Raw genomic sequence first — 111,571 nt, forward strand, 5'->3', positions numbered from 1 at the left:
GAGGCCCTGCCGTTCTCCCTGAGGGCCTGAATGAGCTGCCTGTCCACCGCGTCCATGTGACTGAAACCTTCCATTGTTCAGCAGTATCGCGAGTCTACGTGTAGAATCTAAGGCATGCAGGCTTCACGGCCTGCAAATCTTTCCGAACTTCCAAAAAATGCTTTCGAATCCTCAGGAGTGAGAACACCGTGTACTCGATCGAGATGGCCTACGCCCGGATGCGCGAGCTGCAGGACCTGGCCAACCGATCGCGTGCCCATCAGCCCGCCGCGGCCCACCGGATCGACAAGGCCCGCAACCCGCGCACCCCCAAGAAGCACTGACCCCACCCGGGTCAGCCGCGAGAGCCACCACCGAGCTCTCCCTCCCAGCGGCGGTACAGCAGATGCGGCACCCCTGCCGCGTCCAGCACCCGCCCCGCGACGAAATCCACCAGATCCTGGATATGCGTCGCACCCGCGTAGAACGCCGGAGAGGCGGGCAGCACGACCGCGCCCGCCTCGTCCAGGGTCACCATGTGTTTCAGCGTCTGACCGTTCAGCGGCGTCTCGCGCACCGCGACGACCAGCCTCCGCCGCTCCTTGAGCGTCACGCTCGCGGCCCGCTGCAGCAGATCCTTCGAGAGCCCCAGCGCCACCCCGGCCACGCACGCCGTCGACGCGGGCACGATCAGCATCCCCTTCGCCGGGTACGACCCCGAGGACGGCCCCGCGGCCAGATCGCCCGCCGCCCAGTGCCGTACACCCGACACGTCCACATCGAAGGTGTGCGGTTTGCCGTCCGCCCCCCGCGCCAGCCAGCCGGACAGGTCCTCCTGCCAGTGCGCGTCGCGGAAGGCGATCCCGGTCTCGTCCAGCAGCGTCAGCCGCGAGGCGCGGCTCACCACCAGATCGACGCTCTCCCCCGCGGCCAGCAGACCGCGCAGCACGGCGGCGGCGAATGGGGTGCCCGAAGCGCCTGAAACCCCGACAATCCAAGGCTTTCGCTGCTGTTGACTCACTGAAGTCCCGGAATCCACACACCCGAGCCTATCCGGCACCCCGATCCGGCGGCGCGTCAGGAGTTCGTACCCGCAGCGGGGACCAGGGCCTTTCGTTTGGATCAGGCTGGATCAGGGAGCGGGGTCCGGTGCGTGCAGCTGCAAGGCGGAGGAGGGAGTCACTGTGGAGCATTGGCGACCGACGACAACGCCGCAGGTGTGCGCACCGGACCCCGCGAGCCCGGCATGATCCAAACGAGAGGCCCTACACCGTCAGACCGCGCACCAGCAGATCCAGCAGCGCGCACACGAACAGCGCGATCCCGATGAAGCCGTTGACCTGGAAGAACGCCCGGTTGAGCCGTGAGAGGTCGTGCGGCCGCACCACCCGGTGCTCGTACACGAAGGCCACGGCGACGATCACCATGCCGATCCAGTAGAAGAGCCCGGCCTCCGTGGCCAGACCGAACCAGACCAGCAGGCCCGTCGTCACCGCGTGGCAGACCCGCGCCCCCCACAGCGCCGCCGGGATGCCGAAGCGCGCCGGGACGGACAGCACCCCGTGGGCGCGGTCCGCCTCGACGTCCTGGGAGCCGAAGATCAGGTCGAAGCCGCCGATCCAGACGCCGACGGCAAGGCCCAGGATCACCGCGTCCCACGACCAGGTGCCCGTCACCGCCAGCCAGGCACCGACCGGCCCCATGGCCTGGGCGAGGCCCAGGATCGCGTGCGGGTAGTTCGTGAACCGCTTGCCGTACGGGTAGACGACCATCGGCACGACGGCGAGCGGCGCCAGCGCCAGACAGAGCGGGTTGAGCAGGGCCGCCGCGCCGAGGAACACCACGACGGCGACGAGCGCGCCCGTCCACGCCGACTTCACCGACACCGCACCGGTCACCAGCTCACGGCTCGCGGTGCGCGGATTACGGGCGTCGATCTCGCGGTCGATGATCCGGTTGGCGGCCATCGCGAACGTCCGCAGCCCGACCATCGCGACGGTGACCAGCAGCAGCGTCACCCACTGGATCGACCCGTCGTCGAGGAACATCGCGGTCAGGGAGGCGATGTACGCGAAGGGCAGCGCGAAGACCGAGTGCTCGATCATCACGAGCCGCAGGAACGCCCTGACCCTGCTGTTCGGTTGCGCGGGCCCGGAGCCCAGGGTCGCTTCGGCGGCGCTCACAGTCCGTATTCCTTCCATCGGCGGTCGACCTTCGCCGCCGTCTCCGGGTCGGACTCGACCATGTCAGGCCAGCCCCCGTCCCGGGTGTAGCCCTCCTCGGGCCATTTCTTCGTCGCGTCGATGCCCGCCTTGCCGCCCCAGAACTGCTGGTAGGAGGCATGGTCGAGGTGGTCGACCGGCCCCTCGGCGACGGTGAGGTCACGCGCGTAGTCGGTGTTGCCGAGCGCCCGCCAGGACACCTCGTGCAGATCGTGGACATCGCAGTCGGAGTCCACGACGACGATCAGCTTCGTCAGCGACATCATGTGCGCGCCCCAGATGGCGCTCATCACCTTCTGGGCGTGCTTCGGGTACTTCTTGTCGATCGAGACGATCGCGCAGTTGTGGAAACCACCGGACTCGGGCAGGTGGTAGTCCACGATGTCCGGCACGATGATCTTGAGCAGCGGCAGGAAGAACCGCTCGGTGGCCCGCCCCAGCGGGCCGTCCTCGGTCGGCGGCCGGCCGACGACGATGGACTGGAGCAGCGGCCGCTTGCGCATGGTCACGCAGTCGATGGTCAGCGCGGGGAACGGTTCCTGCGGCGTGTAGAAGCCGGTGTGGTCGCCGAACGGCCCCTCGGGGAGCATCTGACCGGGCTCCAGCCAGCCCTCGATGACGACCTCGGCGTGGGCCGGGACCTGGAGCGGGACGGTCTTGCAGTCGACCATCTCGATGCGCTTGCCCTGGATGAACCCGGCGAAGAGGTACTCGTCGATGTCCCCGGGCAGCGGCGCGGTGGAGGCGTACGTGACCGCGGGCGGCGCGCCGAAGGCGATGGCGACGGGCAGCCGCTCACCGCGCTTGGCGGCGACCTGGTAGTGGTTGCGGCTGTCCTTGTGGATCTGCCAGTGCATCCCGATGGTGCGGCGGTCGTGGCGCTGGAGGCGGTAGAGCCCCAGGTTCCGTACGCCGGTCTCGGGGTGCTTGGTGTGGGTGAGCCCCAGGTTGAAGAAGGAGCCGCCGTCCTTCGGCCAGGTGAACAGCGCGGGCAGCTGGTCGAGGTCCACGTCGTCGCCGGTGAGGACGACCTCCTGGACGGGGGCGTTCTCCGACTTCACCTTCTTCGGCGGTACGTGCACCATCGTGCCGAGCTTGCCGAAGGCCTCTCGTACGCCGACGAAGCCGTGCGGCAGCTCGGGCTTGAGGAGTCCGCCGATCTTGTCGCTGATGTCGGCGTAGGACTTCAGCCCGAGTGCCTTGAGGAGGCGCTTGTCGGTCCCGAAGACGTTCATGGCCAGGGGCATCGAGGACCCCTTGACGTTCTCGAAGAGCAGCGCGGGCCCGCCGGCCTTGTTCACCCGGTCGACGATCTCACCGACCTCCAGGTAGGGGTCGACCTCGGCCTTGATGCGCTTGAGCTCGCCCTCGCGCTCCAGAGCCCGGAGGAGGGAACGAAGATCGTCGTAAGCCATGCCGTCCAGTCTGACATCCCCCCTGGTGTCGGCCGCCGGGGCTCCCCCGGGTCGGCCGCGCCTCTCCGCGGGATGCGGGAGCGGCGTCCCGCATCCCGCGTCCCGCATCCCGCGGTGAGGCGGCCCGGTGGGGCCGGGCCGGTGTGACGGCGTCAGCAGGTGCCGAGGTCCTCCCAGACGCCCCACTCTCCGGTGCTGCCGGGCTGCTCGCCCTGCGTCCACCACTTGGCGCGCCAGGTGTGGCCGCCCTGGGAGGCGGTGTCGCCGCCGTTGTAGATCCGGCCGGCGTCCCAGGCCGACGTGGCGCAGTCGCCGGGGTCGCCTGGGTCGCCTGGGTCGCCCGGGTCGGTGCCGCCGCCGATCCGCACGTCGACGCAGGCGTAGAACGCGTTGGCCGTGTCGGAGATGTTCCAGACGGCGAGGACCTTCTGCCGGCCGGTGAGGGAGCCGAAGTCCACCCGGTGGGTCACCGTGGCCCCGGGCTGGGCGCCGCCGTCGTCGAACTGCGCCACCTCGGTGCCGCCGACGAAGTACTGCCAGCTGCTGGTGGCGTGCCGGGCGGTCAGGTGCCAGGAGAAGTCGGCAGAGCTGCCGACCGGTGTGACCTGCCAGTTCTTGCTGTCGTCGTCGAGCTCGGCGTAGTCCGCGTGGCCGCCGCTGCAGCTCGTCAGGCCCTTGGGGCCCTCGACGCTCTGGGGTTCGTACTTGATCTGGCCGCAGTCGACGACGCCCGCGGCGCACTGGGCCTGACGGCTGGGCGGTGAGGAAACGTATCCGTGCGCACTGGCGGTGGTGGCGGGGAGGGCCACCGCGATCAGGGGGGCGACGCCCGCACCGATCACGAGGGCCAGCCTTCGCTTGGCGTTCATGCCAACTCCTTCGCTGAAGGGGCTGCCGACGACAACGGCAGCATCAGGACGCGCTCGCACCGACGCGATCCCGCGGCATGACGAGTACCTGTCACGGGGACGCGTGAGTGCGGCCGGTGGCGAGGGGGCGCCGCCCCGCATTCCCTTCGCGCGCCGATGACCGCCCACCGGCGACCGCGGCTCACCTTTAGGTCTAGACCATACTCAGGGCCGGGCGCCCGTCAAGAGACCGCACCGCCCGGCACCACATCGCCGGAACGAAGGTGATACGCCGTCAACGCCGGTGCTGCACAGGGGTGTTGACAGCCTCCGGTCGCGGGGCGTACAGCCCTGCGGCGGGCCCGGTCCCCCTGCGTACCGCGTCCGTGCCGGGCGCGGAGCGCTGCTCGTCCCCGAGGACCAGGTCGGGATCGAACATGACGATGGTCGCCGCGACGACGAGCATGATCACCGGTCCGGCGATCATGGCGAGCAGGAAGGAGAGCTGGTCGATCGAGGACTGCGCGGACGTGGCGCCCGTGTGGCCGGCATGGACGCTCACGGCGGCCATGCCGGTGTAGTGCATGCCGGTCACGGCGACGCCCATGATGAGGCTGGCCCCGAGGCTCGACCACAGGTTGCGGACGGTGACCGCCGCCCACAGGGCCGCCGTGGCGGCGGCCACGGCGATCAGCACGGACAGGGCCACGGTCACCGTGTCGTAGCGCATGCGGCCGTCCACCCGCATGGCGGCCATGCCGATGTAGTGCATGGCCGCGACCCCCAGCCCCATGAGCACTCCGGCCGCGGCCAGGACCTTCGCCCCCGATCCCAGGTGGCCGACGAGGAAGACACCCACGGCGGTGACGACGATGGCGACGACGAGGCTCAGCAGCGTCAGCCGGGTGTCGTACGCGATGCCCGAACCGACGGCACGGAAGCCCATCATCGCGATGAAGTGCATCGTCCAGATGCCGCAGCCGAGGGACACCGCGGCCAGGGAGAGCCAGCCGTTCTTCTTGCCGCGAGGCCCTCCGCGCATGGATCGCACGGTGCAGCGCAGACCCAGCGCAGAGCCCAGACAGGCCATCAGATAGGCGGCGACGGGCGTCACCGCGCCGTAGTGGAAGTCGGTCACCGTGGCAGCCACGACGCGATCCCCTTCTTGTGGTTCCGTCGGGCTCGGGCACCCGGTGCGGGAACGGCGAGGCGGAGCGGATCACAGAGCGCGAACCGCGCCGCCCAATCAATCACATGGGCACCGATATCCAGAACTTCGGGTCATATGTTGATTGTCACCACACAGGAACTATGTGGCTTTCACCGAGAAGAAGAGGAATCGGCGGAACCCCCGCACTGACGCCGCGCGGTCATCGCCGGCCGGGCCCGCCCTCGAACCGGCCTCCGGAGGAGGTAAGTGACACCCGCTACTCTGGGCGCGTCACCGGGGCGGGGCATTTGCCCCGCCAACTCTCCTCGGGGGGACCTTTCCACCATGCTCCGGGCTCTGATCTATCTCCTGCCTCTGGCGCTGACGATCTACGCGTTCATCGACTGCCTGAACACCCCGGAGGACGAGGCCAAGCACCTGCCGAAGGTCGCCTGGGTCTTCATCATTCTGCTGTTCTGGATCGTCGGCCCGATCGTGTGGCTGGCCGCGGGCAAGGTGCGCCACGCGCCCGCCGGAGGCCGTACGCCGTCCGAATGGCACCGCGGCCACCGTCAGCAGTGGGTGGCGCCCGACGACAATCCCGACTTCCTGAAGTCGCTGAAGGACGAGAACGAGAAGGACGAGGCGGTCCTCAAGGACTGGGAGGCGGACCTGCGCCGCCGCGAGGACGAGCTCAAGCGGCGGGAGGGCGGGCCGGAGGCCCCGCCCGCCTCCTGACCTCCCTGGCCTCCCTGGCCTCCCTAACCCTCCCGGCCGGCACCGGATCACGCGTACAACTGCTGCCCCAGCTTGTTGAGCAGGGGCAGCAGTGCTGTGCGCTCCTCCGGGGTGAGCGCTTCGAGTGCGCCGTGCACGGCGCGCATCTCGGCGCGGATGGTGTGGGCGAGCTCCGTGCCCTCGGGGGTGCGGCTCGCGACCTTGGAGCGGCGGTCGTCGGGGGACGGGGTGCGGCGGACCAGGCCGGCGGTCTCCATGCGGCCGACGAGACCGGTGGCGTTGGACGCGTCGCACACCAGGTGGGCGGCGAGCGCGCTCATCGGCATGGGCTCGTTGAGCGCGATCAGCGCGCGGGCCTGCGAGGTCGACAGGCCATGACGGGCGGCGACGGCGGTGAGGTCGTCGTGGTGGCCGCGGACCACGAGGGCCAGGGGCTCCAGGAGGTCCTCCGGGGTCGGCACGGGTCGATCGTCCGGAGCAGTGGCGGCGCGGGGCGTCGGTTCGGTGGTCATGGTCGGCCATTCTTCGATCGGCATGCGCCGACATTTATTTGACATGCTCAACTTCTGGCAGTTACATGAACTGTATTGCTTGAGCATATCAAGTTCTGTGCCGGCCCCGCCGGCCGTTCAGCCGCATTCCGCTCACCGCAGGGAGTACCCCCATGCCCTCCGTTCCCGAGACCGTCGACCACCTCCGCGCCACCTTCCGTACCGGCCGCACCAAGAGCCTCGACTGGCGCACGGGACAGCTCCGGCAGCTTCGCGCGCTGCTCACCGAGCGCGGTGACGAGCTCGCCGCCGCGCTCGCCGCCGACCTCGGCAAGAGCCGCAAGGAGGCGTACCGCACCGAGATCGACTTCACGATCCGCGAGATCGACCACACCCTGGAACACCTGGCCGACTGGCTGCGGCCCGAGCCGGCCCCCGTGCCGGCCTCACTGGGCGGGGCGAAGGCGCACACCGTGCAGGACCCGCTCGGCGTCGTCCTGGTCATCGCGCCCTGGAACTACCCGGCGCAGCTCCTGCTCGCCCCGCTCGTCGGCGCGCTGGCCGGGGGCAACGCGGTCGTGGTCAAGCCCAGCGAGATGGCGCCCGCGACGTCCGCCGCCGTCGCGCGGCTGCTGCCGCGCTATCTGGACACGGACGCGGTCGCCGTCGTGGAGGGCGCGGTCCCCGAGACCACCGCTCTGCTCGCCGAGCGCTTCGACCACATCTTCTACACCGGCAACGGCACGGTGGGCCGGATCGTGATGGCCGCCGCGGCGAAGCACCTCACGCCCGTGACGCTCGAACTGGGCGGCAAGTCACCGGTCTTCGTGGACCGGGACACGGACCTGAAGGCGGTCGCGGGCCGGCTGGCGGCAGGCAAGTTCCTGAACGCGGGCCAGACCTGCGTCGCCCCCGACTACGTGCTGACCGACCCGGAGACCGGCGCCGCCCTCGCGGACGCACTCGCTACCGCCGTCGAGGGGCTGTACGGGGCTGACGCCTCGACGCACCCGGAGTACGGGCGGATCGTCAACCACCGCCACTTCGACCGCCTGACGGCCCTGCTGGACTCCGGTCGCACGGTGACCGGCGGGACGTACGACCGGGACAGCAAGTACATCGCCCCGACCGTGCTGGCCGACGTGGCGCCGGACGCACCCGTGATGCGGGAGGAGATCTTCGGCCCGGTGCTGCCCATCGTCACGGTCGGCGGCCTGGACGAGGCGATCGCGTTCATCAACGACCGCGACAAGCCGCTGGCGCTGTACGCGTTCACCGATTCGGACGCCGTACGTGAGCGGCTGATCGCCGAGACGTCGTCGGGCGCGGTCGGGATCGGGCTGCCGCTGGCCCATCTCACGGTGTCGGACCTGCCGTTCGGCGGGGTCGGCGAGAGCGGGATGGGGAACTACCACGGCCGGTACTCGCTGGAGACGTTCAGTCACCGCAAGGCGGTCCTGGACACCCCGATGCCCTCATGAGCAGCCCGGCCGGGCGGGACGCGGCGTGGCTGGCGACCGCTCTCGACGAGGCGCGCACCGGCCTCGCCGAGGGCGGCGTCCCGATCGGGGCCGCGCTGTACGGGGCGGACGGCACGCTGCTCGGACGTGGCCGCAACCGCCGGGTGCAGGACGGCGATCCGTCGACGCACGCCGAGACGGCCGCCTTCCGGGCCGCAGGCCGGCAGCGCTCGTACCGGGGCACGACGATGGTGACGACGCTGTCCCCGTGCTGGTACTGCTCCGGCCTGGTGCGGCAGTTCGGGATCTCCCGGGTGGTGATCGGCGAGGCCGAGACCTTCCACGGCGGGCACGACTGGCTGGCCCGGCACGGGGTGGAGATCGTGCTGCTCGACGACGCGGCCTGCGTGGAACTCATGCGCGGCTTCGTACGGGAGCACCCCGCCCTGTGGAACGAGGACATCGGCGACGACTGAGCTGCGCACCCCCGCCCCGTGCCGATCGTTCGAAAATCTTCACCCTCCTCCAACAACCGGCCGATATCCTGGTGTTGACGGTGTGACAGTTCGGGGCGGGCGTCGGCACTGGGGGTGCTGTGGAGCGAGAGCTGTACGGGCGCGAGGCAATATTCGGGGACGACGGACTTGCAGCGCGCCTGACCGGCCTCACTCCACACGGTGCGCGGCGGGTCGATTGCGAGCACGGCGACGACCCGCCTGTCGCGGTGCTGACCGGTGGCCGCGGCATGGGCAAGACGGCCGTGCTCAAGCAACTGCGCAGCCTGTACCGCGAGATCACCCCGGTCGCCTTGGTGGACTGCGCGGCCGTGCTGCCGCCCGCGGACCCGGGGCCCGGCTGGACACCGGTGACGGGGGTACTGCCGGAGCTCGCCACCCAGCTCACGGCGCGGGTGCACGCGGCCCGGCCGGTGCAGTTCCCCCGCCTGAGCCTGGGGCTGGTGGCCGTGGCCTCGGTGTCCTGGCGGCGGGAGGACGAGTCGCGGGCCCAGCGCGATCTGCAGTCGCTCGGGCCGGTACTGGCGACCCTCGACGCCCGGGGCGACACCGCGACGGGCTGGGTCACCAAGGTGCTGACGAAGCTCGCGGCCGGGGCGTTCGACTCGATGGCCCCGATGGCCGGCCTGGTCGCCGAGGCGACCGTGGAGACGGTGCTGGAGGAGACGTTCAGCCGGTTCCAGCGGCGTTCTGCGGACTGGTACGGAACGTATCCGCACGCGGGCGGCAACGGCCGCATCGGCCTGCGACAGCTCGCTGTCGACTTCGAGCGCGGCGGTGATCTGCGCCGCCGCGCCGAGGACCATCTGGTGCTGGCCCTGGTCGCGGACCTGGTGCAGGCCTATCGCGGGATGGCGCGCGGCGCCCGGCGCGGCCGCCCGGTCCTGCTCCTCGACAACGCCCACACCGCCCTGGGCCGGCAGCTCGTCGAACCGCTGCTGCGGCAGCGCGCGGGCGGGACGCGGGACCGGATCGTGGTGTTCGCGTCCTCCCGCATCCACGACCACGCGGGGCTGAGCCACGCGGTGCGCCGGCGGCTGCCCGAGGTGGCGCACGCCTCGCACTGGGTGCGGGGCACCGAGGTGACCTCCGGCATCCTGGCGGTCGGCCTCACCCCCCTGGACGCCGGCCACGTGCGCTCGGCGCTCGACCGGCACGACCCGCACGGCCGCACCCCCGCCGGGCTTGCGCGCGGGGTGCACCGACTGACCGGAGGCCGGCCGCTCGGGGTGGCCCTGCTCGCGCAGGCGGCGGGCGAGGCGCCGGACCCGGGCACCCTGGTGCCGGGGTCGCTGCTGGAGCGCACGGTGGAGCTGCGGGAGGACCGGCCGCCGGTCCGGGTGGCCGACGAGCTGCTGGAGCGCCTGCTGCCCGGGCAGCGCCCGGACGTGCTGAGCGTGCTGGCCGCCGCGCACGGCGAGGAGTCGGCCCGGCTGCTGGCCACCACCCGGCTGCGCGGGGAGTCGCTGGACGGCGATGTGGCGCTGCGGGTGCGGGACGCGCTGCGGGCGGAGGACTGGCCCGTGGGGCCGGAGCACTTCGTCGCCGATCCGCTGCTGCGGTCGCTGCTGCTGCACCGGCTGCGCTTCCAGGACGACGACCCGCCGTACTACGCGGTGTGGCGCGCGGTGCACGAGACGCTGCGCTCCGCGTACGCCGCCGGGGGCAGGTTCCCGAGCGAACAGCACCGGCTGCACCAGGAGCTGGTGCTGGGCGCGGCGGAGGACTGCGTGACGCATCTGCGGGTGCGGTTCGCCCGGCCCGACGTGCTGAGCTGGCTCGACGCGCTGCGGTTCATCGCCTCGGCCCCGTGCCCCCGGGCGCCGGGCAGCACCGGCCCCGATCCGCGGCGGGCCGTCGCGCTGGGGCGGGAGGCCGCCTCGGACGAGGAACGGGCGGCACTGGCCGGGCTCGACGAGCGGGCCGCCGAACTCCAGTTGCAGCTGCGGCGATTGCTCCACGCCGTCTGGCTGCTGTCCGATCCGCTGGCCCTGCCCGACGAAGAGGTGATCGACAAGATGGCGCACGAGCTGCGGCAGTTGTCCGGCAGGCATCCGACGGGGCACGCGGTGCTCTGGGACGCGGCGGCGCACTGGCCGCGCGACCTGCGGGACTGGCGGGCGCTGTCCATGCCGCCGGGCGCGCCCGCGCCGGCCCGGGTCGCCCCGCACGGCCCGGGGGACGGTGGTCCGGATGCGTAACCCGCTGCGGTACCGGCTGTGGTGGACCACCCGGCAGAAGGTCGTCACCTCGGTCGTGGTGGGCGCCCTGCTGGTGACGACCGGCTGGTACGGGGTGGACCGCCTGACCGCTCCCGAGGACCGTTCCTGCGCTGCCGGCGTCGCCCGTCCGCAGGGCAGCGACGAGTGCGTCGGCGTGTCCGGCGACGGCTACGACTTCGGGCAGTCGCAGCTGACGTCGGTCGCCGCGGCGATCGGCCGGGAGAACAGCTCGCTGAAGGCGGGCCGGTACGCGACCGTCGCGCTGCTCCTCCCGCTGACCTCGACCGACGCGTCGATGCGGACGAAGGTGCTGCACGAGCTCCAGGGGGCGTTCGCCGCCCAGTACCGGTCCAACCACCACGCGAACGGGCAGGTCCCGCAGATCCGGATGGTCCTCGCCAACACCGGGAGCAACAGCCTGCAGTGGCGCCCGGTGGTGGACCGGCTGCTGACGATGACGGGGGCCCCGCACCGGCTGCGCGCGGTGTCGGGGGTCGCGATCAGCAGCACGCAGGCCAAGGAGGCCGTGAAGGAGCTGACCGGGGCCGGGATCCCGGTCGTGGGCTCCACGATCACGGCCGACGACATCGCCAACGGCCCCTCCGGCGACCCGTTCCCCGGCCTCGCCCGGGTGTCACCCACCAACCGGGACGAGGCCCGCGCCCTCGCCTCGTTCGGTGAGGTGAAGGCGGACAAGGCGCTGCTCGTGCAGGACACCCGCGGCGGCGACCACTACACCGACACCCTGAAGTCGGCTTTCAGCACGCTGCTGAAGGGCTCGAAGTACGAGCCGGAGCTGTTCACCTCACGCAAGGACCCGTACGACGAGGGCACCACGGCCAACACGTTCGAGCAGATCACCCACCTCATCTGCGACACGGACGCGGACACGGTGTTCTTCGCCGGGCGTCACGTCCAACTGCGACAGTTCGTCAACGCGCTGGGCGCCCGCGGCTGTCAGAGCCGGCACTTCACGGTGCTCACCGGCGACGAGGGCTCGTACCTGGGGGACGACAAGAAGCTCGACCGGAACGCGCTGCGGCGCAAGGTGACGGTCCGCTACGCCTCGCTGGCGCATCCGGACGCCTGGCCCGCGGTTGCCGCGGGGAAGAAGAAGCCGACCGGCGGATCGGCGGAGGACTACCGGGCGTTCACCGATCTGCTGGCCGAAGTGGGGAAGAAGCCGGCCGGCCCGATCGGGCCGACCGCGCACGACGACCTGACCGACGGACAGGTGATCATCGCCCATGACGCGATGACGCTGGCGGTGGCGGGGATCCGGCGGGCGACCACCGGCGGAAAGCAGCTGCCCGGCCTGGAGGACGTGGGCGGCCAGTGGCCCCGGGTGAAGGGTTCCCTGCGGGTGCGGGGGGCCAGCGGCTGGATCTGCCTGGACAACCACGGCAACCCGTACAACAAGGCCGTACCGGTGGTGGAGCTGGCTCCGGACCCGCCGCACCAGCGGTTCTCGGCGCTGGCCTGGCCGGAGGGGGCGCCGCCGAAGGAACAGTGCCTGCCACCGTCGTCGGCGCCCTGACCCGGAACGCGGAGAACGGCTGCCCGCCCCCGCTCCGGAGCGGGGACGGGCAGCCGTGGTGTCTGCGGTGGGACTCAGACGCCGGCGTAGGAGTGCTTGCCGGTGACGAAGATGTTGACGCCGTAGTAGTTGAAGATCCAGCAGCCGAAGGCGATCAGCGCCAGGTAGGCGGCCTTGCGGCCCTTCCAGCCGGCGGTGGCGCGGGCGTGCAGGTAGCAGGCGTACGCGACCCAGGTGATGAAGGACCAGACCTCCTTGGGGTCCCAGCCCCAGTAACGGCCCCAGGCGTCGCCGGCCCAGATCGCGCCCGCGATGATCGTGAACGTCCACAGCGGGAAGACGGCCGCGTTGATCCGGTACGAGAACTTGTCGAGGCTGGAGGCGGACGGCATCCGGGAGAGCAAGGAATGGGCGAACGTACCCGGCTCCCCACCGTTGGCGATCTTGCTCTCGTAGCTGTCGCGGAAGAGGTAGATGAGGGTGCCGATGGCGCCGATGAAGAACACGGCGCCGCAGATGATGGCGGTGGAGACGTGGATCCACAGCCAGTACGAGTGCAGTGCGGGCACCAGCTGGTCGCTGGAGGTGTAGAGCACCGTGGTCGCGAGGCCGAGGTCCAGCAGGACGGCCGTGATCAGGATCAGGCCCATCCAGCGGACGTTCTTCTTCAGGGCTAGCAGGGCCAGGTACGCGCCGACCGCCACCGTGGAGAAGGTGATGGAGAACTCGTACATGTTGCCCCAGGGGGCGCGCTGCACGGACAGGGCGCGGGCGACGACCCCGCCCGCCTGCACAAGGAACGCGACCACGGTCAGCGAGACCGCGATCCGTCCGTAGAGGTCGCCCTTGAAGGTGCCGCCCGCGGCGCCGGGGCCGTCCGGCACATCGCGCGATCCGGCCGCGGAACGGGTGACGATCTTCGGCCGCTCCAGGACGGCGGTGGACCCGCCCTTCTGCGCGACCTGGACCTTCACCGTGCCGGCGGCTGCCTGCTCGGTGGTCAGCCCGGCGGCGGTGCGGCCGACCTTGCTGCGGGACCCGAACACCCACTCCGCGATGTGCGCGAAGAAGGCCAGGGTGTAGACGGCCATCGACGAGTAGATCAGCACATTGCTGGTGTGTGCCAGGTTCTCGTTGGTTGCGGCGGCGAGATTCACTTCTCAGCCCCTTCGGAAGGCTTTGCGGAGGACGCGGCGACGGCGGAGGTGCCGGAATCCGGATCGGTGTCGGGGTCGGTGTCGGGGCCGGGCGCCGTGGGCGCGACGGCGTTGAGCGTGACCGCGAGATCGGCCAGCTCCTCGGGAAGCTTCGCGGACTCGCTGCGGCCGAGCCCCGCCATTTCGACGACGGTGACGCCGTCGGCGCCGCGCACGGCCCGGACCCAGACCCGGCGCCGCTGGATGAACAGGGAGCCGGCCAGTCCGGCGATCGCGCCGATGGCCCCGGTGAGCGCCCAGCCGCTGGCGGGCTGCTCCGAGATCTGGAAGCTCGCCCACTCCTGAAGGCCCTCGAAGGTGATGGAACCGGCGCCGTCGGGCAGCTTCATCGTCTCGCCGACGTGCAGCCGCTCCTTGAGCTGCTTGCCCTCGGAGTTCTTGAACTCCTTCATCTTGGACGTGTCGAGCTGGTAGACGTTCTGCGGCAGTCCGGAGTCGACGCCGAGGGAACCGTAGAAGCCGTTGAGCGCCAGGAGCGGGATGTCGGCGGCGGGGAACTGCGAGAACATCGTGCCCTTGCCTTCGCCCGCGAAGGTCGGCACGAAGAACGCCTGGAAGCCCAGCTGGGTCTTCTTGCCGTTCTTGTCGCGGTAGCCGTCCATCACCTTGATCGCACCGGACGAGGTGACGTTGTTGTCGATGGGCAGCAGCGGCACGGCGGCCTTGTAGACCTCGTTGCCCGTGCCGTCCTTGACGGAGACGACGGGCGCGTAGCCGTGGGCGTTGAGGTAGACCTTCGTACCGTCGACGACGAGGGGCTCGTTGACCTTGATGACGGACTTCTTCGCCTTGCCGTAAGCGCCCTTCGAGTACGTCACGCGGGCCTCGTAGGTGCGGGGCGTGCCGACCTGCGGGCCGCTGCGCTCGTACGTGCCGATGAAGTCGTCGAGGGTGAAGCTGAAGGGGACCAGCGAGTCCTTGTCGAAGAGCGAGCCGGACTTGAAGTCGTCGTACTGCGTGATCGTGTTGGAGAACCCGTCGCCCTCGACGACCAGCTTTCCGCCCTCGGACTTGAAGAGCTGCCCGAAGGCGAAGGCCACCAGCATCACGATGAGCGCGATGTGGAACATCAGGTTCCCGGCCTCGCGCAGATAGCCCTTCTCCGCGGCGACGGCGTCACCGGCGACATGGGCCCGGTAGCGGCGCTTGCGCATCATCGCCAGCGCGGCCTCGTGGACCTGCTCGGGCTCCGCCTCGGTGCGCCAGGTGGTGTACGCGGGCAGCCGGGTCAGGCGCTTGGGGGCACCCGGCGGGCGGCTGCGCAGCTGGCCGATGAACGTGCCGGTGCGCGGCACGATGCAGCCGATGAGGGAGACGAACAGCAGGATGTAGATCGCGGAGAACCACACCGAGCTGTAGACGTCGAAGAACTGGAGCTTTTCGTAGATCGGCGTGACGGTGGTGTGCAGCCCCTTGAAGGTCTGCACCTTGAGCTCGTCGACGCTGTTCTGCGGGATCAGCGAGCCGGGGATGGCGCCGAGCGACAGCAGGAAGAGCAGGATCAGCGCGACCCGCATCGAGGTGAGCTGACGCCAGAACCAGCGCGCCCAGCCGATGACGCCCATGGCGGGAAGGCTCGCCAGGGCCTCCTCGCGCGGCGCGGTGGAGAGCTGGGATCCGGCGGCGCCGAGCTCCCGGGCGGTCTCCCGGTCCCGCTCCGCGCGCACCTCCCGCTCATCGGGGCGCTCGCGCTCCTGGGGAGGGTTGGACTTGGTGTTGCTCATCGGTACTCAGATCCCCACCGTGAAGCCGTTGGACCAGCCCTGCAATTCCTGCATCATGCTTCCCCACGCGCCGGTCAGCAGGAGCAGCCCGGTCACGATCATCATGCCGCCGCCGATGCGCATGACCCAGACATAGTGGCGCTTGACCCAGCTGAACGCGCCGAGTGCCTTACGGAAGGCGACGGCGGCGAGCACGAAGGGCACACCCAGGCCGAGGCAGTACGCCACGGAGAGTATGGCGCCGCGTCCGGCGGTCGCCTCGGTGAACGCCAGCGCGTTGACGGACGCGAGCGTCGGCCCGAGGCAGGGCGTCCAGCCGATCCCGAAGAGGGCGCCGAGCAGCGGGGCGCCCACCAGGCCGGTGACCGGCTTCTTGTGGATACGGAACTCGCGTTGCGTCATCCACGGCATCAGGCCCATGAAGAAGATCCCCATCAGGATCATCAGCACGCCGAGGACCTTGGAGAGGGTCCCGCTGTACTCCTGGAGGGTCTGGCCGAAGTAGCCGAAGAGCGCGCCGCCGGAGACGAACACGGCGGTGAAGCCGATCACGAACAGCGAGGCACCCGCGACGGTTCTGCCCCGCCGGGCGTCGCCGAGATCCGTGCCGCTGACCCCGGTGACGTAACTGAGGTAGCCGGGGACGAGCGGCAGGACGCACGGCGAGAAGAAGGAGACGAGCCCGCCGAGCAGGGCGATGGGCAGGGCGACCAGGAGGGCCCCGCTCAGGACGGTCTCGTTCTGGGTGGCGGCGAGGGCGATCACCTGATCACTTCTCCGCGATCAACGGGTCGATCATCGTGTGCAGCTTGGTGGCGTCGAGCGCGGCCAGCGAGCGCGCGGCGATCTTCCCGTCCCGGTCGATGACGAGCGTGGAGGGGATCGTCTGGAGGTTGAGCGTGCCCTTGGGGAAGCGCAGCAGGAGCTTCCCGGCCGGGTCGTAGAAGCTGGGGTAGGTGACGTTCCAGTCCTTCTCGAAGCTGATCGCCGGGCCCCGCTGGGGGTCCCTGGTGTTGATCCCGAGGAACTGGACACCCTGGTCGGCGGTCTCGTTCGCGACCTTCGCGAAGTGCTTGGCTTCCAGGCGGCAGGGGCCGCACCACGAGCCCCACGCGTTCAGGACGACGACCTTGCCCTTGTAGTCGGCGAGGTCGAGCGGCTTGCCGTCCAGACTCTCGCCGTCGAGCTTCGGGGCGTCGACGCGCTGCCCCTTGGCCACGGTGGAGATTCCGCCGCTGCCCGTGACGAAGTGCGTGTCACCGCCGCCACCGGTCTTGTCGTCCGTGCCGCACGCGCTCAGCGTCAGTGCGAGCACGGCGGGTACGGCGAGCAGGGTGAAGCGGCGTCGGGATGCGCGGCCATAGCTCATGTGAAAAGTTTCGCATGGCGGTTTCGGGGATCTTGGGCACCCCCCTGGGTGCCCGTAAAGCCCGTTGTCAGGCTTGTTTAAAGAACGCGTTCCAGCCGCCCTCGGGTGCCTGCCCGACCTCCAGCGAACGCAGCTTCGCAAGCACTGCCGGGTCCTGGACGTCGAGCCAGTCGACGAACTGCCGGAAGGAGACGAGGCGCACATCCGGCTTCCCAGCGATGTGCTTGAGCGCGTCCTCGACCGCATCCATATAGATGCCGCCGTTCCACTCCTCGAAGTGGTTTCCGATGTAGAACGGCGCACGGTTCGTCTCGTACGTGCGCTGGAAACCGCCGATGTACGCCTGGGTGGCCTGGTCCCGCCAGCCCGGATACCGGGAGGGCATTCCCTTGGTCGAATTCTGCGACTGGTTGGCCAGGATGTTGTAGTCCATGGAGAGGACCTCGAAGCTGTGCCCGGGGAACGGGATGCCCTGGAGCGGCAGGTCCCACACGTCCATGCGCTTGGTGGGCCACACCTGGGTGCCGCCGGGCGAGCTGGCGTCGTAGCGCCATCCCAGCTTCTTCGCGGTGGGCAGCAGGTTGTCCTGCCCGAGCAGACAGGGGGTGCGGCCGCCGACGAGTTCCTTGCGGTAATCGAAAGGCAGCGGATCGAGGTCGGTCCAGCCGGTGTTGGTCCGCCATTCGGTGACGAAGGAGATCGACTGATCGATTTCGCTCTGCCACTGGGAGGCCGACCAGTCGCCCACGGATCCGGAGCCGCCGCAGAAATGCCCGTTGAAGTGCGTGCCGATCTCATGGCCGTCGAGCCAGGCCTGACGCACGCCCTTCAGCGTCTCCTTGATGTGACCGTCGGTGAGATAACCGATGTCGGAGGCGCCGATGGGGTTGTTGGGCGGGCGGTAGAGGGATTTCTTCGATTCGGGCAGCAGATAGAGCCCGGAGAGGAAGAAGGTCATCTTCGCGTCATGTTCCCTGGCGAGTTCCAGAAAACGCGGGAACAGTCCGTTGCCGACCTCGCCGGCACCGTCCCAGGAGAAGATCACGAACTGCGGCGGCTTCTGCCCGGGTTCGAGCGGAACGGGCGCGGGCGGCTGGTGCGGCTGCTTCCCGGTGTCGGCGGTGGAACCGTCCCCGATGGCACGGACGTCCTTCTTCGCGGGCCCGTTGCCCTTGACCGCACCGTCGGTACCCTTCTCGCCCTTGGCGCCCTTGTCCGGCCCGGTCCCGCCCGTATCGGAACCGGAGGAACTGCAGCCCGCCACCCCGATGGCGGCCGCCGCCCCAAGTCCGGCTCCGAGCAAACCCCTTCGGCTGATGTCGCGCATACCGTTCCCATCTGCGGTCGTTTTGCCCCAAGTCCATACAAACTGGCAAAGGCTTAGATGGGTGAAGCAACACGGGGGTTCCCCGAATTAGCACACAATTCTTTACGGAACCAGCCCCCGGACTTGACCGAACGCAAGAACGACCCCAAAGCCCCCGGAAAACGGCAGACCGAAACCCCGGACGGCCACATTCCGCCCGGTCGGCCCACAGGCGATCAGCGGGCACGCTGAGCCCGTCCGGCGATTGAGGACAAAACGACCACCGGGTCGCGCCCGGGCCCGCCCGCAGGCCACCCCGGGCGGGCCAGAACCCCAAGACCCCCGGCCCCAGGGCCGGCTACGCGCCGAACCCCTTCGACGCCCCCTTCACCGGCTTCGCCCCCGCCAGCAGATGCGCCGGCACCAGGTCCCGGGCCGGCTCCGAGTACCCGACCGACACGATCTTGTCGCCCTGGTACGTGAAGCTGGTCAGCGAGGCGAGCGTGCACTGCCGCTTGCGCGGGTCGTGCCACAGCCGCCGCCGCTCCACGAAGCTGCGGACGATCCAGATCGGCAGCTGGTGGCTGACGCACACCGCCTCATGACCCCGCGCCGCGTCGCGCGCCGCGTCCAGGGCGCCCATCATCCGTACGACCTGCTCGATGTACGGCTCACCCCACGACGGCCGGAACGGATTCGTCAGGTGCTTCCAGTTGTCCGGCTTGCGCAGCGCCCCGTCGCCCACACCGAAGGTCTTGCCCTCGAAGACGTTGGCGGCCTCGATGAGCCGCTCGTCGGTGGCGAGGTCCAGGCCGTGCGTCTTGGCGATCGGCGTCGCCGTCTCCTGGGCCCGCTCCAGCGGGGAGGCGACGACATGCGTGATGTCGCGCTTGTCCAGGTGCTCGGCGACCCGGTCGGCCATCTGCCGGCCGAGCTCGGAGAGGTGGTAGCCGGGGCGCCGCCCGTAGAGCACGCCCTCCGGGTTGTGCACCTCTCCGTGGCGCATCAGGTGGACGACGGTGATGTCCTTGCGTCCGGCGTTGCTGCTGGTCTCGCTCATGCGGTGGCCTCCGATGCGGCGCGGGCTGCGGCGGGCAGCGCGGCGGCGATCCGCTCGACGGCCCGGGTGTCATGGGCGGTGGAGACGAACCACGACTCGAACGCGGACGGCGGGAGATAGACGCCCTGCGCCAGCATCGAGTGGAAGAACGGCGTGAAGCGGAAAGCTTCCTGCCGCTTGGCGTCGTCGTAGTTGCGCACCGGGCCGTCCGTGAAGAAGACGGAGAACATGTTGCTCGCCGCCTGCACGGTGTGCGCGACCCCCTCCTTGTCCAGGGCCTGGCTCACCAGCCCCCGGATCTCGGCGGAGACCGCGTCGACCTTCTCGTACGCGGCGTCGTCCAGCAGACGCAGCTGCGCGAGACCGGCGGCGGTCGCGACCGGGTTACCGGAGAGGGTGCCCGCCTGGTAGACGGGACCGACGGGCGCCAGGTGCGCCATCACGTCGGCGCGGCCACCGAACGCCGCGGCCGGGAAGCCGCCGCCCATGACCTTGCCGAACGTCATCAGGTCGGGCCGCACCCCGTCGATGCCGAACCAGCCGGCCTTCGACGTACGGAAGCCGGTCATGACCTCGTCGGAGATGTACAGCGCGCCGTTGGCGGCGCAGATCTCCTTGAGCCCCGCGTTGAAACCGTCCAGCGGCGGCACGACGCCCATGTTGCCCGGCGACGCCTCGGTGATCACGCAGGCGATCTCGCCGGGCTGCGCGGCGAAGGCGGCCCGTACGGCCTCCAGGTCGTTGTACGGCAGCACGATCGTGTCGCCGGCCTGGGCGCCGGTGACTCCCGGCGTGTCCGGCAGGCCGAAGGTCGCAAGACCGGACCCGGCGGCGGCGAGCAGCGCGTCGACGTGACCGTGGTAGCAGCCGGCGAACTTCACGATCTTCGCCCGGCCGGTGAAGCCCCGGGCGAGGCGGATCGCGGACATGGTCGCCTCGGTGCCGGACGACACGAGCCGTACCTGCTCCACGGGCTCGACCCGGGCCACGATCTCCTCGGCGAGTGCGACCTCGCCCTCGCCGGGCGTACCGAAGGAGGTGCCGCGGGCGACGGCCTCCTGGACGGCGGCGATGACTTCGGGGTGGGAATGGCCGAGAATCATCGGCCCCCACGAGCACACGAGGTCGACATACTCACGACCGTCGGCATCGGTGAGGTACGGACCGGTACCGGAGACCATGAAGCGGGGCGTACCGCCTACGGCCCGGAAGGCACGTACGGGAGAGTTCACGCCACCGGGCGTCACGAGGGACGCGCGGTCGAAAAGCGTCTGCGAAACTGGGGCGCTATAAGGAAAGCTCACACATGCCATGGTGTCAGAGCCACGGACGGTCTTGCGGACGGGTGTTTCACCGCACGTTCGTGGGGGAGGTCACTGACACGATGATCGGGTTGCGCGGCGGGGGCTGTGTCTCCTAGTTAGTAGTCGGGTGGATGAGATATGCATCGCGGTGGCGAAGTGGGCGAAGGCACCGACGACCTGGGGCCCGAGCCTGCCCGGCGGGGTCGGCACCGGCGCGAGGCTGAGCGCAAGCAGGGCATACAGGCCGGCGGTGCGCAGGTCGGAGCCGGAAGCAGGAGCAGTGGCGGGATGGGGGTGACCTACAAGTACTTCGGTGCTCCCGACGGCGCCACTGCCGCACGCGTGCCCATTTCCATGCGCCCCGAGGAGCTCGGCGGCGACGAGCTGGGCATGGGCGGCATGTTCACCAAGATCAAGCCGGAGACCGTCGCCGCGATGGTCCTCACCGGCATACAGGGCATACCCCTGCACAAGGTCCCGCCGCTGGAGCTGGTCGTGCTGCACCCCGACTACGCGGTGGTCAAGCTCCCCATGACGGTCGTGGACCCGCTGCGCGGCGTGGGCGAGGAGTCCGTGGGCGCCGCGGCCTTCATCTGGTCGACGGTTCCGGACCGGGGCGGTCCACGTGACGCGTTCAACGTCTACCAGCTGCTCCACGAGTGGCAGGACTTCAGCCACCGCCTGCACGATGCGGGGCATCAGGCGTACTGCCTGGTCTGGCCCTGACCTTCTCCCGGTCGGCGTGGAACGGGCGGACCGACGAGCCGCCCGCCCTGGGGCGGGCCGGCGTCGGGCGGCGTCACCTGCGCACGCCGGCTCCGCAGGGCGGTCGCCCAGCGTCGCCCCTGCGGCCTCGACCGTCGGCGCGGCCCTGCGGGACGTACGTCCAGCGACCAGGTCGGCAATCCTCTTCATGGGTAAGGGTGCAGCGTCAGCAGGGCATCATGCTCAGTCGTATGACTTTGTTCGAGCACGAATTGGTCGCAGCCGGTTCCGCGGAACGGCCGGTCGGCGACACGGGGCGCATGCTCCAGATGATCACCGGCTACTGGGTGACCCAAGTGGTGCGCACCGCTGCCGAGTTGCGCATCGCCGACCAGCTGTGTGACGGCGGTGCCACCCCCGCGGAAGTGGCCGAGGCCGAGTCGCTCGACCCCGATGCCGGCTTCCGGTTCCTGCGGGCGTGTGCCTCGCTCGGTCTGGCCACCTCCGCCGACGGGGAGCGGTTCACCGGTACGCCTCTCCTGGACACCCTGCGCAGCGATGCGCCGGGCTCGCTGCGGGACCTCGCGCTGTGGGGCGGGGCCGAGTCGCACTGGCTGCCGTGGGGGCGGCCGGCCGACGCCGTCCGTACCGGCGGCCCCCAGGCGGAGGCCGCCCTCGGCGCGCCCATCTTCGACTGGCTCGCAGCCGCTCCAGGGGAAGCCGAGGTCTTCACGAACGCCATGACGGCGATGACCCGCGGCCTGGCCCACGCGCTGGCGGAGGTGATCGACGTGACGGACGCCCGCGTCGCGGTCGATGTGGGTGGCGCCGGAGGCAACCTCGTCCAGACGCTCATGCAGGGCATCCTGGACTCGCCGGTGTCGTCCTCGACCTTCCCCATGTGCGGGCCGAGGCGGAGGCCTCCGCAGCGAGTCTGGGCGTCGCTGACCGGTTCACCTTCGTCGGCGGCGACTTCTTCGACGAGGTTCCGCCGGCGGACGTACACCTGCTGAAGTTCGTCCTGCACGACTGGGACGACGACGCCTGTGTACGTGTGCTGCGCAATTGCAGACGCGCCCTCGGACCAGGGGGGCGCGTGCTGGTCATGGAGCTGCTGGTCGACAGGGTCGGCACGCCAGGTCTGGAACCGTTGATGGATCTCAACATGATGGCGCTGTCGACCGGACGTGAGCGCAGCATCGACGAGTTCGGACGCCTCTTCGAGCGGGCCGGGCTGACGTTGACCGCGACGACGCCGTCCGGGTCGCGTGTATCCGTCCTGAGCCTTGTTCCCGCTGCGGTGCAGCCAGAGGCCGCTCAGGGGGCTGAGCTCCCCAGCGGACGGATGAGTCCGCTCTCGTAGGCGCAAATGGTCGCCTGGACACGGTCCCGAAGGCCCAACTTGGCGAGTATCGCGCTCACGTGGACCTTCACCGTGCCCAGGGCCAGCCCGAGACGCTCACCGATCTCCATGTTGGTCAACCCCGTGGCGACCAGAATCAGAATCTCGCGTTCACGGGGGGTCAGGCTGTTCAGCGCTCCGCTGGTCTCCGGTGCCACCGGGGCTCCATGAGCGAAGGCCTCGATGAGGCGTCCCGTGACCGCGGGCGCGAGCACACCGTCGCCGGAGACGACCACTCTGACCGCAGCCAGAAGGGCCTCCGGCTCGGTGTCCTTGAGCAGGAATCCGGAGGAGCCGGCCCGAAGAGCTTCGTAAACGTAGGCATCGAGGTCGAACGTCGTGAGCACCAGGACCTTGATGAGGCTGTGGTGACGCGTGATCAGCCGGGTGGCCATCAGGCCGTCCATACCGGGCATACGGATGTCCATCAGCACCAGATCGGGCGCGAGGTCGGCTGCCATCGCCACTGCCGCGTCCCCGTCCGCCGCCTCACCGACCACGGTCATGTCGGTCTCGGCCGTCAGGATCGCTGTGAAGCCCGCACGCACGATCGCCTGATCATCGACGACCAGTAGACGGATAGTGATGACGCATCCTCTCCCGGCCGGCCCACGGCCCGTCCACGGGCTCGTTCTCCGGCCCGTATCGGGCCCGCTGGCCGCGTCGCATTCTCCCACGCGGCCGTAAGCCGGGATCACCGCGCCGAAGCACGCGCGCACGGGCGGCCGGGACCGGCCCTCCCCGTCCGGCCTGCGCGAACGGCTCTCGCACCGGCCCTCCTACTCGCGTGGGACGCGCCCGGCAGAGGCGTTCCGAGGTGCCGCCGGCGCTTTGCCCGCATCCAGGCTCCCGAGCAGCTGCCGCATGGCGGCCAGCGTCGCTCTCGTGGCGGTGGCGACGTCGTTCAGGCTGCCCGCCTCCGCCGAGGCGATCACCAGCGTGGTCTGTTGGAGGACCGTCTCCTGAAGACCGCCCGCGACTCGCTGCCGCTCACCGTGGACGACGTTCCTCGTGCTCGCCAGCAGGCTCCTGAAGGTCGCGTCCTCGCGGCCGAGCACCCGCCTGCGGCGCATGTGCATCAGCCACCCCGTCCACCATGCCGCCGTGAACACCGGGCCGAACCCCAGGAGCGCAACGGTGAGAACGAACAGCACGGTGAAGGCCTTCGCCGCGTGAACGACGTCGGTGTCGGGGAAGGCGCGCAGAGCTCCTGTCGCGCCGCGCCGGGGCCGGGGGCGCTGAACACACTCCCGCCGAACACGCACCCCGCTGAGCGGGCCGTCACCGAACACACGGCCCAGCAGGTGTCACCCTCAGCGCCCACCTGCACGAAGGGCGTCCGCCAGCCAGCCTTATCCGGCCATTCATTGGCCGAAGAATGATCTTCAGTTGACCTGTCGGACCTGCCGATGCAGGAGGCACCGAAACTGAAGGAGGCCTGCCGTGGGTGACACTCTGCTGGCTCTGTCCATTCCCGTGCTGGTCTTCGCCTCCGGCATCTACGCAGCAGGTGAGAGCTGGTGGCGGCGCCGGCACCCGGCGCCGCCGTCCCCGTACACCCATCAGGCGGCCCGGCTCGCCGAGCGCGCGATGCTCGTGGACGCCGAGCGGATCGTGGACGGCGCGTACGAGACCCTCGGCACGCTCTACGACGGCCCGGCGGCGACGGACACGCGAGTTCCGGCCACCGGCGTCACGCCCGGGGCGGCTGCCAGTCAGGATCACGACCGGTCAGCGCCAGCACCCGCGCAAAGGGGCTAGCCCCGTCCGGTACGGGGAGCGGCTCGCCGAACATCTTCGCCTCCCGCGCCTTCGGAGCCATCCCCTCCATCGCGGGACCGATCTCCTTCACCACCTCCGCGTCCGGCACGAACTCCTGGCCGGTGGCCCGCGCCAGATCCCACGCGTGCACCGTCAGGTCGCCGAGCACCATGTGCCCGACCGTCCGGGCGGGGAACCCCATGGAGCCCGCGGTCCCCTCCTCGGCTCCCGGCGCCGCCCACGCCCCGACCAGCGCGGCCGTGTCCTCACCGAAGCGCTTCCGCCAGTCTCCGGTCACCGCGTCAGGGGTCTCGCCGAAGTCGGCGTCCTGCCGGGCCGCGAGCGCGGTGAAGTTGACGACCACCTGGGAGAGGTGGCTGATCAGGGCACGGACGTCGTACTCCGCACACGGTGTGGGGTCGCCCAGCCGGCCGTCGTCGATCCCACGCACCACGGGCAGCGCGCTGCCGGCCGCCGCATCGAGCAATTCACTGATCTTCTTCATGCTTCGACCATGCATCCGGCGGCGGCCCGGGTCTTGAAGAAACGCGCCATCAGGGACACGGGAAGCGCCCCCGTCATAGGATCAGCGGCCATGCCCGGCTCTCAAGGTCCCCGCCGCGACACCCGGGGCATCGTGGATGCCCCCGAGCTGTTCACGCACGTACGCTTCCGGCGCCGCGAACCCGCCCCCGCGCTGCGTCCGTACCTGGAGCACTACTGGCTGATCGACTGGGACCTGCGCGAGCCGTACGCCTCCCACCTGGTCCCGCACCCCAGCGTCAACCTGGTCTTCGAGCGGTACGCGGGCTGCGGCGACGAGGACGCGGGGTTCGCGGAGGTCTCGGGCATCGGCCTGGAGCTCTTCACGCAGAAGCTCCAGGGGCGGGGCCGGGTCTGCGGTGTGCAGTTCCGGCCGGGCGGCTTCCGGCCGTTCGCACCGGACCGGCCGGTGTCCGAGTGGACGGGGCGCCGGGTCGCGGCCGCCGAGGTGTTCGCGCCGCCCGCGCCGCCGTCGGCCGTGCTGGACCCCGGGCAGGAGGACGCGCGGGTCGCCGCGCTCGACGCGTACCTGCTGGCGCTCGGCCCGCGCCCGGACCCGCAAACCGACCGCGCGATGGCCCTGGTCGACCTCGTACGCACCGACCGCACGGTCCGCCGCGTCGGTGAACTGGCCCGCGCCGAGGGGGTGTCGGTGCGTTCGCTGCAACGGCTCTTCGCCACGTACGTGGGCGTCGGCCCCAAGTGGGTCATCCTCCGCTACCGCATCCACGAGGCGCTGGAGCGCGCCGAGTCGGATCCGGCGGTGGTCTGGGCGCGACTCGCCGCGGATCTCGGCTACAGCGACCAGGCGCACCTGGTCAGGGACTTCACGGCGACGGTCGGCGTCCCGCCGACCGCGCTGGGTGCCCGCTGACTGTCAGTGGCCCGTCCTACAGTTCTGGCATGGAGCGCACCGCAGCATCGTCCGTACGGATCGAGCCCTGGTCGGACAGCGACCTGGAGCTGCTCCGCCGTGCCAACGCGCCGGAGCTGATGGACCACCTGGGCGGCCCCGAGTCGGAGGAGCAGCTCATGGGGCGTCATGGCCGCTATGTGGCACTGAGCGCGGACCGGGAGGGCCGGGGCAGGATGTTCCGCATCGCGCTGCCCGGTGAGGCCGGGGCCGTGGGCACCATCGGGTTCTGGGAGCGCACCTGGCAGGGCCAGGAGGTGTACGAGACGGGGTGGGCCGTTCTCGCGGAGTTCCAGGGCCGGGGCATCGCGTCGGCCGCGACGGCGGCCGTCGCCGAGCAGGCGCGTGCCGCGCAGAAGCACCGCTATCTGCACGCCTACCCGTCCGTGGACAACGGCGCGTCGAACGGGGTGTGCCGCAAGGCGGGTTTCCTGCTGATGGGCGAGTGCGAGGTCGAGTACCCGCCGGGGCATCCGCTGCTGACCAACGACTGGCGGCTGGACCTCCACCCGGATCGCTAGCCGGCGGGGGCGGCTGGTGCGGCCGTACCGACGGGTGCGGAAAGCATTTGACGGGTGTGGTGACCTCCTGGATATTTATCTGCGTTACGCAGCTTATGCGTTTCGCAGCCAAGGGCTTCCACGGCCCAGGGCCCGTACGAACCCACTCACCGAGGAGACCCGCTCCATGCTCACCCTTGTCACCGGCAGCCGCGGCCGCGTAGGTTCCGCGCTCGTATCGCTCCTGCACCGCGACGGCCACGCCGTGCGCGCCGCCTCCCGCACTCCCGGAGACCTTGCCCTGCCCGCCGGCGTCCCGTCCGTGGCCTGCGACCTCGGCGACCCCGGCACCTTCGCCGCCGCTCTGGAAGGCGTCGACTCCGTCTTCCTCTACGCCGAGCCGTCCCACGTCACCGAGTTCCTCACCGCCGCGACGACCGCCGGAGTCACGCACATCGCCCTGCTCTCCTCCAGCTCCGTCCTCGACCCGGACGCCGGCTCCAACCCGATCGCCGCCTCCCACCACGCGGTGGAGCAGGCACTGACCGCATCGCCCCTCACCACGACCCTGCTGCGCCCCGGCGCCTTCGCGGGCAACGCCTACCAGTGGTCGGAGTCCTTCCGGTCCGGCCGCCCCGTCGATCTGCCCTACCCGCAGAGCGGGACCAGCCCCATCGACGAGGCCGACATCGCCGAAGCCGCGCTCGCCGTCCTCACCGACACACGGCTGCAGGGCTCGGCGTACCACCTGACCGGCCCCGAATCCCTCACCGCCGCCGAACAGGTCGGACTCCTGGCCGCCGCGTCCGGCAGCCCCGCCACCTTCCGCGCCGTGAGCAGGGGCGCCTGGAAGGACGCCGTGTCCCCCTTCGTACCGGAGGCGATCGCCGAGGGACTGCTCGACTACTGGGCCGCTACCGACGGCACCCTCGCGGAAGTCACCGGCGAGACGGAGAAACTGACCGGCCGCCCGGCCCGGACGTTCGCCGCCTGGGCCGCCGGACACGCCGACGCCTTCCGCGCCTGACACCGCCCGACACCCGTGCGCCCCGCCCGAATCCCGTGGCCGCCGCCCCCGCCCCAATGGCATCCTGACCAGGTGAACGGACCCGAGATCCACCTCGAAGTCGCGCCCGAGCTACGCCTCTTCGTCGCGCACGAGCGCCGCCGCGGCCGGACGGCCGTGACCACCGACGGCTCGTCCACCCTCGGTCACGTCGTGGAGTCGCTCGGGGTCCCGCTCACCGAGGCCGGACAACTCCTCGTCGACGGGGCCCCCGTGGCCGTGTCCCACATTCCCGCAGCGGGTGAGCTGGTCGAGGTCCGGGCCGTTCAGCGCCCGCAGCACGTACCGGGCGCACCCCTGCGCTTCCTGCTCGACGTCCACCTCGGCACGCTCGCCCGGCGGCTGCGGCTGCTCGGGGTCGACGCGGCGTACGAGAGCGAGGACATCGGCGACCCCGCGCTGGCCACCCGCTCGGCACAGGAGCGGCGGGTCCTGCTCTCCCGGGACCGGGGGCTGTTGCACCGGCGCGAGATCTGGGCGGGGGCGTACGTCTACAGCGACCGCCCCGAGGCGCAGTTGCGTGACGTGCTGGAGCGGTTCGCGCCGGTCCTCGCCCCGTGGACGCGGTGCACGGCGTGCAACGGACCACTGGTGGCAGCCGACAAGGACTCCGTGAGCGCGCAGTTGGAGCACGGCACCCAGCGGTCGTACGACGTCTTCGCGCAGTGCACCGCATGCGACCGGGTGTACTGGCGCGGCGCCCACCACGCCCGCCTGGAGGCGATCGTCACCGAAGCGGTCCGCGACTTCGGCAACGCCCTGACCGGCCCGGGCCCGTGGGGCGGCTGAGCCCGCACCCTGCCTCAGGGGCGCTCGCCGCCGTCGCGCAGCCGCTCGACCTGCGCCGAGCTCAGCTCCGCCGTCCGCCGCATATGGGCGATGAGGAAGGCGACCTCGTCGTCGTCGTACGTCTCGAACAGGGCCGCCCAGCCGCCGTTCAGCCGCTCCCAGACCGCGCCGAACTCCGCCATCCGCTCGGGCACGGTCGCGACGAGCACCCGCCGCCGGTCCGCCGTGTCCCGCGCGCGCGTCACATAGCCCGCCCGCTCCAGCCGGTCGACGAGCCGGGTCGCCGACCCGGTGGTGAGCCCGGTCAGCTCGGCGACCCGGCCCGTGGTGACGGGTTCCGGCTCCAGACCGAGCAGGTTGAGGCACTGCAGGTCCGTGGGGTGCAGCCGCAGATGGTCGGCCACGGCCTGGTTGAACAGGGCGTACGAGGCCATGTAGCGGCGCGAGGTGACGGCCAGCTCGGCCAGCAGAGCGCTGCGGCGGCGGGCGGGGGGCTTCTGCGGCATACAGAGAGTGTACGGAGCAGACATCACCCCGGCGCCCGCCCGCCCACGGCTCAGAAGACGTACTCGTCGCCCGTGGCGGGCGCCAGCACCTCGTGCTCGCTGTTCTTCGCGTTCCGGTCCGTCGCCCCGCCGTTCCACACGGTGTCGATCCGGACGACCACCTCGGCCGGCCGGCCCGCGAGCTGCAGTTCGAGGGCGAGCTGCCGCTGCTCGGAGCCGTCCGCGTGCAGCGTGCCCGTCCGGCACAGCACGGTCGACCGGTCGGCCTGCAGGCACTCCTGCGGCAGCTCCTGGCGACCCGCCAGCGGTACGGAGATCCGCAGCCGCACGGTCACTCCGGCCAGGTCCGCCGGCCCGCTGTTCTCGCTGCGCAGCCAGATCGCGAGCCCGGTACCCCACAGGGAGACGTGCCCGTGGTGCGACACGTCCGCCTCCGGCGCGATGTCCCGCACCACGGGCGCACCGACGGCCGCGGCCGTCCCGCTCGTACCCAGCGCCACCGCCGACGCCATCGCCGCCGCAGCGGACACCCCCAGCAGAGCCTTACGCGTCACTAGCATGTCCCGAAGATACAGATCATCACGAATTATCCATATATACCCACCGGTTCGGCGCGTCCCGGGATACGTGACATGGCAACCTGCCCCCATGTCTGTGATCCGCTCCCTCGCCCTCTTCGTCGTCGCCGCCCTCTTCGAGATCGGTGGCGCCTGGCTCGTGTGGCAAGGGGTCCGGGAGCACCGCGGCTGGGCCTGGATCGGCGGCGGCATCATCGCCCTGGCCACCTACGGCTTCGTCGCCACCCTCCAGCCCGACGGCGAGTTCGGGCGGGTGCTCGCCGCGTACGGCGGGGTCTTCGTCGTGGGGTCGATCGCCTGGGGCATAGCCGCCGACGGCTACCGGCCCGACCGCTGGGACGTGACGGGTGCGCTGATCTGCCTGGCCGGCATGGCCGTGATCATGTACGCCCCCCGCAACCACTGACCGCGCCCTGCCTATCCTGACCCCGTACCGATCAACTGTCCGAGGAGCCCTCCATGGCCGCCGCATCCCCCATCGCCGTCATCACCGGAGCGAGCAGCGGCATCGGTGCCGCGACCGCCCGGCAGTTGGCCGCCGCCGGATTCCGCGTGGTGCTGACCGCCCGCCGCAAGGACCGCATCGAGGCGCTGGCCGCCGAGATCACCGAGGCGGGCCACGAGGCCACGGCCTACGCCCTGGACGTCACCGACCGCGCCGCGGTCGACGAGTTCGCCACCGCGTTCCGCACCCTCGCCGTCCTCGTCAACAACGCCGGCGGCGCGCTCGGGGCCGACCCCGTGGCCACCGGCGACCCGGCGGACTGGCGCCAGATGTACGAGACCAACGTCATCGGCACGCTCAACGTCACCCAGGCCCTGCTCCCGGCCCTCACCGCAGGCGGGAACGGCACGGTGGTCATCATCTCCTCGACCGCCGGCCTCTCCACCTACGAGGGCGGCGGCGGCTACGTGGCCGCCAAGCACGGCGAGCACGTCCTGGCCGAGACCCTCCGCCTGGAGATCGTCGGCACCCCGGTCCGCGTCATCGAGGTCGCCCCCGGCATGGTCAAGACGGAGGAGTTCGCCACCACCCGCTTCCGCGGCGACACCGAGAAGGCGGCCAAGGTCTACGCGGGCGTCGACGCCCCCCTCACGGCGGACGACGTGGCCGACACGATCACCTGGGCCATCACCCGTCCCAGCCACGTGAACATCGACCTCCTGGTGGTCCGCCCCCGCGCCCAGGCCTCCAACTCGAAGGTGCACCGCACGGCGTGAGAACGGCTGAGCCCGACGGCTCCGCCTCGGCAGCCGGGTCGCATCGCCATCTGATCGACTCCGGCGGGCTCCGAAGTCCCGTGGTCGAGCCCCGCAACACCCGCCGTCACTCGTCCGGGGGAACACGCCCGGTCACCGAGTCGCCTTTCGAGCACCCAGTTTACGGTTGATCACAACTTCACACAGAGCGGCTCCCGGCCGGATTGCAGTCCGGACCGAGAGCCTCAAGTCGTCGACCTCGTGGCCCGTTCAACCGGGTTCATGGACCTCACCGATCCCCGATACGCCTACATGTTCGGCTTCGTCCAGGCGGACGGGCACCTATCCGCCGGCCCAGGTCTGAAGGGCCGTCTGAGCGTGGAGATCAATGTGCGGGACATCGCGATTCTCCGTGAATTCCGGCGACTGACCCCGTACAACACCAGCATCTCCGAGCGTATCCGGGCTACCAACTTCTCCGACCGCCACCACTCGGCGATCTGGACTCTCTGTTCCCTGGAAGCCAGGACCCTGATCAACGAGCTGGGGGTCCCCTACGGCCGCAAGTCACTGCGCATCACGCCGCCCCGTGTCGACTTCTCAGCCCGTGACTACCTTCGCGGAGTCATCGACGCCGACGGATCGGTGGGCATCACCAGCCAGGGATTTCCGTTCATCTCCCTGACCACGGCCAGCACAGCAGTGGGGGCCTACCTCTGCTTCTACGCGAAACAAGTAACTGGAGCTCAGCGCTACATCAGACGCAACACCCGTGACGGCATCTACAACGTCATGTACACCATGGAAGCCGCTGTGCGGCTGACCGAGCACCTCTACTACCCCGGCTGCCTTGCGCTGCGCCGCAAACAGGAGTCCGCCGCAACCGTCTTCACCTGGCAGCGCCCTCCGGGAGTGAAGCCACGTGGGCAGAACCGGCGTTGGAAGCCCTGGGAGGACGAAGTCCTCCTTCGGATCGACAGCGCCGACAGCGCGGCCCCCGAACTCGACCGAAGCGTGGCCAGTTGCTCGGTCCGTCTGTGGCGGCTGAAGTCGGGCCAGATCCCGGCACCCGCCGACGCGCCCCTCAGCCAGTGACCGGAGCGTGGGCGGCGGCCGCCAGAGGCGACACACCGAGAGGCGGACCCGCCGCCCACGCTTCAGCCCTTCACACAGATGACCTGCTTCAGCTTCGCGACGACCTCGACCAGGTCGCGCTGCTGCTGCATGACCTGCTCGATGGGCTTGTACGCACCAGGGATCTCGTCCACGACGCCGGAGTCCTTGCGGCACTCCACCCCCTGAGTCTGCTCCACCAGGTCACGCGTCGAGAACCGCTTCTTGGCTGCGTTACGGCTCATTCGGCGACCTGCCCCGTGCGAAGCCGAATTGAACGCCTTTTCATTGCCGAGGCCCTTCACGATGTACGTGGCCGTGCCCATCGAGCCCGGAATGATCCCCAGTTCGCCGCTGCCCGCCCGAATCGCCCCCTTGCGGGTGACCAGCAGGTCCATGCCCTCGTAGCGCTCCTCCGCCACGTAGTTGTGGTGGCAGCTGACTTCCTGGTCGAAGGCCACGCTCGCCTTCTTGAACTCCTTGCGCACCACGCCCTTCAAGAGCGCCATCATCGTCGCGCGGTTGTGCTTCGCGTACTCCTGCGCCCAGAAGAGGTCGTTACGGTAGGCCGCCATCTCCGGGGTCTCCGCGAGGAAGACCGCCAGGTCGCGGTCGACCAGACCCAGGTTGTGCGAAAGCTTCTGCGCCTGGCCGATGTGGAAGTCGGCGAGTTCTTTGCCGATGGCCCGCGATCCGGAGTGCAGTGTCAGCCATACGGCGCCGACTTCGTCCAGGGAGACCTCGATGTGGTGATTTCCCCCGCCGAGCGTTCCCATCTGCTTCGTGGCACGTTCCTGACGGAATTTGACCGCATCGGCCACTCCGTCGAACCGCCCCCAGAAGTCGTCCCAGTCGGTCGCCGCGAAACCGTGCAGCCGGCCCGGGTCCACCGGGTCGTCGTGCATCCCGCGGCCCACCGGAATGGCCTGCTCGATCTTCGACCGGAGCGGGGACAGGTCCCCGGGCAGGTCGTTGGCGGTCAGCGAGGTCTTCACCGCGGACATGCCGCAGCCGATGTCCACGCCCACCGCCGCCGGGCAGACCGCTCCGTGCATCGCGATCACCGAGCCGACGGTGGCGCCCTTGCCGAAGTGGACGTCCGGCATCACGGCCAGACCCTTGATCCAGGGCAGGGTGGCGACATTGCGCAGCTGCTGCATCGCGACGTCCTCGACCGAGGCCGGGTCGGTCCACATGCGGATGGGAACCTTCGCGCCCGGTACCTCTACATACGACATAACCCCTCGATTCCCCCGAAAAGACTGAAAGCGCAAAACCGGTGCCAAGGTCGGCAAATGAGTCGGTCGACCGGCATTCACGGCGGCGCGTGCGATACACATTGTGTCCACCGGCCGCCATCGAGCGGCAACCGCTTTTCGCGCGAAGGGAGCCCAGGACCGTGCGACGAATGGCGTACGTACCAGGCGCCGTGCTGATCGCAGCACTCGTCGCCGGCTGCAGTGCCGGCACCGAGGACGACGCATCCGCCACCGACAGCAAGCCCGGCACCCTGACCGCATCCGCCGCGCCCCCGGGGAAGTACCTCACCCTGCCCGAGGCCTGCCGCGCCATCCCTCTCGCCACGCTGAAGGACCTGCTGCCCGGCGCCGCGCAACTGCCCGAGGCCCAGCAGGAGAAGGTGTACGAGGGCACGCCCGCCGGAACGTTCGACACGGACCGCCGGGTCGGCTGCCGCTGGGCGTCCGAGGCGCCCGACGCCTCCCGCGGCATCGCCATCGACTTCGAGCGTGTCGTCTCCTACGACCCCGCCGTGAGCGACGACGACCGCGCCCGCGAGGTGTACGCGAAGAAGGAGGACGCCGCGGACCTCCCCTCGGCCTCCCTCCCGCCCGACGACGCGGAGAAGGAGACGCCCTCGTCCGATGGCTCCCCGACGGGGAACGCGAACGCCGACGGGAAGACGGACCCGGCGGACACCGCGGGCGCCACCACGGACGGCGGCACGGCCAGCAGCCCCGCCGAGAACCTCCGGCCCCGCGTCCTCGACAAGCTCGGAGACAGTGCGTTTCTGGACGATTCGCTCACTTCGGCAGGTTCCACCGCACAGCACCGCACGGTGAGGGTGGTATTCCGCACATCGAACGTCATCGTCACCATCGAGTACACCGCACAGCCGGTCCTCTCCACCGAGGTCCCCGACAGCAAGGAACTGCAGGAGAAGGCGCAGGCACTGGGCGAGAAGCTGGTCGACAGGTTCAGCGAGTAGCCCAGGCCCCGACCGCCCCACGCCGCCCCGCGTGACTCCCGGCCGAGGCGCCATCCGGTGCCCGTCCGTCGTACCGTGGCCCTCCGGAACCACCCGCCCCGACCGCCGCGCCACCCGAGTGAAGGAACCATGCACCGATCAGCCCCGCGACTCACCCGCATACTCGCCTGCGCCGCCGTCCCGGTGATGCTCGTCGTCGCCGGCTGCTCGTCGGACTCCGACGGCAAGAAGGACGACGCCTCCTCGTCGTCCGCCGCGCCGGACGCGACGAAGACGGAACCGGCCGTCGCGCCGGCGAAGTTCGCCGAGCTGCCCGACCCGTGCAAGTCGGTCACCGCGAAGACGGTCAAGTCCCTGGTCCCCTCCGCCAAGAACAAGAGCGGTACGCGCGGCAAGTCCAGCGACACCGCCGCCCGCGGCGGCTGCTCGTGGAACGGCCTCGACGACAACGGCGTCAAGGGCTCCCAGTACCGCTGGCTCGACGTCGGCTTCACCCGCTTCGCGTCCGACCAGTCGGTGGGCAGCGGCTCCGAGCGCGCCCGGACGGACTACACGAAGCAGGTCGCCAAGGCACAGGCGGCCGAGAGTGCCAAGAAGCTCGTCACCGCTCCCGTCAGCGGCATCGGCGAGGTGGCCACCAAGGTCACGTACGACCTCACCAAGACGGGTGAGGACTTCAAGTACGTGACGGTCGTCGCCCGTACGGGCAACGTCGTCGTCACCGTCAACTACAACGGTGCGGGCTACGCGGGCGCCAAGACCCCGTCCGCCGGGGACATCCTGAAGGGTGCCGAGAAGGCCGCCAAGGAGGCGGTCGCCGCGGTGGCCGACGCCAACGGCGGCGGACAGCCGAGCGGCTCGCCGAAGCCCTCCCAGTCCGCCAAGGCCTCTGCTTCGACCTCCGCCAAGGCCTCCACCAAGGCCTCCGCTTCGGCCACGAAGTCGGACTGACCGCACCCGGCCCCAACACGCTTACACAGAAGTGTTTTTACGAAGCCCGGTCCTCACCCGAGAACCGGGCTTCGCCCCTCCCCGCGCGACGTCCCGCGCGGGCATGTGCCAGGCTGTGCCCGCCAGAACTCCAAGTCGTCCCGCTGGACCGGACGTCGGAGACAAAGAATTGGGGAGGGGTCGCGGGTGGCCGCGATGCAGCTGACACGCACGCACCGGATACTCATCGGGCTCGTGGTCGCCGGTGCGGTGCTCATCGCAGCGATCGGCTTCGCGGGCTCGTACGCAGCCGTGCGCGAGCTCGCCGAACAGAAGGGCTTCGGCGGTTTCTCGGTCGTCTTCCCGATCGGTATCGACGCCGGAATCTGCGTCCTGCTCGCGCTGGACCTGCTGCTGACCTGGCTGCGCATCCCCTTCCCGCTGCTGCGTCAGACGGCCTGGCTGCTGACCGCCGCGACGATCGCGTTCAACGGCGCCGCGGCCTGGCCCGACCCGCTGGGCACCGGCATGCACGCCGTGATCCCGATCCTGTTCGTCGTCTCCGTCGAGGCCGCCCGGCACGCCGTGGGCCGCATCGCCGACATCACGGCCGACAAGCACATGGAGGGCGTCCGCCTCACCCGGTGGCTCCTCTCGCCCGTACCGACGTTCCGGTTGTGGCGCCGGATGAAGCTGTGGGAGCTGCGGTCCTACGAGCAGGTCATCAAGCTCGAACAGGACCGGCTGATCTACCAGGCCCGCCTCCAGGCGCGCTTCGGCCGCGGCTGGCGCCGCAAGGCCCCCGTCGAGTCCCTGATGCCGCTCCGCCTCGCCAAGTACGGCGTCCCGCTCGCCGAGACCGGCCCCGCCGGACTCGCCGCCGCCGGCATCGAACCGGCCCTGCTGCCCCCGGCCCCGGCCCGGGCCGCCGCCGTGGAGACGGCGTCGCAGCCCGAGCTCGCGTACGCGTCCCCGTCGAACCAGCAGGCGCAGCAGAACCAGCAGACCCAGCCGCAGCCGCAGCAGGCCCCGCAGGAGCAGTACGCCCGGACGGTGCCCGGCGAGTGGGCCGATGAGCAGCAGGTGCAGCAGCCCGCGGAGGGCCCCGGTACGCACGACAGCCCGTGGTTCGCGGCGCAGGTTCCGGACGGGGCGTACGAGGGCTCGTACAACCCGACGTACGTCGAGGGGCTGGAGCCCACCCCCGTCATGATCCCGTCGGGCCCCCGCGGGCGCACCCGGCCGCTGGGCAACGTCGGCACGATCGGTGCCGTGCCCGGCCCGCGTACGGAGCAGGTGCCGATGGCCCCCGAGGACGACGGGGCGCAGGTCCAGGAGCAGGGCCAGGTTCCGGTTCCGGTGGTTGCGGTGCAGGAGCAGATCCCGGCCGCGGCCCCGGTCCAGGAGGAGCAGCCGACGCCCGTCGTCGAGGCCTCCGACGAGTGGGCCGAGGAGTGGGCGCAGGAGGACGCGGAGTTCAGCAAGATCGCGTACGAGGTCTTCGCCGAATTCGTGACCCAGCAGAACACGTACCCCAGCATCGAGGCCCTCGACATACACCTGTCGGACCGCCACAACGTGCGGCATCCGCGCAGTGCGGCCCTGCTCCGCCAGCTGATCCACGGCTTCAAGAACCGCTACCACGCGGAACTCGAGGCCGACCACATCGCGTGACCGCGCGCCGGACGACGGCGACGACGTACGGCTGAGGGCCGTCACCCGCATCACCGGGTGACGGCCCTCAGTCGTACGCGTGCGCGTATGTCCATGCACGTCACAGCGGTTCGGGAATGCCTCTAAGGAGACAGTCCCGGTACGTCCTAGGTCCTCTACATTTCGCGCGGCGGCCCGCCTAGATTCGATGGTGTGCCGCAGTGAACGCGCCCCCCGGCGCGTTACGGCGCCGCAATTCACCGACCTTGCACCGACCGTTGCGCCGCCGGAATTCGCATTCTCCGTGCACGTTATTCCCCTCATCTCACGGAGTCCGGATTCCGCCGACCCACCATGAGAGGAATACCGTGTCCCGCGCCCTTCCGCTAAGAGCCGTGCTCGCCTCCGCGGCCGTTCTCACGGCGATCGCGCCGATTGCCCTCCCGGCCCCCGCCCTGGCGAATTCGCCCTCACCGGCGGCCTCTGTCGCCGGCCGTCATGCCGGGCCGGACGTGATCAACACCCGGGCGGCCGACGTCTACCCGGAGGGCGTCGCCTGGGACCCCACGCGCCGCGCCTTCCTGGTCGGCTCCGCCCTGAAGGGCACCCTCTCGGTGATCCGGCTGGACGGCACCGTCAAGGAGATCGCGCCCAGCATCGGCATGGTGTCCACACTCGGCATCCGGGTGGACACCGCGCGCAACCGCATCCTCGTCGCGTACAGCGACTTCTGGATCCGTCAGCGCCTGGATGTCGGGGACCAGCCCCCGACCTCGGGTGTGGCTGTCTTCGCCCTGGACACCGGCAAGCTGCAGCGGCGTATCGATGTCGCCCAGGGGGCCGCGCGGACGTTCGCCAACGACCTGACCTTCGATCCGCAGGGGAACGTCTACGTCACGGACTCCGTGTCGGACACGCTCCAGCGGATCGACCTGGCCGGTCACGTCACCCCGGTGGTGACCGATCCCCGCTTCGCCGCGGAGATCGTCGGTCTGAACGGCATCGTCTGGCACCCGGACGGCTATCTGCTGGCCCTTCGCTACGACAACGGCCGCATGTTCCGGATCAGTCCGGACGCCCCGGCGGGCCGCAAGGTGGCCGAGGTCGACCTTCCCGAGCCGCTGGTGGGCACGGACGGTCTCGGGCTGCGTCCCGACGGCTCCCTGGTCGTCGTCACCAACTCCATCGGTGAGGCCGTCGGCGCGCCGGGCGGAGTGGACGGGGTCAAGGTCGTGGGCTCGCGCGACGGCTGGCGCAGCGCCACCGTCCGCTCCCGGGTGGAGCCGTGGCCCGTCGGCGGTCCCACGACGGTGGCCGTGACGCCGTACGGCGACTACGTGCTCAGCGGTGAGGTGGGAACGGTGCTGGTCGGGGAGACCTCGGACCGGATCGTCCTGCGCCGTCTTCCCTGCTCGGCCCCGAAGCACCACGGCCACCGCGCCACGGGCGACTCCACGAGCAGTTCCTCCACAAGCAGCAAGGGGAACATCCGATGACGACAACCAAGAGCCGAGGCGTTCTCTGGGCGTTGGTCGCCACCTCCCTGCCCATGTTCATGGTCTCGCTGGACAACCTCGTGGTCACCAACGCGCTGGCGGAGATCAGCAAGGACTTCGACGTCAAGCAGTCCGAACTGCAGTGGGTGATGAACGGCTACGTGCTGGCGTTCGCCGGTCTGCTGCTGGCCGGTGCGGCGCTGGGTGACCGGTTCGGCCGCCGTCGGGTGTTCCTGGGCGGCATCGCCCTGTTCACCGTGTCCTCCGTGGCCTGCGCGATGGCCGGTTCGGTCGTGACGCTGGTCATCGCCCGGGTGTTCCAGGGTGCCGGTGCGGCGGCCATCCTTCCGGTGTCGCTGACCCTGGCCGTCGGCGCGGTGTCCCGCGCGCAGCGGAATCTGGCGGTCGGTGTGTGGGGCGGCGTCAACGGCCTCGGCATCGCGGCCGGTCCGCTCGCGGGCGGTCTGGTCACCGAGAAGATCGAGTGGAGCTGGATCTTCTGGATCAACGTGCCGGTCGGTGTGATCGCCCTGCCGCTCGCCCTCTGGGCGGTCAGCGAGAGCCGCGGCAAGGAGCGGAGCCTGAACGTCCCCAGCATGGTGCTGGTGACCGCTTCGGTCGTGTCGGCGGTCTGGGGCATCGTGTCGGCGGCCGACCACGGCTGGACCCACGTCACGACCCTGACCGGGCTGTCCCTGACGGTGGTCCTGGCCGTGTCGTTCATCGTGTCCGAGCGCAACAGCGCGCACCCGCTCATCCCCACCCACATGTACCGCGCGCCGGCCTTCGTGCTGAGCAACGTGGTGTCGATCACGATGTACTTCGGTGTCTTCGGGTCGATCTTCTTCCTCACCCAGTTCCTGCAGGGCCCCATGGGTTACTCGCCGTTCGAGGCGGGTCTGCGCACCATCCCGTGGACGCTGGCGCCGATGTTCGTGGTGCCGGTCGCCAGTCAGTTCGTGGACCGGATCGGCGGCGGAGTGCTGCAGTCGGCGGGCTGCGCCCTGCAGGGCATCGGCCTCGGCTGGATCGCCCTGGTCGTCACGCCCGATGTCGGGTACGGCGCCATGGTGCCCGCGCTGGCGCTGGCCGGCATCGGTATGGGCCTGGTCTTCGCGGGCAACCCCGCCACGGTGATCTCGGCGGTCCCGGAGAACGAGCAGAACAAGGCGTCCGGTGCCAACAACACCAGCCGTGAGTTCGGCGGTGCGCTGGGTGTGGCCGCACTCACCACCGTGTTCAGCCGCCAGTTCGCCGACAACACCTCGGGCGACCCGGCCGCGGCGTTCACCGACGGCCTGGAGGCCGCTCTGTGGATCGGTGTGGTCGTGGTGCTGCTCGGCGCGGTGAGCGGCCTGTTCATCAGGCGGAGCGCGGAGCGGGCCGGCGACGACGCGGCCGAGGAGAACCAGGTGTCGGTCCCGGTCGGCTGACCGGCCCGCCGGGGTCCCTGGCGGCTCCAAGATCACGTCGTCGGGGACCCCCGCCCGGCAGACCACCCCGAGAACTGGTTCGGAGGAACCGATGACCACCCAGGTGCTGGAAGACGCCACGACGTCCGTGGCTCCTGCCATCGAGTACGGGCGCACGATCGAGCGCTCCCTCGCCCACCGTTCCGCGATCTCCGAGGTCTTCGTCACGGACGTCAGGAGCCTGCGGCCGATGGCGGTGACCGCGGGCATCCACCTGCCGCTCACCCATCTCTACTACAGCGACCACCGGCAGCGGCCGAAGCTGCACGACTCCCTGCTGCTGCTGGAGGCGGGGCGCCAGGCGGCGATCGCCGGTGGCCATACGAACGCCGGGGTTCCGGCGGGGACCATGGCCATCGTCCACGCCTTCCGGTTCTCCCTGCGGAATCTGCCCGCGCTGCGGATCGGCGGCGAGGCCGGTCCGCCGCGCGTCGACACCGACTTCTTCGGCAGGACGGCCCGGCACAGCGGGCGTTACCGCAAGGGCCGGCTGGAGCAGCGGATCTTCATGGGTGACGTGCACGTGGGCGACCACTCCATGGACGTGCTCTTCCTCAAGGGGGACGAGAACGAGATCCTGCGGCACGCCCAGCGCGGCACTCCCGCGCCGCTCAGCTCGGACTTCACCGAGGCTCCGGGTGCCGTCAGGCGGGTGGCTCCGGAGCTGGTGGGCCGCGACAACCCGCTGAACGTCGTCCTCACGGAACCGGAGTTCACCGCGGACTCCGTCACGGCCCGGGTCGCGCCGCGCTTCGACAACCCGGCGCTGTTCGACCACGTCTACGACCATCTTCCGGCGATGACCCTGGTGGAGGCGGCCCGCCAGCTGGCGCTGTTCACCGCGGGGGCGGCCGCCGGGCCCGTGGCCTCCGCGGCGTCCGGCTCCGCCTCCCTCTGTGCCGTCGGTTACGAGGGCGCCTTCCAGCGCTTCGCCGAACTGGACGTTCCCCTGACCGCGACCGCGACCCCGGTCCCCGCGCCGGCCGGCCGGTACGGGATACGGGTGGGCTTCCACCAGGACGCGCAGGAGATCGCGGAGCTCACCGTCACCGTCGCCGACGTCTCCCACCTCCACGGATCCTGAGGGCCTGCCATGTCTGACACCACACCACCGCGACTGGCCGTCTGGTCGGACTTCGGCGGGGTCCTCACCCCTCCGCTCGCCCACACGATGAAGACGTTCTGCGCCTCGCTGGGCCTGGACCAGCAGGTCCTCGGCCGCGCCCTGGCCACGGTCACCGCCCGGTACGGCACCAGCGACATCATGGAGCCGATCGACACCCCGCTGGTGACCGAGGAGGAGTGGCTCCAGGAGATCGGCGACGTGCTGGAGGCCGAGCACGGCGTGACGCTCCACCTCACCACGATGGCGGACGCCTGGTTCGACGGGCGGGAGACCAACCACGAGTGGCTGGCCCAGCTGCGCAAGGCCCGGGACCGTGGGGCGTTCGTCGGGATGCTCTCCAACATGGTGCCCGCCTGGGACCCTTACTGGCGGCGCATGATCGAGCCCGACGGGCTCTGGGACGACGTGATCCTCTCGTTCGAGGTGGGTCACCGCAAGCCGTCGCCCGGCATGTTCGCGCTGGCCGCCGAGCGGGCGGGTGTGCCCGCGGAGCGCTGTGTGCTCGTGGACGACATGGCGCAGAACTGCGCGGGCGCCGAGGCGGCCGGCTGGCACTCGGTGCTCTTCCTCGACGCCGAGAGTGCCGGTGCCCAGCTCGCATCCCTGTGGGACGGCGTCGCGTGAGGCGCCCTTCCCCGACCCCGACCGAGATCCGGCCGCACGGTGCGCGGCGCCCCACCAGGAGGAAGTGCATATGAGCCGCTCCGTACTCGTCACCGGCGGAAACCGGGGCATCGGGCTCGCCACCGCGCGGGCCCTGGCGGCCGAGGGCCACAAGGTCGCCGTCACCTACCGCAGCAGCGAGCCCCCGCCCGGCTTCTTCGCCGTACGGTGCGACGTCACCGACCCCGAGCAGGTCAGGGCCGCCGTCGAGGAGGTGTCGATCCAGCAGGGGGCCGTCGAGGTCCTGGTCTCCAACGCGGGCATCACCCGGGACCAGTTGCTGATCGGTATGCCGGAGGACGATTTCCGGGCCGTGATGGAGACCAACTTCCAGGCCGCCGTCACCGTCACCCGTGAGGTCGTCCCGGCGATGATCAAGGCCCGTTGGGGCCGGCTGATCTACATGTCGTCGATCAACAGCATGTCCGGCGCACCGGGGCAGACCAACTACGCCTCCGCGAAGGCCGCGTTGATCGGGTTCGCGCGGTCGCTCGCCATCGAGCTCGGCCGGCGCAACGTCACCGTCAACGTGGTGGCCCCCGGAATGATCGAGACCGACATGGTCGGGCACGTCACCGACGCGCGCCGCAAGGCCGCCCTGGCCAGGACCGCGCTGGCCCGTACCGGCACCCCCGAGGAGGTGGCCGCGGCCGTGCGCTTCCTGGCCGGCGAGGACGCCTCGTACGTGACCGCCGGGGTCATCCCGGTCACCGGGGGCCTGGGCGCCGGGCACTGACCTGCCCCGCCCGGCCCGCACCCCCACAGATTTCCGGGGTCTCTCCCCGGGTTCCCTCCGCACCGTTTGAGGAGCAATCAGATGAGCACCGAAGCACTCGAACTCTCCATCAACATGGGCCTGATCTTCAACGACCTGAGCGAGGAGGCCGCTCTGAAGTACGTCGCGGACGACTTCGTCGACTACGAGGCGCAGGCCGGCGTCCCGAACGGCCCGTACGGCTACCTCGGCACCGCGCGCTGGGTCCACAGTGCCTTCGCCGGCGCCAAGTGGGAGCACCTGGACAGCTTCTCCGAGGGTGACCGCGCCGTCCTGCGGCTGCGCTTCACCGGCAAGCACACCGGCGACTTCCTGGGCATCGCGCCGACCGGGCGCGACGTGGACGTCGAGCAGACCCACATCTACCGGATCGAGAACGGCAAGGTCGTCGAGCACTGGGGCTTCCGCCAGGACCTGCTGCTGCTGACGCAGATCGGCGCCATCACCCTCAAGCCGCCGACGCCGGCCGCCGCCTGATCCGTCCGGCCCGTTTCCCACGACCTGTCGCGAAACCCCTTCACGTTCTCTCCTTACGAAAGGACCCATCATGACCGTGCAGACCGTTGAACTGGATGCCGAGCTGCGGATCCGCGTCATCGACATCGTCAACGAGGAACTCGAACTGGAAGACGGTGAGTTGACCGATGACGGCCTGTTCATCGACGACTACGACAGCGACTCGCTCACGCTGATCACCGTGGTCTCCCGAATAGAGAAGGAGCTCGGCTTCGTCCTGCCCAAGGAGGAGCTGGAGTCCCTGACCACGCTCCGCGCCCTGCTGCTCGCCGTCGAGGGATGCGCGACGAATGCCTGAGTCGACCTTGCGCCGAGTCGTCATCACGGGGCTCGGAGCGGTCAGCCCGGTCGGAATCGGCGTGCGGGACTTCGCCGATTCCCTCCGGGCGGGCCGGGTCGGCATCGGGCCGGCCCGCAGCTTCGACGCCACCCCGTTCCCCAGCCGCAAGGCCGCCGAGGTCGACGACTTCGATCCGGCCGCCCTCCTGCACCACCTCGACCCCGACCGCTGGGGCCGCAGCGCTCTCCTGGCCGCCGCCGCGTCCCGGCTGGCGGTCGAGGACTCCGGCATCGACCCGCTGCTGCTCTCCGAGGGCCGGTCCGGCTCGATCATGGGCACCACCAGCGGCGAGTCCGCGGTGGCCCAGAGCCTGGGCGGTCAGTGGGTCACCCAGGGCCTGAAGGGCCTGGAGCCGCGCCTGGTCGGGCAGTTGCCGGCCGGCCAGATAGCGGGCGCCGTCAACGCCGAACTCGGCCTGAGCGGCGACGCGCAGACCATCCCGACCGCCTGCTCGGCCAGCAACTACGCGCTGGGGTACGCCTTCGACATGGTGCGCCTGGGCGAGGCCGACTTCATGCTGGCCGGTGGCGCCGACTCGGTGAACCGGCTGACCCATGCCGGGTTCTACGCCCTGGGCGCCATGGCCGAGGACCTGCCGCAGCCGTTCGACGCCAACCGTTCGGGCATCATCACCGGCGAGGGCGGGGCCGCGCTGCTGCTCGAACCGCTGGAGCACGCCCTGGCCCGCGGGGCCCGTATCTACGCCGAGGTGCTCGGGTACGCCGCGAACTGCGACGCCTCCCACATGGTGCACCCGGACGCCACCAGCATCGCGGACTGCATCAAGGCCGCGCACCGCAACGCAGGCGTCGTCCCCGACCAGATCGACTACATCTGCGCCCACGGCACGGGCACTCCGACCAACGACGCGACCGAGGTCCGGGCGGTCCGCCAGGTCTTCGGCGACCGGCTGCCGCCGATCAGCTCGATCAAGTCGATGCTCGGCCACACCATGGGCGCGGCCAGCGGCTTCGGCGCCATCGCCTGCTGCACCGCCCTGGAGCAGGGCTTCCTGCCGCCCACCGCGAACCTGGTCGAGACCGACCCGGAGCTGGGGCCCGGCGTGGACTGCGTCCCGGGCCGGGGCCGGGACGCCCGGGTGGAGATCGTCCAGAACCACGGCTTCGCCTTCGGCGGCAACAACGTCATCACCATCCTCGGGAGGTACCTGTGACCACGGCCGCGCCCGTGCAGCCCCTGCCGGTCGTCGGCGTCGGAGTGGTCTCCAGCGCGGGATACGGGCTGGCGCCCCTGGCCGGGGCCCTGGACGGGGACTTGGCACCGGAGTCCGTCACCGGCGCGGACGCGGCGTACCCGCCGCGTCCGGTCCGGCCCGTGCCCGGCTTCAGGGCCGCCGACCACCTGGGTCGCAAGGGCACCAAGAACCTGGACCGGCTCGCCGGTCTGAGCCTGGTCGCCTGCAAGCAGGCGCTCGAAGCGGCGGGGCCCGCCGCGGCCGGTACGGAACCGGCCAGGACCGGTGTAGTGCTGGCCACCAACACCGGCAGCATCGCGGGCTACTCCGACCTGCTGTACGAGACGCTCACCCTGGACAAGCCCTACCTGATCAACCCGGGCAAGTTCGCGGGCAGCGTCATGAACTGCAGCGCCGGGCAGATGGCGATCCGGCACGGGCTCAAGGGCCTGAACGCCACGGTCGCCGGCGGCCGCAGCGCCAGCCTCTACGCCTTCCGGCACGCGAGGCTCGCCATGGCGGCGGGGCGCGCGGAGGAACTGCTCGTCGGCGGCGCGGAGGAGCTCAGCGCCCCGGCGGCCTGGGCCTGGCACCACGCCGGGACGCTGCGGGAGGCCGCTCCGGTCGGCGAGGGCAGCGCCGTGTTCGTCGTCCGGGCCGAGGAGTCCGCCGGCGAGCCGGTGCTCGCGGAGCTGCTGGCCTGCGAGGTCGGCTTCTTCGGCTGGACCGGGGTACGCAGGCGGGCCGGCGTACACCGCGGCCTGACGGGCGGCCTGGTCACCGCCATCACCCGGGCACTGGAGCGCAGCGGGGTGGCGGCCGATGACGTGGCCGACGTGTCCCTGGGAGCCGGTGACCACATCGGACTGGACCGGGTGGAGGAGCGTGCCGTGCGCCTCGCGCTGGGCCGGATGCCGGAGCCGGTGCGGGTCACCGAGGTGCTGGGCGAGACGTACAGCGCGGGCGGTGCCCTGCAGCTCGCGGCGCTGCTCGCCCGCTGGCAGGGCTCGCCGGGCGGCCGGGGGCCCCGGATCGGTCTGATCACCTCGGTCGGCCACGACGGCAACGCCGGTGCGCTGGTCGTACGCGAGCGGGCCTGACCCGCGTCAAGAACATAGGTCCGGTCTACAGGAACAGGACGGTTGAGCCGCATGGTGAAGCGGGATGAGTGGGACGCCATCGTCGTCGGAAGCGGCATGGGCGGCCTGGTGTGTGCGGCGTACCTGGCCGTGAGCGGCCGCCGTGTCCTCGTACTGGAGCAGCACGACGTGGCGGGGGGAAACAGTCATGTCTTCCGCCGCCGCCGGGCCTACGAGTTCGACGTGGGCGTCCACTACCTGGGCGACTGCGGTCCGGGCGGGCTGCTGCCGGCGATCTTCTCCGGCCTGGGGCTCGACGGTCGGGTGACGTACCGGGAGATGGACCGGGGCGGCTTCGACCGGATCGTCCTGCCCGGTCTCACGGTGGACGTGCCCGTCGGGTGGGAGGCGTACACGAAGCGGCTGACAGCGGCGCTGCCGGCCCAGAGCGCGGGCATCGAGCGGTTCACCCGGATCTGCGCGGCCGTCGCCGCGGAGACCCGTTCGATGATGCTGTCGGACGGTGAGCCGTCGCTGGCCGATCTGCTGGCGCGCACACCGGTCACCGCGGAGTGGGGACGCCGTACCCTCTCCGAGCTCTTCGACCACTGCGGGCTGACCCCCCGGGCCCGTACCGTGCTCGCCGCCCAGTCGCCCAACTACGGGATGGGGCCGCGCCAGGCCACCGTCTCCACGCACGCGGCCGTCACCGATCACTATCTGCGGGGCGCGTACTACCCCGAGGGCGGCGGCCAGGTGCTCGCCGCCGCGCTGGTCGAGGCGCTGGAGGCGCACGGCGGGGAGCTGCGGACCAAACGCCGGGTGGAGCGCATCCTCGTCGAGGACGGCAGGGTCACCGGGGTGGGGATGACGGACGGCGACGTCCACAGCGCTCCCCTGGTGGTGTCGAACGCCGACTACTCCCGGACCGTGTTCGACCTCGTGGGAGAGGAGCACTTCGGCCGCCGGGTGGTGTCGAGGACCCGGCAGGCGAAGATGGCGCTGCCGCTGGCCACGCTCTACATCGCGACCGACAAGGAACTGCCGGCCCGCCCCAACGCCAACCTGTGGTGGTACCGGGACGACGACATCGAGAACTACTACGAGCAGGTGGCGAAGGAGACCATCAGCCCGGTGCCCTTCCTGTTCGCGTCGTTCGCCTCGCTGAAGGACCCGGGCACCACGGCCGTCTGCCCGCCGGGGCACAGCAACTTCCAGGTGATGACGCTGTGTCCGCCCGGATACGAGTACTGGGGCGTGAACAGCGGGCCCGCGGCCGGTGAGCGCTACCGGCGCAACGAGGGCTACCAGCGGCGCAAGGCCGAGCTGACCGAGTCGATGCTGAGCGCGGCGGAGGAGGCGCTCGGTCCGTTCCGCGAGCACATCGTGCACCTGGAGACGGCGACCCCCATCACCCACGAGCGCTACACGCTCGCCACCGGCGGGACGCCGTACGGACTGGCCGAGTGGGGTGGTACGGGCAGCCGCCCGGACACCCGCACCAGCATCGAGGGGCTCCACATGGTGGGGACCAACACCCGGCACGGCACCGGGATCACCGGCTCCGCGGCCGGCGGCATGGCCCTGGCCGGGCAGATCCTGGGCCGCGGACTCATGGCGGAGGTCCACCGGGGCGCGCTCCTGGGCGACCCGGACCTGCTTCCGGAGCGGGCGGAGGGCTGGGATCCGCTGACCGTCTCCCGCGGCTCCGGCCGGCAGGGCGCCCGTGGGCTGGCGCGGATCGGCTGATGGAAGGAACGGAGGAAGCCCCGGGGAGCGTCTCCCCGGGGCTTCCTCCGTTCCCGCGCGGCCCGTAACTGCGCTCCGCTACTTGGACCGGCCGAGGCCCAGTTGGCCCGCCCAGCCGCCGTCCACGCGCAGCAGTTCACCGGTGATGTACGTGGAGTCCTCGCCGGCCAGGAAGGACACCGCGCCGGCCACCTGCTCGGGTGTCGCGAACTCCCGCAGCGGCAGCTGCCGTTTGATGGCCTTGCCGCCGTCCTTCTCCAGCAGTCCGCCGATCAGGTCGGTGGTGGTGAACCCGGCGAGGACCGCGTTGACGCGGACCTCGAAGCGGGCCAGTTCGACGGCGGCGGCCCGGGTGAACGCGTTGACGGCCCCCTTGGAGGCCGAGTAGTTGGACTGCCCGACCCAGCCGCCCTCGCCCATGACCGAGGAGATGTTGATGATGTTGCCGTCGCGCCGGGACATGAAGTGACCGGCGACGGCCCGGGTGCAGTGGTAGACGCCGCCGACGTTGACCTTGAGCACCTCCCACCAGTCCTCGGGCGACTGGTCGAATATGAGCCCGTCCTGCGCCACTCCGGCGTTGTTCACCAGGATGTGCAGTCCGCCGAGGCCGGCCATGGCCTCGTCCACCAGCTGCTGGGCGGCGTCCGGGTCCGACACGTCGGCCTGCAGGGCGATCGCCCGCCCGCCCAGGGCGGTGATCTCCTCGACCGTTCGCTCGGCCTCGTCCTTGCGGGAGCGGTAGTTCACGGCGACCGCGGCACCGTCGGCCGCGAGACGGAGCGCGATGGCCCGTCCGATGCCGCGGGAACCACCGGTGACCAGGGCGGACCGGCCTTCGAGGCTCATCAATTGACTCCTTCTCCAGGTGAATTGAATAGGTGCCGCAATTCCGAATACATCGAACAAGCGTATCCATCACCCCTGTTGACAAGGCGGCCCGCCGAATACCACCTCGGCGGCCGGCCGTGTTCCTTTCGAGGCACCAACGGCCACGACACCCCCTTCCAAGTGGTCCGCCAGGGGTCCGGAGAATTGGCCTGGCAGCCTCTCCCGGCCCGCTGCGAAGCTCCTTTCACTACGACAGCGAAGGGCGGTAACCAGATGAGGAAGAAAGGCAATTCACCTTCCGTCATCGTCGGATACGGACACGCGGGCCGCGATCTGCACCATCGCGCGCTGCGGGACATCACCGGCGGCCGGTCGACGGTGATCGCCGTCGACCCACGCCCCGCCGAGGTGGCTGGAGGGGAATGGGTGCCGGACATCCGCGGCGCCGTGGCGGCGCTGTGGGCGGCGGGTCACCGGGTGGCCGACGCCGTCTTCCACGTGGCGGTGCCGCCCGACGCCCACCGGGACTGCCTGGAGCAGCTCCTGCACGTCGGGGCCCAGCGCTTCATCCTGGAGAAGCCGATCGCGCACACCGTGCAGGAGGCCGCCCACCTGGTGGACCTCACGGAGGCCACCGGGGCCGTCGTGCTGCCGATGAGCGTCTGGCCCGCCAGCAGGGTCACCGAGGCCGCCGAGGAGCTCGTCGCCTCGGGGACGATCGGTGAGCCGGTCTCGTACCACATGGAGCAGAGCAAGCCCCGCTTCCGCCGTTCGCTGCAGACCCAGGGCCACGGCAGCGCCTTCGAGGTCGAGCTGCCGCACCAGTTGCTGCTCGCCCTGCACCTCGCCGGGCCCGTCGCGGAGGTGACCGGATCGCGCGGCTGGGACCTGCCACTGCCGTCCGGCCGGCTCGCCCGGCTGGGCGGCGCCGAGGTCACGCTGCGGCACACCTCCGGCGTACGGACGACGCTGTACACCGATCTGGCCTCGCCGGTACGCCGCCGCCGGCTGCACATCCACGGCACCGAGGGCACGCTCGTGGCGGACTACCCCGTCTCCGGCGACGACGACTTCGGCCAGGTCCGCATCGCCGGTCGCCCGGTCCGCAGGGTCGTCCAGGACGCCCCGCTCACCCGGTTCATCGAGCAGGCGTACGCCCACTTCCGCGGCGAGCGACCGGCGCCGCGCAGCGACCTCGCCCTGCACCTGGAGTCCATGGAGCTCCTCGACACCGCCCGCGCCACCGCGTTCGCGGACTCCGGCACCCCGGCCCCGCAGGAAGCGGCATGAGCACCGTTCTGATCATCGAGCCCCGCTCCTCCGGACTGGAACTGGTGACCCGGGCCCATGAACTCGGGCACACCGCCCTCGTCCTGACCGCCCGCACCGGGCCCGGCACCGCCCCGGCGAAGGCCGACCGGGTGATCACCGCCGACACCTCCGACCGGGCCGCCGTCCTCGACCTCGTCCGCGCGCTGCACGCCGAGTCCCCGCTGGACGCGGTCCTGCCCGGCTTCGAGCACTTCGTCTCGCTCGCCGCCGACGCCGCCGACGCGCTCGGCCTGCCGGGCATCGACCCGGCGGGCGTGGAGTTCCTGCGCCACAAGCACCGGATGCGCCGGGCCGTGGACGCGGCGGGGCTCGACCAGCCCCGGTACCGGATCGTCTCCGGCACCCGGTCGGCCGCCGCCGCCTACGCGGAGCTCGGGCCGGTGTGCGTGGTCAAGCCGGTCGACCAGTCGGGGAGCCTCGACGTCCGCAGGGCCGGCTCGGCGGCGGAGGCCGTGGCCGCGTTCCGCCGGGCGCTGCGCTCCGGCCGGGCCGACGGGTCGCGCGGTGGTGTCGGGCTGGTGCTGGTCGAGGAGTACGTCGAGGGGCCGGAGTACAGCGTCGAGGGGTACGTCGAGGACGGCCAGGTGCACATCCTCGGCATCACCGAGAAGATCCTCGGGGCCGAACCGCACTTCGTCGAGGTCGGCCACATCGTGCCGGCCCAGCTGAAGTCCTCGTCGGCCCGGGAGATCAGGACGTACATCACCCGTGTCCTGGACGCCGTCGCCCTCGGCATCGGCCCGTTCCACGCCGAGCTGCGGATGTCCTCCCGCGGCCCGCTGCTGATGGAGGTCGCGGCCCGGCTGCCCGGCGACCGCATCCCCGACCTGCTGCGCCTGGCCTGCGGCCACGACCTGTACGAGATCATGCTGCGCTGCTACCTGGGCCTGCCCAACCCCGAACCGGCCACCCCGCGCACCGGCACCCGGGCCGGCATCCGCTACTTCCTGCGGCCCGGCCTCGACACCTACCGCGAGTTCCGCGTCGACCCGGTGATCGAGTCCGATCCGCGGGTGCGGGAGATAGGCGTGCTCCTGCCGCCGGGCAGCGCCCTGCCTGACCCGGGCAGCTCGGCGGGCCGGCTCGGTTACGTGCTCGCCGCGGGCGCCTCGTACCGGGAGACGGCGAGGGTGCTGCGACGGGCCGAGCGCGCCGTCACCTTCAGCTGAGCCATCCGCAGGACAGTCCACGAACCATCCGGAGATCCGATGAACCGCCATATCCTGATCATCAACCGCTGGACCAACTCCTTCGCGGAGTACCACCGCTATCTCGACCACACCGCCGACCGCGTCGCCTACCTCACCACCGCCGCCGGCCGGCCGCCGCTCGACGGGGAGCTGGCCGAGGACATCCGGGTGCTGTCCGATCTGTCCGACACCGGTGAGGTGCTGGCGCAGACCGCACAACTCGTCGAGCTGTACGGGCCGTTCACCCATGTCCTCGCGCTCTCCGAGTTCGACCTGGAGCCCGCGGGCGAGATCCGCCGGCGTTTCGGCATCCCGGGGCGCGGTCCCGATGAGGTCGCCGCCGTGCGGGACAAGGTCGTGATGAAGGGCCTGGTCGCGGCGGCCGGGCTGCGGGTGCCCGCGTTCCGGGAGACGCCGACGGCCGCACTGGTGCGGGAGTTCGCCGCACGGCACGGCTATCCGTTCGTCCTCAAGCCGCGTGCGGGCGCCGACAGCCAGGGCGTGCACGTGGTGCGTTCCGAAGACCGGCTCGACGCCCTGCTGAACGACGCCGGCCTGGCCGACGCCCAGTGCGAGGAGTTCATCGACGGGGCGCTCTACCAGATCGACGGGGTGATGAAGGACGGCAAGCTGCTCACCTCCCGCGCCTGGCGCTGCGGCGGCAGCTGCCTCGACTTCGCCACCGGCACGGCCTTCAGCTCGGTCGCCAACGACGACCGGGACTTCGAGAAGCGGGTGACCGACTTCGCCGAGCGCGTGTGCGCCGCCCTCGCCCTGACCGACGACGTCTTCCACCTGGAGGTCTTCCGCACCCCGCAGGGCCCGGGCAAGAGCGACGGCGACGGCGACGACCTGGTGTTCCTGGAGATCGGCGCGCGGGCCGGCGGCGGTCAGGTCCGGGTCGTCTGGGAGGAGGTGTACGGGGTCGACCTCGTCGCCGCCTCCGCGCTGGTGCAGCTCGGCGAGGACCTGACGATCGCGCCGATGGACCTGGACGGTCCGGTCGCCGGGTATCTGATGATGCCCGAGCCGCCCGTGCGCCCGGCCGTCGTGGACGCGGTGACCTCGCTGGTGGGCCGGGTGCCGGCGCTCTGCTCCGAGACGCTGCCGCCGCCCGGCACGGTGCTCAGCGGCAACGGCGGCGCCGTCCACACCGCCGGCACGTTCCGCTACCGGGCCGGCCGCTCGGCGGACGTCGAAGCGGCGATCCGGCAGACCCTCGCCTCCTACCGGCTCGACTGGCACCCGCAGGGCGAACAGCCCGCCGACACCGGGGAGCCGGTCACCCGGGAGGCAGCCCATGTCATCGGCTGAGCTCCTCGACCGGGCCGGGCCCGAGGCCCCGGAGCCGCCCCGCGGGCTGTGGCACCACCGGGACTTCCGCAGGCTCTGGGCCGGACAGACCGTCTCCCTGCTCGGCTCCCGCGTGACCGAACTCGCGCTGCCGGTCACCGCGATCGTGCTGCTCGACGCGAGCCCCGCCCAGCTGGGGCTGCTCAACAGCGCCCAGTACCTGCCGGTGCTGTGCGTCACGCTGTTCGCCGGAGTGCTGGCCGACCGGGTACGCCGCCGCCCGCTGATGATCACCGCCAACCTCGGGCGGGCCGCGATCCTCACCGCCGTACCGCTGCTCGCCTGGCTGGGCGGGCTCGGCGTCTGGGCCCTGTGCGCCGTGGCGTTCGCGACCGGGGTGCTCACCGCCCTGTTCGACGTCGCGTACCAGGCGTACGTGCCCTCGCTGGTGGCCAGGGAGCAACTGGTCGAGGGCAACAGCAAGCTGCAGGCCAGCCGTTCGGTCGCGGAGACCGCCGGGCAGGGCCTCGGCGGGACGCTGATCCAGGTGCTCACCGCGCCCGTGGCCATCCTGGTCGACTGCCTCGGCTATCTCTTCGCCGCCGCCATGCTGCTGCGCATCCGCACCCCGGAGACCCGGCCGGTCCGCCCGGACGGTGCCCCGTCCTCCGTACGCAAGGACATCGCCGCGGGGCTGCGCATGACGCTGAACAGCCGGCTGCTGCGCGTGATCATGCTGCACGCGTCCCTGTACAACCTGCTCTGGGACGTCGTCCTGGTCGTCTTCCCGCTCTACGGCATCCGCGTCCTGCATCTCGGTCCGGCCGGCCTCGGCCTGATCATCGCGGTCGGCAGTATCGGCGCGTTCGGCGGCGCCCTTTCCGCGGGCCGGCTCGGGGAGCGGCTCGGGGTGGGACGGGCCATGGTGTTCGGGATGGTGGTGGCCTCCTCCGCGACGCTGCTGCTGCCGCTCGCACCCGGCTCCGGCAGCCGGCTCGGCTACGCGCTCCTCGGGACCGGCTACGTCCTCAACGGCTTCGGCATCGCCATCTTCAACATCCACTCGATCACGCTGCGCCAGGCGACCGTGCCTCCCGAGCTCATCGGCCGGGTGAGCGCCACCTTCCGGTTCCTCACCTGGGCGGTGATCCCGGTGGGCGGGCTGCTCGGCGGGCTGCTCGCGTCGGCGGCCGGTCCGCGGACCGCGCTGGCCCTGACGGCGGCCGGGCTGACCGCGGGGGCGCTGGCCTTCCTGTGCTCACGTACCGCCGTCCGGTCGTGAGCACCGACGACCCTGACACCATGAACGTCCCGTTCCCGTTCCCGTTCCCGTTCCCGTTCCCGTTCCCGTTCCCGTCCCCGTCCCCGTCCCGGATCCAGGAGAAGAAGACATGTACATCAAGGTGTGCGGCCTGAGCCGCCCCGAGGACGTGGCGGCCGCCGTCGAGGCGGGGGCCGACGCGATCGGCTTCGTGCTCACGCCGAGCCCCCGCCAGGTCACCCCGGCAGCCGTCCGCGCCCTGACCGCCCTGGTGCCGGAGGGAACCGCCACGGTCGCCGTGTTCCGCGGCGAGCCGCTCGACGAGGTGCGCAAGGCCGCCGCGGAGGCGGGCGTCGACACCGTGCAGCTGCACGGCGCCGAGCCCCCCGAGGCGTTCGCCGCGCTGCGCGCCGACGGCTTCCGGCTGATCCGGGCCACCTCCCCGGCGGGCGGGGCGCCGCTGGAGACCGGTGCGTACGGGGAGGACCTGCTGATCATCGACTCGCCCCGGCCCGGCTCCGGCGAGCGCTGGGACCCGGCCGCTCTCGGCGTGCCCCCCACCGGTCCGTGGCTCCTGGCCGGCGGGCTGTCCCCGGACAACGTCGCCGGGGCGGTCACCGGCCTGCGGCCCTGGGGCGTGGACGTCTCCAGCGGGGTCGAGCGCACCCGCGGCGTCAAGGACCCGGACCTGATCAGGCAGTTCGTGACCGCGGCCAAGGCGGCCGCATGAGCGACGCGGCCTGCCTGCGCACTGCCACCTAGAGCGAACGGACTGCCTCCTAAGGCGAATTGAGGGCGCGTCGGTGCGGCCCGCAGTATCGGATAGCCGCTTCCCGGACGCGTACGGGCGCACCGGGCACGCGCCCGGTGCACGGCACACCGTCCACCGCACCCGCCGAATCACCTGGGGGATCCATGTGGCTGCCCGCATCCGGGAAGCACCGCGACTTCATCGAGCGCTACCTGAGCCTGCACGACCGGTACACCGCGGGTGAACTCGGCGAGGACGAGTGGCGCGCATGGGCGCAGTCGCAACTGCGTGACGTCGTCGCGCTCGCGCAGGACGGATCGCCCTTCTACGCCCGGCACCTGGCCGGCGTGCCGGCCGGCCGGCTCACCCTCGACGACGTGAGCTCGCTGCCCTTCACCACGAAGGACGACCTGCGCGCGGCCATGTCGGACATCCTCAGCCGTGATCTCGACGAGGCGTGCTTCTACTACGAGACCACCGGCACCACCGGCCCGGCCACCCCGTGTCCCCGCGACCCGCGCGAGGTGGTCGCCTCCAACGCCCATGTGACGGAGAGCTGGCGCAACATCTTCGCGGACGTCTTCGGCGACCGGGCCCCGCGCGTCGGCGTGATGGGCCCCACCGAGGTGCACTCGCTCGGCGACACCCTCGGCGACGTGGCCCGCAACGTGGGCTCGGCCGTCGCCAAGATCTGGCCGTACTCCCCCGTCATCGGTTTCCCCAAGGCGCTGCAACTGATGCGGGACCTGGCCCTGGACGTGGTGTTCTGCACCCCGAACGTGGCGCTCTCGCTCGCCCGCGCCGCCCGTGAGCAGGGGCTCGACCCGCGCCGCGACTTCGCCGTCAAGGTCTTCCTGGTCACCGGCGAGATGTGCACCCCCGACCTGGCCCGCCAGATCGACCAGGCCTGGAACGCCCGGACGTACAACGCGCTCTACGGCTCCCAGGAGACCCTGGTCGTCGCCTCGGCCTGCGCGCACGGCCGGCTCCACCTGGCCCGGCCCAACTACATCGCCGAGCTCGTCGACCCGGACACCGGCGCACCGCTCGGCGACCGGGGCACCGGGGAGCTGGTCGTCACCATGCTGATCGACGGCATCAAGCCGCTGATCCGCTACCGCACCGGCGACCTGGTCGAGCTCGCCGCCAACACGTGCGGCTGCGGCATCCGGGGCCCCGTCATCCGGGTCGTCGGCCGCACCCGCGACCGGATCGTGCTCGGCGGGCACAGCTACCAGGCCTGGCAGATCGAGCAGGCCGTCCTCCGGCGGATCGACCACAGCTACGGCTACCAGGTGGTCATCGACCGGACCGCGGACGGCGAGGACCTGATCACCGTCCGGCTCGACCTGCCCGACGGGCCCGACGGGCCCGAACCCGGGCTGGAGGCCGCGCACGCGGCGCGGGTCGCCGACGCGCTCGGGGTGCGCTGCCGGGTGGAGCTGCCGGACGAGCTGGACCCCGTCACCACGACCGGCGCCTTCGTCAGCTGGAAGGCGGCGCGCATCCACGACCGGCGTACCGCCGTCGACCACGAGACGGCGGCCGCCCGCCGGCTCGCCGGGGCCCGGGGGCACCGCGCATGACCGAGCCCCTGTTCCGCGCCCTGAACATCCGCGACACCGACGCGGACTCCGACTCCGACGCGACGCCGTTCCCCATCCTGTGGGAGCCCGCCCGCATACCCCACTCGCCACTGCTGCGGCCCGGCACCCTGCGCGTCGGCACCCTCGGCCCGGACGGCACCACGTCGATGGTGGCCCTGGGCCGCCTCGGGCACCGGCTCGCCCACCTGGGCGGCCCCGTCGTGGAGCCCGTGCCGTACGACTCCTTCGAGGAGCTGCTCGCCGCCGTCGGCAGCCACGGTGGACCGTCCTACGCCCTGGTGCCGGGCGCCGCCGAGTGCGCGACGCGCTTCTTCTGGTCGCCCCGGCTGCGGCTGGACGCCACTTTCTCCTCGCCGACGCCCGAGTACGGCATCGCCGCCCCGGCACCGGGTCTGCGCGAGGGGGTCCTGCGGCTGGCGACCCTGCACGAGACCCGCCGCCTGGTGGAGCTGCTCGACGGGGCCGAGGGCGGGCGGGGCGGTTACGACATCGCCTGGGTGCCCGCCGAGTCCACCATGCACGCCGCCCAACTGGTCTCCGAGGGACGCGCGGACGCCGCCGTCACCAACGAACCGGGGCGCGCCGCGCACCGGCTGGAGTTCCAGGTCTCACGGCCGGGCGTCCCCATGGTGTGGATGGTGTTCGGGCCCGCCGTACTCGCCCGTTCCGAGGGAGCCCGACAGCCTGTGGGGAGCCGGTCATGAGCACTGACCGCCGACTGCTGCTGCACGACGTCACCGTCCAGGAGGGGCTGGGCCGCGCCTCGCTGCCCGCCCGCTCCGTCCTGGTGACGGGCGAGCGCATCGAAGCCGTACTGCCGGCCTCCGAGGCCCCCGCCGAGGGTGACTTCGTCCGCTGGGACCTGGCCGGGGCGACGGTGCTGCCCGGCATGACGCTGGGGCACACCCACATCGCGTACGTGAATGTCACCACGGGCCGCGAGACGCTGTTCAAGTACCGGGTGCCCGAGGTCGCGCTGCATGCCGCACGGCACGCGGCGGACCTGCTGAGCTGCGGATACACGGCGTTCGTCGGGGCCGGATCGGTCGCCGGTATCGACATGGCACTGAAGAACGCCATCGAGGCCGGTGTCATCGCCGGTCCGCGCATCACCCCGTGCAGCCGCGACCTGATGGTGTCGGGGCCGCCGGGACGGCGATCGCCCGAGCTCAAGGAGCGGATGCCGCGTGAGCTGATGCCGGTCGTGGACGTCCTCGGCGATCTGGTGAAGTACACGGAGGAGGAGATCGACGAGGGCGCGGAGATCATCAAGGTCTTCTCGTCCGGCGACGACACCTTCCCCAACGCCCGCTCCGAGGAACTCCTCTTCACCCGCGAGGAGTTGTCCCTGGTGGTGGAGACAGCGCACCGCCGCGGCGCCCGGGTGCGGGCTCACTCCCGGGGCCTGGCCGGCATCCGCAACGCGCTGGCCGCCGGGGTCGACGTCATCGACCACGCCACGTACGCGGACGACAGGGCGCTCGACGAGATCGCCGGGCGGGGCGTGTTCGTGGTCCCGAGCCTGTTCCAGCCGGACCGGCTGCTCGCGCTCGGGGAGGGGTTCGGCAAGGCCCCCGACTACCTGGAGTCGCTGGACTTCCGGGACGAGATCGAGAACACCCTGCGCTTCCTGCCGCTGGCCGAGGACCGCGGCCTGAAGATCGCGCCGGGCGACGACTTCGGCTTCGCCTGGACCCCGCACGGCACCTACGCGGACGAGCTGGTGATGTACGTGGAGCGGGCCGGGATCGCGCCCGAGACGGTCATCAAGTGGGCCTGCGCGAACGGGGCCGAGCTGGCCGGGCGCGGTGCGGACGCCGGGGTGGTGGCCGCCGGCCGCCTCGCGGACCTGGTGGTCTGGGACCGCGACCCGGCGGCGGACATGACGGTGCTCCAGGACAAGGGGGCGCTGCGTTCGGTACTGATCGGCGGGCGCCACGCGGCGGGCCCGGTGGCGCCGCCCGCCGCCTGAAACCGTCGCACCGGCCGGGCTGTTCACCCCGTGGGGCTGAGCAGCCCGGCCCTTTCGTTGCGGGGCAGCGACAGCAGCCGTGCGGTGTCCCCGCGGCCGCCGTGCGGCAGGAGCAGGAGCCGCAGCAGGTCGACCATGCGGTCGATCAGCCCGCGCGCGGCGGCCAGGCCCTCCTCGTCCTCGCCGGGCGCGAACTGGTCGTGCACGAAGGCGGGGAAGCCGCTGCCCGGCACGATCATCCGGTTGAGCAGGACGTTGTCGATGAGCTGCCCGTAGACCCGGTCGTGGCTGTAGCGGCGGCCGGTGACGACCACTCCGGCCACCTTGTTGGCGAGCGGGCGGTCGAAGCGCAGGTGGCCGACCCCGGCCCGCTCGATGAAGTTCTGCATGACGCCTGCCAGCCCGAATCCGTGCACCGGCGCCGCGTACAACACCCCGTCGGCCCGGACCAGCCGGTCCACCAGGGCCGGGACGTCGTCGTTCACGGCGCACGGCAGCGGCCGGACGTTGCAGTCGCCGCACGGCCCGCAGGGCGTGATGTCGTACTCGGCGAGCGGGATGACATCGAGGTGCACACCGTGCTCGGCGGCCTGGGCGGCGAGCATGCGCAGCACCCTTCCCGTGAGCCCGTCGGGCCGTTCGGAGCCGTTGAGGGCGGCTATCGACGCCCAGGGACCGTGGTCGACCATGGCTGTATCCCTTCGAGGAAGTTGGCGATGAACGCGGATCCGGTCTGCGTGGTGATGCTTTCGGGATGGAACTGGACGCCCTCGACGGCCAGCCGGCGGTGACGGAGCCCCATCACGCAGCCGTCCTCGCGGGCCCGTGCGGTGACCATGAGCTCGTCGGGAAGCGGGTCCGCGACGGCCAGTGAGTGGTAGCGGGTGACCTCGGTGCGGTCGGCGAGTCCCGTGAAGACCCCGGAGCCGTCGTGGTCGAGGCGGCTGGTCTTGCCGTGCACGATGCGCGCCGCCCGCTCGATCCGGCCGCCGTAGGCGAGCCCGATGGCCTGGTGGCCCAGGCAGATCCCGAGCAGCGGGACGCGGCCGGCGAAGTGGCGTACGAGTTCCGGGTGGCCGGAGTCGGCCGGGTGCCCGGGGCCGGGGCCGAGCACGACCGCGTCCGGGCGGCGGGCGTCCAGCTCGGCCGGGGAGTGGGTGAGCGCGGTGACGACGTCCGTGTGGGCGCCCTGCTCCCGCAGATAGTGGTCGATGATGTGGACGAAGCTGTCGCGTGCGTCGACGAGCAGGATTCTCATGCGCTCAGCGCCTCACCCGTCAGGGCGGCGTACACCGCGCTCATCTTGATCAGCGTCTCGCGCCACTCCCCGTCGGCCGTGGAGTCGGCGACGACGCCGGCGGACGCCTGCAGGGCGTAGGTCCCGGTGCCGGGGTCGTGGACGGCGGTACGGATGCACAGGGCGAGGGTCGCCGCCTGTCCCCGTACGTCGATCAGGCCCAGCGCGCCCGCGTAGGCGCCGCGCGGCCGGCCCTCGATCTCCTGGATCAGCTCCATGGCGCGGACCTTGGGCGCCCCGGTCATGGTGCCCGCGGGGAACGTGGCGCGCAGGGCGGACCACACGTCGGCGCCGTCGGCCAGCTCGCCGCGGACCGTGGAGACGAGGTGGTGGACCTGGGCGAAGTGCTCGACCGCCATCATCCGTTCGACGGCGAGGGTGCCCGGCACACAGACCCGCGCCACGTCGTTGCGGCACAGGTCGACGAGCATGATGTGCTCGGCGCGTTCCTTCTCGTCGGTGTGCAGTTCGGCCACCCGGCGGGCGTCCTCGGCGGGGTCGGCGGCCCGCGCGATCGTGCCGGCGATGGGCCGCATCGCCAGGGTCCGGCCCTCGATCCGCAGCAGGAGCTCGGGGCTGGCCCCGACCAGGGTGCGGCCCGCCCACGGCACCAGGTACATGTACGGCGACGGGTTGCTCCGGCGCAGCCGCCGGTAGGCGTCGATGGCCGGCAGCGGCGTCGTCACCTCGATGCGGTGGCCGATCTGGATCTGGTAGACGTCGCCCGCCCTGATGTGCTCCAGGCAGCGCCGCACCCGGTCGGTGAACTCCGCCCGGCGCACGGTGCGTCGCACGGCGTACGGCCGGGCAGCGGGCAGCTCGGTGGCCTCGGCCTCGTCCGGCAGGGTGCGTACCAGTGCGTAGAGATCGGCGCCCAGCGCCCCGGGTCCACCGAACTCGGGCGCGTATGCGTGAAGTTGGTGGCTCTCGCCGGTCGCCAGGTTGTAGGTGACGACGTGCCGGAAGAGCGTGAGGGTGATCTCCGGGTCATGGCCGGGAGCGCGTGGCGGCAGCTGCTCCAGTTGCCAGGCGGCCTCGTAGCCGAGCACGGCGAGGAACCCGAAGGCGTACGTGTCGAGCGGTACGCCGGTCTCCACGGCGAAGGCCCCGTTCACCGCCTCCAGCAGGTGCCGGACGCCGTCGCGGGCGCGGTCGGTGAGCGGTCGCAGCCGGTCCACCAGCTCCGGCACCCCGTCCAGGACGGCCTGTCCGTCCCGCACCGTGATCCGGGCCAGCGCCTCGGCGCCGACCGCGGCGAAGCGGCAGTCCTCGTCGGGGCCGGCCAGGCTCTCGAAGAGGAACACCTGATCCTCGCCGAGCAGCCGGCGCAGCTCGGCGCCCAGGGCGAGCGGGGCGTGCGGCGGCAGGGCGGTCCGCGCCACGGTCACCCGCAGGGGTGCGGCGACCGCCCGGGGTGGTGCTGCGGCGGGCTCGACGGCGGTCATGGTCATCGTGGGCGGTCTCTTTTCGGTACGGGGGTCGGTCAGCGACGTGAGTCCAGCCAACCAACAGCGCGTACCTGCCCGGCAGTCCACTGTTCCGGGGCGGCGGCGGACCACTTGACCGCCCCGCCCGGAAGGGCTCCGGGTGCCGCTACCCCGCTGTGCCGCCCAGCAGTGCGGCGGCCTCCAGCAGGGCGTCCCGGCAGGTGTCCTCGTCGACGCCGGGTACCGAGCAGGCCAGCAGCAGTACCCGGCGGGTCTCCTCGGTCACCGCCTGGTGCACGCCGTCCCGGTGGGCGAACTGCGACAGCACGCGCTTCTCGTCGGCGAGCACGAGCCCGCCCGCCTCCAGGGTCACCGGGCCGTCCGCGCCGAGTGCGGTGAACTCCTCGGTGCCGTCGGTCAGTCGCAGCGCCACCTCGCCCTCCAGCATGTCCCGGTCGAACAGGCCGAGCGCGACGAGGCTGCGTACCGCCACCGCGTTGACCGCGTCGACGGCCGGGTTGATCCGCGGCCAGGCGCCGAGCGGCTTGGCGCGCAGTCCCCGGTCGATCAGCGCCTGAACGGAGGGCGGGCGCTTGTCGGGGTGGCTGCCGAGCAGGCGGCTCAACTCCCGATAGGCCGCCACGTTCGGGGCCGCGCGCACCTCGGCGCGGCTCGCCCCGGTCCACTCGGCGTGCGCCTCGGCCCAGACCGCGTCGGCCGGTGCGGGGCCGGCGGCGGGGATCTGCGCCTCCAGGGTCAGCACCTGGACGCCGGGCACGAGTGCGCGGGCCTCGGGTGTCACGGCGACCTTGCGGAAGGTGGGGGTGCCCTGTGCGGTGGTCATCGGGTTCCTCCGGAGAAGGTGAAGGTGTCCAGCGTATGCAGGTCCAGGTCCTCGGCCGTGAGGACGCGTTCGGTGTCGATCAGGATGTTGTAGTGGTTCGGCGCGTGGCACTCGTCGAATCCGGCCACCCGCCCGATCGGCCCGCGCGGTCCCGAGACCACGTCGCCCCGGTCGATCACCGTGCCCGTGGGGAACTCGGCGAAGCCCAGGAACCCCACGTGGTCGACGCGGTCCCCGGTGGCGGAGGGCAGGTCGGTGGTGGTGACCAGCTCGTGCACGTCGCCGGCCCGCACACAGCGCGACTGCCAGGGTGACAGCCGCATGCCCCGGTCCGTACGCCGGTGGAACAGCAGCTTCACCAGGTGGGCCGAAACCGGCTCCTTGGCGGGCATCCGCAGCCGCTGCTCCTTGGTCCGGCCGATGCCGTACGCCTCCTCGACCAGGTCGACGATGTGCGGTCCCCGGTCCGGCTCGCTCCGGCCGTCCCGCACCACCCGGTGGAAGTCCGCCATGATGCCGGCGTACTCGTGGTCGAGGGAGGACTTGAACGCCTCGAAGCCGTCCAGCATGTCGGCGTGCAGCTCCCGGCCGTCCTTGAGGTGCACGGTGATGTCCTTGCGCTCACCGGTCTCCAGGGCCCAGTCCAGGTCCACCTGGACGGGGATGCCGTCGGCGGTGGCCAGGCCCAGTTCGGCGCAGAACTCGACGCCGGCCCTGACCTCCCCGATCGTGGCGTCGGTCAGCGTGAGGGGGCCGAGCACGGTCTCCAGGGCGTCCAGGGCGTTGGGGCCGTTGTCGATGACGCAGCCGCCGCCGCAGCGGTCGAGGTCCTGGTACCAGCGGTCGGCGCCGGTGTGCTCCTCGATCTTCTCCTGGTAGCGGCTGGTGACGTGCGAGATGAGTGCGGGCTCCGGCAGCCGGTCCGCCAGCTCCCGCACATGGGTGTTGTAGCGGCGGTGGAAGGCGGTGAACAGGGTCGCGTCGTGCTCGTCGGCCAGCCGCATCAGGCGGTGCGCGTCCGCGGCGTGGACGGTCAGCGGCTTCTCGCAGCAGACGTGGACGCCGGCCCGCAGGACGTCGGCCACGACCGGGGCGTGCGCGTGGTTGGGCAGGGTGACGACGACGCCGTCCACCAGGCCGGAGGCGAGGAGGTCGCGGTGGTCCGTGAACATGACGGTCCCCGGGGCGAATCCGGTGAGCTTGGACCGGTCGAGGTCACAGACGGCGGTCAGGCGGAGCTCCGGGTCGTCCTCGATGGCCTGCAGGAAGAAGGGGGCGATGACGCCCACTCCGATCACTCCGATACGCATGATGGTCCGGTCCTCTCCGTGTTCTTCGTGGATGGTTGTGCGACGTCGTGCGACGTCGTGCGACGTCGTGCGACTCTGCGGTCAGGCCACCGGCTGGAGGCTCCGGCCGGTCAGCGCGGCGGGTGCCCGCACGGTCAGCTGCTCGGCGAGCGCGGCCAGGCCCTCGGCGACCGGGCCCGGCAGCTCGACGCCGTCGCGCTGCGACTGCGCGTACCGCAGGGCCTCGGGGGCTCCCGGGTAGGTGACGCCCCGCGTCGCGTACGCGGCGGCCGGGGAGCCCACGACCGTGTCGAGCAGGATGCGGTTCTCGGCGGCGATCGCCCGGGCCGAGCCGAACGCCGACGGGTCGATCACGATCGCGGTGTGCCCCACGTTGTCGTCGCCCGCCGGTTCGCCCTTCAGCACGCCGGGCCGGGGGCCGTACGCGGCGCCGGAGAGCGGCCCGCACAGCAGGTCCACCAGCAGGGCGAGCCCGAAGCCCTTGGCGCCACCGGTCGCGGCGGGCCCGCCGAGCCAGGCGACGTCCGCCTCCTCGGCCATGAAGTCGGCCGGGTCCGAGGTCGGGGTGCCGTCGTGGCGGACCAGCCACTCCTGCGGGACCTCCTGGCCCTCCCGGTGGGCGGCCTTGATCTTTCCGGTGGCGACCACCGTGGTGCTCATGTCGAGGACGAACGGCGCGCCCTCGGTCACCGGGACGGCCGCGCTGAGCGGGTTGGTGCCGAGCATCCGCACGGTGCCGCCGAGCGGCGGGGCGACGCCCTGGGCGCCGCAGTTCGTCATGGCGATACCGATCAGACCGGCGGCCGCCGCCTTCTGCGTGTAGTAGCCGGCGCTGCCGAAGTGCGTGCTGTTGCGTACGGCGACCATGCCGATGCCGGTCTGCCGCGCCTTCGCCATGGCGATGTCCATGGCCAGGTCCATGGTGACCAGGCCGAGACCGCGGTCCCCGTCGAGCAGGGCGGCACCGGCGGTCTCCTGCACGACGTGGGGTGCCGCGCCGGCGTCGATCCGGCCGTCGAGCAGGCGGGGGGCGTAGATGTTCACCAGCCCGTTGGTGCCGTGGGTGGTGAAGCCGTTGGCGTCGGCGTACGTGATGACGTCGGCGGCGGTGCGCGCCGATTCGCTGTCCAGGCCGCACTCCGTGAGGACGTTGCGGACGAAGGCGGTGAGCTCGGCGAGGGGAACACGGACGGTCATGGCAAGTCCTTTGATTCGTGGAGAAGTTGGCGGGAAATGGCCGGTCAGGCCGCACGGGCGGCGAACGCGTGCACCAGGTCCTTGATGCGCAGGGCATACGTGTCCAGGTCGTCCAGATGCACGAACTCGTCCGCGGTGTGCGCCCCGTTGGCATCGAGGCGGCCCGGCCCGCAGGCCACGACATAGCGGCCGGGGCCCGGCGCCCAGATCGCGTCACAGGTGAACGCCGAGCCGTCGGCGAGACCGTCGTGACGCGAGAACCCGGCGTCGTTGAGCATGAGTTCGGCCTCCGCATCGCGGTTGTTCAGGGTGGGCAGGCCCTGCTTCAGCCAGTCGAGGCGGACGATCCGGCGCCAGTCCTTCACCGTGCGGCGACTGAACGGGTCGTGCGCGTGCAGGTGGGCGAACTCGGTACGCGCCTCCTCGATCAGCACTTCGAGGGAGGCGGCGAGCAGCTCGGCCTGCTCGGTCGCCGGGTAGGCGATGTTGAGCAGCAACTGCCCCGTCCCGTAGACCCGGTTGTGCGCGGAGCCGGTGTGCAGACCCGAGACGCAGAGCTTGGCTCCCATGCCGTGGGCGAGCGGGCCGAGCCGGCGGGCGAGGAAGTCCGCGAGGAATCCCAGCAGCACGGTGGCGTTGTGCCCGTCCGCGGGGTGGTCGTCGGTGGAGTCCTGGCCCGTCACCGTGATCCGCGGTGTCATCGCTGCGGTGCAGCCGTCCATGAAGGTGTTCCCGGTCGGCTCGGCGAACACCATCAGGCGCCCGGTGTACCCCGCGTCGATCAGCGCACGCGTGCCGTACGTGCCCATCGCGCCGCCCTCCTCGCCGGGCACGGAGGCGATCTGCACCTCGATCCGGTCCGCCAGCCCCGGGTCCTCCGCGAAGGCGGCGGCGACCCCGGCCACGGCGGCGACGCCCGAGCCCTTGTCGTCGACGGCACCCCGGCCGTGCAGGATCCGCCCCTCCAGGCGCGGCGGGACGTGCGGCCCGACCGTGTCCATGTGGAAGTTGACGACCATCCGCCGCTCCTGCGGCTGCGGGGACCCGTGGGCGACCACCACGGAGGGCTGACCGGCCAGGAACGCGGGGAGGTTGCGGCCGGCCGCCTCCCGTACCGTGGCCGGCACCTCGGGGCGCTCCAGCAGTTCGGGCGCGGGCGGCCCGTGCAGTGCGGTGCGGAAGCCGCGCTCGACGGCACCGTCCAGGAAGATCCGCTGCGCGCGGGCCGCCCCGTCCAGCGGGCCGCCCTCCAGGGGCGAGACCGAGTCGACGGCCATCAGCTCGGTCAGCCACTCCAGGTCCGCGGCCGCGAGGCCGCCGTCGGTGCGGGTGGTGCGGGCCGTCTCAGCCATGATGGCTCTCCTCCCAGTACTTCCGGCTGTCCGTGGTGTCGATGCCGAGCAGCCCGGCGCACTGCCGGGCGTACTCCCGGTAGCCGTCGGCGAGGGCGGCCGGATCGCCCGACAGTCCGAGGTGCGGGATGTGGGCCATGTGCGGCTCCAGGCTGTAGTAGCCGCGGTAGCCGTCCTCCTCCAGCAGCCGTACGCACCGGGCGACGTGGGCCGTGCCCTCGCCGGGCATCGTGAACTCGGCCGTGCCGCCGGAGCGGACCCCGTCCTTGATGTGCACGTGCTCCACCCACGGCGCCACCCGCCGCAGGAAGTCGAGGGAGTCGTAGCCGTAGGCGAGCCCGTTGCCCGTGTCGAACAGCAGCCGCAGCCGGGGGCTCGCGACCTCCTCCAGCATGTGCACCGTGTGCGCGGCGCTCTGCCCGGCCCAGCCCTGGCAGTTCTCGTGCAGCAGGGTCACGCCCAGCCGCTCGGCCTCGCGGGTCAGCATCCGCATCCGGCGCAGCGACTCGGTGCGCCACTCGCGCTCCGGCCGGCCGTCGTTGGGGTACGACATGACGCGCAGCCGGTCGCAGCCGAGCAGGGCCGCCGCCTTGGCCGAGCGCTCCAGCGCCGCCAGTTCGCCGTCCATGCCGGTGGCGACGGTGGTGGACCAGGAGCCCACCGGGGTGTCCACGACCGGCACCCGCAGACCGGCGACGATGGTGCGCCGGGCCAGGTCGGCGGCGTCCCCCGCGGGCAGCTCGTGCAGGCCGCGCCCGTCGACGGTACGCAACTCGATCGCTTCCATGCCCAGTTCGTGGTGGATGGCCAGCTGTCCGGCCAGATCGGGGGCGGCCTCGTCCCCGATGCCGCACAGGCGGTCCGCGGTGATGCCCGGGACGTCTCGTACGGACACGGTGCTCACCTCCCCGCCGTGTAGAAGCGGTTGACGGCGGCGACGACGCGCTCGGCCGCTCCCGGTGCCATGTCCGGGTGCAGGGGTAGTGCGAGCGCCTCGCGGGAGAGCTGTTCGGCCACGGGGAAGTCGCCGGGCCCGTAACCGAGGTGGGCGAACGCGGGCTGCAGGTGGAGGGGGCGCGGGTAGTAGACGGCCGTCTCGATGCCCTGGCCGGCCAGCTGGGCGCGCAGCTCCTCGCGCTCCTGGGCGCGCACCACGTACGTGTAGACGGAGCGGCCCTCGAACCCGGCCGGCGGGGGCAGCAGCGCCGGGGCGAGCGGGCGCAGCCCCTCCTCGTAGATCGCGGCGATCTCGCGGCGCCGCTCCAGCAGCCGGTCCAGGTGCGGCAGTTTGCGCAGCAGGAAGCCGGCGGTCAGCTCGTCCATCCGGCAGTTGAAGCCGAGCAGTTCGTGGTAGAAGCGCTTGCCGGCGGGCTGGCCGTGGTTGCGCAGCATCCGGGCGGTACGGGCGAGGCCGGGGTCGTCCGTGACGATCATCCCGGCGTCGCCGATGCCACCGGCGGGCTTCGCCGGGAAGAAGGAGTACACCCCGGCGTGCCCGTGCCGGCCGGCGGGCTTGCCGTCCACCTCGGCGCCCAGCGCGATCGCGCTGTCCTCGACCAGGTGCAGCGAGTGCCGGGCGGCGATCTCCGCGAACGCGCCCATCTTCGGTGAGCCGCTGAACAGGTAGGCCGGCAGCAGCGCCCGGGTGCGTCCGGTGACGGCGGCCTCGGCGGCGGCCGGGTCGAGCAGGCCCGTCTCGTACTCGACGTCGGCGAAGACGGGGCGGGCCCCGCGCAGGGCGACGGTGGAGGCGGTGGAGACGAAGGAGAAGGCGGGGGTGACGACCTCATCCCCGTCACCGAGGCCGAGCGCGGCCAGGATCACGGTCAGCGCTCCGGTGCCGCTGGCCACGGCGACGGCGTGCGCGGCGCCGGTGCGCCCGGCGATCTCCGCCTCCAGGCGCTCGACCCGGGACTTCAGGATGAACTCGTCGCTCTCGGCGACCTCCTGGAAGACCTCCACGAGGTCGTCGGCCCAGTCGGCCGAGCGGGCGGGCCAGTCGAAGTACGGGATGACGGTGGTCACGATGCGGCTCCGTAGAAGGCGTGGACCAGAGCGGCGACGCGGTCGGCCTGCTGGTCGGTGAGGTCGGGGTAGAGGGGCAGCGCCAGGGCGCGCCGCGCGGCGGCCTCGGACACCGGGACGGGGTGGCGGGAGCCGGGCAGCGGAGCGAGCAGCGGCTGGTCGGTGAGCGGGCGCGGGTAGTACGCCTCGGTGCCGACGCCGTGGGCCTCCAGGTAGGCGGCCAGCTCGTCCCGGCGGTCGCACTCGATCAGGTAGACGTAATAGACCTGGTTGCTCGGCGTCTTGGCGGGCGCCATCCAGGGCGTGGTCACCGTCCCGGCGAGCGGGGCGAGCAGCCGGTCGTAGCGGGCGGCCAGTTCGGCGCGCCGGCCGGTCTCCTCGCTGAGGCGCTCCAGGCGGTGCAGCAGGAAGGCCGCGTGCAGTTCGTCGCAGCGGCTGTTGTAGCCGAGCTCCTGGTAGACGTACGCACCGTCGGTGTCGTACGCGCCGTCCGTGCCCTGGCCGTGCAGCCGCAGCCGCCGGGCGCTCGCGGCGATCTCGTCGTCGTCCGTGAGCAGCATGCCCGCGTCGCCGAGCGAGCCCAGGGTCTTGGTGGGGAAGAAGGAGAGCACCCCGCCGCTGCCCCACAGGCCCGCGTGCACCCCGCCCGCCCGCATGTCGATGCCCTCGGCGCTGTCCTCCAGCAGCAGGAGCCCGTGCCGGTCGGCCAGGTCCTTCAGCACCTCCATGTCGGCCATCTGCGAGAACAGGTGCACCGGCATGATCGCCCTGGTGCGCTCGGTGATCGCGGCCTCGGCGCGCTTCGGGTCCATCGCGTAGCTGCCGGGCAGCACGTCCACCAGCACCGGATCGGCGCCCACGTGCAGGACGGACGAGGCGGTGGCGAAGAAGGTGTACGCCGGGACGATCACCTCGTCGCCGGGGCCGATGCCCGCCGCCCGGAGGAGGATCACGAGGGCGTCGGTTCCGTTGGCGACGGCCACCGCGTGCCGGGCGCCGGTGCGTGCGGCGATCGCGGCCTCCAGTTCGGCGGTGACCGGGCCCGAGGTGAACCGGCCGGAGGCGGCGACCTGGCGGACCATGGCCTCCAGCCGGGTCCGGTCACGGCGGGCGGACGCGGCACCGCTGAAGAACGGGATGGCGGTGGCCTCACTCATCGCGTGGCCGCCTTGAGGGAGGAGACCAGCCCGCTGACGGCCCGGCGGCGGCCGGCCGCGTCCCGGGCGGCGCCGATGGCCTGGAGCAGCGCGCTGCCCACGATGACGCCGTCCGTCTTGCCGTGCAGCGATGCCACGTGTTCCGGGCGGGAGATGCCGAACCCGACGGCCATCGGGGTGTCGCCGGCCGCGCGCACCCGCTCCAGATAGGCGTCGAGGCCCGGGTCCAGGTCCTTGCGGACCCCGGTGACGCCGTTGGCGGCGAGGACGTAGAGGAAGCCGCGGGAGGCGGCGGCGGAGGCCGCGATGCGCTCGGCCGAGCTGCCGGGAGCGGTGAAGAACGTCTGGCCCAGCTCGTTGGCCTCGGCGTGCGCCAGCCACTCGGCGCCCTCGCTGACCGGCAGGTCGGGGACGACGAACCCGTCGACGCCTGCCGACCTCGCGTCGTCGTACAGCTGGGTGAGGCCGTAGCGCAGGAACGGGTTGCAGTACCCCATCAGCACGATCGGTGCCTCGACCCCGGCGGCACGCGCCTCGGCGACCACGTCGAGGGTGGCGGCGGCGGTGGTGCCGGTGTCCAGGGCGGCCTGGCCGGTGGCCTGGATGACCGGGCCGTCGCCCAGCGGGTCGGAGAACGGGACACCGAGCTCGATGACGTCGGCGCCCGCCTCCACCGCGGCGGAGATCAGTCCGACGGTCTCGCCGAGCAGCGGGTAGCCGGAGGTGATGTAGGCGACCAGGGTGGTCTCGTCCTTGGTCCGGTTGTCGGTGAAGGTCTGTTCGATGCGCTTCATCAGGAGGTCTCCTCACGCTGCTTCAGGGCGGCCATGGCGGAGGTGAGGTCCTTGTCACCGCGGCCGGAGAGGTTGACGAGGACGGTGGAGCCGGGAGCGCACTCGCGGGCCACCTTCAGGGCGCCGGCCACGGCGTGCGCGGACTCCAGGGCCGGGAGGATGCCCTCCTGGGCGCTGAGGGCGACGAACGCGTCCAGGGCCTCGTTGTCGGAGGCGGAGATGTACTCGACCTTCCCGGTGTCCTTGTAGTGCGAGTGCTCGGGGCCGACGCCCGCGTAGTCCAGGCCGGGGGCGATGGAGTGGGTGAGCTGGATCTGCCCGTCGTCGTCCTGCAGCAGGTAGGTGCGGGTGCCCTGCAGGACGCCGGGGTCGCCGTAGAGCAGCGGGGCCGCGTGCCCGCCCTGACCGCCCTTGCCCTCACCGGCGGCCTGTACGCCGACGAGGCGCACCGGGTCGTCGAGGAAGGCGCTGAACATCCCGGCCGCGTTGGAGCCGCCGCCGACACAGGCCACGACCGCGTCGGGCAGCTTGTCGTTCGCCTCCAGGAACTGGGCGCGGGCCTCGCGGCCGATGACCGACTGGAAGTTGCGCACGATCGTCGGGAAGGGGTGCGGGCCGACGACCGAGCCGAGCAGGTAGTGCGTGGTGTCGGGGCGTGCGATCCACTCGCGGATCGCGGCGTTGATGGCGTCCTTCAGCGTCGCCGTGCCCAGGTCGACCAGCTCTACGCGAGCGCCGAGCAGCTTCATCCGCTGAACGTTGGGAGCCTGGCGTTCGGCGTCGACCCGGCCCATGTACACGGTTGCTTCGAGGCCGAGGTAGGCACAGGCCGCGGCCACGGCCACCCCGTGCTGACCGGCGCCGGTCTCGGCGATGATCTGCTTCTTGCCGAGGCGGCGGGCGAGCAGCGCCTGCCCGACCGAGTTGTTGATCTTGTGGGCGCCGGTGTGGGTGAGGTCCTCGCGCTTGAGCCAGAGCTTGACGCCGTTCTCCGTCGCGCCGAGCCGGTGCAGTTCGGTGATCGGCGTGGGCCGGCCGACGAACATCTTGAGGAGCTTGTCGAGCTCCGCGGTGAACTCCGGGTCGAGCAGCGCCTTCTGGTACTCCTCCTCCAGTTCCTGCAGCGGGCCCACCAGGGTCTCCGCGACGAACTGTCCGCCGTACTCGCCGAATCGGCCGTTCACGAGGCCACCTCCAGAATCGGGACCCCGGTGTAGGACCGCAGCTGGGCGGCGGGGTCGTTGCTGCTGAGCAGGGACTCGCCGATCAGCGCGGCGTCGAAGCCGTGCGCGGCGATGCGTTCGATGTCGGGGCGGCCGGCGAGGCCGCTCTCGCTGACGGTCAGCACGCCGCGCGGGATGTCGCGGCGCAGCCTGGCCGAGTTGTCCAGATCGACCGAGAAGGTCTGCAGGTCCCGGTTGTTGATGCCGACGATGCGGGCGCCGGCGGTCAGCGCCCGGTCCACCTCGTCCTGGGTGAAGGTCTCCACCAGCGCGTCGAGGCCGAGACCGTGCGCGGTCCGCACCAGGTCGGTCAGCAGCGCGTTGTCGACGGCGCGGGCGATGATCAGGACGCCGTCGGCGCCGCTGTCGTGGGCGAGCGTCACCTGGCGGACGTCGACCAGGAAGTCCTTGAAGAGGACGGGGACGGTGACGTCGGGGTGTTCGGCGACGGTGCGGACCAGCTCGGGCGAGCCGCCGAAGTAGGGCGAGTCGGCGAGCACGGAGATGGCGGAGGCGCCTCCCGCGATGTAGCTCCGGGCGGTGGGAACCGCCTGTGCGGGGTCCAGCAGCTGTCCCTTGGAAGGGGACTTGGGCTTGATCTCGGCGATGACCGAGACCTCGGACCCGCCGAGTGCCGCGGCGAGCCGGCCGGGTACGGAGGCCGTCCTGCGGCCGCGGGCTGCGGCGTCGGCTGCCACCGGGCCGCTCCAGGCGGCACGTTTGGCGGCGACAATGTCGTCGAGGTGGGTGGCCATCAGCTGCTCTCCGGGGTGATCGAGGCGGTCGAGGTGATCGGGGTGCGGGCGAGCCGGGCGGCCAGGGCGGCCGGGGCCCCCTGCCGCACGGCGGTCCGGGCGAGGTCGAGTGCGGACTCCAGGTCCGGCGCGGACCCGGCCAGTTGGAGCACGGCGGCCGCGTTCAGCAGCACCGTGTCGAGGAGCGGGGCGGAGGCCGTCCCGTCGAGGACCTGGCGGGCCAGGACCGCGTTACGTGCCGTGTCGCCGCCCTCCAGCTCGGTGCGGCCCGCCGGCCGCAGCGGCAGTCCGGACGGGTCGACGGTGAACTCGGTGAGCTCGCCGCCGTCCACCTGGAGCACCCGCGCCGGGCCCGCCGTGGTCAGCTCGTCCATCCCGTCGAAGCCCTGGATGACCCAGGTCCGCCGGTAGCCGAGCCGCAGGGCGGCCTGCGCCAGGACCTCCTGGTCCTGCCGGGTCGCGGTGCCGATGAGCCGGCCGGTCAGCGGGACCGGGTTGGCGAGCGGGCCGGACAGGTTGAACAGGGTGCGGAAGCCGAGCCGGCGGCGGACCGGGGCCAGCCTGCGCAGCGCCGGATGGAGCGCGGGGGCGAAGAGGAACGCGAACCGGTGCCCGGCCAGCAGCTCCGTAATGCGCTCCCCCGGGTCGAGTTCGATGCCCAGGGCCTCCAGCAGGTCGGCGCTCCCGCACTGCGAAGTCGCCGCCCGGTTACCGGCCTTGGCCACGGTCGCCCCGGCCGAGGCCGCGACCAGAGCGGCCAGCGTGGAGATGTTGACCGAGCCGCTGCCGTCACCCCCGGTGCCGACCACATCGACCGCCTGGCCCGTCCAGCCGACCGGCCTGGCCACCGCGAGTACCGCCTCCACCGCGGACGCCACCAGCACGGGGGTCGCCCCGCCCACCGCGACGGCTGTCAGGAAGGCAGCGGCGTCCACCTCGTCCGTCGTCTCGTCCAGCAGCTCCGCCACCGCCGCCCGGGCCGCCTCGGCCGACACCGTACGACCCGCGACCGCGTCCCGGGTGACGGTGGGGAGCGCACGGCCGGCGAGCAGGGTGGCCGCCATCACAGCACCGCCACATTGCTGGCCGCCGCGAGCTTGTTGTGGGTGTCCAGGACGACCGGCGGGATGCCCCACAGCAGGTCCTGCTCCAGGCCGGGCACGGAGGTGACCATCACCGCCGCGTCCAGCTGCGCCAGCTCCACCACCGCCCAGTCGGCCGCCGCGACCGGCTCCCCGTCGACGACGAGGCCCGCAACCAGCGGATCGTGGTACGAGACGACGGCCCCGGCGGCGCGCAGGCCCCGGATGACGTCCAGGGCGGGCGCGTTACGCAGATCGGCGACGCCGGACTTGTAACTGACCCCGACGACCAGCACCTTGGCGCCCCGCAGCGACGAGCCGCGCTCCTCGACGAGCTCCGCGAGCCGTTCCACGACCTGCCACGGCCGCTGCTCCACGCGCTCGAACGCGGCGGCCACCAGCTTCATCTCGGTGCCGGCCCGGTCCGCGGCCTCCCGCAGGAACAGCGGGTCGACCGGGATGCACTCGCCGCCCACGCCCGGACCCGGGTAGTGCGGGAGGAAGCCGTAGGGCTTGGTGGCGGCGGCGTCGATCACCTCACGGACGGGTATGTCCAACTTCCGGCACAGGTCCGACAGTTCCAGCGTGAGGCTGATGTTGACCAGGCGGAAGGTGTTCTCGAAGACCTTCGAGAGCTCGGCGACCTCCACCCGCGACACCGGGACCACCGTCGCGCAGACCAGCCCGAACAGGGCCGCCGCGCGGCGGGTGCACTCCTCGGTGAGACCGCCCACCACCTTCGGGGTGTTGGCCAGGTTCCAGCCGCTGGTGTTGGCGGGGTCGACCCGTTCCGGGGCCATCGCCACGTGGAAGTCGGCGCCCGGCTCCAGGCCGGTGGCGCGGGCCAGGGCGGCGGCCGCGGCCGCCGTGGTGCCCGGCGGGACCGTGGACTGCAGGATCAGCAGCGTGCCGCGGCGCAGCAGCGGAGCCACCGAGTCCATCGCGGCCTGCACGTAGTCCAGGTTGGCCTGCTGGTCACCGGTGACCGGGGTGGGTACGCAGACGATCAGGACGTCCGAGCCGGCCAGCTCGCCGGCCTCGGTGGTCGCCTTCAACCGGGCGCCCACAGCGGCGAGTTCGGCGTCACTCACATCCGGCAGGTAGGAGGTCCCGCTCGCCACCAGGCCGACCCGCCCGGCGTCGGTGTCCATACCGAGCACCGGAAGACCGGCCGTGGCGAAGCCGAGACCGAGCGGCAGACCGGTGTATCCGAGGCCGACGATTCCCACCCGCAGGGTGCGGCGCTCGATCTTCTCGTCGAAGAGGCTCGCGCCGTCCCGCCCATGGATCACGGGAGCGAGTACGCCAGTCATTTCAACCATGGTGTTCTCCCTCTGAGTGCTATAAATAAAGGCCGTTGGCGTGATCAAGTAGGCCAGTGGGCGAGGGGGACCACCCAGACCACTGCGGGGGAGACGGAGCAGACCAGATGGCCTGGCATCTGTCGGTGCAAGTGGACCGGGACTCGGCGGTACCACTCACCGCGCAGCTCCAGAACGCCATCAAGACCAGGGTCGAGGACCGGGTTCTGCACCCCGGGTCACGCCTGCCGTCGAGCCGTCAACTCGCCCTGGACCTGGGCCTTTCCCGCAGCGTGGTGGTCGAGGCGTACGAGCAGCTGATCGCCGAGGGCTATCTGGACGCGGTCCGCGGATCGGGCACCCACGTCGCCCGCAAGATGCCCGAGAGCGTCGGCGACACGTCGCTGCTGGACTCCCGTCCGGCGACGAGTGCGCGCTGGGATCTGCGGGTCGGCATAGCGAACCTGTCGAACTTCCCCCGCCAGGAGTGGCTCAACTCCTATACGAAGGTGCTCCAGAACGTCGGCCGCGAAGGCATGGACTACCCCCCTGTCGCCGGCATCGCCGAGCTGCGCAACGAACTCTCCGGCTATCTGGGCCGGGTGCGCTCGGTGCACACCGAACCCGGACAGGTCATGGTCACCGCCGGATTCGCCCAGGGGCTGGCGCTGCTCTCCGACTCCCTCCAGCGCCTCGGCATCCAGGAACTGGCCATCGAGGAGCCGGGACACAGCGGACAGCGCCGCTTCATCCTGGACACCGGGCTCACCCCCCTGCCGGTGCCGGTCGACGAGGAGGGCCTGATCGTCGAGGCCCTGGAGCGCACGGGCGCACGCGCGGTCCTGGTCACCCCCGCGCACCAGTTCCCGACCGGGGTCATGATGTCGCCGGAGCGCCGGCAGCAGCTCCTGGCCTGGGCACGGGCCCGGGACGGCTGGATCATCGAGGACGACTACGACGGCGAGTTCTGGTTCGACCGCGGCGTCCGGCCCACCGCCCTCCAGGAGGGCGACCCGGAGCGGGTGGTGTACGCGGGCACCACGAGCAAGGTCCTGGTCCCCGGCCTGCGCCTGGGCTGGCTGGCGATACCGCCGAAGCTGTACCCCCTGATGGAACGGGTCCGCTCCCGCCAGGACCAGGGCTCCGACACCCTCACCCAGCTGGCCTTCGCCGAGCTGATGCGCAGCGGTCTGCTGGACCGGCACCTGCGCCGGGTCCGCTCCCGCTACCGCTCACGCCGCGAGGCCCTGGCCGCGGCCGTCCACGAGTCCCTGCCGGAGGCCCGCATCATCGGCTGCGCGGCCGGCCTGCACAGCTACGCCGTGCTGCCCATCGGAACCGACGAGGCGGCCGTGGTGCACGGCGCCCTGCGCCGCTCGGTCCTGGTCCGCAGCGGCGGGGCGTTCCGGTTCGGCGGGCCGCCCGGTGAGCCGGGTCTGCTCCTGGGGTACGGCTCGCTGCCCCTCACGGGCATCTCCGAGGCCGTGGCGGCGATCGGCGCGTCGTACGAGGAAGCACGCCGCAGCTGAGGGCCGAGGGGGCCTTTCAGCGCATCGAACGGCCCCGGGGGGCCGCGATCAGTTTCTGGGCCAGCGCCTTGTTCACCGCGTCGATGCGCGACACCGCGTCCAACTTGTCGAAGATATTGCGCAGATGACGCTTGACGGTGCCCTCGGTGATGCCGAGCCTGGCCGCGATCTGCCGGTTGCTCATGGCCTCCGCGACGCACGTCAGCACCTCGCGCTCGCGCGGCGACACCGGACCCGCCTCCTGGTCGTGCGGCTGGTCACCGCCCGCCGTGTAGCCCGAGCGCGGGACCAGGATGGTGATCTGGTCGTCCTCCCTAGCGGCGTTGCGGACCGCGCTCAGCAGCGCGGCCCGCGAGACGCTCTTGTGCAGATAGCCCCGGGCGCCCAGCTGCAGCAGCTCATGGACGAGCGGCTGGTCGTCGTACATGGTGAGGATGATGATCCGCAGTGCGGGGAAACGTTCCAGCAGCCCGCGTACGGCCGCCCGGGGGTGGTGGTCCGGCATCTCCACGTCGAGCAGCAGCACGTGCGGCTGATGCCGCTCCACGAGCTCGGCCAGCGCCCGCCCGCTGCTCGCCTGGGCGACGACCTGGAGGTCGTCCTCCGCGTTGAGCAGTTCGGCCAGCGCGGTGCGCAGCAGCGTGTGGTCGTCGGCCGCGAGGATGCGGATCAGTTCAGGTCGCGCGTTCAACGGAATCACCTGGGAGGTCCATCAGGGGGATCGTGATCGTGACCCGGGTGCCGCCGTCGTCCGGGGCGCTGGTGAACAGGATCGTCCCGCCCAGCAGTTCGACCCGTTCGGTGGCCGAGGCGATCCCGTTGGCCCGGCCCGCCGTGGCGACGGCCGAGACGTCGAAGCCGCGGCCGTCGTCCTCGATCAGCGCCTGCACCTTGTACGGTGCGATGTCCACCGCCGCGAGCACGTGCTCGGCCTCGGCGTGGGCCAGGGAGTTGCGCAGGCACTCGCGCACCACGAGGAACACCTCGTCGAGCACGTCCTGCGGGGCCCACTCCTCACTGCCGTTGACCTGGATCCGCACCTTGGAGGGGGTGATCTCCATCGACTCCAGGAACGCGGTGAACGCCGACTCCAGCGTGCCCTCGCGGTCGGCCCGGCGCAGCTGGGTGACCAGGTCGCGGATGATGCCGAGGGACTCGGTGAGGGTGTCCTTGACGGCACCGATCCGCGCGGCGACCTCATGTGGGCTGGATTCCCAGGTCAGTTCGTGCAGCTCTACGCGGCGCAGGGCCAGGCTGACGTGGTTGCCGAGGTGGTCGTGGATCTCGCGGGCGAGCTGCCGCTGCCCGGCCGCGTTGACCTCCCGTACCGTGTTCAGCAGGTAGGTGTCGTGCCCGATCGCACCGGCTTCCAGCCGTCTGCCGATCCCCCGTTGCAACGTACGCACGCCGGCCTGGAAGCCGTCGAACGCGGCGGGCGAGTCCACCATCGCCCTGCCGAGCGCATCGAAGACGATGTCGAAGAGGATCATCCCGGCACGGATGGAGTGCACGGCGTCGATGCCCTGCGTCGCCCGTTCCACCCCCAGGCCCTCGACCTGCTGGATCAGCCGGTCGCGCACATCGGCGCGGCCGAGACGCAGGCTGTCCGCACAGTCCCGGATGATGCGCTCGGCCTGCAGGGCACAGGTGTGCCAGGTGTCCTCGGTAGCGACCAAGGGACTTTTGATCTTTTCGAGCCGGCCCCGGTAGTCGGACAGTAATTCCTGCGTCCGGGACAGAAGTTGTTCGGCCGTGTCGGATTCAATAAAACCCGAATGCATCAAAAGAGCCCCCACCCTCACCAGAATCCGACTCTCGGATCATCATCGTACGGTTACGGAATGTCAACACGGCTCCCCGCGTCCCACGTTCTGAGACAAGTCGTTCGGCGACCACGAGAAAACGCTTACCACAGCCTCGGGCATCGCCGTGGCAACGCAGCCGACATATCCATCGAGGCAGTCCACATCGTGGACGTACCAATCGGCCGAATCTCCGGAGCGGTATGCGCGCCGTAGTCCGCCGGCATCCGGCGGGCCGACCGAGACAGGTGTGCGCAGTCCGGTTCCGGCCGCTTTGCCCACCGCTTCGACCGCGGTCCAGGTGCGGAATCCGGCGATCCGGTCTTGCGCCCCCACCGCAGGCACCCGGCTCCAGTCGAAAGAGGCACGGAGCCGCTCGACGTCCACACCGACGGCGCCCGGCTCCCCGGCCACACCCACCAGGGCGGCCGCGCCGGAATGAGACAGGCTGAAACCGAGATCCGGCCAGGGCCCGTCCACGAGCACGGGCCGCCCACTGCCGCAGTCGCCGCACACCTCGGGCTCGGGGCAGCGTCGGGTGAAACGGGGCAGACCTGGAGCAACGCCGAGGTAGCCGCCGAGCACGGTACGCAGCGCGAGGTGGGCCCGGCGGTAGCGCCACCGCGCGACGGGGTGACGGATCCGTGCCGCACGGGCACGTTCGCCGGGATCGAGGACCGCGTCCACGCGCTCGGGCGGGACATGGTCCAGGGGGACGGACCAGACATGGATCTCCCCCTCCCCGAGAACCGAGGCTCTCGAGGAAGAGGGCAGGGACGGGGACAGCAGGGTGCGCATGATGGCTTCCCGGGGTCGGAAACGGACCAGGGCTGCCAACGGCCCGTTACGGGAAGCGGGGTGCCGGAAAGGACGGCGCCCGCCTGCTCACCAGCGAAGCGCGGGCGGGAGACGGGCGGGGGGTCCACTTCGGCGGTGGTCCGGCGTACCAGAACGGCGACGTACCGGAACGGCGACGTACCAGAACGGCGGCGCACCGGAACAGCGGCGCACTGGAACGGCGGTGGACGACTCCGGCGGCGGACGACTCCGGCGCCGGGATAATTCGGAATCCGACCCGCCGGTATTCCATGCCTCTTTAGTGGTAGGCATGGCTCATTTGCAGAACAGTCAGGCGGGTCCGCTCATGCCTAGGCTCCTGGTCATGCCTATGGCGACGATACGGCCACTGCCTGTGACTGCACCCAGTGGTCCGAAGTACCGGATTCCAAGCATTCTGCGGCTCTGCATCGAAGAATCCCGCCCCGCCGTTCTCATGGCCTTCCAGCTCCGCTATTTCGCCGGTCTCGCACTGGCGCTCGCGGCGGATCCGGTCATCGGCACGCGGTCGGTGCTTCAGGCGGTGTTCGGCTCCCTCGCATGGTTCGGCGCCATCTTCTACACCTATCTCTACAACGGCTGCATGGATTACCACGAGGACCAGGTCAACGGCTCGGCCCGCCCCATAGCGAGCGGCCGGCTGCCCCGCCACACCGCACTGCTCGTCGCACGCGGCGCGGCCGTCGCGTCGCTGATATCCGCGGTGTGCGCCGGGACCGGCCCGTCGCTGCTGTGCGCGGCGATGCTGCTGCTCGGGCACGCCTACTCCGCGCCCCGCACCGTCTGGAAGAACAGCACGCCCGCGGCGATGGGCGTGGTGTTCCTGTCCGGGCTGCTCACCTACGCCGCCGGCCCCCTCGCGCTCGGCATCTCGCCCAGCTCACCCGCACTGCTCCTCACGGCCCTGTCCATGTCCCTGTGGATGGCACTGGTGGGCGCGGTGGCCAAGGACTTCTCCGATATCGAGGGCGACGCCGCCGCGGGCCGCCGGACCTGGGCCGTCACCCTGGGCGAGCGCCGCACCCGCGTCCTCGTCGCCGCGGGCGCGTGTGCCGTCGGCGCCTTCTTCACCGCCGGGGCGCTGCGCTGGGCCCCGGAGCAACTGCCCACCGCCTGCGTGGTCCTGGTGGGCGGCGTGGCACTGGCCGCCGTGACCCTCGCGGGCCACGCCACCGACGACCGACACCAACGGCGGCGCCCCTACCGCTTCTTCATGGTCACGCAGCACTGCGCGCATCTGGCACTGCTCGCCCAGGCTGTCGCCTGACCGGACGACCGGTACCGCCTGGCGGTACCCGATATTCGGCTCAACACGCGGAACCGCCCGGGAACCACAAAGAGACACGCCCCCTTCCAAAGGCGCATTCACCCACCACTCAAGTGCAACACACCAGCCATACAGGGTGGTTGGAGTGGTTTCATCACCGGGGAAAGCAACGGATCGCAACAATGCGATCCGGACCGCGGAATCCGGGAATGGGAAAGTCGCTGACGCCGGCGACGGGGAACGCGTGTCAGTGGACTCCGAACGCGTTCCCCACCGCGCAGTGACGCATCGCCCCCGGCCGCAGGAAGGAGACGGAAGACGATGACGAGCACCCGACTGGCGCTGATGTTCCCCGGCCAGGGAGCCCAGCGTCCAGGCATGGGCCTGCCCTGGCACCGCACCCCCGGCTGGTCCGTGGTGGCGGAGGTCTCCGAGGCCGCCGGCCGGGACATGGAGTCCCTGCTGGTGGACGCCGGCACCGAGACGCTGCGGCGCACCGACAACGCCCAGCTGACCACCTTCACCCTCGCCCTGGTCGCACTGACGGAGCTGCGCCGCCAGCACCCGCTGGCCGCCTTCCCCGGTGCGTGCGCCGGACACAGCCTGGGCGAGTACTCCGCGCTCGTCGCCGCCGGCATCCTGGACCCGCAGGACGCGGTCCGCCTGATCGTGGCGCGCGGCGCGGCGATGCAGACCGCCTGCGAACGCGCGAACGGCGCGATGGCCGCCGTCCTCGGCCTGGACGCGGAACAGGCCCAGCACGTGGTCGACGAGATCCACGGCGACGGCGGACAGGTGTGGGTGGCCAACCTCAACTCCCCGCAGCAGACGGTGATCGCCGGCCTGGCGGCCGACGTGGAGCGCTGCTCCCGGGCCGCGGAGCGGGCCGGTGCGGCGAAGGTGGTGGCACTGACGGTCGGCGGGGCCTTCCACACCCCGCTGATGGCCGAGGCGGTCGAGCCCTTCGCCGCGGCCCTCGCCACGGCACGGTTCATGCCGGGCCACTCGGCGGTCGTCTCCAACGTGGACGCCCGCGCCCACCGCGGCGGGCCGCACTGGGCGGAACTGCTGCGCCACCAGCTCACGGCCCCGGTCCGCTGGTCGGACACCCTGCACACGCTCACCACGGAACTGGCCTGCGACCGCCTCATGGAGATCGGCCCGGGCAGGACCCTGACGGGTCTCGCCAAGGCCACCGTCCCCCGGGTGCCGCGCGACACGTTCTCGGACCCGCAGGCATCCCTGGCCCCCGCGGCCTGACCCCGGGCCGGGCCGGACCCGCCCACCCGCCGACCACCACCCCACCGACCACCACCCGCACGTGCCTCACCCTCCCCCGTGAGGCACCACCCACGTGCCTCACGCCCGTGAGGCACACCCCCGCGAATCCCCCGCGCGGGGGGACAGCGAAGGGCCGCCACCCGGATCAACGGGTGACGGCCCTTCGCCCATACGCCGAGGCCCTACGCCGAGCCCGTACGCCGAGCCCGTACGTATATACGTGCGCGCTACGCGCCGAGCAGCCTGCGCGGCGCGCTACGCGCCGAGCAGCCTGCGCACCCGGTCCGCCCCCACCGCGAGCAGCAGCGTGGGCAGGCGCGGCCCGGTGTCACGGCTGACCAGCAGCCGGTACAGCAACGCGAAGAACGACCGCTGCGCCGCCTTCAGTTCGGGCGTCGGCTTGGCATCGGCCTCCAGCCCCTCCATCACCTTCGGCACGCCGTAGACGAGCGTGGTCAGCCCGTCCAGCGACCAGTGCGAGTCCAGCCCGTCCAGGAGCAGCCGCAGCGACTCGCGCCCCTGCTCGTCCAGCGAACCGAGCAGTTCCTTGTCCGGCTCGTCGCGGACGATGGTGCGGGCCTCGGCCGGGACCTGGGTGGTGATCCAGTTCTCCGCCCGGTCCAGCCGCGGCCGGACCTCGTCCAGCGAGGTCAGCGGCGTCGAGGGGTCCAGCTCACTGAGAATGCGCAGCGTCTGGTCCTCGGCCCCCGCCGTGATGTCCGCGACCGAGGCCAGCGTCCGGTACGGCAGCGGGCGCGGCGTGCTCGGCAGCTCACGGGCTGCGGTCCCGATCGCCCGCGCGTACGCGGCGGCGTCCGCCGGCAGCACGGAACCGTCGGCGACCTTGCGGCCCAGCGAGTCCCACTCGTCGTACAGCCGCTGGATCTCCTGGTCGAAGGCGATCTTGAAGGACTGGTTGGGCCTGCGGCGCGCGTACAGCCAGCGCAGCAGCGGCGCCTCCATGATCTTCAGCGCGTCGGCCGGGGTCGGCACGCCGCCCTTGGAGGAGGACATCTTCGCCATGCCGGAGATGCCGACGAACGCGTACATCGGACCGATCGGCTGCACCCCGTCGAAGATCTCGCGGACGATCTGGCCGCCGACGACGAACGACGACCCGGGCGAGGAGTGGTCCACCCCGCTCGGCTCGAAGATCACGCCCTCGAACGCCCAGCGCATCGGCCAGTCGACCTTCCAGACGAGCTTGCCGCGGTTGAACTCCTTCAGCCGCACCGTCTCGGCGAAGCCGCATGCCGAGCAGGTGTAGTTCAGCTCGGTGCTCTCGTCGTCGTACGACGTGACCGTGGTGAGGTCCTTCTCGCAGTTGCCGCAGTAGGGCTTGTACGGGAAGTAGCCGGCCGAACCGCCGCTGCCGTCGTCCTCGCCCGCCGCACCGGAACCCGCCTCGGCCTCCAGCTCGGCCTCGTCGACCTTCTTCTGCTGCTGCGGCTTCTTGCCGCCCTTGGCACCGCCCGCCGCCGGGTCCTTCTTGGTCCGGTAGCGGTCGAGCACGGCGTCGATGTCGCCGCGGTGACGCATCGCGTGCAGGATCTGCTCGCGGTACGTCCCCGCCAGGTACTGCTCCGTCTGGCTGATCCCGTCGTACTCGACACCCAGCTCGTCCAGGGCCGCCGTCAGGGCGGCCTTGAAGTGCGCGGCCCAGTTCGCATACGCGGAACCGGCCGGGGCGGGCACCGAGGTCAGCGGCTTGCCGATGTGCTCGGCCCAGGACGCGTCGACGCCCTCGACACCGTTCGGCACCTTGCGGAACCGGTCGTAGTCGTCCCACGAGATCAGGTGCCGGACGGTGTGACCGCGGCGGCGGATCTCGTCGGCGACCAGGTGCGGGGTCATGACCTCGCGGAGGTTGCCCAGGTGGATCGGGCCCGACGGGGAGATACCGGACGCGACGACGACCGGTTTGCCAGGCGCACGACGCTCCGATTCGGCGATGACCTCGTCCGCGAAGCGGGAGACCCAGTCGGTCTCGGTGCTGCTCTGACTCTGAGCCACGGTCGGCACGTCCTTCTCTCTTGTAGGACTCATAGGGGCACCGACCATTCTCCCAGGTACCACCCACAGCGCGAAAACGGCTTTACGGGGACGCGCGGCCGGAGGCGTAAACCGCTTTACAGCCCGTGGGATACTTGGGGGCATCCCTTGTACCCCTACGGAAACGGCAGCCGGCTCATGGCCTCGGTCCACTCCCTCGCTTCCACGCTCCAGCAGCAGCTGGCGGACGCCCTGACGGCAGCTCTGCCGGATGCCGGTACCGCGGACCCGCTGCTGCGCCGAAGCGACCGGGCCGACTTCCAGGCCAACGGCATCCTGGCCCTCGCCAAGAAGCTCAAGGGCAACCCGCGCGAGCTGGCCGCCCAGGTCACCGCCGCCCTCCCGGCATCCGGCCTGATCAAGGACATCGAGGTCTCCGGCCCCGGCTTTCTGAACATCACGCTCTCGGACAAGGCGATCATCGAGACGCTCGCCGCCCGCGCAGCGGACGCCGACCGGCTCGGCGTGCCGGTGAACACCGCGGCCGGCTCCACGGTCATCGACTACGCCCAGCCGAACGTGGCCAAGGAGATGCACGTCGGCCACCTGCGGTCCGCCGTGATCGGTGACGCGATGGTGCAGATCCTGGAGTTCACCGGCGAGTCCGTCGTGCGGCGGCACCACATCGGCGACTGGGGCACCCAGTTCGGCATGCTCATCCAGTACCTGATCGAGCACCCCGACGAGCTGAGCCACAAGGACGGCGAGGGCGACCAGGCCGACGGCGAAGCCGCCATGTCGTCCCTGAACCGGCTCTACAAGGCGTCCCGGGTCCTGTTCGACTCGGACGAGGAGTTCAAGGCCCGCTCACGGGACCGGGTGGTCGCGCTCCAGGCCGGTGAGCCGGAGACGCTCGCCATGTGGCAGCGGTTCGTCGACGAGTCGAAGATCTACTTCTACTCGGTCTTCGACAAGCTCGACATGAAGATCAGCGACCCCGACATCGTCGGCGAGTCCGGCTACAACGACATGCTGGAGGAGACCTGCCGGATCCTGGAGGAGACGGGCGTCGCCGTCCGCTCCGAGGGTGCGCTGTGCGTCTTCTTCGACGACGTGAAGGGCCCGGACGGCAACCCGACCCCGCTGATCGTGAAGAAGACGAACGGCGGCTACGGCTACGCGGCGACCGACCTCTCCGCGATCCGCGACCGGGTGCAGAACCTCAAGGCGGACGCCCTGCTGTACGTGGTGGACGTGCGGCAGTCCCTGCACTTCAAGATGGTCTTCGAGACGGCCCGCAGGGCGGGCTGGCTGAACGGGGACGTCAAGGCGCACCAGCTCGCGTTCGGCACGGTGCTCGGCAAGGACGGCAAGCCGTTCAAGACCCGTGAGGGCGTCACCGTCCGGCTGGAGGAGCTGCTGGACGAGGCGGTCGAGCGGGCGACGGCCGTGGTCCGGGAGAAGGCCGAGAAGGTGGGCCTGTCCGAGCAGGAGATCGTCGAGAACGGCCGGTACGTCGGCATCGGCGCCGTGAAGTACGCCGACCTCTCGACCTCCGCCGTACGGGACTACAAGTTCGACCTGGACCAGATGGTGTCGCTGCACGGCGACACGTCGGTGTACCTCCAGTACGCGTACGCGCGGATCCGCTCCATCCTGCGCAAGGCCGGCGACGCGAAGCCGGTCGCGCACCCGGAGCTGGAACTGGCCCCGGCCGAGCGGGCGCTCGGCCTGCACCTGGACCAGTTCGGCGAGGTGCTGTCCGAGGTGGCGGCGGGCTACGAGCCGCACAAGCTGGCCGCGTACCTCTACCAACTCGCCTCGCTCTACACGACGTTCTACGACCAGTGCCACGTCCTGAGCGACGAGAACCCGGCCGAGGTCGTCGAGAACCGTCTCTTCCTCTGCGACCTCACCGCCCGCACCCTGCACCGGGGCATGGCGCTGCTCGGCATCAGGACGCCCGAGCGGCTCTGAGCACCTCCCGCCCCCACAGGCAGACACACGGGGCCCGGCACACCGAAGTGTGCCGGGCCCCGCACTCTTTTCCGTCCGCCTCCGGTCTACTCGGGCCGCCCCAGCGCCCACCCGGACACGTCCGCCAGCCGGCCGCGCCACAACGGCAGCCCGATCGGGGCCGAACCTCCGAGGACGAGCGTCGCGTCCCGCAGGTGGATCCAGCGAGGCAGTTGCGACAGGTCCTCGGCGGACCGCATCTCGTTGATCCCCTGATCCACCGTCTCGGGGAACTCCGCGATGAGGTTGGCGCCCTCTCCCTCGACCTGGCGCAGGCTCCAGGCCCACTCCGCCTTCCACGCCTCGTGGCCGGTCACATCGCCGTGCAGCACACCGGCCGGCACGGTGAGGGTGAGCGGCAGGCCGGATCGCATCTCCCTGTCGAGGAGCTGGATCAGCAGCTGGAGCTGGAGATCGGGCACGGACTCGACGACGACCGCGGTCGAGACCGGCGCGCGTTCGCCGAACCGACAGTTCAGCGGGAGAGCGCAAAGAGCCTTTTCCCACCTCACGTTGATGCGTGATGAAGGACGAGGACGGCCTTCATCACGATGTCGGTGATCCGGCTGGTGCTGCACCGCGCACCGGTGAGTGCCTCGACGATGCCGCAAGCACGGGCGGCGGTCAGGTCAGAGGTGCAGCGCCCTCAGCGCACGAACTCGATGTCGGGGTACCGCGGGGACGGCCGGGACAACAGGTGACCGTCCCCACCCCGCAGGTGAAGGTCGAAGAACGCACGCAGGTAGGCACGTTCGCCGGCGACGGCCCGGTCGGCGTTGATCGTTCCGATGGATCCGGTCAGGCCGGCGACCACCTCCGGCGGCAGGGAAAGCGCCTTCTCCAGCTGTTGCGCCAGCGGGGACATGTCCGTGTAGGTGTGGTGTGCGGAGTGGCGCAGCCGCAGTTCGAGGCGCCAGCCCCGCAGGTGCGACCAGAACTCCGCCCAGGACGGGTCGTTGTACCGTCCGTGGGTGGAATTGCTCATCAGCAGGAACGGGCGGTCGAGACCGGTGGCCGCGACGCTCCCGTTGATGCTGCCGTCGAGGTCGACGCCGGCAAGGATGCGGCGGTCCTGCGCCATCGTCCCCGCGGCCGTGTCGCCGCCGATCGAATGCCCGAACATGCCGATCCTGGACAGATCGAGGGAGCCGCGCAGACGGCGGGGCAACCGGCGGCCCCCGGCGTCGGGGTTTCTCCCGGCGTTCAGCTGTTCCAGTTCGTTCAGCACGAACCGGGTGTCGTCCTGGCGGACCTGCAACGCCGCCGGCTTCTCCGGATTCCGGCCCAGCTCTACTCTGCCGTCGGGGAACTCCACGATCGAGGCCTCGTGGGTGTGGTCGATGGTGACCACCAGGTAGCCGTGGCCGGCCAGGTCCTCGACCAGCGAGGTGCCCATTGCGCGCATCGTGTCGTAGCCCGGGGAGAAGAGCACCACTGGATGGCCGTGGCGGCTTGCTGCCACGGGGGCGTCCTGCCAAGCATGGGTCACCGGGAAGTCGACGTTGTCCAGTGGTGTCCGAAGGTCCTGTCCGACCTGTCGTCTGTACATTTCCGTCGCCGCCGGCGGGAGCCAGGGGGCACGCCGGCAGCCGTGCGTGTCCGACGTCGGGTACCACATGCTGACCATCAGTTCGCGGGGCGAGGCGGGTGAACTCCACTGATCCCGACGCGAACGGTCGATCAGATGCAGCGACGTGGTTCCGATCCGCCACGGTCCGGTCGGCGCCGGCAACGTGAGCCGCACCCGGCCCTTCCGAGACCCCGCCGCCGGCTTGGTCCCGGCCGCCGAAGCGGCGCCGGGAACACGGCCGACCGCCTGCGCCAACCCCGCGGTGGTGAGTACCAGGCCCGCTGTCCCCGCCGCGGACAGCACCGACCGGCGCGATATCTCTCTCATCCGGATCCCTCATCTGCACTCGACGACTGGAGGACTGTCCACCGAGACTGGCATCCCGACAGCGGCGGAGACAGGCCGTGAGTGCGATGTCGGGGTGGACCCAGGGTCATCCCCGACCCGGCCTCCGGGCTTGAACGACCACGCCGGACACAGCGGGCCGGCAGTTGGCGCTCCACCCCCCTGCCGCCCGGTCCGGAACCAATGGCTTCGCGGGTGGCCGGCTTGATCCGCGGCATCATCGGCCTGCTCTTCTTCGGCATCGCCCTCGGACCGATGGCCATCGTGCTCGGTGTCGTGGGCCTGCGCCGGCTGTCCGCGAAAGGGCGGCACGGGCATGGCCAAGGCCGGCCCGGTGCTCGGTGTCATCGACCTGCTGATCGTCGTCGTGCTGGTGATCGCGGCCGGCTCCAGCGGATTCAGCCGGTACGCCGGCGGCTGACGCCGGGCACCCGCACCCCGCCCGACCTGGGATCCCTTCCCCGACAGTCATTGACCGGCGGCCGGTCGGCGGGCAATAGTGACGCGGCCGATTCCACGTCGGCCGCGTCACCAGGGGTGGGGATCTCATGCAGGACACCGAACACGACACGTCGCCCGAAGAGGCGCCGGAGGCGGAAGCGGCTGCCGCGACGGCAGCGGCCCGGGCCGCCCTCACCGGCGGGAGACCCGCCGACGCCCGCGCGCGGGCGACCGCCGCGCTGGAGCGGTACGGCCCCGATCCCGTGCTCTACACGCTGCTGGGCCGGGCCCACGTCGCCGAGAACGAGGACGACCACGACGACGCGGCCGAGCGCACCTACCGCCGGGGCCTGGAAGCCTTCCCCGACGACCTGGACCTGCTGACCTCGTACGCCGAACTCTGCCTGGAATCCGACGCGCTCGACCGCCCGGGCCGCAACGCCCGCGGCCCCGTACTCGCGGCCCGGATCATCGAGTTGGCCCCCGACTCACCGCAGGCACTGCACGTGGGCCGGCACGCCCGCGGCGAGATCATGGTGCTCCCGGGCTCCGGCGCCCTGCCGAAGGCGACCGCCGCGCACATCCAGCGCCACGACGTCCGCGCCGCCCTCGCCGACGCCCCGGACCTGGCCCAAGCGGCCCGCCTGGCCGAGGAACAGGCCGCGCAGTACCCGTACGACCGGCGCCTGGCGATCCGCGCGGAAACCCTCACGGCGCTCACCCGCCCCGGCCGCGGGCTGCTCCTGACCCACGTACGGGCACCGCTCGCGACCCTGCTCACCGTGACGGCGATCGCGGCGACGCTCACGATCACCCGGGCCGCGTTCCACCTGCCGTCCTGGGTAGCGGTGATCGCCGTCCTGCTCTTCGTGCCGGGCATGGCACTGCGATCGCTGGAGCGCCACGCGCACGCCCGCGGCCTGGCCCGCCTGCTGACGCCCCCGGACGAGGCGGACCTGCCGGAGAGCCCACTGCCGCCGCCGCCCGCCATCAGCTCCCGCCGGGTCGCCGTGAACCTGGCGGTCCTCTGCGTCCTGCTCTGCTCGGCCGCGTCACCACTGCTGTGGCCGTCCCCGCAGAACACGGACTACCCGCGCTACACGGTCACACGGCCGGCCGAAGTCCTCGGCGCACCGCTGCTCTCCGCCATGGACGGCACCGACGAGGGCACGCTCGCGCTGTGGACGGAGACCTTCGGCAACTCGTTCTCGTACCTCTACGGAACCACGGACCAGATGGCGGACTACGGCGCCGAGCCCGCCGTGTACGTCTTCGGCGGCATCGGCGACCTCCACGACGCATCCGCCCTCGCCGTCCTCGCCGGATCCGGCTTCGTACGCGAAGGCACCAGCCGTTCCGCCTGCCTCCACCGGGGCCGTCGCCACGACCTCGCCGTGTTCTCACTGCTCCGCCCCGAGTGGGAAGCGCTGAAACGCCCCCGCGCCTAGGACGCCTGACGGACCCGCAACTCAGGGGGCTTCGACGAAGGTCGCGGAGCCGGCGTCGAGCGCGGTGGCGTCCGCCCGACGGGCGGGACGGGGGCCGGACCGGCCGCCGTCAGTCGCCCTGACCCTCCAGCGATTCCGAGATGTCCTCCCACACGGCCGTATCCCTCCGGTATTCGTACACGGGCCGGTTCCTCATGCCGGCCGTGCGGAACGGCTTGCCGTTGTCATCGATGCGCAACGTCCCGCTCCGGCCCTTGCTGGACCAGTCCAGCTCCAGGTACCAGGTCACGTCATGGTCCTCGGTGTGCGCGTTGACGTGGAACACCTCCACGTCGGTGGAGCTCACCCGGTACGGGAAGTTCTTCGCCGGTACGGCCTTGCCACCGTCCTCACCGGCGACCGGCCGCGATACGGGCTGGCTGTCGTCCAGGTCGATATTGAACGACTTCGGCATGATGCCGCCCCCGCAGCCCTCCCCCATCGAGTACGCGGGCCAGTTGTTGGCCGCCTCCTGCTTCACCACCCGGACATGAAGCGCCTTCAGGACGACCGCATCCTGCGAAGCTCCCTGCAGGGTGAGTTCGATCAGCATCTTCCCCCCGTCCACCCCGCCCAGCTGCGCCGACCAGTTGCGCCTGGCCCTGTCCGCGACATCCGGCACCGGCGGCATGCCCGTGGGGTCCCGGTCGAGCAGGAAGTACTGCCCGCAGGGCCAGTCCCAGTTGTACGAACTGAGCGTGGAGGTCACCGGCACCCCCTGGGACCCGGCGCCCTTCCCTCCGTTCCCGCCCGCGCCCAGGGGGCCGGTGGACTTCGTGGCAGTGGCGGAGGGCGACGCGGAGCCGCTGGTCACGGACGGCGAGGGCTTCGAAGGACTCGGCGACGGCGACGTGCTGCCACTCCGGCTCGGAGTGACCGGTGCACTGCTGCGGGGCGTGTCCATGCCCTCCTCGTGTGTGCGGTCGCCCGAGTAGTGGCTGATCGCCAACGCGGTCGGCACGGTGAGCGCCACGACCGCGGCGGTCGCGAGCAGGACACGCAGCCGCTTGCCGGACAACCGCCCCGGGGCCGGCGCCGCACCGGCCGGCCGTGCATCCGGCGTCACGTCCTCGGCCGCTGTCGAGCCGAGGGCCGTCCCCGGCTCCACTACTGATTCCGCTTCTGATTCCGGCTCCGGTCCTGAACCCGGTCCCGGGGCCGGCTCCGTCCGGCTCACCGGCCCCGACGGCGGCGGGGCCGCGAGCTCCGACGTCACCATCGACGGCTCGAACGCCCCGGCAGCCTCCGACTTCCGGGCCCCTCGCCGCTTCGCCTCGTCGGCGAGGATCCACTGCCGGTGCAACGCCACCAGCTCGTCCGACGGCGCACGGCACACACGCGCGAAGCGCTCGACCGGCGCGTAGTCGTGCGGGACCGCCTCCCCGTTGCAGTACCGGTGAATCGTGGAGGTGCTCATGTGCAGCTTCTGGGCCAGCGCTCCGTAGCTCAGCCCCGAGCGCTCCTTCAGCCCCCTGAGCAATGCGGCGAAGTCCTGGATCTCCGTGCCCACTCTGACCGTTCCCCTCTGCTGCCCTCCCGGAACGGCGTCCCAGGCAGGTGATGTCATTGCAGGTCAGAGGCCATGTTTCCGTTCCAGCGTCCCGTACCCACCGGCAATCGTTGCCACCGGATCCGAGCACCGGACACGATGGTGGAACACACCGCAGCGGCACCCCGGCAAGGGCGAGCAGCGCGACTCGTACATCCACCACCTGCCCGTCACCGGGAGCCGCCGTGCGTACTCGTCCTCAACTCAGCCTGACCGATGCAGTAGCAACAGGAGTTCTGATCGCCTCTGTCGCCACCGTCATCGCACTCCTGTGGAGCCTCTGACCACACGTCATTGTCCAGTACATCTGCCAGTCCCCGGTGCGCCAAAGCGGCGCCCCACACTCCACCACACTCAACGAACGGAAAAACATCTCATGCGTACCCTCAGCTTCCGCCGCGCCGCCCGCACCTCCGCCCTCGGCGCCGTCGCACTGGTCGCCTCCCTGTCCCTGACTGCCTGCCAGGGCGACGACCCGGCGCCGTTCGACGACCACGCCTCCGCTTCGGCCGGCTCGTCCTCCCAGACCCCGGCGGAGAACTCCGGCGCCTCCGGCGACAAGGGCACGGCGGCCCCGACCGCCGACCAGGGCAAGGACTCCGCCGGCTCGGGCTCGGGCTCCGGCTCGTCCACGGCCAAGCCGAAGGGCGACAGCGGCAGCAGCAGCGGTGGCAGCGGCAGCAGCGGCAGCGACACCAGCGACACCAGCGACGACGCGGTCACAGATGCCTGCACCGGAGCGAACACCAAGCTGTCGATCACCGAGGTACAGCGGCCGGCCAACCACATGCTGCTCACGATGACCAACACCGGCTCGAAGGCCTGCAACGCCTACTTCTACCCCTACCTGCAGTTCGGCGAAGCCCAGTCCGTGCCGAAGACCTTCGAGGAAAGCAAGGGGCAGGCAGTGGCGACCATCAACCCGGGTGAGTCCGCCTACACCGCCGTCATGACGTCCTCCGCCGACGGCAGCGGCTCGAACGGCTACTCCACCAAGGACCTGAACGTCAGCTTCCAGAACCGCGACGGCAACTCCGACGGCACCGGCTCGGCGGTCAGTGTGCCGCTCTCCAAGAGCACTTACGTGGACAGCAGCCTGACCGTCTCCTACTGGCAGATGAGCATGGACGACGCCCTCCAGTACTGAGTACCACCCACCACCCACCACCCACCACTGCACTTCACGGGGAGTACCACCATGCGCAGGAACAGCATCCGCACCACCGTCCTCGCCGCCACCGCCCTCTTGGCCGCCCTCTCCCTCACCGCGTGCGGCAGTGAGGTCGCCGGCAGCGAGAGCGCCAAGGCGGGAGCGGCCGCGCCGGCAGCACACACGGCCGTCGAGCAGTCCCCGCCGCCCCCGGCGGCGACCGCCGCTCCGGAGGAGAAGACCACCGACACCAGCACCGACACCGGCACCGCGAGCACGCCCAAGAACACCGCTGCCCCCGCCAAGAACGACGGGAAGAGCGACCGAAAGAACACCACCGGCTCGACGGACCGGGCAGGCAGCACCCCCGACCGCACCCCCGTCACCTGCCACGGCGGGAACACCAGGACCAGCGTCAGCACGGTGAGCCGCCCCCTCAACCACCTGCTGCTGACCCTGACCAACACGGGCGACCGCCCCTGCTACGCGCACTACGCGCCCAAGCTCCGCTTCGACGACGCGCAGGCCGTCTTCCCGATCCTGGACGACAGCCAACCGCAGGCCGTCGTGACGCTCGACCCGGGCCAGTCCGCGTACGCCGCCATCGGTCTGACCGGCGAGCCCGGCGCCGGCCCGGCCCCGCGCCAGGCCACGCACCTTCAGGTGAACTTCTCCGGCCGGAACTTCGAAGGCTCCTCGGGCACCCCGGTCAACCTGACGCTCCCGTCCAACACCTTCTGGGACGACAACGGCTTCGTCACCTACTGGCAGACCGAGCGGGCGGACGCGCTCACCTACTGAGCACCGCCCGCGGGGCCGGCGTCGAAGTCGAAGTCGAACCAGATCCGGTGGATGCCGTCCCCGTCGACAGCCAGCCCGCCGCCCCCGCGGATACCGGCCAGCGCGCCGGTTCCGCTGGACGGCGCGATCGCGAAGAACTCGTTGGTGCGGTCGTCGCCGCTCGTCGCGGCCGAGTGCACGAAGTTGAACGTGCCCTCGCGACCGTCGACCGCCCCCTCGAAGGACTCCATCGCCATGTACGTACCCACGCCGGCGGCTTGGTCGAAGGCGGCGGTGAACAGGGTCGTCGAACAGCCGGTGATCTCGCCCTCGAAGCTCTTCACGATGGTCGCGACGCCAACGGGAAGCGCGGTGACGATTTCAGGATCGGGCTTCAGATCGGCTGGGACGAACGAGGTGACAGTGAAGGTTCCGGAGGCTCTCATGGCGTTGATCGTAGGGACACGGCCGGGACGCACGGCGGAGAACCCGCAGACCCGGCCCCGAGTCCGCCCGCTCTCCCCGGCCGGCCACCCCGGACACCCTCAGTCGAACTCGCACCACACGGTCTTCCCGGGCGACCGCTCGCCCACACCCCACCGGTCCGCCAGCGCCTCCACGATCACCAGCCCTCGCCCCGACTCCCCGTCGGGCTCACGCACCCCGGGCACCCCGTCACCGCTGTCGTGCACCTCGACCCGCACCTGCCCCTCGTCCCGCAGCCACAACATCAGCCGGTATCCACGCCCTGGCGGCACCCCGTGCACCAGCGCGTTGGTGCACAGCTCACTGACGCACAGCGCCACGTCACCCGCCCGCACCTCACCGAACCCCCAGTCGGCCAGCGCGTCCCGCACGAACTCCCTGGCCTCGCGCACCGACCGGCGCTCACGCCGGAAGAACCGCTCGCGCAGCAGCGGGAGTTGCATCGTCTCATTCATGAAGCGAGCGTCACACTCGGTGACTAGGCTGTCGCAGTGTGCAGGCCCGTACAGATTTCTTGTACGGGCCGGGCGCGCGTGAAGCACGAATGCGGGTGGGAAGTGGGGACCGTATGCAACCCAGGAAGCGGCAGCGCAAGAACGCGTCGGCAATGAAACTCGTGGGCGCGCTGGTCGCCCGGTTCCGCATCGCGGCGGAGCTGACCCAGCGCCACCTGGCCGAGCAGACATGCACCCAGCCGGAGACCATCGCCTCCATCGAGCAGGGCAGACGCGCACTCCAACTGCCACTGGCCCGCCGCATGGACACCCTGCTGGACACCAAGGGGGCGCTGGAGACAGCGGTCGAGAACATGCCGGAGGTGGATCTGATCCCGGCGTGGGCGGAGGAGTACCTCGACCTGGAGCGGGAGGCGCTCGCCCTGTCCTGGTTCGAGAACCAGGTACTGCCGGGGCTGCTCCAGACGGAGAGCTATGCGCGTGCGGTGTTCCGGAGCAAGGTGCCCGTCATCAGCGAGGGAGACATCGATACCCAGGTGTCGTCCCGCGTGGAACGAAAGGCCATCCTGCACCGCAGAGTGCCGCCCACCACGAGTTTCGTGATCTCCGAGGCCATCCTCATGGACCGCCTCGGTGGTGAGGAGGTGTACGCGGAGACGGTCCGCCACCTCCGCTCCTGCGCCGACCTGCCGGGGATCGCTCTCCAGGTCATGCCGTTCGGCCAGCAGACCCACGCAGCCCTGGACGGCCCCTTCATCCTGGTCGAAACACCCGACTATCAACGCCTCGGCTACACCGAGACTCAGCGCGGGGGCCGGATCGTTTCGGACCCGGATGAGGTCAGCATCCTGTCGCAGAAATATGCGATGCTGCGAACGCAGGCCCTCAACACAGAGGAAACAAAAGGCCTGTTGGACCGGCTGCTAGGAGAGTAATGAGCACCGCACACGAGTGGTTCAAGTCCAGCTACAGCAGTGACGAGGGCGGCGCCTGCCTCGAAGTCGCCTACGCCTGGCAGAAGTCGAGCTACAGCGGCAGCGAAGGCGGCGCCTGCGTGGAGATTGCCGCGCACCCCGCCGCCGTCCACGTCCGGGACTCCAAGAACCCCGAGGGCCCCACGCTCACCCTCGCCCCCACCACCTGGACGGCCTTCGCCGCATACATCGGTTCCTGAGCGATCGACTGTCAGTGCCCGCCCGTACGCTCCTCGACATGGCGACGCTTCCGAACCCGCTCCCGTCCCTGGCCACGTCAGGGCTCGAACTCCCGCCCGGCACCCTCGTGGACACCACGACCGACGGGCCGTGGCACGAACCGCTGCTCTGGTACGCGGACGGGCCCGCGACCCCCGGCGGCTGGACCGCGCTCCGCGACGCGGGGCGGAGCCTCGGGCTGCTGCCCGTGCTCATCGACCGCGGCGGACGCGACGAGGGGCCCGAGGCCTGGGAGCTCGACCCGGCCCGCATGTCGTACCCCGGCGATCATGACGCCGAGGACGTCCTGCGCGAGATCTGGGACGCGTACGCGGAGGACGAGCTCGACACCGAGAACGACTGGCCGGGCCTGGCGCCCATACCCCTGGCGGACGGCCCGGACAGCCCGGAGAAGCTGGCTGCTGACGTAGCGGACATGCTGGCCGGCAACAGCCTGGCCCTGCCCGGGGCCCGCCTGGCGCTCGTCCCGGCCAGGCGCAGCGCGGACATCCCGGCGGCGATCGGCTGGGGCGGACCGCTCAACCACGAGAACGACGTCGCCCGGCTCTGCGCGGTCCTCCGCTCCTGGGAGGACCGCTTCGGCATCCGGGTCGTGGCGCTCGGCTTCGACACCCTGACCGTCTCCGTGGCGCGCCCACCCACCACCGAAGCGGTGGCCCTGGCTCTGGCCGCCGAACACTTCGCGTTCTGTCCGGACAACATCCAGCAGTCCACGCTCAACACCCTGGAGACCTACGCGGAGAAGGCGCTGCTGAACCAGGAGGCCTGGACGTTCTGGTGGGACTGAGGCGCACCCCCACCGCCCCGCCCACCGGCCCCGGCCTCCGTCAGGAACGGCGCAGCTTCTGCGCGACCTCCGTCGCCCAGTACGTCAGGATCATCTGCGCGCCCGCCCGGCGGATGCCGGTCAGGCTCTCCAGGATCGCCGCGTCCCGGTCGATCCAGCCCTTCTCGGCGGCGGCCTCGATCATCGAGTACTCACCACTGATCTGGTACGCGGCGACCGGCACGTCCACCGAGTCCGCGACCTTCGCCAGGACGTCGAGGTACGGCCCGGCCGGCTTGACCATGACCATGTCCGCGCCCTCGTCGAGGTCGAGCGCCAGCTCGCGCATCGACTCGCGGAGGTTGGCCGGGTCCTGCTGGTAGGTCTTGCGGTCGCCCTTGAGCGACGAGCCGACGGCCTCGCGGAACGGGCCGTAGAAGGCGGAGGAGTACTTCGCCGTGTACGCGAGGATCGACACGTCCTCGTACCCGGTCTGGTCCAGCGCGTCGCGGATCACGCCGACCTGGCCGTCCATCATGCCGCTGGGGCCGACCACATGGGCGCCCGCGTCGGCCTGGACCTGGGCCATCTCCGCGTAACGCTCCAGCGTCGCGTCGTTGTCGACCCGGCCGTCCTCGGTCAGCACACCGCAGTGGCCGTGGTCGGTGGTCTCGTCCAGACAGAGGTCGGACATGACGACGAGATCGTCACCGACCTCCTCGCGCACCGCGCGCAGACCGAGCTGGAGGATGCCGTCCGGGTCGGTGCCGGCCGTGCCGCGTGCGTCCTTCTTCTCGTCCAGCGGCACACCGAACAGCATGATCCCGGAGACGCCCGCCGAGACCGCGTCGACCGCGGCCTTCCGCAGGGTGTCCAGGGTGTGCTGCTGCACACCGGGCATGGCCGAGATGGGGACGGGGGCGTCGATGCCCTCGCGCACGAACGCGGGCAGGATCAGGTTCGCCGGGTCGAGCCGGGTCTCGGCGACCATGCGCCGCATGACGGGGGTCGTCCGCAGCCGTCGGGGTCGAGAGCCGGGGAAGTTTCCGTACACAGTCATCCTTCGAGACTAGACCCGTACACATCACGCTCTTACCGACACCTCTGCCGGGAAAACGGGCGAGGGCCCGGGCGCTTCGGTAAGAAGCAGCCGGGCCCCGCACTCGTCACTCAGGAACGACGGATCAGGTCGTCGTACGACGCCGCCGCGCACCCGGACGGCGCTCGCTCGGCCGCGTCACCGGGTCACCGGCCTCCTTCGCCGCGTCCCGGCGCTGGGCGCCGAACTCGGCGAGGGCCTCGGCCAGCTTGTGCACCGAGGGCTCCGGGGAGAGGACGTCCACGCGCAGGCCGTGCTCCTCGGCGGTCTTCGCCGTGGCCGGGCCGATGCACGCGATGACCGTCACGTTGTGCGGCTTGCCGGCGATGCCGACCAGGTTGCGCACGGTCGAGGACGAGGTGAACAGCACCGCGTCGAAACCGCCGCCCTTGATCGCCTCACGCGTGTCGGCGGGCGGCGGCGAGGCGCGGACCGTGCGGTACGCGGTGACGTCGTCGACCTCCCAGCCCAGCTCGATGAGCCCGGCCACCAGCGTCTCGGTGGCGATGTCGGCACGCGGCAGGAAGACGCGGTCGATCGGGTCGAAGACCGGGTCGTACGGCGGCCAGTCCTCCAGCAGACCCGCGGCGGACTGCTCACCGGAGGGCACCAGGTCCGGCTTCACACCGAAGTCGACGAGCGCGGCAGCGGTCTGCTCGCCGACGGCCGCGACCTTGATCCCGGCGAAGGCACGGGCGTCGAGCCCGTACTCCTCGAACTTCTCCCGGACGGCCTTCACGGCGTTGACGCTGGTGAAGGCGATCCACTCGTAGCGGCCCGTGACCAGGCCCTTGACCGCCCGCTCCATCTGCTGGGGCGTACGCGGCGGCTCGACGGCGATCGTCGGGACCTCGTGCGGCACCGCACCGTAGGAACGCAGCTGGTCGGAGAGCGACGCCGACTGCTCCTTCGTACGCGGCACGAGCACCTTCCAGCCGAACATCGGCTTGGACTCGAACCACGCGAGCTGATCGCGCTGCGCGGCGGAGCTGCGCTCCCCGACCACGGCTATGACGGGCTGGTGCCCGTCCGGCGACGGCAGGATCTTGCCCTGCTTGAAGACCTGGGCGATGGTGCCCAGCGTCGCCGTCCAGGTGCGCTGGCGCGTCGTCGTACCGGCAGCCGTCACGGTCAGCGGGGTGTCGGGCTTGCGGCCCGCCGAGACCAGCTCACCGGCGGCCGCGGCCACCGAGTCGAGCGACGTCGAGATCACGCACGTCGAATCGCTCGCGCCGACCTCGCTCCAGCAGCGGTCCGAAGCAGTACGGGCGTCGATGAAGCGGACGTCCGCGCCCTGAGCGTCGCGCAGCGGCACCCCGGCGTACGCGGGCACGCCCACGACGTTGGCGACACCCGGCACGACCTCGAACGGAATGCCCGCGGCGGCGCAGGCCAGCATCTCACCGCCCGCGTTGCCGTCCAGGCCGGGATCACCGGAGACGGCACGGACGACCCGCCTGCCGCCCTTCGCGGCCTCCATGACAAGATTGACCGCATCCCTGAGAACGGGAACACCGGCGGCTGTTGACTGCGCGTCAACAACCGTCAGCTCAGGCGTGCTTACGCCTGCCCGCGCATGGCAGCGGACGACGCCGAGAACGTCCGGCTCGGCGACAAGAACGTCCGCGCTCGCAAGCGCCTCGACGGCGCGCAGAGTCAGCAGTCCCGGGTCGCCGGGACCGGCGCCGAGGAAGGTGACGTGCCCTGCGGACAGGACCGGGAATTCGGATGCGGCGTGGCCGGTGGGGCTCAAAGTGCTCGCTCCCCCATAAGACCGGCCGCACCCTTGGCGAGCATCTCGGACGCGAGTTCGCGACCGAGGGCCGCCGCGTCGTCGTGCGACGTGGGGACGGGACCGGTGGTGGACATCTGTACCAGCGAGGAACCGTCGGTGGAACCGACGACACCGCGCAGGCGCAGTTCGTTGACAGCCTGGCCGTCGGCCTGGAGGTCGGCCAGCGCACCCACAGGTGCGGAGCAGCCGGCCTCCAGGGCGGCGAGCAGGGCACGCTCGGCGGTCACGGCGGCCCGGGTGTACGGGTCGTCGAGCTCGGCGAGCGCGGCGGCGAGGTCAGCGCTGGTTGCAGCGCACTCGATCGCCAGTGCTCCCTGGCCGGGAGCGGGCAGAACGGTGTCGACCGACAGGAAATCGGTCACCTCACCGCTCCGTCCGAGGCGGCTGAGCCCGGCCGCGGCGAGTACCACCGCGTCGAGTTCACCGCTTCGTACAAAACCAATGCGCGTATCGACGTTGCCGCGGATCGGCACGGTCTCGATGTCGAGGCCGTGACTGCGGGCGTACGCGTTGAGCTGCGCCATGCGGCGCGGCGAGCCGGTGCCGATACGGGCACCGGACGGCAGCTGCTCGAGGGTCAGCCCGTCGCGCGCCACCAGGGCGTCGCGCGGGTCCTCGCGCACCGGCACTGCGGCCAGTACGAGGCCCTCGTGCGGCGTGGTCGGCAGATCCTTGAGCGAGTGGACGGCGAAGTCCACCTCGCCGCGCAGCAGCGCGTCGCGCAGCGCGGCGACGAAGACGCCGGTCCCGCCGATCTGTGCGAGGTGCTCGCGGGAGGTGTCCCCGTACGTGGTGATCTCGACGAGTTCGACGGCGCGCCCGGTCACCTCGCTGACCGCGTCGGCCACGAGGCCGGACTGCGCCATCGCGAGCTTGCTGCGCCGGGTCCCCAGCCGCAGCGGCTTGGTGGCCCCCGCGCCCAGGGGTGAGTTGTCGGTCATGACCGCCCTCGATTCGGGTCGTTCAGGTCTGCCCGGGAGACGGCTGCGACCGTCTGCGGGTCGAGGTCGAAGAGTTCCCGCAGCGCATCGGCGTACCCGGCGCCGCCGGGCTCGCTGGCGAGCTGCTTGACCCGCACGGTGGGCGCGTGCAGGAGCTTGTCGACGACGCGGCGCACGGTCTGCGAGATCTCGGCGCGCTGCTTCTCGTCCAGGTCGGGGAGGCGTCCGTCCAGCCGTGCGATCTCGCCCGCGACCACTCCGGCGGCCATCGTGCGCAGGGCGACGACGGTGGGAGCGACGTGGGCGGCGCGCTGGGCGGCACCGAAGGCGGCGACCTCGTCGGCGACGATGGTGCGCACCTGGTCCACATCGGCGGCCATCGGGGCGTCCGCGGACGCCTCCGCGAGCGACTCGATGTCGACGAGGCGCACACCATCGAGGCGGGCGGCGCCGCCGTCGATGTCGCGCGGCATGGCGAGGTCCAGCAGGGCGAGGCGGACGGGGCCGGTGGACTGGGCCGGGATCCGGCGGACGGCCCTGGCCTGCGCGGTCGCGGTGGCGGAACCGTTCTCCACCCACGCGGCGTGCTGCTCGTCCGGCCCGGCGAGCGGCGCCGGCACGGGAGCGGCGGGCGCCTCGTACGCGGGGTCGACGTCCAGCCCGAGCGCTCCGGCGACGGCCTCGGCGCTCAGGACGAGCCCGGTCGCGCCGGTGCAGGAGACGACGACATCGGCACGTGTCAGTTCGTCGGAGACCGCGGCCATCTCCACGGCGTGGGCGGCCACCCCCGTACCGTCGGCCTGGTTCAGGATCTCGACCAGGCGGTCGGCGCGGGCACGGGTGCGGTTGGCGACGACGATCTCGGCGACACCGGTACGGGCCAGGGTCGCGGCAGCCAGCGAGGACATCGAACCCGCGCCGATCACCAGGGCGCGCTTGCCCTTCGCCCAGGCCACGGGGTCGCGCCCGTCGGCGAGCTGCTCAAGACCGAAGGTGACGAGCGACTGCCCCGCCCGGTCGATCCCGGTCTCGCTGTGGGCGCGCTTGCCGACCCGCAGGGCCTGCTGGAAGAGATCGTTCAGCAGCCGGCCGGCGGTGTGGAGCTCCTGCCCCAGCGCCAGCGCGTCCTTGATCTGACCGAGGATCTGGCCCTCGCCCACGACCATCGAGTCCAGTCCGCAGGCCACCGAGAAGAGGTGGTGGACGGCCCGGTCCTCGTAGTGCACATAGAGATACGGAGTGAGCTCGTCCAGACCGACGCCGCTGTGCTGGGCGAGCAGCGTGGACAGCTCGGCGACACCCGCGTGGAACTTGTCCACGTCGGCGTACAGCTCGATGCGGTTGCAGGTGGCGAGGACGGCGGCCTCGACCGCGGGCTCCGCGGCGAGGGTGTCCTGCAGCAGCTTGGCCTGGCTGTCGGCGGACAGCGAGGCCCGCTCCAGCACGGAGACGGGGGCGCTGCGGTGGCTCAGCCCTACGACAAGGAGACTCATGCCGGCATCACGGCGGGCATGTCCCCGTCGGGTCCCTTCCGGCTGCTGGTCGTGGCGCGCACGGGCGGCGCGGCGGGGTCGGGGGCGTTGTCGGCAGCCTCCTCACCTGCCTTGCGCTGCTCGTGGAAGGCGAGGATCTGCAGCTCGATGGAGAGGTCGACCTTGCGCACGTCGACACCTTCGGGCACCGAGAGCACGGTCGGGGCGAAGTTCAGGATGGAGGTGACACCCGCGGCAACGAGCCGGTCGCAGACCTGCTGGGCGGCGCCGGGCGGCGTGGTGATCACACCGATCGACACGCCGTTCTCGCTGATGATGCGGTCCAGGTCGTCGGCGTGCTGGACGGGGATCCCGGCGACCGGCGTTCCGGCCATCGCGGGGTCGGCGTCGATCAGCGCGGCGACCCGGAACCCGCGGGAGGCGAAACCGCCGTAGTTGGCGAGCGCCGCGCCGAGGTTGCCGATGCCGACGATGGCGACCGGCCAGTCCTGGGTGAGGCCGAGCTCACGCGAGATCTGGTAGACGAGGTACTCGACGTCGTAGCCGACGCCTCGCGTCCCGTACGAACCGAGATAGCTGAAGTCCTTGCGCAGCTTCGCGGAGTTGACCCCTGCCGCCGCGGCGAGCTCCTCGGAGGAGACCGTGGGGACCGAACGCTCGGAGAGCGCGGTCAGTGCGCGGAGATACAGCGGGAGTCGGGCGACGGTGGCCTCGGGAATTCCTCGGCTACGGGTCGCCGGTCGGTGATTTCGGCCAGTTGCCACGGTGCTCCTGCGGGATGAGCGGGGCTGCAGGCGGCCGTATGTCCCAAGACCGCCCCGTCGAATGCAGGCTATGTCTTTGTGAACGCGTGCACAAAGATAGTGTCCGTTTTGTCCGGTCAAAGTGACCGGGGTCACGCGCATCCGTCGCGCGATCCAGGAACCACGGATCGCATCAGCCCGTTGCAGGCCCGAAGGGGGCAAAGCGGAACACACTCCTCACAGCCACGCCCCCGAGACCACTCAAAACGCCCACGATGGTAACCGGGTTTCACTCAGGAAATCAGCGCACTGCGCAGTCTCACCGGGTCCACGCGCCAGAACGTGTGCTGTTCGTTATCTACGAGGACCACGGGGATCTGCTCCCAGTACTCCCGGTACAGCTCCTCGTCCTGGGTGATGTCCTTCTCCTCCCAGGACGCGCCGGTCTCCGCGCAGACCGTCCGCACCACCGCCCTGGCATCGTCACAGAGGTGACACCCCGGCTTCCCGACCAGGGTCACCACGCGGTCGGCGGGCTTCTTCTTCGTACGACGCAGCAGGGCACTCATGCCTCTCATTCTGCGCCGCCCCGGGGGCGAGCCCGACCTTGATCCGGCCGTGAACCGGTACGCCCGGAATCGCCTGTTCAACACATCGGTCTCCGAGAGTTCACGCCACCGCATCCCGGCAGGTCGGGAAGGGGCGGGGCAACTGGCTATGCTCACGGCATGGCCGCTCTTGGATGGCTCACACCGCGTAGGCGTTCCGCGACAGCACGAAGCGTGCTGGCAGGCGAAGCGGCGGCGGAGGCAGCACGGAAGTCCTCGCTCGCCGCCGAGCAGTCCCCCGGCGCCGAGGACGGCGCCGCCTCCGGCGCGCAGTCCGCCGCGCAGGAAGGGGAACCCGAGTTCCCCGTCGTCGGCGACGACCGCGCCGCCGCCTTCTTCGACCTCGACAACACCGTGATGCAGGGCGCCGCGATCTTCCACTTCGGTCGCGGGCTGTACAAGCGGAAGTTCTTCGAGCGCCGCGAACTCACCCGGTTCGCCTGGCAGCAGGCCTGGTTCCGGCTGGCCGGCGTCGAGGACCCCGAACACATGCAGGACGCCCGCGACAGCGCCCTGTCCATCGTGAAGGGCCACCGCGTCTCCGAGCTGATGTCGATCGGCGAGGAGATCTACGACGAGTACATGGCCGACCGCATCTGGCCCGGCACCCGCGCACTCGCCCAGGCCCACCTCGACGCCGGCCAGAAGGTCTGGCTGGTCACCGCCGCCCCGGTGGAGACCGCCACGATCATCGCCCGCCGGCTCGGCCTGACCGGGGCACTGGGCACCGTCGCCGAATCGGTCGACGGCGTCTACACCGGGCGCCTGGTCGGCGAACCGCTGCACGGCCCCGCGAAGGCCGAAGCGGTACGCGCCCTGGCCGCGGCGGAGGGCCTGGACCTGGCCCGCTGCGCGGCGTACAGCGACTCGCACAACGACATCCCGATGCTGTCCCTGGTCGGGCACCCGTACGCGATCAACCCGGACACCAAGCTCCGCAAGCACGCGCGCGCCCGGGACTGGCGGCTGCGCGACTACCGGACCGGCCGCAAGGCCGCCAAGGTCGGCATCCCGGCCGCGGCCGGTGTGGGCGCCCTCGCCGGCGGCACCGCGGCAGCTGTCGCCCTGCACCGCCGCCGCCACTGACCCGGGCCCCTCGGGGCCGGGCCACGCCCGGCCCCCTGCCGCCAATCGGGACCCCGTACCCACCGACCGCTCCGGCCAGTCGGGTTACCCGCACTCGACCACAACCTGTCGCAGCCCCAGACAGATCTCGAAGCAATTCGATCAACAACCGGTCACGATGTGCCACTTGATGCGTCGCGTAGTCGCTACTGAAGCGACGTAACCGATGATTTCCGCAACTGGGTGTAGCACTGCCTGTACGAAGCGTTATTCTCCTCAGACGCATTCGGAACCCACCACTCACTACGACGAGTGACGGTTTCGCACTGCACGTGATGGAAGCTCTGCCTCTGGGAGTCCCGTGTACCCACACGTCGGGGTTGACGCCTCGGGCCTGGCTACGCTGCGCGCAACGGTCGCCGACCGCTTGCGCGGCTTCGTCCCCACCGCGTACGCCGTACCCGCCTTTGCCACCCCTGCACCTGCCGGCCCCTGCTACGCCCTGGCCGAACGCGGCGCGGCGGTCGGAAGACGCAGCAACCGCGGCGCAACAACCACGTCCACCGTTCGTCGGCCGACCGCCGACAGCGACAGCGCGCGCATGATGGATCTCGTCGAGCGCGCACAGGCCGGTGAGGCTGACGCCTTCGGCCGCCTCTATGACCAGTACAGCGACACCGTGTACCGCTACATCTACTACCGGGTGGGCGGCAAGGCGACAGCGGAGGACCTCACGAGTGAGACCTTCCTGCGCGCCCTGCGGCGCATCTCCACCTTCACCTGGCAGGGCCGCGACTTCGGCGCCTGGCTGGTCACCATCGCTCGCAATCTGGTCGCCGACCACTTCAAATCCAGTCGCTTCCGACTGGAAGTGACCACAGGCGAGATGCTCGACGCCAACGAGGTCGAGCGCAGCCCCGAGGACTCCGTACTGGAGTCCCTCTCCAATGCCGCACTGCTGCAAGCCGTGCGCCGACTCAATCCCCAGCAGCAGGAGTGCGTGACCCTGCGCTTCCTGCAGGGCCTCTCGGTCGCCGAGACCGCGCGGGTGATGGGCAAGAACGAGGGCGCGATCAAGACTCTGCAGTACCGCGCCGTCCGCACCCTCGCCCGGCTCCTTCCGGACGATGCCCGCTGACCCACCCCGGACCGAATCGGTCGGTCCTACTCTCTGCGATATGTTCATCACGCACTGGTCCGATCATCTTTCGTGCGTAACCCCAATGCCGCGCCGCTCGTTGTGCCGGTTGCAGGCTCCCTGTCGTCACCCCATGTCCGCAGACACTCACTCAATCGTGTGGATGCGCTCAAGGTGTGCAACCTTCCGGACCCACAGGGGAGTCGACCGTCATGACGAGAGGAGGTGCCGCCAGTGATCGCAAACGTTTCGGCACACCGGCGGGCGAACGCCTTCGCCCTGGCCCTGGAGGAGCAGTCGCTCCGCGGTGCGGCGGCCGTACAGCCCGAGGACCCGGCTGAACAGGCCGGCCCCGGACCGCTGTTGGCCCTGGCGAACGGCCTCGGTGAACTACCGAAGCCGGAGTTGGATCCCGAGGTCAAAGTGGTGCAGCGAGCCCAGCTCGTCGCCGCCATGGAGGCCATGTTCGCCGAGGGCGCCGCGTCCGCGGACCCTACGGTGCCCGAACAACGGGGCAAGGGGGCCCACCGGGCCTCGCCACTCCGGAAACTGCGCCCCAGATCACGCTGGACGAAAGGCCTCGCAGCCGGCGGGCTCACCGTCGGTGTGGCCGCGGGGGCCTTCGGCGGCGTGGCCGCTGCCAGTTCCGACGCCTTGCCGGGTGACTCCCTCTACGGGCTGAAACGCGGCATGGAAGACATCCACCTCGGCCTGGCCGACGGCGACACGGACCGCGGCGAGGTCTACCTGGACCAGGCTTCGACCCGGCTCAGCGAAGCCCGCAGGCTGATGGAGCGCGCCCGCTCCGGCGACCTGGACCACGAGCAGCTCGGCGAGGTCAGGCGCACGCTCAACGGCATGACCCACGACGCCACCGAGGGCCACCGTCTCCTCCACGCCGCCTACGAGCGCGACGGCACGATCGGTCCCATCCAGACCCTCGACTCCTTCTCCCGCGCCCACCGCGACAGCTGGAGCAGCCTCCGCAACCGTCTCCCCGTACAGCTGACCGACATCGGCGACCAGGTGAGCTCTGTCTTCGCGGCCATAGACGAAGAGGTCGAGCCGCTGCAGTCGCTGCTGCCCCGCCCTCCGGAGACCGACGACGGAACCAGCGAGTCCGGCACCACCGGCACCGGCTCGGCCCCGTCCTCCCGTTCGCACCCCCCGTCGCCCTCGTCCCCCTCCGGGACGCACGACAGCACTACGGGCACCAGCTCCTCGCCCCGGCCCTCGGGCTCGGGCAGCACCCCGGCGGACGGCCTGATCGGCGGTGGCACGGACGGGCTCTTCGACCCGCCGTTGCCCGAAGCCACCACACCGACACAGGACACACCGAGCACGACCCCGTCACCGGACATCACCCTGCCGCCCCTGATCCCCGGCCTGATCGGCGGCCTCGGAATAGACGCCCAGGACGACAAGAACTGACGCACCGCCCGGGGCGGCCTCCAAGGCCGCCCCACCACACCCGAGGCCGCCCCACCACAACCAAGCGCGCCCCGGCAAAATCAAGCCCGTCGAGGGGGTCCCCCATGCCTTTGAGGCTATGGGGGAGATTGAGGACAAAGCCCGCACCCCGGCACACCCGAGGCCAACAATCCCCAGCCCGTCCGGCGATTGAGGACAAGACCCGCGCCCTGGCGCACCTCGAGGCCTCCCGGGCACCCCCGCACCCCGCACAACTCAGAAGAACACCGACCGCCGCTGCACCAGCAACTTGTACAACGTGTGCTGAATCTGCTCCCGCACCTGATCCGTCAGGTTGAACATCAGCATCGGATCCTCCGCCGCCTCCACCGGATACCCGTCCGTGGGAATCGGCTCACCGAACTGGATCGTCCACTTCGTCGGCAACGGCACCGCACCCAGCGGCCCCAGCCACGGAAACGTCGGCGTGATCGGGAAGTACGGGAACCCCAGCAGCCGCGCCAGCGTCTTCGCGTTGCCGATCATCGGGTAGATCTCCTCCGCCCCCACGATCGAGCACGGCACGATCGGCACCCCGGCCCGCAACGCCGTCGACACGAAGCCGCCCCGCCCGAAGCGCTGCAGCTTGTACCGCTCGCCGAACGGCTTGCCGACGCCCTTGAAGCCCTCCGGCATCACCCCGACGACCTCGCCCTGCCGCAGCAGCCGCTCCGCGTCCTCCGCGCAGGCCAGCGTGTGACCGGCCTTGCGGGCCAGCTCGTTCACGACCGGCAGCATGAAGACCAGGTCCGCCGCGAGCAGCCGCAGATGCCGCCCCGCCGGATGGTTGTCGTGCACCGCGACCTGGAGCATCAGCCCGTCCAGCGGCAGCGTCCCCGAGTGGTTGGACACGATGAGCGCCCCGCCCTCCGACGGGATGTTCTCGATGCCCTTCACCTCGACCCGGAAGTACTTCTCGTACACCGGCCGCAGCATCGACATGAGGACCTGGTCGGTGAGTTCCTCGTCGTAACCGAACTCGTCGACGTCGTACTCGCCCGTGACCCGCCGCCGCAGGAACGCGAGCCCGCCCGCGATCCGCCGGTCCCAGCCGCCGCCTCCCGGGTTCTCAGGGGCCACCACAGGCTCCTCTGGCCCCTCCGGCGGCACGGCGGCGCCCGGCTGCCCGGGCAGGGCGCTGACGGACCCCGTACCGCGCCCCGAGGGCCGCCGGCGCGCAGTGCGCGGCACACCCCCCGACCGCGAACGGTCGTCGTCGAACGGAATGACCTTGGCATCCGCCATCGTCGGTGCGCTCCTCTACCTGACGCTCGGAGTCGGGTGTGTGTCGCCGCCGCTGCCCCCGGCGAACGGCTTCGCGGCCAGCCTGTCGACGGCCCGGCCCACCGCCGCGGGCGGCAACAGCCCCGGCCCCCGGCTGCGCGCGAACTCGGCGAAGGTCTCCGCCGTGGAGAACCGCGGCCGAAAGCCCAGGGTCTCGCGCATCTGGACCGTGGAGACCACCCTGCCATGGGTGAGCAGCCGGATCTGTTCCGGCGAGAAGTCCGTCATGCCGACGGTACGCAGCGCCTGCCCGACCCATGTGACCGCGGGCAGCAGCAGCGGCATCGTCGGCCGCCCCAGCCGCCGCGAGCACTGCGAGAGCAGCAGCACCCCGTCCCCGGCGATGTTGAACGTGCCGCTGTTCAGCGTCCCGCGCCGCGGCTCGCCCGAGGCGATGGCGAGGACGGCCAGGACATCGTCCTCGTGCACGAACTGGAGCCTCGGGTCGTACCCGAACACCGTCGGCAGCACCGGCAGCGACAGATAGTCGGCGAGCGGCGAGTCCGGGTCGGGCCCCAGGATGTTCGCGAACCTCAGCACGCACACGGCCACGTCCGGCCTGCGGCGCGCGAAGCCCCGTACGTACCCCTCGACCTCGACCGCGTCCTTCGCGAAGCCCCCGCTGGGCAGGGACTTGGGCGGGGTCGTCTCATGGAAGACCGCCGGGTCACGGGGCGCGGAGCCGTACACACCCGTACTGGACTTCACCACCAGCCGCCGGACGGACGGGGACTTCTGACACGCACCGAGCAGCTGCATGGTGCCGATGACGTTGGTCTCCTTGACCGCGGTACGCCCCTGGGCCCCCAGCGCCTTGGCGCTGACGTCCAGGTGCACGACCGTGTCGACCGCGTGCTCGCCGAGGACTCTGGCGATGGCGGGCTGGCGGATGTCCGCGCGGACGAAGACGGCGTCGCCCAGCTGGTGCCCCGGCGAGACCGCGTCGACCGCGATCACCCGGTCCACGTCCGGATCACGCTGGATGCGCCGCACGAACCGGCCGCCCAGCTGCCGGGCCGCTCCCGTGACGAGCACGACCTTCCCCAAGATCAGCGCCTTCCGTCGGTCTCCCGTGAAGTGAGTGGAAGGGGCGCCCGAGAAAAAGGCACTCCCCCGGTCGTCACCGTAGCGGGTGGATGTTGCTCTGTGACGCCTGCGCGGCGGCCTTCTCCCGCGTCTTGGCCCGAATGTGTGCCCCCGCAGGACACACCCCCCGCACAGCACCGCAGCCCTCCCGCCTCATCGGCGAAAGGGCTGCGGATTTCACGAACTGCGTTCGCTTACTTCTTGTTGCGACGCTGAACGCGCGTGCGCTTGAGCAGCTTGCGGTGCTTCTTCTTGGCCATCCGCTTACGCCGCTTCTTGATAACAGAGCCCACGACTACCCTCGCTCACTTCTTCTTCACTGGTGCGGGGCGTCTGGGCCCACACGACCTACGTCGGCCTAGCCTACCCGCCACCGGGTGAGGTACGTAATCCGAGGGGAATGTCAGGCCGTCCCCACCCCCACGAAGGACTCGCGGAGATACTCGTGAACCGCTTGCTCCGGCACCCGGAAGGACCTTCCCACCCGGATCGCCGGCAGATGACCGCTGTGCACCAAGCGGTACACGGTCATCTTCGACACTCGCATGACCGAGGCGACTTCCGCCACGGTCAGAAACTTGACCTCGTTAAGAGGCCTCTCGCTGTCAGCAGCCATGACCCACCTGTACCTTCCGCACGAGACGCGCACCGGCTTCCCCTCCGGTGACTCTTCGTCGTTGTGCGCTCACTCCCCAGATTAGGGGCGGGTGATGCGAGTGGGGAAGAGGAGAGACGATCGGCCGCCTACTGTGACAGACACGCCCGATTGAGTACATAGCGCGTCAGCGGCAGGTAGTACGCGGATCGCACGGCGTCGTCGAGCGGGACGGCGACCGCCACCCGGCCCTCCGCCTCCCCGACGAACAGCGCGGGATCGTCCGTATCGGCCAGGCCGATCGCCTCGATGCCCAGCTGACCTGCCCCGCAGACCCAGCCGTGGTCCCCCACGACAAGTTCCGGCAGCGGCCCCCGGGCGTCAGCCGCGGCCTCCAGCGCCACCCTCAGAGGCAGCGGTGAGTGGGTGTGTGCGCCGGTGCCACCGCCGGGCACCCGCGCGCCGGGTTCGCGCACCAGCGCGACTCCCCGTACGTAGTCGAGGTTGTACGTACGTACGCCGAACCGGGTCGTTATGTCGATACGTCGCCCCTGCGCGGGGGTGAGTACGGTGCACCCCACCGCCGACAAGGCGTCTGCCAGCGCCGCGTAGAAACCGAGCAGCCGATGCGGATGCCCCGTCCCGAACAGCACCGGCGCCCCCCGGACCGCGGCATCTGCCAACCGCCCGGCAAACGCGTCCAGTCCCGCCATCGTCCGCTCCGGATCGATCACATCGGGGCCCGCCACATGCGCGGGATCACCCGAGACCCCGCACTTGTCGGCCATCAGCCGCAGCAGCTCCCGCTCCCCCCAGCCCCGTCCGGGATCGAGTCCGAGCGTCACCCGCGGATCCCTGGCCGCGAACAGCCGATAACTCCGCAGACTCACTTCCCGCGAGGTGGCCACGGGCCCGGCCAGCCGGGCCGCCAGCAGATGCGCACGCAGCGCTCCGGTGCTCAACACCCTGCCGATGCTCCCCCACCCACAGCACCCAGGGGCCAAAACCCGGATGACGCCCCACAGTTGGCGTAACCGGAACACGCCACCGCTCCGGCCGTCAGGTCAGCAGCCCCCGCAACGGGAACGCCGCACGCCTGGTCGCGAGCACCGCCTGGTCCAGCCGGTCCGCGGGATCGTAGCCGTCCTCCCACGCCTTCCACGACGGTGTACGCCCGTCCGTCATCCGGGCCGGGCCGAGCTGCCGGGTCCGCGCGTAGACCTCGTCCCGCCAGGACGACGGGATCACCGACGCCGGGTCCACCGGCGCGTGCGCGGCGATCCCCACCAGATGCGTCCAGGACCGCGGCACCACATCCACCACCGCGTAACCACCCCCGCCGAGCGCCACCCATCGCCCACCGTCCGCGTATTCGTGCGCCAGGTCGTGACAGGCCGCCATCACCGCCCGCTGCGCGTCCAGCGACACCGCGAGATGGGCCAGCGGGTCCTCGAAGTGCGTATCGGCCCCGTGCTGCGTCACCAGCACCTGCGGCCGGAAGTCCGCCAGCAGCTCCGGCACCACCGCATGGAACGCCCGCAGCCACCCCGCGTCCCCCGTACCGGCCGGCAGCGCCACATTGACCGCACCGCCCTCCCCCGCCCCGGCACCGGTCTCCTCCGGCCACCCGGTCTGCGGGAAGAGAGTGCGCGGGTGCTCGTGCAGCGAGATCGTCAGAACCCTCGGGTCCTCCCAGAACGCCGCCTGCACCCCGTCGCCGTGGTGCACGTCCACATCGACGTACGCGACCCGCTCCGCCCCCAGCTCCAGCAGCCGCGCGATGGCGAGCGCCGGGTCGTTGTAGATACAGAAACCCGCCGCCCCGCCGGGCATGGCGTGATGGAGCCCACCCGTGAAGTTCACGGCGTGCCCGGTCTCACCCCGCCACACGGCCTCGGCGGCCGCCACCGACTGCCCGGCGATCAGCGCCGAAACCTCGTGCATCCCGGCGAACGCCGGATCGTCCGTCGTCCCGATCCCGTAGCTCTGGTCCGCGGCCCGCGGATCGGCGGAGGCCGCCCGCACGGCCGCCACGTAGTCGGACCGGTGCACGAGCCGCAGCGTCGAATCCCCGGCCGCCTTGGCCGCGACCACGTCCACCGCCCGGTCGAGACCGAACGCCCGCACCAGCCCCATGGTCAGGGCGAGCCTGACCGGATCCATGGGATGACTGTCCCCGAAGTCGTATCCCGTTACTGCGTCATCCCACATCAACTGTGCGCGGCCGCTCATGCCCGCCACCGTATCGGGCAGGCTCCGCGCCGAACGACTTGGCGTACACCAGCATCGCGAGCACCAGCACCATGGGGACGAGCATCGCGCCCCGGTAGCTCCACGCGTCCCCGAGCGCCCCCACCAGGGGCGAGCCCACGAGGAACCCCACGTAGTTGAAGATGTTCAGCCGGGCGATAGCGGAGTCGCTCGCCCCGGGGAACATCCGCCCGGCAGCCGCGAACGTCTGCGGCACGATCACACAGAGCCCGAGCCCGAGCATCGTGAACCCGAGCATCCCCACCCAGGCACCACCGGCGACGGCCACCACACCGAACCCGGCGGCGGCCAGCACACTCCCCGACCGCACCACGGCCACGGCACCGAACCGCCGCACCCCCAGGTCCCCGACGGCCCGCCCCAGCAGCGTCGTCACCATGTAGACGTTGTACGGGACGGTCGAAAGCTGCTCCGAGCTCCCCAGCACGTCCTGCAGGTACTTCGCGCTCCAGTTGGAGACGGTCGAATCCCCGATGTACGCGAAGCACATCACCAGACAGAGCGGCATCAGCAGCCTGAAGGAGACCGAACCGGTCTTCCCTCGCTCCGCACCCTGTAGCTGCTCCTCCTGCTTCCCCTCGACGTACCACCGGCTCCCGATGAACGCGACGGGCAGCAGCACCACGACCGCAGGAAAGTACGAGACCAGCAGCGACAGATCCCAGTGCGCCCCGGCCCACGCCATGGACGCCCCGGCGATCCCGCCCAGGCTGTACGCGGCGTGGAATCCGAGCATGATGGAGCGTCCGTACGCCCGCTGCAGGCTGACCCCCATCATGTTCATGGAGGCGTCCAGCGCGCCGACGGACAGCCCGAACACCCCGAGCGCCAGGGCCGCTTCCCAGACTTCGCTGCCGGCCCCGACGCCGAGCAGCGCAAGCAGCACGAGCGGCTGCGCCCACCACAGGACCACCCTCGGCCGTACCCGCGCGACCACCTTCTCGGTGACCACGCTGCCCACACCGGCCAGAATCGGCACGGCAGCGAGGAACACGGGCAGCAGGCCGTCGGATATCCCGTACCGGTCCTGAATGGCGGGGATCCGGGTCACGAGGAGAGCGAAGGTGACGCCCTGCACGAAGAAGCTCAACGCAAGGGAGGCTCTGCCGTGCCGCAAACGTGCATCTGTCATGGGCGCGAGCGTAGAGCCAGTCTCTACCCATGGGTAGACGCGTCAGGCAAGCAATTCCCGCAGCTGTCCCATGTCGGAGAAATGCCCGGTCACACCGGCCAGTCGGTCCGCCGGCATCATGGACGTGAACCCGTACACGTCCATGCCCGCCGCCCTGGCCGCCTCCACCCCGAGCGGGCTGTCCTCGATGACGACGCACCGCTCCGGGGCGACGCCCATCCGTTCGGCGGCGAAGAGGAACAGATCGGGCGCCGGCTTCCCCCGGCCCACATCCTCGGCCGAGAAGATCCACTCCTCCTCGAACCACTGGTCGAGCCCTGTCTTGCGGTGGCTGACCCGGATCCGCTCGTGGCTGCTGGAGGACGCGACGCAGTACGGGATCCCGTCGGCGACGAGCTCCCCCAGCACCTCCTGCACGCCGGGGACGGGTTCCAGCTCCTGCTGGAACGCGGCGAAGATCCGTGAGTTGAGCGTGTCGTCGAAGTCCGCGGGCAGCTTCTCCCCGCCCCGCTCCTCGACGAGGTCGTGCACACGGTGCACGGCGGACCCCATGTAGTCGCGGAGGGACTCCTCGTACGAGGTGGGGTGTCCGAGCTCGGTGAGGTAGCCGGCCAGGATGGTGTTGGCGATCGGCTCGCTGTCCACGAGCACACCGTCGTTGTCGAAGATGACCAGTTCGTAGCGCATGCCACGACCTTAAACGGTCGGAACGCAGAAAAGCCCCGTGCCACAAGGGCACGGGGCTTAACTATCAAAAGGAGTTCGGCGGCGTCCTACTCTCCCACAGGGTCCCCCCTGCAGTACCATCGGCGCTGAAAGGCTTAGCTTCCGGGTTCGGAATGTAACCGGGCGTTTCCCTAACGCAATGACCACCGAAACACTATGAAATTAACCAACACCGGAACAAAACACGGCCGTTCGTTATTTCAGAACTAACACAGTGGACGCGAGCAACTGAGGACAAGCCCTCGGCCTATTAGTACCAGTCAGCTCCACCCGTTACCGGGCTTCCACATCTGGCCTATCAAC

At 71.0% G+C, this 111,571-nt stretch carries 110 protein-coding genes and 2 rRNA genes (1 of these 112 cut by a window edge); 51 read left to right on the forward strand and 61 right to left on the reverse strand.

Translation table 11 applies throughout. From position 1 onward, the window contains the following. Positions 1 to 56 carry the 5' portion of an Lrp/AsnC family transcriptional regulator gene (locus tag ACIBJG_RS13000; RefSeq protein ID WP_399307534.1) on the reverse strand. The gene continues 400 nt to the left of window position 1, outside the view, so only the first 56 of its 456 coding nucleotides appear in the window; it begins with the start codon at positions 54 to 56; its stop codon lies off the left edge, out of view. Positions 57 to 188: 132 nt separating this feature from the next. On the opposite strand from ACIBJG_RS13000, the gene ACIBJG_RS13005 reads away from it, so the two are divergent. Continuing rightward, on the forward strand, positions 189 to 323 hold the full coding sequence (locus ACIBJG_RS13005; protein ID WP_399307535.1) for a hypothetical protein: 135 nt from the start codon (positions 189 to 191) through the stop codon (positions 321 to 323). Positions 324 to 334: 11 nt separating this feature from the next. Here ACIBJG_RS13005 and ACIBJG_RS13010 read toward each other — a convergent pair whose 3' ends face one another. From ACIBJG_RS13010 to ACIBJG_RS13030, 5 genes are all read right to left on the reverse strand, one after another. Beyond that, complete coding sequence (locus ACIBJG_RS13010; protein ID WP_399307651.1) at positions 335 to 1,000, reverse strand: UbiX family flavin prenyltransferase; 666 nt, start codon at positions 998 to 1,000, stop codon at positions 335 to 337. A gap of 244 nt (positions 1,001 to 1,244) precedes the next feature. Then, positions 1,245 to 2,180: a menaquinone biosynthesis prenyltransferase MqnP gene (gene mqnP, locus ACIBJG_RS13015; RefSeq protein ID WP_399307536.1), complete on the reverse strand. Its 936-nt coding sequence runs from the start codon at positions 2,178 to 2,180 to the stop codon at positions 1,245 to 1,247. Next, positions 2,159 to 3,616 carry a menaquinone biosynthesis decarboxylase gene (locus ACIBJG_RS13020; RefSeq protein WP_399307537.1) on the reverse strand — a complete coding sequence of 486 codons (1,458 nt, stop codon included), beginning with the start codon at positions 3,614 to 3,616 and terminating at the stop codon, positions 2,159 to 2,161. The genes mqnP and ACIBJG_RS13020 overlap by 22 nt, the downstream gene beginning before the upstream one ends. Positions 3,617 to 3,768: 152 nt before the next feature. After that, the gene (locus ACIBJG_RS13025; RefSeq protein ID WP_399307538.1) at positions 3,769 to 4,485 is read right to left on the reverse strand and encodes a lytic polysaccharide monooxygenase; all 717 of its coding nucleotides are present in this window, start codon (positions 4,483 to 4,485) and stop codon (positions 3,769 to 3,771) included. Between the two features lie 274 nt (positions 4,486 to 4,759). Next, positions 4,760 to 5,614 carry an MHYT domain-containing protein gene (locus ACIBJG_RS13030; protein WP_399307539.1) on the reverse strand — a complete coding sequence of 285 codons (855 nt, stop codon included), beginning with the start codon at positions 5,612 to 5,614 and terminating at the stop codon, positions 4,760 to 4,762. 345 nt (positions 5,615 to 5,959) lie between these two features. Here ACIBJG_RS13030 and ACIBJG_RS13035 point away from each other — a divergent pair, with 345 nt between their 5' ends. Further along, complete coding sequence (locus tag ACIBJG_RS13035) at positions 5,960 to 6,352, forward strand: PLD nuclease N-terminal domain-containing protein (protein ID WP_399307540.1); 393 nt, start codon at positions 5,960 to 5,962, stop codon at positions 6,350 to 6,352. Positions 6,353 to 6,399: 47 nt separating this feature from the next. Here ACIBJG_RS13035 and ACIBJG_RS13040 read toward each other — a convergent pair whose 3' ends face one another. After that, the gene (locus ACIBJG_RS13040; protein WP_399307541.1) at positions 6,400 to 6,864 is read right to left on the reverse strand and encodes a MarR family winged helix-turn-helix transcriptional regulator; all 465 of its coding nucleotides are present in this window, start codon (positions 6,862 to 6,864) and stop codon (positions 6,400 to 6,402) included. A gap of 152 nt (positions 6,865 to 7,016) precedes the next feature. Between ACIBJG_RS13040 and ACIBJG_RS13045 the strand changes: the two genes are divergently transcribed. The 4 genes from ACIBJG_RS13045 (at position 7,017) to ACIBJG_RS13060 (ending at position 12,577) form a co-directional block, all read left to right on the forward strand. Continuing rightward, a complete protein-coding gene (locus tag ACIBJG_RS13045; protein ID WP_399307542.1) occupies positions 7,017 to 8,324 on the forward strand; it encodes an aldehyde dehydrogenase family protein in 1,308 nt (435 codons plus the stop codon). Next, on the forward strand, positions 8,321 to 8,779 hold the full coding sequence (locus ACIBJG_RS13050) for a nucleoside deaminase (RefSeq protein ID WP_399307543.1): 459 nt from the start codon (positions 8,321 to 8,323) through the stop codon (positions 8,777 to 8,779). The genes ACIBJG_RS13045 and ACIBJG_RS13050 overlap by 4 nt, the downstream gene beginning before the upstream one ends. 119 nt (positions 8,780 to 8,898) lie before the next feature. Further along, a complete protein-coding gene (locus tag ACIBJG_RS13055; RefSeq protein WP_399307544.1) occupies positions 8,899 to 11,019 on the forward strand; it encodes a hypothetical protein in 2,121 nt (706 codons plus the stop codon). After that, positions 11,012 to 12,577: an ABC transporter substrate-binding protein gene (locus tag ACIBJG_RS13060; RefSeq protein WP_399307545.1), complete on the forward strand. Its 1,566-nt coding sequence runs from the start codon at positions 11,012 to 11,014 to the stop codon at positions 12,575 to 12,577. Before ACIBJG_RS13055 ends, ACIBJG_RS13060 begins: the two co-directional genes overlap by 8 nt. 74 nt (positions 12,578 to 12,651) lie before the next feature. Here ACIBJG_RS13060 and ccsB read toward each other — a convergent pair whose 3' ends face one another. The 7 genes from ccsB to hemL all read right to left on the reverse strand — a co-directional run bounded on the left by ccsB (position 12,652) and on the right by hemL (position 20,566). Then, positions 12,652 to 13,734: a c-type cytochrome biogenesis protein CcsB gene (gene ccsB, locus ACIBJG_RS13065; protein ID WP_399307546.1), complete on the reverse strand. Its 1,083-nt coding sequence runs from the start codon at positions 13,732 to 13,734 to the stop codon at positions 12,652 to 12,654. Beyond that, a complete protein-coding gene (locus ACIBJG_RS13070; RefSeq protein WP_399307547.1) occupies positions 13,731 to 15,518 on the reverse strand; it encodes a cytochrome c biogenesis protein ResB in 1,788 nt (595 codons plus the stop codon). The genes ccsB and ACIBJG_RS13070 overlap by 4 nt, the downstream gene beginning before the upstream one ends. 6 nt (positions 15,519 to 15,524) lie before the next feature. Then, positions 15,525 to 16,283 (reverse strand): cytochrome c biogenesis CcdA family protein, encoded by a 759-nt coding sequence (locus ACIBJG_RS13075; protein WP_399307548.1) that lies wholly within the window; start codon positions 16,281 to 16,283, stop codon positions 15,525 to 15,527. 4 nt (positions 16,284 to 16,287) lie between these two features. After that, positions 16,288 to 16,887 (reverse strand): TlpA family protein disulfide reductase, encoded by a 600-nt coding sequence (locus ACIBJG_RS13080; RefSeq protein WP_399307549.1) that lies wholly within the window; start codon positions 16,885 to 16,887, stop codon positions 16,288 to 16,290. A gap of 67 nt (positions 16,888 to 16,954) precedes the next feature. Then, positions 16,955 to 18,214, reverse strand: coding sequence for a hypothetical protein (locus ACIBJG_RS13085; RefSeq protein WP_399307550.1), 1,260 nt, complete (start codon positions 18,212 to 18,214; stop codon positions 16,955 to 16,957). Between the two features lie 337 nt (positions 18,215 to 18,551). After that, entirely contained in the window at positions 18,552 to 19,253 is a 702-nt protein-coding gene (locus tag ACIBJG_RS13090; RefSeq protein ID WP_219567288.1) for a histidine phosphatase family protein, read from the reverse strand. Continuing rightward, on the reverse strand, positions 19,250 to 20,566 hold the full coding sequence (gene hemL, locus ACIBJG_RS13095) for a glutamate-1-semialdehyde 2,1-aminomutase (RefSeq protein WP_399307551.1): 1,317 nt from the start codon (positions 20,564 to 20,566) through the stop codon (positions 19,250 to 19,252). The genes ACIBJG_RS13090 and hemL overlap by 4 nt, the downstream gene beginning before the upstream one ends. 279 nt (positions 20,567 to 20,845) lie before the next feature. Here hemL and ACIBJG_RS13100 point away from each other — a divergent pair, with 279 nt between their 5' ends. From ACIBJG_RS13100 to ACIBJG_RS13110, 3 genes are all read left to right on the forward strand, one after another. Further along, positions 20,846 to 21,283 carry a hypothetical protein gene (locus ACIBJG_RS13100; RefSeq protein ID WP_003968390.1) on the forward strand — a complete coding sequence of 146 codons (438 nt, stop codon included), beginning with the start codon at positions 20,846 to 20,848 and terminating at the stop codon, positions 21,281 to 21,283. 230 nt (positions 21,284 to 21,513) lie between these two features. Then, entirely contained in the window at positions 21,514 to 22,275 is a 762-nt protein-coding gene (locus ACIBJG_RS13105; protein WP_399307552.1) for a methyltransferase dimerization domain-containing protein, read from the forward strand. Then, positions 22,164 to 22,625: a methyltransferase gene (locus ACIBJG_RS13110; protein WP_399307553.1), complete on the forward strand. Its 462-nt coding sequence runs from the start codon at positions 22,164 to 22,166 to the stop codon at positions 22,623 to 22,625. The genes ACIBJG_RS13105 and ACIBJG_RS13110 overlap by 112 nt, the downstream gene beginning before the upstream one ends. Here ACIBJG_RS13110 and ACIBJG_RS13115 read toward each other — a convergent pair. Both ACIBJG_RS13115 and ACIBJG_RS13120 read right to left on the reverse strand, forming a co-directional pair. Then, a complete protein-coding gene (locus ACIBJG_RS13115) occupies positions 22,580 to 23,251 on the reverse strand; it encodes a response regulator (RefSeq protein ID WP_399307652.1) in 672 nt (223 codons plus the stop codon). The two genes, ACIBJG_RS13110 and ACIBJG_RS13115, sit on opposite strands and share 46 nt — an antisense overlap. Positions 23,252 to 23,443: 192 nt before the next feature. After that, positions 23,444 to 23,818, reverse strand: a complete 375-nt coding sequence (locus ACIBJG_RS13120) for a hypothetical protein (RefSeq protein WP_399307554.1) — start codon at positions 23,816 to 23,818, stop codon at positions 23,444 to 23,446. 289 nt (positions 23,819 to 24,107) lie between these two features. Here ACIBJG_RS13120 and ACIBJG_RS13125 point away from each other — a divergent pair, with 289 nt between their 5' ends. Continuing rightward, positions 24,108 to 24,425 (forward strand): hypothetical protein, encoded by a 318-nt coding sequence (locus tag ACIBJG_RS13125; RefSeq protein ID WP_399307555.1) that lies wholly within the window; start codon positions 24,108 to 24,110, stop codon positions 24,423 to 24,425. Here ACIBJG_RS13125 and ACIBJG_RS13130 read toward each other — a convergent pair. Next, the gene (locus ACIBJG_RS13130; protein WP_399307556.1) at positions 24,358 to 24,930 is read right to left on the reverse strand and encodes a TIGR03086 family metal-binding protein; all 573 of its coding nucleotides are present in this window, start codon (positions 24,928 to 24,930) and stop codon (positions 24,358 to 24,360) included. The two genes, ACIBJG_RS13125 and ACIBJG_RS13130, sit on opposite strands and share 68 nt — an antisense overlap. Positions 24,931 to 25,020: 90 nt before the next feature. On the opposite strand from ACIBJG_RS13130, the gene ACIBJG_RS13135 reads away from it, so the two are divergent. The 4 genes from ACIBJG_RS13135 to ACIBJG_RS13150 all read left to right on the forward strand — a co-directional run bounded on the left by ACIBJG_RS13135 (position 25,021) and on the right by ACIBJG_RS13150 (position 28,236). Continuing rightward, positions 25,021 to 25,842, forward strand: coding sequence for a DUF6597 domain-containing transcriptional factor (locus ACIBJG_RS13135; protein ID WP_399307557.1), 822 nt, complete (start codon positions 25,021 to 25,023; stop codon positions 25,840 to 25,842). 29 nt (positions 25,843 to 25,871) lie between these two features. Further along, positions 25,872 to 26,402 carry a GNAT family N-acetyltransferase gene (locus ACIBJG_RS13140; protein WP_399307558.1) on the forward strand — a complete coding sequence of 177 codons (531 nt, stop codon included), beginning with the start codon at positions 25,872 to 25,874 and terminating at the stop codon, positions 26,400 to 26,402. Positions 26,403 to 26,568: 166 nt separating this feature from the next. Further along, entirely contained in the window at positions 26,569 to 27,408 is an 840-nt protein-coding gene (locus ACIBJG_RS13145) for an NAD(P)H-binding protein (RefSeq protein ID WP_399307559.1), read from the forward strand. Between the two features lie 72 nt (positions 27,409 to 27,480). Next, positions 27,481 to 28,236 carry a Mut7-C RNAse domain-containing protein gene (locus tag ACIBJG_RS13150; protein ID WP_399307560.1) on the forward strand — a complete coding sequence of 252 codons (756 nt, stop codon included), beginning with the start codon at positions 27,481 to 27,483 and terminating at the stop codon, positions 28,234 to 28,236. A gap of 14 nt (positions 28,237 to 28,250) precedes the next feature. Here ACIBJG_RS13150 and ACIBJG_RS13155 read toward each other — a convergent pair whose 3' ends face one another. After that, positions 28,251 to 28,742: a MarR family winged helix-turn-helix transcriptional regulator gene (locus ACIBJG_RS13155; RefSeq protein ID WP_399307561.1), complete on the reverse strand. Its 492-nt coding sequence runs from the start codon at positions 28,740 to 28,742 to the stop codon at positions 28,251 to 28,253. A gap of 50 nt (positions 28,743 to 28,792) precedes the next feature. Next, a complete protein-coding gene (locus ACIBJG_RS13160) occupies positions 28,793 to 29,302 on the reverse strand; it encodes a hypothetical protein (RefSeq protein WP_399307562.1) in 510 nt (169 codons plus the stop codon). 88 nt (positions 29,303 to 29,390) lie between these two features. Between ACIBJG_RS13160 and ACIBJG_RS13165 the strand changes: the two genes are divergently transcribed. From ACIBJG_RS13165 to ACIBJG_RS13175, 3 genes are all read left to right on the forward strand, one after another. After that, the gene (locus ACIBJG_RS13165; protein ID WP_399307563.1) at positions 29,391 to 29,726 is read left to right on the forward strand and encodes a YnfA family protein; all 336 of its coding nucleotides are present in this window, start codon (positions 29,391 to 29,393) and stop codon (positions 29,724 to 29,726) included. A gap of 53 nt (positions 29,727 to 29,779) precedes the next feature. Continuing rightward, positions 29,780 to 30,541, forward strand: a complete 762-nt coding sequence (locus ACIBJG_RS13170; protein ID WP_399307564.1) for an SDR family NAD(P)-dependent oxidoreductase — start codon at positions 29,780 to 29,782, stop codon at positions 30,539 to 30,541. A gap of 261 nt (positions 30,542 to 30,802) precedes the next feature. Then, a complete protein-coding gene (locus tag ACIBJG_RS13175; RefSeq protein ID WP_399307565.1) occupies positions 30,803 to 31,615 on the forward strand; it encodes a hypothetical protein in 813 nt (270 codons plus the stop codon). Positions 31,616 to 31,677: 62 nt separating this feature from the next. Here the strand turns inward: ACIBJG_RS13175 and ACIBJG_RS13180 are convergent, their stop codons facing one another. Beyond that, complete coding sequence (locus ACIBJG_RS13180) at positions 31,678 to 32,871, reverse strand: RtcB family protein (protein WP_399307566.1); 1,194 nt, start codon at positions 32,869 to 32,871, stop codon at positions 31,678 to 31,680. 170 nt (positions 32,872 to 33,041) lie between these two features. Here ACIBJG_RS13180 and ACIBJG_RS13185 point away from each other — a divergent pair, with 170 nt between their 5' ends. The 13 genes from ACIBJG_RS13185 to ACIBJG_RS13245 all read left to right on the forward strand — a co-directional run bounded on the left by ACIBJG_RS13185 (position 33,042) and on the right by ACIBJG_RS13245 (position 46,854). Further along, on the forward strand, positions 33,042 to 33,860 hold the full coding sequence (locus ACIBJG_RS13185) for a DUF3558 domain-containing protein (RefSeq protein ID WP_399307567.1): 819 nt from the start codon (positions 33,042 to 33,044) through the stop codon (positions 33,858 to 33,860). Positions 33,861 to 33,989: 129 nt separating this feature from the next. Continuing rightward, the gene (locus ACIBJG_RS13190) at positions 33,990 to 34,811 is read left to right on the forward strand and encodes a DUF3558 family protein (RefSeq protein ID WP_399307568.1); all 822 of its coding nucleotides are present in this window, start codon (positions 33,990 to 33,992) and stop codon (positions 34,809 to 34,811) included. A 195-nt stretch (positions 34,812 to 35,006) separates the two neighbouring features. Further along, a complete protein-coding gene (locus ACIBJG_RS13195; RefSeq protein WP_399307569.1) occupies positions 35,007 to 36,464 on the forward strand; it encodes a DUF2637 domain-containing protein in 1,458 nt (485 codons plus the stop codon). Between the two features lie 374 nt (positions 36,465 to 36,838). Beyond that, positions 36,839 to 37,939, forward strand: a complete 1,101-nt coding sequence (locus tag ACIBJG_RS13200; protein WP_399307570.1) for an SMP-30/gluconolactonase/LRE family protein — start codon at positions 36,839 to 36,841, stop codon at positions 37,937 to 37,939. After that, positions 37,936 to 39,372, forward strand: a complete 1,437-nt coding sequence (locus ACIBJG_RS13205) for an MFS transporter (protein WP_399307571.1) — start codon at positions 37,936 to 37,938, stop codon at positions 39,370 to 39,372. The genes ACIBJG_RS13200 and ACIBJG_RS13205 overlap by 4 nt, the downstream gene beginning before the upstream one ends. Positions 39,373 to 39,463: 91 nt before the next feature. Further along, positions 39,464 to 40,495 carry an AfsA-related hotdog domain-containing protein gene (locus tag ACIBJG_RS13210; protein WP_399307572.1) on the forward strand — a complete coding sequence of 344 codons (1,032 nt, stop codon included), beginning with the start codon at positions 39,464 to 39,466 and terminating at the stop codon, positions 40,493 to 40,495. A 9-nt stretch (positions 40,496 to 40,504) separates the two neighbouring features. Beyond that, a complete protein-coding gene (locus ACIBJG_RS13215) occupies positions 40,505 to 41,161 on the forward strand; it encodes an HAD-IA family hydrolase (RefSeq protein WP_399307573.1) in 657 nt (218 codons plus the stop codon). Between the two features lie 70 nt (positions 41,162 to 41,231). After that, positions 41,232 to 41,936, forward strand: a complete 705-nt coding sequence (fabG, locus tag ACIBJG_RS13220) for a 3-oxoacyl-ACP reductase FabG (protein ID WP_399307574.1) — start codon at positions 41,232 to 41,234, stop codon at positions 41,934 to 41,936. Between the two features lie 81 nt (positions 41,937 to 42,017). Next, a complete protein-coding gene (locus tag ACIBJG_RS13225) occupies positions 42,018 to 42,452 on the forward strand; it encodes an ester cyclase (protein WP_399307575.1) in 435 nt (144 codons plus the stop codon). A gap of 70 nt (positions 42,453 to 42,522) precedes the next feature. Further along, a complete protein-coding gene (locus ACIBJG_RS13230) occupies positions 42,523 to 42,789 on the forward strand; it encodes a phosphopantetheine-binding protein (protein WP_399307576.1) in 267 nt (88 codons plus the stop codon). Next, the gene (locus ACIBJG_RS13235) at positions 42,782 to 44,005 is read left to right on the forward strand and encodes a beta-ketoacyl-[acyl-carrier-protein] synthase family protein (protein ID WP_399307577.1); all 1,224 of its coding nucleotides are present in this window, start codon (positions 42,782 to 42,784) and stop codon (positions 44,003 to 44,005) included. The genes ACIBJG_RS13230 and ACIBJG_RS13235 overlap by 8 nt, the downstream gene beginning before the upstream one ends. Then, entirely contained in the window at positions 44,002 to 45,126 is a 1,125-nt protein-coding gene (locus ACIBJG_RS13240; RefSeq protein WP_399307578.1) for a beta-ketoacyl synthase N-terminal-like domain-containing protein, read from the forward strand. The genes ACIBJG_RS13235 and ACIBJG_RS13240 overlap by 4 nt, the downstream gene beginning before the upstream one ends. Before the next feature lie 51 nt (positions 45,127 to 45,177). Beyond that, entirely contained in the window at positions 45,178 to 46,854 is a 1,677-nt protein-coding gene (locus ACIBJG_RS13245) for a phytoene desaturase family protein (protein ID WP_399307579.1), read from the forward strand. A 78-nt stretch (positions 46,855 to 46,932) separates the two neighbouring features. Here ACIBJG_RS13245 and ACIBJG_RS13250 read toward each other — a convergent pair whose 3' ends face one another. Then, positions 46,933 to 47,703 carry an SDR family NAD(P)-dependent oxidoreductase gene (locus tag ACIBJG_RS13250; protein ID WP_399307580.1) on the reverse strand — a complete coding sequence of 257 codons (771 nt, stop codon included), beginning with the start codon at positions 47,701 to 47,703 and terminating at the stop codon, positions 46,933 to 46,935. 255 nt (positions 47,704 to 47,958) lie between these two features. On the opposite strand from ACIBJG_RS13250, the gene ACIBJG_RS13255 reads away from it, so the two are divergent. The 8 genes from ACIBJG_RS13255 (at position 47,959) to ACIBJG_RS13290 (ending at position 57,091) form a co-directional block, all read left to right on the forward strand. Continuing rightward, the gene (locus ACIBJG_RS13255; RefSeq protein ID WP_399307581.1) at positions 47,959 to 48,975 is read left to right on the forward strand and encodes a Gfo/Idh/MocA family protein; all 1,017 of its coding nucleotides are present in this window, start codon (positions 47,959 to 47,961) and stop codon (positions 48,973 to 48,975) included. Next, a complete protein-coding gene (locus tag ACIBJG_RS13260; protein ID WP_399307582.1) occupies positions 48,972 to 50,186 on the forward strand; it encodes an ATP-grasp domain-containing protein in 1,215 nt (404 codons plus the stop codon). Before ACIBJG_RS13255 ends, ACIBJG_RS13260 begins: the two co-directional genes overlap by 4 nt. A gap of 39 nt (positions 50,187 to 50,225) precedes the next feature. Continuing rightward, positions 50,226 to 51,521, forward strand: coding sequence for an acetyl-CoA carboxylase biotin carboxylase subunit family protein (locus tag ACIBJG_RS13265; protein ID WP_399307583.1), 1,296 nt, complete (start codon positions 50,226 to 50,228; stop codon positions 51,519 to 51,521). After that, entirely contained in the window at positions 51,508 to 52,782 is a 1,275-nt protein-coding gene (locus ACIBJG_RS13270) for an MFS transporter (protein WP_399307584.1), read from the forward strand. Before ACIBJG_RS13265 ends, ACIBJG_RS13270 begins: the two co-directional genes overlap by 14 nt. A gap of 109 nt (positions 52,783 to 52,891) precedes the next feature. Then, positions 52,892 to 53,491 (forward strand): phosphoribosylanthranilate isomerase, encoded by a 600-nt coding sequence (locus tag ACIBJG_RS13275; RefSeq protein WP_399307585.1) that lies wholly within the window; start codon positions 52,892 to 52,894, stop codon positions 53,489 to 53,491. A 185-nt stretch (positions 53,492 to 53,676) separates the two neighbouring features. Further along, positions 53,677 to 55,098, forward strand: coding sequence for a phenylacetate--CoA ligase family protein (locus tag ACIBJG_RS13280; RefSeq protein WP_399307586.1), 1,422 nt, complete (start codon positions 53,677 to 53,679; stop codon positions 55,096 to 55,098). Further along, positions 55,095 to 55,823, forward strand: coding sequence for a hypothetical protein (locus ACIBJG_RS13285; RefSeq protein ID WP_399307587.1), 729 nt, complete (start codon positions 55,095 to 55,097; stop codon positions 55,821 to 55,823). The genes ACIBJG_RS13280 and ACIBJG_RS13285 overlap by 4 nt, the downstream gene beginning before the upstream one ends. Continuing rightward, positions 55,820 to 57,091, forward strand: coding sequence for an amidohydrolase family protein (locus tag ACIBJG_RS13290; RefSeq protein ID WP_399307588.1), 1,272 nt, complete (start codon positions 55,820 to 55,822; stop codon positions 57,089 to 57,091). Before ACIBJG_RS13285 ends, ACIBJG_RS13290 begins: the two co-directional genes overlap by 4 nt. Positions 57,092 to 57,114: 23 nt before the next feature. On the opposite strand, the gene ACIBJG_RS13295 is transcribed toward ACIBJG_RS13290, so the two are convergent. From ACIBJG_RS13295 to ACIBJG_RS13365, 15 genes are all read right to left on the reverse strand, one after another. Continuing rightward, positions 57,115 to 57,780, reverse strand: coding sequence for a flavodoxin family protein (locus tag ACIBJG_RS13295; protein WP_399307589.1), 666 nt, complete (start codon positions 57,778 to 57,780; stop codon positions 57,115 to 57,117). Then, positions 57,750 to 58,349 (reverse strand): anthranilate synthase component II, encoded by a 600-nt coding sequence (locus ACIBJG_RS13300; RefSeq protein ID WP_399307590.1) that lies wholly within the window; start codon positions 58,347 to 58,349, stop codon positions 57,750 to 57,752. The genes ACIBJG_RS13295 and ACIBJG_RS13300 overlap by 31 nt, the downstream gene beginning before the upstream one ends. After that, positions 58,346 to 59,839, reverse strand: coding sequence for an anthranilate synthase component I family protein (locus tag ACIBJG_RS13305; RefSeq protein WP_399307591.1), 1,494 nt, complete (start codon positions 59,837 to 59,839; stop codon positions 58,346 to 58,348). Before ACIBJG_RS13305 ends, ACIBJG_RS13300 begins: the two co-directional genes overlap by 4 nt. 142 nt (positions 59,840 to 59,981) lie before the next feature. After that, on the reverse strand, positions 59,982 to 60,659 hold the full coding sequence (locus tag ACIBJG_RS13310) for a phenylalanine--tRNA ligase beta subunit-related protein (RefSeq protein WP_399307592.1): 678 nt from the start codon (positions 60,657 to 60,659) through the stop codon (positions 59,982 to 59,984). Beyond that, positions 60,656 to 61,969 carry a Gfo/Idh/MocA family protein gene (locus tag ACIBJG_RS13315; protein WP_399307593.1) on the reverse strand — a complete coding sequence of 438 codons (1,314 nt, stop codon included), beginning with the start codon at positions 61,967 to 61,969 and terminating at the stop codon, positions 60,656 to 60,658. The genes ACIBJG_RS13310 and ACIBJG_RS13315 overlap by 4 nt, the downstream gene beginning before the upstream one ends. A gap of 81 nt (positions 61,970 to 62,050) precedes the next feature. Further along, complete coding sequence (locus tag ACIBJG_RS13320; RefSeq protein WP_399307594.1) at positions 62,051 to 63,166, reverse strand: Ldh family oxidoreductase; 1,116 nt, start codon at positions 63,164 to 63,166, stop codon at positions 62,051 to 62,053. 44 nt (positions 63,167 to 63,210) lie between these two features. Then, a complete protein-coding gene (locus tag ACIBJG_RS13325) occupies positions 63,211 to 64,518 on the reverse strand; it encodes a M20/M25/M40 family metallo-hydrolase (protein ID WP_399307595.1) in 1,308 nt (435 codons plus the stop codon). Continuing rightward, positions 64,511 to 65,413, reverse strand: coding sequence for a sugar phosphate isomerase/epimerase family protein (locus tag ACIBJG_RS13330; protein ID WP_399307596.1), 903 nt, complete (start codon positions 65,411 to 65,413; stop codon positions 64,511 to 64,513). The genes ACIBJG_RS13325 and ACIBJG_RS13330 overlap by 8 nt, the downstream gene beginning before the upstream one ends. A gap of 5 nt (positions 65,414 to 65,418) precedes the next feature. Beyond that, positions 65,419 to 66,543: a DegT/DnrJ/EryC1/StrS family aminotransferase gene (locus ACIBJG_RS13335; protein WP_399307597.1), complete on the reverse strand. Its 1,125-nt coding sequence runs from the start codon at positions 66,541 to 66,543 to the stop codon at positions 65,419 to 65,421. Beyond that, a complete protein-coding gene (locus tag ACIBJG_RS13340) occupies positions 66,540 to 67,700 on the reverse strand; it encodes a DegT/DnrJ/EryC1/StrS family aminotransferase (protein ID WP_399307598.1) in 1,161 nt (386 codons plus the stop codon). Before ACIBJG_RS13340 ends, ACIBJG_RS13335 begins: the two co-directional genes overlap by 4 nt. Continuing rightward, a complete protein-coding gene (gene trpA / locus ACIBJG_RS13345; protein WP_399307599.1) occupies positions 67,697 to 68,494 on the reverse strand; it encodes a tryptophan synthase subunit alpha in 798 nt (265 codons plus the stop codon). Before trpA ends, ACIBJG_RS13340 begins: the two co-directional genes overlap by 4 nt. Further along, on the reverse strand, positions 68,494 to 69,678 hold the full coding sequence (gene trpB / locus ACIBJG_RS13350; RefSeq protein ID WP_399307600.1) for a tryptophan synthase subunit beta: 1,185 nt from the start codon (positions 69,676 to 69,678) through the stop codon (positions 68,494 to 68,496). The genes trpA and trpB overlap by 1 nt, the downstream gene beginning before the upstream one ends. Next, positions 69,675 to 70,472, reverse strand: coding sequence for an indole-3-glycerol-phosphate synthase (locus ACIBJG_RS13355; protein WP_399307601.1), 798 nt, complete (start codon positions 70,470 to 70,472; stop codon positions 69,675 to 69,677). The genes trpB and ACIBJG_RS13355 overlap by 4 nt, the downstream gene beginning before the upstream one ends. Beyond that, the gene (trpD, locus tag ACIBJG_RS13360) at positions 70,472 to 71,536 is read right to left on the reverse strand and encodes an anthranilate phosphoribosyltransferase (protein ID WP_399307602.1); all 1,065 of its coding nucleotides are present in this window, start codon (positions 71,534 to 71,536) and stop codon (positions 70,472 to 70,474) included. Before trpD ends, ACIBJG_RS13355 begins: the two co-directional genes overlap by 1 nt. Further along, a complete protein-coding gene (locus ACIBJG_RS13365; protein WP_399307603.1) occupies positions 71,536 to 72,876 on the reverse strand; it encodes a nucleotide sugar dehydrogenase in 1,341 nt (446 codons plus the stop codon). Before ACIBJG_RS13365 ends, trpD begins: the two co-directional genes overlap by 1 nt. A gap of 107 nt (positions 72,877 to 72,983) precedes the next feature. Here ACIBJG_RS13365 and ACIBJG_RS13370 point away from each other — a divergent pair, with 107 nt between their 5' ends. Then, on the forward strand, positions 72,984 to 74,384 hold the full coding sequence (locus ACIBJG_RS13370; RefSeq protein ID WP_399307604.1) for a PLP-dependent aminotransferase family protein: 1,401 nt from the start codon (positions 72,984 to 72,986) through the stop codon (positions 74,382 to 74,384). Positions 74,385 to 74,400: 16 nt separating this feature from the next. Here the strand turns inward: ACIBJG_RS13370 and ACIBJG_RS13375 are convergent, their stop codons facing one another. The 3 genes from ACIBJG_RS13375 to ACIBJG_RS13385 form a co-directional block, all read right to left on the reverse strand. Then, a complete protein-coding gene (locus ACIBJG_RS13375) occupies positions 74,401 to 75,075 on the reverse strand; it encodes a response regulator (RefSeq protein ID WP_399307605.1) in 675 nt (224 codons plus the stop codon). After that, on the reverse strand, positions 75,059 to 76,060 hold the full coding sequence (locus ACIBJG_RS13380; RefSeq protein ID WP_399307606.1) for a sensor histidine kinase: 1,002 nt from the start codon (positions 76,058 to 76,060) through the stop codon (positions 75,059 to 75,061). The genes ACIBJG_RS13375 and ACIBJG_RS13380 overlap by 17 nt, the downstream gene beginning before the upstream one ends. 168 nt (positions 76,061 to 76,228) lie before the next feature. Continuing rightward, positions 76,229 to 76,984, reverse strand: coding sequence for a 4'-phosphopantetheinyl transferase family protein (locus ACIBJG_RS13385; RefSeq protein WP_399307607.1), 756 nt, complete (start codon positions 76,982 to 76,984; stop codon positions 76,229 to 76,231). A gap of 394 nt (positions 76,985 to 77,378) precedes the next feature. On the opposite strand from ACIBJG_RS13385, the gene ACIBJG_RS13390 reads away from it, so the two are divergent. Next, on the forward strand, positions 77,379 to 78,290 hold the full coding sequence (locus tag ACIBJG_RS13390; protein WP_399307608.1) for a UbiA family prenyltransferase: 912 nt from the start codon (positions 77,379 to 77,381) through the stop codon (positions 78,288 to 78,290). A gap of 321 nt (positions 78,291 to 78,611) precedes the next feature. Then, the gene (locus ACIBJG_RS13395) at positions 78,612 to 79,550 is read left to right on the forward strand and encodes an ACP S-malonyltransferase (protein WP_399307609.1); all 939 of its coding nucleotides are present in this window, start codon (positions 78,612 to 78,614) and stop codon (positions 79,548 to 79,550) included. A gap of 276 nt (positions 79,551 to 79,826) precedes the next feature. On the opposite strand, the gene lysS is transcribed toward ACIBJG_RS13395, so the two are convergent. Continuing rightward, positions 79,827 to 81,593, reverse strand: a complete 1,767-nt coding sequence (gene lysS / locus ACIBJG_RS13400; RefSeq protein WP_399307653.1) for a lysine--tRNA ligase — start codon at positions 81,591 to 81,593, stop codon at positions 79,827 to 79,829. A gap of 168 nt (positions 81,594 to 81,761) precedes the next feature. Between lysS and argS the strand changes: the two genes are divergently transcribed. Continuing rightward, positions 81,762 to 83,540: an arginine--tRNA ligase gene (gene argS / locus ACIBJG_RS13405; RefSeq protein WP_399307654.1), complete on the forward strand. Its 1,779-nt coding sequence runs from the start codon at positions 81,762 to 81,764 to the stop codon at positions 83,538 to 83,540. An 86-nt stretch (positions 83,541 to 83,626) separates the two neighbouring features. On the opposite strand, the gene ACIBJG_RS13410 is transcribed toward argS, so the two are convergent. Together ACIBJG_RS13410 and ACIBJG_RS13415 are read right to left on the reverse strand one after the other, a co-directional pair. After that, a complete protein-coding gene (locus ACIBJG_RS13410; RefSeq protein ID WP_399307655.1) occupies positions 83,627 to 84,058 on the reverse strand; it encodes a hypothetical protein in 432 nt (143 codons plus the stop codon). A 167-nt stretch (positions 84,059 to 84,225) separates the two neighbouring features. Then, entirely contained in the window at positions 84,226 to 85,476 is a 1,251-nt protein-coding gene (locus ACIBJG_RS13415; protein ID WP_399307610.1) for a lipase, read from the reverse strand. 566 nt (positions 85,477 to 86,042) lie between these two features. Here ACIBJG_RS13415 and ACIBJG_RS13420 point away from each other — a divergent pair. Beyond that, entirely contained in the window at positions 86,043 to 87,383 is a 1,341-nt protein-coding gene (locus ACIBJG_RS13420; protein ID WP_399307611.1) for a hypothetical protein, read from the forward strand. A 109-nt stretch (positions 87,384 to 87,492) separates the two neighbouring features. On the opposite strand, the gene ACIBJG_RS13425 is transcribed toward ACIBJG_RS13420, so the two are convergent. After that, complete coding sequence (locus ACIBJG_RS13425; RefSeq protein ID WP_399307612.1) at positions 87,493 to 88,932, reverse strand: helix-turn-helix domain-containing protein; 1,440 nt, start codon at positions 88,930 to 88,932, stop codon at positions 87,493 to 87,495. A 415-nt stretch (positions 88,933 to 89,347) separates the two neighbouring features. Here ACIBJG_RS13425 and ACIBJG_RS13430 point away from each other — a divergent pair, with 415 nt between their 5' ends. Together ACIBJG_RS13430 and ACIBJG_RS13435 are read left to right on the forward strand one after the other, a co-directional pair. Next, the gene (locus ACIBJG_RS13430; protein WP_399307613.1) at positions 89,348 to 90,118 is read left to right on the forward strand and encodes a DUF4232 domain-containing protein; all 771 of its coding nucleotides are present in this window, start codon (positions 89,348 to 89,350) and stop codon (positions 90,116 to 90,118) included. Between the two features lie 51 nt (positions 90,119 to 90,169). After that, positions 90,170 to 90,922 (forward strand): DUF4232 domain-containing protein, encoded by a 753-nt coding sequence (locus ACIBJG_RS13435; RefSeq protein ID WP_399307614.1) that lies wholly within the window; start codon positions 90,170 to 90,172, stop codon positions 90,920 to 90,922. On the opposite strand, the gene ACIBJG_RS13440 is transcribed toward ACIBJG_RS13435, so the two are convergent. Beyond that, positions 90,916 to 91,347, reverse strand: coding sequence for a DUF3224 domain-containing protein (locus tag ACIBJG_RS13440; RefSeq protein ID WP_399307615.1), 432 nt, complete (start codon positions 91,345 to 91,347; stop codon positions 90,916 to 90,918). The genes ACIBJG_RS13435 and ACIBJG_RS13440 overlap by 7 nt on opposite strands. A gap of 99 nt (positions 91,348 to 91,446) precedes the next feature. Beyond that, positions 91,447 to 91,842: an ATP-binding protein gene (locus ACIBJG_RS13445; RefSeq protein WP_399307616.1), complete on the reverse strand. Its 396-nt coding sequence runs from the start codon at positions 91,840 to 91,842 to the stop codon at positions 91,447 to 91,449. A 113-nt stretch (positions 91,843 to 91,955) separates the two neighbouring features. Between ACIBJG_RS13445 and ACIBJG_RS13450 the strand changes: the two genes are divergently transcribed. From ACIBJG_RS13450 to ACIBJG_RS13460, 3 genes are read left to right on the forward strand one after another with little or no spacing between them, the layout of a single operon-like run. Then, a complete protein-coding gene (locus ACIBJG_RS13450; RefSeq protein WP_399307617.1) occupies positions 91,956 to 92,777 on the forward strand; it encodes a Scr1 family TA system antitoxin-like transcriptional regulator in 822 nt (273 codons plus the stop codon). Continuing rightward, the gene (locus tag ACIBJG_RS13455; RefSeq protein ID WP_399307618.1) at positions 92,777 to 93,016 is read left to right on the forward strand and encodes a DUF397 domain-containing protein; all 240 of its coding nucleotides are present in this window, start codon (positions 92,777 to 92,779) and stop codon (positions 93,014 to 93,016) included. The genes ACIBJG_RS13450 and ACIBJG_RS13455 overlap by 1 nt, the downstream gene beginning before the upstream one ends. Before the next feature lie 38 nt (positions 93,017 to 93,054). Next, entirely contained in the window at positions 93,055 to 93,843 is a 789-nt protein-coding gene (locus ACIBJG_RS13460) for a DUF4253 domain-containing protein (RefSeq protein WP_399307619.1), read from the forward strand. Positions 93,844 to 93,883: 40 nt separating this feature from the next. Here the strand turns inward: ACIBJG_RS13460 and hemB are convergent, their stop codons facing one another. The 6 genes from hemB to ACIBJG_RS13490 all read right to left on the reverse strand — a co-directional run bounded on the left by hemB (position 93,884) and on the right by ACIBJG_RS13490 (position 100,462). Then, the gene (gene hemB / locus ACIBJG_RS13465; protein WP_399307620.1) at positions 93,884 to 94,882 is read right to left on the reverse strand and encodes a porphobilinogen synthase; all 999 of its coding nucleotides are present in this window, start codon (positions 94,880 to 94,882) and stop codon (positions 93,884 to 93,886) included. A 124-nt stretch (positions 94,883 to 95,006) separates the two neighbouring features. Next, positions 95,007 to 96,674, reverse strand: a complete 1,668-nt coding sequence (locus ACIBJG_RS13470) for a uroporphyrinogen-III synthase (protein WP_399307621.1) — start codon at positions 96,672 to 96,674, stop codon at positions 95,007 to 95,009. Then, positions 96,671 to 97,657 (reverse strand): hydroxymethylbilane synthase, encoded by a 987-nt coding sequence (gene hemC / locus ACIBJG_RS13475; protein ID WP_399307623.1) that lies wholly within the window; start codon positions 97,655 to 97,657, stop codon positions 96,671 to 96,673. The genes ACIBJG_RS13470 and hemC overlap by 4 nt, the downstream gene beginning before the upstream one ends. Beyond that, positions 97,654 to 99,150 (reverse strand): glutamyl-tRNA reductase, encoded by a 1,497-nt coding sequence (locus ACIBJG_RS13480; RefSeq protein WP_399307624.1) that lies wholly within the window; start codon positions 99,148 to 99,150, stop codon positions 97,654 to 97,656. Before ACIBJG_RS13480 ends, hemC begins: the two co-directional genes overlap by 4 nt. Continuing rightward, the gene (locus ACIBJG_RS13485; RefSeq protein WP_399307625.1) at positions 99,147 to 99,914 is read right to left on the reverse strand and encodes a redox-sensing transcriptional repressor Rex; all 768 of its coding nucleotides are present in this window, start codon (positions 99,912 to 99,914) and stop codon (positions 99,147 to 99,149) included. Before ACIBJG_RS13485 ends, ACIBJG_RS13480 begins: the two co-directional genes overlap by 4 nt. A gap of 272 nt (positions 99,915 to 100,186) precedes the next feature. Continuing rightward, the gene (locus tag ACIBJG_RS13490; RefSeq protein WP_399307626.1) at positions 100,187 to 100,462 is read right to left on the reverse strand and encodes a glutaredoxin family protein; all 276 of its coding nucleotides are present in this window, start codon (positions 100,460 to 100,462) and stop codon (positions 100,187 to 100,189) included. A 159-nt stretch (positions 100,463 to 100,621) separates the two neighbouring features. Between ACIBJG_RS13490 and ACIBJG_RS13495 the strand changes: the two genes are divergently transcribed. The 3 genes from ACIBJG_RS13495 (at position 100,622) to ACIBJG_RS13505 (ending at position 104,135) form a co-directional block, all read left to right on the forward strand. Beyond that, positions 100,622 to 101,587, forward strand: coding sequence for an HAD family hydrolase (locus tag ACIBJG_RS13495; protein ID WP_399307627.1), 966 nt, complete (start codon positions 100,622 to 100,624; stop codon positions 101,585 to 101,587). Between the two features lie 340 nt (positions 101,588 to 101,927). Beyond that, positions 101,928 to 102,704, forward strand: coding sequence for an ECF subfamily RNA polymerase sigma factor, BldN family (locus ACIBJG_RS13500; protein ID WP_123460007.1), 777 nt, complete (start codon positions 101,928 to 101,930; stop codon positions 102,702 to 102,704). Between the two features lie 234 nt (positions 102,705 to 102,938). Beyond that, positions 102,939 to 104,135 carry a DUF5667 domain-containing protein gene (locus ACIBJG_RS13505; protein ID WP_399307628.1) on the forward strand — a complete coding sequence of 399 codons (1,197 nt, stop codon included), beginning with the start codon at positions 102,939 to 102,941 and terminating at the stop codon, positions 104,133 to 104,135. Between the two features lie 255 nt (positions 104,136 to 104,390). On the opposite strand, the gene ACIBJG_RS13510 is transcribed toward ACIBJG_RS13505, so the two are convergent. The 10 genes from ACIBJG_RS13510 to ACIBJG_RS13555 form a co-directional block, all read right to left on the reverse strand. Continuing rightward, complete coding sequence (locus ACIBJG_RS13510) at positions 104,391 to 105,419, reverse strand: lysophospholipid acyltransferase family protein (RefSeq protein ID WP_399307629.1); 1,029 nt, start codon at positions 105,417 to 105,419, stop codon at positions 104,391 to 104,393. Positions 105,420 to 105,434: 15 nt separating this feature from the next. After that, positions 105,435 to 106,505 (reverse strand): NAD-dependent epimerase/dehydratase family protein, encoded by a 1,071-nt coding sequence (locus ACIBJG_RS13515; protein WP_399307630.1) that lies wholly within the window; start codon positions 106,503 to 106,505, stop codon positions 105,435 to 105,437. 233 nt (positions 106,506 to 106,738) lie between these two features. Further along, positions 106,739 to 106,837, reverse strand: a complete 99-nt coding sequence (locus tag ACIBJG_RS13520; protein WP_003948845.1) for a 30S ribosomal protein bS22 — start codon at positions 106,835 to 106,837, stop codon at positions 106,739 to 106,741. A gap of 110 nt (positions 106,838 to 106,947) precedes the next feature. Next, the gene (locus tag ACIBJG_RS13525; RefSeq protein ID WP_123460011.1) at positions 106,948 to 107,160 is read right to left on the reverse strand and encodes a helix-turn-helix domain-containing protein; all 213 of its coding nucleotides are present in this window, start codon (positions 107,158 to 107,160) and stop codon (positions 106,948 to 106,950) included. A 128-nt stretch (positions 107,161 to 107,288) separates the two neighbouring features. Continuing rightward, complete coding sequence (locus ACIBJG_RS13530) at positions 107,289 to 108,104, reverse strand: phosphatase (protein WP_399307631.1); 816 nt, start codon at positions 108,102 to 108,104, stop codon at positions 107,289 to 107,291. A 94-nt stretch (positions 108,105 to 108,198) separates the two neighbouring features. Next, positions 108,199 to 109,371: an acetoin utilization protein AcuC gene (locus ACIBJG_RS13535; RefSeq protein ID WP_399307632.1), complete on the reverse strand. Its 1,173-nt coding sequence runs from the start codon at positions 109,369 to 109,371 to the stop codon at positions 108,199 to 108,201. Next, on the reverse strand, positions 109,340 to 110,542 hold the full coding sequence (locus ACIBJG_RS13540) for an MFS transporter (protein ID WP_399307633.1): 1,203 nt from the start codon (positions 110,540 to 110,542) through the stop codon (positions 109,340 to 109,342). The genes ACIBJG_RS13535 and ACIBJG_RS13540 overlap by 32 nt, the downstream gene beginning before the upstream one ends. A gap of 42 nt (positions 110,543 to 110,584) precedes the next feature. After that, the gene (locus ACIBJG_RS13545; RefSeq protein WP_399307634.1) at positions 110,585 to 111,229 is read right to left on the reverse strand and encodes an HAD family hydrolase; all 645 of its coding nucleotides are present in this window, start codon (positions 111,227 to 111,229) and stop codon (positions 110,585 to 110,587) included. 73 nt (positions 111,230 to 111,302) lie between these two features. Beyond that, a 5S ribosomal RNA gene (gene rrf / locus ACIBJG_RS13550) occupies positions 111,303 to 111,419 on the reverse strand. 79 nt (positions 111,420 to 111,498) lie between these two features. After that, positions 111,499 to 111,571: ribosomal RNA gene (locus ACIBJG_RS13555) — 23S ribosomal RNA — on the reverse strand; the annotation flags it as partial.

Origin of the sequence: Streptomyces sp. NPDC050422, assembly GCF_044458665.1 — a bacterium.
In the GTDB taxonomy this organism is placed as follows: domain Bacteria; phylum Actinomycetota; class Actinomycetes; order Streptomycetales; family Streptomycetaceae; genus Streptomyces.

Coding starts and splice junctions, on each gene's coding strand:
- mqnP (WP_399307536.1), bottom strand. CDS start 2,180: ATGGAAGGAATACGGACTGTGAGCGCCGCCGAAGCGACCCTGGGCTCC.
- ACIBJG_RS13020 (WP_399307537.1), bottom strand. CDS start 3,616: ATGGCTTACGACGATCTTCGTTCCCTCCTCCGGGCTCTGGAGCGCGAG.
- ACIBJG_RS13025 (WP_399307538.1), bottom strand. CDS start 4,485: ATGAACGCCAAGCGAAGGCTGGCCCTCGTGATCGGTGCGGGCGTCGCC.
- ACIBJG_RS13035 (WP_399307540.1), top strand. CDS start 5,960: ATGCTCCGGGCTCTGATCTATCTCCTGCCTCTGGCGCTGACGATCTAC.
- ACIBJG_RS13040 (WP_399307541.1), bottom strand. CDS start 6,864: ATGACCACCGAACCGACGCCCCGCGCCGCCACTGCTCCGGACGATCGA.
- ACIBJG_RS13045 (WP_399307542.1), top strand. CDS start 7,017: ATGCCCTCCGTTCCCGAGACCGTCGACCACCTCCGCGCCACCTTCCGT.
- ACIBJG_RS13050 (WP_399307543.1), top strand. CDS start 8,321: ATGAGCAGCCCGGCCGGGCGGGACGCGGCGTGGCTGGCGACCGCTCTC.
- ACIBJG_RS13060 (WP_399307545.1), top strand. CDS start 11,012: ATGCGTAACCCGCTGCGGTACCGGCTGTGGTGGACCACCCGGCAGAAG.
- ACIBJG_RS13070 (WP_399307547.1), bottom strand. CDS start 15,518: ATGAGCAACACCAAGTCCAACCCTCCCCAGGAGCGCGAGCGCCCCGAT.
- ACIBJG_RS13080 (WP_399307549.1), bottom strand. CDS start 16,887: ATGAGCTATGGCCGCGCATCCCGACGCCGCTTCACCCTGCTCGCCGTA.
- ACIBJG_RS13085 (WP_399307550.1), bottom strand. CDS start 18,214: ATGCGCGACATCAGCCGAAGGGGTTTGCTCGGAGCCGGACTTGGGGCG.
- ACIBJG_RS13090 (WP_219567288.1), bottom strand. CDS start 19,253: ATGAGCGAGACCAGCAGCAACGCCGGACGCAAGGACATCACCGTCGTC.
- hemL (WP_399307551.1), bottom strand. CDS start 20,566: ATGGCATGTGTGAGCTTTCCTTATAGCGCCCCAGTTTCGCAGACGCTT.
- ACIBJG_RS13100 (WP_003968390.1), top strand. CDS start 20,846: ATGGGGGTGACCTACAAGTACTTCGGTGCTCCCGACGGCGCCACTGCC.
- ACIBJG_RS13105 (WP_399307552.1), top strand. CDS start 21,514: ATGACTTTGTTCGAGCACGAATTGGTCGCAGCCGGTTCCGCGGAACGG.
- ACIBJG_RS13130 (WP_399307556.1), bottom strand. CDS start 24,930: ATGAAGAAGATCAGTGAATTGCTCGATGCGGCGGCCGGCAGCGCGCTG.
- ACIBJG_RS13135 (WP_399307557.1), top strand. CDS start 25,021: ATGCCCGGCTCTCAAGGTCCCCGCCGCGACACCCGGGGCATCGTGGAT.
- ACIBJG_RS13140 (WP_399307558.1), top strand. CDS start 25,872: ATGGAGCGCACCGCAGCATCGTCCGTACGGATCGAGCCCTGGTCGGAC.
- ACIBJG_RS13145 (WP_399307559.1), top strand. CDS start 26,569: ATGCTCACCCTTGTCACCGGCAGCCGCGGCCGCGTAGGTTCCGCGCTC.
- ACIBJG_RS13155 (WP_399307561.1), bottom strand. CDS start 28,742: ATGCCGCAGAAGCCCCCCGCCCGCCGCCGCAGCGCTCTGCTGGCCGAG.
- ACIBJG_RS13160 (WP_399307562.1), bottom strand. CDS start 29,302: ATGCTAGTGACGCGTAAGGCTCTGCTGGGGGTGTCCGCTGCGGCGGCG.
- ACIBJG_RS13165 (WP_399307563.1), top strand. CDS start 29,391: ATGTCTGTGATCCGCTCCCTCGCCCTCTTCGTCGTCGCCGCCCTCTTC.
- ACIBJG_RS13170 (WP_399307564.1), top strand. CDS start 29,780: ATGGCCGCCGCATCCCCCATCGCCGTCATCACCGGAGCGAGCAGCGGC.
- ACIBJG_RS13175 (WP_399307565.1), top strand. CDS start 30,803: ATGGACCTCACCGATCCCCGATACGCCTACATGTTCGGCTTCGTCCAG.
- ACIBJG_RS13180 (WP_399307566.1), bottom strand. CDS start 32,871: ATGTCGTATGTAGAGGTACCGGGCGCGAAGGTTCCCATCCGCATGTGG.
- ACIBJG_RS13185 (WP_399307567.1), top strand. CDS start 33,042: ATGGCGTACGTACCAGGCGCCGTGCTGATCGCAGCACTCGTCGCCGGC.
- ACIBJG_RS13190 (WP_399307568.1), top strand. CDS start 33,990: ATGCACCGATCAGCCCCGCGACTCACCCGCATACTCGCCTGCGCCGCC.
- ACIBJG_RS13195 (WP_399307569.1), top strand. CDS start 35,007: ATGCAGCTGACACGCACGCACCGGATACTCATCGGGCTCGTGGTCGCC.
- ACIBJG_RS13205 (WP_399307571.1), top strand. CDS start 37,936: ATGACGACAACCAAGAGCCGAGGCGTTCTCTGGGCGTTGGTCGCCACC.
- ACIBJG_RS13210 (WP_399307572.1), top strand. CDS start 39,464: ATGACCACCCAGGTGCTGGAAGACGCCACGACGTCCGTGGCTCCTGCC.
- ACIBJG_RS13215 (WP_399307573.1), top strand. CDS start 40,505: ATGTCTGACACCACACCACCGCGACTGGCCGTCTGGTCGGACTTCGGC.
- fabG (WP_399307574.1), top strand. CDS start 41,232: ATGAGCCGCTCCGTACTCGTCACCGGCGGAAACCGGGGCATCGGGCTC.
- ACIBJG_RS13225 (WP_399307575.1), top strand. CDS start 42,018: ATGAGCACCGAAGCACTCGAACTCTCCATCAACATGGGCCTGATCTTC.
- ACIBJG_RS13230 (WP_399307576.1), top strand. CDS start 42,523: ATGACCGTGCAGACCGTTGAACTGGATGCCGAGCTGCGGATCCGCGTC.
- ACIBJG_RS13235 (WP_399307577.1), top strand. CDS start 42,782: ATGCCTGAGTCGACCTTGCGCCGAGTCGTCATCACGGGGCTCGGAGCG.
- ACIBJG_RS13245 (WP_399307579.1), top strand. CDS start 45,178: ATGGTGAAGCGGGATGAGTGGGACGCCATCGTCGTCGGAAGCGGCATG.
- ACIBJG_RS13250 (WP_399307580.1), bottom strand. CDS start 47,703: ATGAGCCTCGAAGGCCGGTCCGCCCTGGTCACCGGTGGTTCCCGCGGC.
- ACIBJG_RS13255 (WP_399307581.1), top strand. CDS start 47,959: ATGAGGAAGAAAGGCAATTCACCTTCCGTCATCGTCGGATACGGACAC.
- ACIBJG_RS13260 (WP_399307582.1), top strand. CDS start 48,972: ATGAGCACCGTTCTGATCATCGAGCCCCGCTCCTCCGGACTGGAACTG.
- ACIBJG_RS13265 (WP_399307583.1), top strand. CDS start 50,226: ATGAACCGCCATATCCTGATCATCAACCGCTGGACCAACTCCTTCGCG.
- ACIBJG_RS13270 (WP_399307584.1), top strand. CDS start 51,508: ATGTCATCGGCTGAGCTCCTCGACCGGGCCGGGCCCGAGGCCCCGGAG.
- ACIBJG_RS13275 (WP_399307585.1), top strand. CDS start 52,892: ATGTACATCAAGGTGTGCGGCCTGAGCCGCCCCGAGGACGTGGCGGCC.
- ACIBJG_RS13280 (WP_399307586.1), top strand. CDS start 53,677: ATGTGGCTGCCCGCATCCGGGAAGCACCGCGACTTCATCGAGCGCTAC.
- ACIBJG_RS13285 (WP_399307587.1), top strand. CDS start 55,095: ATGACCGAGCCCCTGTTCCGCGCCCTGAACATCCGCGACACCGACGCG.
- ACIBJG_RS13290 (WP_399307588.1), top strand. CDS start 55,820: ATGAGCACTGACCGCCGACTGCTGCTGCACGACGTCACCGTCCAGGAG.
- ACIBJG_RS13295 (WP_399307589.1), bottom strand. CDS start 57,780: ATGGTCGACCACGGTCCCTGGGCGTCGATAGCCGCCCTCAACGGCTCC.
- ACIBJG_RS13300 (WP_399307590.1), bottom strand. CDS start 58,349: ATGAGAATCCTGCTCGTCGACGCACGCGACAGCTTCGTCCACATCATC.
- ACIBJG_RS13305 (WP_399307591.1), bottom strand. CDS start 59,839: ATGACCATGACCGCCGTCGAGCCCGCCGCAGCACCACCCCGGGCGGTC.
- ACIBJG_RS13310 (WP_399307592.1), bottom strand. CDS start 60,659: ATGACCACCGCACAGGGCACCCCCACCTTCCGCAAGGTCGCCGTGACA.
- ACIBJG_RS13315 (WP_399307593.1), bottom strand. CDS start 61,969: ATGCGTATCGGAGTGATCGGAGTGGGCGTCATCGCCCCCTTCTTCCTG.
- ACIBJG_RS13320 (WP_399307594.1), bottom strand. CDS start 63,166: ATGACCGTCCGTGTTCCCCTCGCCGAGCTCACCGCCTTCGTCCGCAAC.
- ACIBJG_RS13325 (WP_399307595.1), bottom strand. CDS start 64,518: ATGGCTGAGACGGCCCGCACCACCCGCACCGACGGCGGCCTCGCGGCC.
- ACIBJG_RS13340 (WP_399307598.1), bottom strand. CDS start 67,700: ATGAGTGAGGCCACCGCCATCCCGTTCTTCAGCGGTGCCGCGTCCGCC.
- trpA (WP_399307599.1), bottom strand. CDS start 68,494: ATGAAGCGCATCGAACAGACCTTCACCGACAACCGGACCAAGGACGAG.
- ACIBJG_RS13355 (WP_399307601.1), bottom strand. CDS start 70,472: ATGGCCACCCACCTCGACGACATTGTCGCCGCCAAACGTGCCGCCTGG.
- trpD (WP_399307602.1), bottom strand. CDS start 71,536: ATGGCGGCCACCCTGCTCGCCGGCCGTGCGCTCCCCACCGTCACCCGG.
- ACIBJG_RS13365 (WP_399307603.1), bottom strand. CDS start 72,876: ATGGTTGAAATGACTGGCGTACTCGCTCCCGTGATCCATGGGCGGGAC.
- ACIBJG_RS13370 (WP_399307604.1), top strand. CDS start 72,984: ATGGCCTGGCATCTGTCGGTGCAAGTGGACCGGGACTCGGCGGTACCA.
- ACIBJG_RS13385 (WP_399307607.1), bottom strand. CDS start 76,984: ATGCGCACCCTGCTGTCCCCGTCCCTGCCCTCTTCCTCGAGAGCCTCG.
- ACIBJG_RS13395 (WP_399307609.1), top strand. CDS start 78,612: ATGACGAGCACCCGACTGGCGCTGATGTTCCCCGGCCAGGGAGCCCAG.
- argS (WP_399307654.1), top strand. CDS start 81,762: ATGGCCTCGGTCCACTCCCTCGCTTCCACGCTCCAGCAGCAGCTGGCG.
- ACIBJG_RS13415 (WP_399307610.1), bottom strand. CDS start 85,476: ATGAGAGAGATATCGCGCCGGTCGGTGCTGTCCGCGGCGGGGACAGCG.
- ACIBJG_RS13420 (WP_399307611.1), top strand. CDS start 86,043: ATGCAGGACACCGAACACGACACGTCGCCCGAAGAGGCGCCGGAGGCG.
- ACIBJG_RS13430 (WP_399307613.1), top strand. CDS start 89,348: ATGCGTACCCTCAGCTTCCGCCGCGCCGCCCGCACCTCCGCCCTCGGC.
- ACIBJG_RS13435 (WP_399307614.1), top strand. CDS start 90,170: ATGCGCAGGAACAGCATCCGCACCACCGTCCTCGCCGCCACCGCCCTC.
- ACIBJG_RS13440 (WP_399307615.1), bottom strand. CDS start 91,347: ATGAGAGCCTCCGGAACCTTCACTGTCACCTCGTTCGTCCCAGCCGAT.
- ACIBJG_RS13445 (WP_399307616.1), bottom strand. CDS start 91,842: ATGAATGAGACGATGCAACTCCCGCTGCTGCGCGAGCGGTTCTTCCGG.
- ACIBJG_RS13450 (WP_399307617.1), top strand. CDS start 91,956: ATGCAACCCAGGAAGCGGCAGCGCAAGAACGCGTCGGCAATGAAACTC.
- ACIBJG_RS13455 (WP_399307618.1), top strand. CDS start 92,777: ATGAGCACCGCACACGAGTGGTTCAAGTCCAGCTACAGCAGTGACGAG.
- ACIBJG_RS13460 (WP_399307619.1), top strand. CDS start 93,055: ATGGCGACGCTTCCGAACCCGCTCCCGTCCCTGGCCACGTCAGGGCTC.
- hemB (WP_399307620.1), bottom strand. CDS start 94,882: ATGACTGTGTACGGAAACTTCCCCGGCTCTCGACCCCGACGGCTGCGG.
- hemC (WP_399307623.1), bottom strand. CDS start 97,657: ATGACCGACAACTCACCCCTGGGCGCGGGGGCCACCAAGCCGCTGCGG.
- ACIBJG_RS13480 (WP_399307624.1), bottom strand. CDS start 99,150: ATGAGTCTCCTTGTCGTAGGGCTGAGCCACCGCAGCGCCCCCGTCTCC.
- ACIBJG_RS13490 (WP_399307626.1), bottom strand. CDS start 100,462: ATGAGTGCCCTGCTGCGTCGTACGAAGAAGAAGCCCGCCGACCGCGTG.
- ACIBJG_RS13495 (WP_399307627.1), top strand. CDS start 100,622: ATGGCCGCTCTTGGATGGCTCACACCGCGTAGGCGTTCCGCGACAGCA.
- ACIBJG_RS13510 (WP_399307629.1), bottom strand. CDS start 105,419: ATGGCGGATGCCAAGGTCATTCCGTTCGACGACGACCGTTCGCGGTCG.
- ACIBJG_RS13525 (WP_123460011.1), bottom strand. CDS start 107,160: ATGGCTGCTGACAGCGAGAGGCCTCTTAACGAGGTCAAGTTTCTGACC.
- ACIBJG_RS13535 (WP_399307632.1), bottom strand. CDS start 109,371: ATGAGCGGCCGCGCACAGTTGATGTGGGATGACGCAGTAACGGGATAC.
- ACIBJG_RS13540 (WP_399307633.1), bottom strand. CDS start 110,542: ATGACAGATGCACGTTTGCGGCACGGCAGAGCCTCCCTTGCGTTGAGC.
- ACIBJG_RS13545 (WP_399307634.1), bottom strand. CDS start 111,229: ATGCGCTACGAACTGGTCATCTTCGACAACGACGGTGTGCTCGTGGAC.